At 45.7% G+C, this 105,861-nt stretch carries 77 protein-coding genes and 1 tRNA gene; 38 read left to right on the forward strand and 40 right to left on the reverse strand.

Going from position 1 to position 105,861, the window contains the following annotated elements:
* Positions 1–76: 76 nt before the first annotated feature.
* The gene (locus H6F63_RS16965; protein WP_190638735.1) at positions 77–718 is read right to left on the reverse strand and encodes a DUF1206 domain-containing protein; all 642 of its coding nucleotides are present in this window, start codon (positions 716–718) and stop codon (positions 77–79) included.
* 258 nt (positions 719–976) lie between these two features.
* On the opposite strand from H6F63_RS16965, the gene H6F63_RS16970 reads away from it, so the two are divergent.
* Both H6F63_RS16970 and H6F63_RS16975 read left to right on the forward strand, forming a co-directional pair.
* Positions 977–1,951 (forward strand): AI-2E family transporter, encoded by a 975-nt coding sequence (locus H6F63_RS16970; protein ID WP_190638736.1) that lies wholly within the window; start codon positions 977–979, stop codon positions 1,949–1,951.
* Positions 1,952–2,503: 552 nt separating this feature from the next.
* A complete protein-coding gene (locus H6F63_RS16975) occupies positions 2,504–5,974 on the forward strand; it encodes a lamin tail domain-containing protein (RefSeq protein WP_190638737.1) in 3,471 nt (1,156 codons plus the stop codon).
* 58 nt (positions 5,975–6,032) lie between these two features.
* On the opposite strand, the gene H6F63_RS16980 is transcribed toward H6F63_RS16975, so the two are convergent.
* On the reverse strand, positions 6,033–6,170 hold the full coding sequence (locus H6F63_RS16980; protein ID WP_190638738.1) for a hypothetical protein: 138 nt from the start codon (positions 6,168–6,170) through the stop codon (positions 6,033–6,035).
* Between the two features lie 137 nt (positions 6,171–6,307).
* Between H6F63_RS16980 and H6F63_RS30095 the strand changes: the two genes are divergently transcribed.
* The 4 genes from H6F63_RS30095 (at position 6,308) to H6F63_RS17000 (ending at position 14,954) form a co-directional block, all read left to right on the forward strand.
* A complete protein-coding gene (locus H6F63_RS30095) occupies positions 6,308–9,190 on the forward strand; it encodes a hypothetical protein (protein WP_190638739.1) in 2,883 nt (960 codons plus the stop codon).
* Between the two features lie 271 nt (positions 9,191–9,461).
* Positions 9,462–10,145, forward strand: coding sequence for a peptidylprolyl isomerase (locus H6F63_RS16990; RefSeq protein ID WP_190638740.1), 684 nt, complete (start codon positions 9,462–9,464; stop codon positions 10,143–10,145).
* Between the two features lie 82 nt (positions 10,146–10,227).
* Positions 10,228–13,215, forward strand: coding sequence for a peptidase domain-containing ABC transporter (locus H6F63_RS16995; protein WP_190638741.1), 2,988 nt, complete (start codon positions 10,228–10,230; stop codon positions 13,213–13,215).
* Positions 13,216–13,376: 161 nt separating this feature from the next.
* Entirely contained in the window at positions 13,377–14,954 is a 1,578-nt protein-coding gene (locus H6F63_RS17000; protein ID WP_242019860.1) for an HlyD family efflux transporter periplasmic adaptor subunit, read from the forward strand.
* A 212-nt stretch (positions 14,955–15,166) separates the two neighbouring features.
* Here H6F63_RS17000 and H6F63_RS17005 read toward each other — a convergent pair.
* Positions 15,167–15,239 (reverse strand) — tRNA-Phe (locus H6F63_RS17005).
* Positions 15,240–15,442: 203 nt separating this feature from the next.
* Here H6F63_RS17005 and H6F63_RS17010 point away from each other — a divergent pair.
* The gene (locus H6F63_RS17010; protein ID WP_190638742.1) at positions 15,443–15,607 is read left to right on the forward strand and encodes a metallothionein; all 165 of its coding nucleotides are present in this window, start codon (positions 15,443–15,445) and stop codon (positions 15,605–15,607) included.
* 47 nt (positions 15,608–15,654) lie between these two features.
* Here H6F63_RS17010 and H6F63_RS17015 read toward each other — a convergent pair whose 3' ends face one another.
* Positions 15,655–16,449, reverse strand: a complete 795-nt coding sequence (locus H6F63_RS17015; protein ID WP_190638790.1) for a metal ABC transporter permease — start codon at positions 16,447–16,449, stop codon at positions 15,655–15,657.
* A gap of 153 nt (positions 16,450–16,602) precedes the next feature.
* Here H6F63_RS17015 and H6F63_RS30595 point away from each other — a divergent pair, with 153 nt between their 5' ends.
* Entirely contained in the window at positions 16,603–17,010 is a 408-nt protein-coding gene (locus H6F63_RS30595; protein WP_190638743.1) for a metalloregulator ArsR/SmtB family transcription factor, read from the forward strand.
* 171 nt (positions 17,011–17,181) lie between these two features.
* Here H6F63_RS30595 and dnaK read toward each other — a convergent pair whose 3' ends face one another.
* Positions 17,182–19,098: a molecular chaperone DnaK gene (dnaK, locus tag H6F63_RS17025; RefSeq protein WP_190444736.1), complete on the reverse strand. Its 1,917-nt coding sequence runs from the start codon at positions 19,096–19,098 to the stop codon at positions 17,182–17,184.
* Positions 19,099–19,302: 204 nt separating this feature from the next.
* Complete coding sequence (locus H6F63_RS17030) at positions 19,303–19,479, reverse strand: hypothetical protein (protein ID WP_190638744.1); 177 nt, start codon at positions 19,477–19,479, stop codon at positions 19,303–19,305.
* 29 nt (positions 19,480–19,508) lie between these two features.
* Here H6F63_RS17030 and dusB point away from each other — a divergent pair, with 29 nt between their 5' ends.
* Both dusB and H6F63_RS17040 read left to right on the forward strand, forming a co-directional pair.
* The gene (gene dusB, locus H6F63_RS17035) at positions 19,509–20,564 is read left to right on the forward strand and encodes a tRNA dihydrouridine synthase DusB (RefSeq protein ID WP_190638745.1); all 1,056 of its coding nucleotides are present in this window, start codon (positions 19,509–19,511) and stop codon (positions 20,562–20,564) included.
* 117 nt (positions 20,565–20,681) lie between these two features.
* The gene (locus H6F63_RS17040) at positions 20,682–22,442 is read left to right on the forward strand and encodes a serine/threonine-protein kinase (RefSeq protein WP_190638746.1); all 1,761 of its coding nucleotides are present in this window, start codon (positions 20,682–20,684) and stop codon (positions 22,440–22,442) included.
* A 299-nt stretch (positions 22,443–22,741) separates the two neighbouring features.
* Here H6F63_RS17040 and H6F63_RS17045 read toward each other — a convergent pair whose 3' ends face one another.
* Both H6F63_RS17045 and ligA read right to left on the reverse strand, forming a co-directional pair.
* Positions 22,742–23,665, reverse strand: coding sequence for a DMT family transporter (locus H6F63_RS17045; RefSeq protein WP_190638747.1), 924 nt, complete (start codon positions 23,663–23,665; stop codon positions 22,742–22,744).
* Between the two features lie 131 nt (positions 23,666–23,796).
* Entirely contained in the window at positions 23,797–25,869 is a 2,073-nt protein-coding gene (gene ligA, locus H6F63_RS17050; RefSeq protein ID WP_347276806.1) for an NAD-dependent DNA ligase LigA, read from the reverse strand.
* 193 nt (positions 25,870–26,062) lie between these two features.
* On the opposite strand from ligA, the gene H6F63_RS17055 reads away from it, so the two are divergent.
* Positions 26,063–27,316 carry a glycerophosphodiester phosphodiesterase gene (locus tag H6F63_RS17055; protein ID WP_190638748.1) on the forward strand — a complete coding sequence of 418 codons (1,254 nt, stop codon included), beginning with the start codon at positions 26,063–26,065 and terminating at the stop codon, positions 27,314–27,316.
* A 49-nt stretch (positions 27,317–27,365) separates the two neighbouring features.
* On the opposite strand, the gene H6F63_RS17060 is transcribed toward H6F63_RS17055, so the two are convergent.
* The 3 genes from H6F63_RS17060 to H6F63_RS17070 all read right to left on the reverse strand — a co-directional run bounded on the left by H6F63_RS17060 (position 27,366) and on the right by H6F63_RS17070 (position 34,864).
* Entirely contained in the window at positions 27,366–31,787 is a 4,422-nt protein-coding gene (locus tag H6F63_RS17060) for a CHAT domain-containing protein (protein ID WP_190638749.1), read from the reverse strand.
* Between the two features lie 345 nt (positions 31,788–32,132).
* Positions 32,133–33,047 (reverse strand): class I SAM-dependent methyltransferase, encoded by a 915-nt coding sequence (locus H6F63_RS17065; protein WP_190638750.1) that lies wholly within the window; start codon positions 33,045–33,047, stop codon positions 32,133–32,135.
* Between the two features lie 149 nt (positions 33,048–33,196).
* Positions 33,197–34,864: a DUF3352 domain-containing protein gene (locus H6F63_RS17070; protein ID WP_190638751.1), complete on the reverse strand. Its 1,668-nt coding sequence runs from the start codon at positions 34,862–34,864 to the stop codon at positions 33,197–33,199.
* Between the two features lie 570 nt (positions 34,865–35,434).
* Here H6F63_RS17070 and H6F63_RS17075 point away from each other — a divergent pair.
* The 4 genes from H6F63_RS17075 to H6F63_RS17090 all read left to right on the forward strand — a co-directional run bounded on the left by H6F63_RS17075 (position 35,435) and on the right by H6F63_RS17090 (position 40,674).
* The gene (locus H6F63_RS17075; RefSeq protein WP_190638752.1) at positions 35,435–38,056 is read left to right on the forward strand and encodes a M1 family metallopeptidase; all 2,622 of its coding nucleotides are present in this window, start codon (positions 35,435–35,437) and stop codon (positions 38,054–38,056) included.
* A 30-nt stretch (positions 38,057–38,086) separates the two neighbouring features.
* Positions 38,087–38,320: a hypothetical protein gene (locus H6F63_RS17080; protein ID WP_190638796.1), complete on the forward strand. Its 234-nt coding sequence runs from the start codon at positions 38,087–38,089 to the stop codon at positions 38,318–38,320.
* A gap of 202 nt (positions 38,321–38,522) precedes the next feature.
* A complete protein-coding gene (locus tag H6F63_RS17085; protein WP_190638753.1) occupies positions 38,523–40,235 on the forward strand; it encodes an AarF/UbiB family protein in 1,713 nt (570 codons plus the stop codon).
* A gap of 67 nt (positions 40,236–40,302) precedes the next feature.
* Complete coding sequence (locus tag H6F63_RS17090) at positions 40,303–40,674, forward strand: hypothetical protein (protein ID WP_190448294.1); 372 nt, start codon at positions 40,303–40,305, stop codon at positions 40,672–40,674.
* A 163-nt stretch (positions 40,675–40,837) separates the two neighbouring features.
* Here the strand turns inward: H6F63_RS17090 and H6F63_RS17095 are convergent, their stop codons facing one another.
* The 3 genes from H6F63_RS17095 to H6F63_RS17105 form a co-directional block, all read right to left on the reverse strand.
* Positions 40,838–41,536, reverse strand: coding sequence for a hypothetical protein (locus H6F63_RS17095; RefSeq protein WP_190638754.1), 699 nt, complete (start codon positions 41,534–41,536; stop codon positions 40,838–40,840).
* Between the two features lie 216 nt (positions 41,537–41,752).
* Complete coding sequence (gmk, locus tag H6F63_RS17100; RefSeq protein WP_277876436.1) at positions 41,753–42,331, reverse strand: guanylate kinase; 579 nt, start codon at positions 42,329–42,331, stop codon at positions 41,753–41,755.
* Between the two features lie 176 nt (positions 42,332–42,507).
* Positions 42,508–42,771, reverse strand: a complete 264-nt coding sequence (locus H6F63_RS17105) for a DUF370 domain-containing protein (RefSeq protein ID WP_190421478.1) — start codon at positions 42,769–42,771, stop codon at positions 42,508–42,510.
* A 270-nt stretch (positions 42,772–43,041) separates the two neighbouring features.
* Between H6F63_RS17105 and H6F63_RS17110 the strand changes: the two genes are divergently transcribed.
* Positions 43,042–44,850 carry an NFACT RNA binding domain-containing protein gene (locus tag H6F63_RS17110; protein WP_190638755.1) on the forward strand — a complete coding sequence of 603 codons (1,809 nt, stop codon included), beginning with the start codon at positions 43,042–43,044 and terminating at the stop codon, positions 44,848–44,850.
* 326 nt (positions 44,851–45,176) lie between these two features.
* Here the strand turns inward: H6F63_RS17110 and H6F63_RS17115 are convergent, their stop codons facing one another.
* A complete protein-coding gene (locus H6F63_RS17115) occupies positions 45,177–45,410 on the reverse strand; it encodes a hypothetical protein (protein WP_190638756.1) in 234 nt (77 codons plus the stop codon).
* Positions 45,411–45,551: 141 nt separating this feature from the next.
* On the opposite strand from H6F63_RS17115, the gene H6F63_RS17120 reads away from it, so the two are divergent.
* Both H6F63_RS17120 and H6F63_RS17125 read left to right on the forward strand, forming a co-directional pair.
* The gene (locus H6F63_RS17120) at positions 45,552–47,876 is read left to right on the forward strand and encodes a CBS domain-containing protein (protein ID WP_190638757.1); all 2,325 of its coding nucleotides are present in this window, start codon (positions 45,552–45,554) and stop codon (positions 47,874–47,876) included.
* 569 nt (positions 47,877–48,445) lie between these two features.
* Positions 48,446–49,639 carry an HhoA/HhoB/HtrA family serine endopeptidase gene (locus H6F63_RS17125; protein WP_190638758.1) on the forward strand — a complete coding sequence of 398 codons (1,194 nt, stop codon included), beginning with the start codon at positions 48,446–48,448 and terminating at the stop codon, positions 49,637–49,639.
* A gap of 190 nt (positions 49,640–49,829) precedes the next feature.
* Here H6F63_RS17125 and speA read toward each other — a convergent pair whose 3' ends face one another.
* The gene (gene speA, locus H6F63_RS17130) at positions 49,830–51,863 is read right to left on the reverse strand and encodes a biosynthetic arginine decarboxylase (protein WP_190638759.1); all 2,034 of its coding nucleotides are present in this window, start codon (positions 51,861–51,863) and stop codon (positions 49,830–49,832) included.
* A gap of 446 nt (positions 51,864–52,309) precedes the next feature.
* Between speA and H6F63_RS17135 the strand changes: the two genes are divergently transcribed.
* A complete protein-coding gene (locus H6F63_RS17135) occupies positions 52,310–53,032 on the forward strand; it encodes a hypothetical protein (RefSeq protein WP_190638760.1) in 723 nt (240 codons plus the stop codon).
* Positions 53,033–53,127: 95 nt separating this feature from the next.
* On the opposite strand, the gene H6F63_RS17140 is transcribed toward H6F63_RS17135, so the two are convergent.
* From H6F63_RS17140 to H6F63_RS17155, 4 genes are all read right to left on the reverse strand, one after another.
* The gene (locus H6F63_RS17140) at positions 53,128–55,617 is read right to left on the reverse strand and encodes a CHAT domain-containing protein (RefSeq protein WP_199298099.1); all 2,490 of its coding nucleotides are present in this window, start codon (positions 55,615–55,617) and stop codon (positions 53,128–53,130) included.
* 450 nt (positions 55,618–56,067) lie between these two features.
* Entirely contained in the window at positions 56,068–56,298 is a 231-nt protein-coding gene (locus H6F63_RS17145; protein WP_190421498.1) for a DUF5818 domain-containing protein, read from the reverse strand.
* Positions 56,295–58,142, reverse strand: a complete 1,848-nt coding sequence (locus tag H6F63_RS17150; protein ID WP_190638794.1) for a S8 family peptidase — start codon at positions 58,140–58,142, stop codon at positions 56,295–56,297. The genes H6F63_RS17145 and H6F63_RS17150 overlap by 4 nt, the downstream gene beginning before the upstream one ends.
* Before the next feature lie 569 nt (positions 58,143–58,711).
* Entirely contained in the window at positions 58,712–58,915 is a 204-nt protein-coding gene (locus H6F63_RS17155) for a hypothetical protein (RefSeq protein WP_190421500.1), read from the reverse strand.
* A 478-nt stretch (positions 58,916–59,393) separates the two neighbouring features.
* Here H6F63_RS17155 and H6F63_RS17160 point away from each other — a divergent pair, with 478 nt between their 5' ends.
* Both H6F63_RS17160 and H6F63_RS17165 read left to right on the forward strand, forming a co-directional pair.
* On the forward strand, positions 59,394–59,819 hold the full coding sequence (locus H6F63_RS17160; protein WP_190417092.1) for a hypothetical protein: 426 nt from the start codon (positions 59,394–59,396) through the stop codon (positions 59,817–59,819).
* A 151-nt stretch (positions 59,820–59,970) separates the two neighbouring features.
* The gene (locus tag H6F63_RS17165) at positions 59,971–60,108 is read left to right on the forward strand and encodes a hypothetical protein (RefSeq protein WP_190638761.1); all 138 of its coding nucleotides are present in this window, start codon (positions 59,971–59,973) and stop codon (positions 60,106–60,108) included.
* Positions 60,109–60,316: 208 nt separating this feature from the next.
* Here the strand turns inward: H6F63_RS17165 and H6F63_RS17170 are convergent, their stop codons facing one another.
* Together H6F63_RS17170 and H6F63_RS17175 are read right to left on the reverse strand one after the other, a co-directional pair.
* The gene (locus tag H6F63_RS17170; protein ID WP_190417087.1) at positions 60,317–60,523 is read right to left on the reverse strand and encodes a hypothetical protein; all 207 of its coding nucleotides are present in this window, start codon (positions 60,521–60,523) and stop codon (positions 60,317–60,319) included.
* A gap of 539 nt (positions 60,524–61,062) precedes the next feature.
* On the reverse strand, positions 61,063–63,468 hold the full coding sequence (locus H6F63_RS17175; RefSeq protein ID WP_190638762.1) for an NACHT domain-containing NTPase: 2,406 nt from the start codon (positions 63,466–63,468) through the stop codon (positions 61,063–61,065).
* Between the two features lie 839 nt (positions 63,469–64,307).
* Here H6F63_RS17175 and H6F63_RS17180 point away from each other — a divergent pair.
* Positions 64,308–64,664 carry a hypothetical protein gene (locus H6F63_RS17180; protein ID WP_190638763.1) on the forward strand — a complete coding sequence of 119 codons (357 nt, stop codon included), beginning with the start codon at positions 64,308–64,310 and terminating at the stop codon, positions 64,662–64,664.
* A gap of 118 nt (positions 64,665–64,782) precedes the next feature.
* Here the strand turns inward: H6F63_RS17180 and H6F63_RS17185 are convergent, their stop codons facing one another.
* Entirely contained in the window at positions 64,783–65,508 is a 726-nt protein-coding gene (locus H6F63_RS17185; protein ID WP_190638764.1) for a rhomboid family intramembrane serine protease, read from the reverse strand.
* Positions 65,509–65,607: 99 nt separating this feature from the next.
* On the reverse strand, positions 65,608–66,870 hold the full coding sequence (hemW, locus tag H6F63_RS17190) for a radical SAM family heme chaperone HemW (protein WP_190638765.1): 1,263 nt from the start codon (positions 66,868–66,870) through the stop codon (positions 65,608–65,610).
* Between the two features lie 367 nt (positions 66,871–67,237).
* Here hemW and H6F63_RS17195 point away from each other — a divergent pair, with 367 nt between their 5' ends.
* Complete coding sequence (locus H6F63_RS17195; protein ID WP_190638766.1) at positions 67,238–68,317, forward strand: PIN/TRAM domain-containing protein; 1,080 nt, start codon at positions 67,238–67,240, stop codon at positions 68,315–68,317.
* A 231-nt stretch (positions 68,318–68,548) separates the two neighbouring features.
* Here H6F63_RS17195 and H6F63_RS17200 read toward each other — a convergent pair whose 3' ends face one another.
* Both H6F63_RS17200 and H6F63_RS17205 read right to left on the reverse strand, forming a co-directional pair.
* Positions 68,549–69,133: a Uma2 family endonuclease gene (locus H6F63_RS17200; protein ID WP_190638767.1), complete on the reverse strand. Its 585-nt coding sequence runs from the start codon at positions 69,131–69,133 to the stop codon at positions 68,549–68,551.
* A 29-nt stretch (positions 69,134–69,162) separates the two neighbouring features.
* A complete protein-coding gene (locus H6F63_RS17205) occupies positions 69,163–70,404 on the reverse strand; it encodes a VWA domain-containing protein (protein ID WP_190638768.1) in 1,242 nt (413 codons plus the stop codon).
* 391 nt (positions 70,405–70,795) lie between these two features.
* On the opposite strand from H6F63_RS17205, the gene H6F63_RS17210 reads away from it, so the two are divergent.
* The 3 genes from H6F63_RS17210 (at position 70,796) to H6F63_RS17220 (ending at position 72,844) form a co-directional block, all read left to right on the forward strand.
* On the forward strand, positions 70,796–71,455 hold the full coding sequence (locus tag H6F63_RS17210) for an ATP-dependent Clp protease proteolytic subunit (RefSeq protein WP_190452496.1): 660 nt from the start codon (positions 70,796–70,798) through the stop codon (positions 71,453–71,455).
* A 97-nt stretch (positions 71,456–71,552) separates the two neighbouring features.
* Positions 71,553–72,146, forward strand: coding sequence for an ATP-dependent Clp protease proteolytic subunit (locus H6F63_RS17215; protein WP_190444705.1), 594 nt, complete (start codon positions 71,553–71,555; stop codon positions 72,144–72,146).
* An 89-nt stretch (positions 72,147–72,235) separates the two neighbouring features.
* Positions 72,236–72,844, forward strand: a complete 609-nt coding sequence (locus H6F63_RS17220; protein ID WP_190638769.1) for a J domain-containing protein — start codon at positions 72,236–72,238, stop codon at positions 72,842–72,844.
* Between the two features lie 8 nt (positions 72,845–72,852).
* Here the strand turns inward: H6F63_RS17220 and H6F63_RS31045 are convergent, their stop codons facing one another.
* Positions 72,853–75,288: a bifunctional serine/threonine-protein kinase/ABC transporter substrate-binding protein gene (locus H6F63_RS31045; RefSeq protein ID WP_190638770.1), complete on the reverse strand. Its 2,436-nt coding sequence runs from the start codon at positions 75,286–75,288 to the stop codon at positions 72,853–72,855.
* Between the two features lie 527 nt (positions 75,289–75,815).
* On the opposite strand from H6F63_RS31045, the gene H6F63_RS17230 reads away from it, so the two are divergent.
* Complete coding sequence (locus H6F63_RS17230; RefSeq protein WP_190638771.1) at positions 75,816–76,076, forward strand: MoaD/ThiS family protein; 261 nt, start codon at positions 75,816–75,818, stop codon at positions 76,074–76,076.
* 820 nt (positions 76,077–76,896) lie between these two features.
* On the opposite strand, the gene H6F63_RS17235 is transcribed toward H6F63_RS17230, so the two are convergent.
* The 3 genes from H6F63_RS17235 to H6F63_RS17245 all read right to left on the reverse strand — a co-directional run bounded on the left by H6F63_RS17235 (position 76,897) and on the right by H6F63_RS17245 (position 79,066).
* The gene (locus H6F63_RS17235; RefSeq protein ID WP_190638772.1) at positions 76,897–77,565 is read right to left on the reverse strand and encodes a hypothetical protein; all 669 of its coding nucleotides are present in this window, start codon (positions 77,563–77,565) and stop codon (positions 76,897–76,899) included.
* A 161-nt stretch (positions 77,566–77,726) separates the two neighbouring features.
* The gene (acsF, locus tag H6F63_RS17240; RefSeq protein WP_190424573.1) at positions 77,727–78,803 is read right to left on the reverse strand and encodes a magnesium-protoporphyrin IX monomethyl ester (oxidative) cyclase; all 1,077 of its coding nucleotides are present in this window, start codon (positions 78,801–78,803) and stop codon (positions 77,727–77,729) included.
* Between the two features lie 116 nt (positions 78,804–78,919).
* Positions 78,920–79,066: a hypothetical protein gene (locus H6F63_RS17245; RefSeq protein ID WP_190638773.1), complete on the reverse strand. Its 147-nt coding sequence runs from the start codon at positions 79,064–79,066 to the stop codon at positions 78,920–78,922.
* A 35-nt stretch (positions 79,067–79,101) separates the two neighbouring features.
* On the opposite strand from H6F63_RS17245, the gene H6F63_RS17250 reads away from it, so the two are divergent.
* On the forward strand, positions 79,102–79,578 hold the full coding sequence (locus H6F63_RS17250; RefSeq protein ID WP_190638774.1) for an NINE protein: 477 nt from the start codon (positions 79,102–79,104) through the stop codon (positions 79,576–79,578).
* A 106-nt stretch (positions 79,579–79,684) separates the two neighbouring features.
* On the opposite strand, the gene H6F63_RS31050 is transcribed toward H6F63_RS17250, so the two are convergent.
* The 7 genes from H6F63_RS31050 to H6F63_RS17285 all read right to left on the reverse strand — a co-directional run bounded on the left by H6F63_RS31050 (position 79,685) and on the right by H6F63_RS17285 (position 87,742).
* Entirely contained in the window at positions 79,685–80,395 is a 711-nt protein-coding gene (locus H6F63_RS31050) for a DUF2996 domain-containing protein (RefSeq protein ID WP_190638775.1), read from the reverse strand.
* 50 nt (positions 80,396–80,445) lie between these two features.
* Positions 80,446–80,721 carry a MoaD/ThiS family protein gene (locus tag H6F63_RS17260; RefSeq protein ID WP_190424568.1) on the reverse strand — a complete coding sequence of 92 codons (276 nt, stop codon included), beginning with the start codon at positions 80,719–80,721 and terminating at the stop codon, positions 80,446–80,448.
* A gap of 89 nt (positions 80,722–80,810) precedes the next feature.
* Positions 80,811–82,103 (reverse strand): threonine synthase, encoded by a 1,293-nt coding sequence (thrC, locus tag H6F63_RS17265; protein ID WP_190638776.1) that lies wholly within the window; start codon positions 82,101–82,103, stop codon positions 80,811–80,813.
* A 325-nt stretch (positions 82,104–82,428) separates the two neighbouring features.
* A complete protein-coding gene (gene ndhD1, locus H6F63_RS17270) occupies positions 82,429–84,006 on the reverse strand; it encodes a photosynthetic/respiratory NAD(P)H-quinone oxidoreductase subunit D1 (RefSeq protein WP_190638777.1) in 1,578 nt (525 codons plus the stop codon).
* Positions 84,007–84,148: 142 nt separating this feature from the next.
* The gene (locus H6F63_RS17275) at positions 84,149–86,245 is read right to left on the reverse strand and encodes an NAD(P)H-quinone oxidoreductase subunit 5 (protein WP_190638778.1); all 2,097 of its coding nucleotides are present in this window, start codon (positions 86,243–86,245) and stop codon (positions 84,149–84,151) included.
* Positions 86,246–86,487: 242 nt separating this feature from the next.
* On the reverse strand, positions 86,488–86,829 hold the full coding sequence (locus H6F63_RS17280; RefSeq protein WP_190424558.1) for a thioredoxin family protein: 342 nt from the start codon (positions 86,827–86,829) through the stop codon (positions 86,488–86,490).
* A gap of 199 nt (positions 86,830–87,028) precedes the next feature.
* The gene (locus H6F63_RS17285; RefSeq protein WP_190638779.1) at positions 87,029–87,742 is read right to left on the reverse strand and encodes an NnrU family protein; all 714 of its coding nucleotides are present in this window, start codon (positions 87,740–87,742) and stop codon (positions 87,029–87,031) included.
* A gap of 289 nt (positions 87,743–88,031) precedes the next feature.
* Between H6F63_RS17285 and H6F63_RS17290 the strand changes: the two genes are divergently transcribed.
* From H6F63_RS17290 to H6F63_RS17310, 5 genes are all read left to right on the forward strand, one after another.
* Complete coding sequence (locus tag H6F63_RS17290) at positions 88,032–89,036, forward strand: LysR family transcriptional regulator (RefSeq protein WP_190424554.1); 1,005 nt, start codon at positions 88,032–88,034, stop codon at positions 89,034–89,036.
* Positions 89,037–89,120: 84 nt separating this feature from the next.
* A complete protein-coding gene (locus H6F63_RS17295; RefSeq protein WP_190638780.1) occupies positions 89,121–90,575 on the forward strand; it encodes a serine/threonine-protein kinase in 1,455 nt (484 codons plus the stop codon).
* A 24-nt stretch (positions 90,576–90,599) separates the two neighbouring features.
* Positions 90,600–92,030, forward strand: coding sequence for an ABC transporter substrate-binding protein (locus tag H6F63_RS17300; RefSeq protein WP_190638781.1), 1,431 nt, complete (start codon positions 90,600–90,602; stop codon positions 92,028–92,030).
* Positions 92,031–92,084: 54 nt separating this feature from the next.
* Entirely contained in the window at positions 92,085–93,119 is a 1,035-nt protein-coding gene (locus tag H6F63_RS17305) for a PstS family phosphate ABC transporter substrate-binding protein (RefSeq protein ID WP_190638782.1), read from the forward strand.
* Positions 93,120–93,185: 66 nt separating this feature from the next.
* Positions 93,186–94,277 carry a PstS family phosphate ABC transporter substrate-binding protein gene (locus H6F63_RS17310; protein WP_190638783.1) on the forward strand — a complete coding sequence of 364 codons (1,092 nt, stop codon included), beginning with the start codon at positions 93,186–93,188 and terminating at the stop codon, positions 94,275–94,277.
* 268 nt (positions 94,278–94,545) lie between these two features.
* Here the strand turns inward: H6F63_RS17310 and H6F63_RS17315 are convergent, their stop codons facing one another.
* Positions 94,546–95,247 carry a Crp/Fnr family transcriptional regulator gene (locus H6F63_RS17315; RefSeq protein WP_190424545.1) on the reverse strand — a complete coding sequence of 234 codons (702 nt, stop codon included), beginning with the start codon at positions 95,245–95,247 and terminating at the stop codon, positions 94,546–94,548.
* 172 nt (positions 95,248–95,419) lie between these two features.
* On the opposite strand from H6F63_RS17315, the gene H6F63_RS31055 reads away from it, so the two are divergent.
* The gene (locus tag H6F63_RS31055) at positions 95,420–96,328 is read left to right on the forward strand and encodes a DALR anticodon-binding domain-containing protein (protein WP_190638784.1); all 909 of its coding nucleotides are present in this window, start codon (positions 95,420–95,422) and stop codon (positions 96,326–96,328) included.
* 343 nt (positions 96,329–96,671) lie between these two features.
* Here H6F63_RS31055 and H6F63_RS17325 read toward each other — a convergent pair whose 3' ends face one another.
* Entirely contained in the window at positions 96,672–97,547 is an 876-nt protein-coding gene (locus H6F63_RS17325) for a Cof-type HAD-IIB family hydrolase (RefSeq protein WP_190638785.1), read from the reverse strand.
* Between the two features lie 85 nt (positions 97,548–97,632).
* Here H6F63_RS17325 and H6F63_RS17330 point away from each other — a divergent pair, with 85 nt between their 5' ends.
* Positions 97,633–98,604, forward strand: a complete 972-nt coding sequence (locus tag H6F63_RS17330) for a cation transporter (RefSeq protein WP_190638786.1) — start codon at positions 97,633–97,635, stop codon at positions 98,602–98,604.
* A gap of 65 nt (positions 98,605–98,669) precedes the next feature.
* Here the strand turns inward: H6F63_RS17330 and H6F63_RS30605 are convergent, their stop codons facing one another.
* Positions 98,670–98,792 (reverse strand): hypothetical protein, encoded by a 123-nt coding sequence (locus H6F63_RS30605; RefSeq protein WP_277876437.1) that lies wholly within the window; start codon positions 98,790–98,792, stop codon positions 98,670–98,672.
* 433 nt (positions 98,793–99,225) lie between these two features.
* Here H6F63_RS30605 and H6F63_RS17335 point away from each other — a divergent pair, with 433 nt between their 5' ends.
* The 3 genes from H6F63_RS17335 (at position 99,226) to polA (ending at position 104,837) form a co-directional block, all read left to right on the forward strand.
* The gene (locus H6F63_RS17335; protein ID WP_190638795.1) at positions 99,226–100,074 is read left to right on the forward strand and encodes a DUF4114 domain-containing protein; all 849 of its coding nucleotides are present in this window, start codon (positions 99,226–99,228) and stop codon (positions 100,072–100,074) included.
* A gap of 831 nt (positions 100,075–100,905) precedes the next feature.
* A complete protein-coding gene (locus H6F63_RS17340) occupies positions 100,906–101,733 on the forward strand; it encodes a DUF4114 domain-containing protein (RefSeq protein WP_190638787.1) in 828 nt (275 codons plus the stop codon).
* Between the two features lie 140 nt (positions 101,734–101,873).
* Positions 101,874–104,837 carry a DNA polymerase I gene (gene polA / locus H6F63_RS17345; RefSeq protein WP_190638788.1) on the forward strand — a complete coding sequence of 988 codons (2,964 nt, stop codon included), beginning with the start codon at positions 101,874–101,876 and terminating at the stop codon, positions 104,835–104,837.
* Positions 104,838–105,861 lie beyond the last annotated feature (1,024 nt).

Here is a 105,861-nt window from a genome sequence, read left to right on the forward strand (position 1 = left end):
TTGGGTTTCAATCATTTAATTAATGCAATGAATCAATTTAAACCCTTTTACGCTTCTGGATAATTTTGCTTGTTTCCTATTTTCTCTCTTCGGAGAGTGACAGAAGAGGGATAAGACCGAAAGCAGCACCACGCGCAGAAATACCAAATCTGCCAAGCCAAGTTGCCCATTGTATCTGAGTTTTACTCATGTTGAGCAATTTGAAGTGTTCGCGGAATTTAGCAGTGTAGGCTTCGTACAAAAAGGAAACACCCACAGCGATTGCGATCGCTCCGACAATCCAAAATAGCTCTTGTCCCAAGGGTTGTTCCAGCAAACGCGCCGCCCAGTCTCGCCGCCAGCTGCTATCGTCGCCTTCTTCACCAAAAACAGTTTGCACAGCGCTTAGCGATACACCTGCGTAGCTCAGACCGCTGAGCGCATAGCCAAGGCGCTGTACAATTTTCTTAGCATTAATCTTGCCTTGATGCTCCAGATCGAACAATGCCTGAGTTAAACGCCATAGCACGTACCCCATGAGACCAAAAGCAATCAAAGCAAGCAAAAATTTTCCAAACGGCTGTGCAACAATTGTATCCAAAGCTCCACTCGTGTCAGCCGTTTTGCTGCCGGAGCCAAAGGCTACAGGTATCGCTAGTAACCCAATAATAAAGTACACCACTCCCTTCGCCGCATAACCGAACCGCGCAAGTTGCTCTATCCAAGTGCTACTAGGCATTTATTTATGATGAAATATATCTGATGGAATTGCCTCAACACTCAGCCTTACAAAAGACTAGGGATTAACGAGTGTGCCTAATACTATATTCGCCACAGTTAAGGCGTGAAAAACCTTAACTTAATATATAAATTAACATAAGGCTCACATCTCAACACCGCTTTTTAGACACTTCCTTAAAGGGGAAGACACAAGCAATTTCAAAAGATTAAATTCAACACAACCGCTTCAAATCGACTAAAAGATGGAGACAGCATTGTGCGTTTAGGGCAATGGGTCGGATTAATCGCCCTGATCATTTCTCTTTACATTTTGTGGAAAATCCGGCAAGTTGTGTTGCTGGCTTTTATGGCTATAGTCTTGGCGACAGCCATAAACCAACTTGTGAAATGGCTTGTGCAACGAGGAGTCAACCGAGGCATCGCCATCGCCTTATCAATTATTAGTATAGTCACAATTGTCACTATTATTCTGGCTTTGATTGTTCCACCTTTTTATAATCAACTTCCACAATTGATTGAGTGGGTACCACAAGGATTAGATCGGCTAAGGGTGTGGGCTGAATCGCTGCAAAGCCGACTTCCAGGACAATCTTTAGAAGATGCCCGTATTTTTAGTCGTCTAACTGAACAATTACCCGGCTTTATTAATCGGCTGCTTACAAAATTTTATAGCTTGTTTACTAACTCAATTCAAATTATTCTGAGCTTATTGTTGGTCTTAGTTGTGACTATCATGCTTTTGGCGAATCCCAGTTCTTACAAGAAGGCATTTTTGCTGCTATTTCCTAGCTTCTATCGTCAGCGAGTCAATAAGATTCTTTCTAAATGCGAAGTGGCTCTGAGTGGTTGGCTAATTGGGATTCTTTTTAATATGACTGTGATTACTATTTTGAGCGGTTCGGGCTTGTGGATTTTGCAGGTGCAACTCCCTCTAGCTAATGCTCTTTTAGCAGGTTTATTAACGTTTATTCCTAATCTTGGCCCTACTTTAAGTGTTATACCACCAGCAGCACTTGCCTTACTTGATGCACCTTGGAAAGCAGGTGCAGTGATAGTTTTGTATATCCTTATTCAGCAGATTGAAAGTAACCTTCTGACACCTTTAGTTATGAAGCATCAGGTGTCTCTTCTACCAGCAATTACCTTGTTGTCACAGGTTGCTTTCGGCATTTTCTTCGGTTTTTCAGGTCTTTTACTGGCTTTGCCATTGGTAGTTGTGGCTCAAGTTTAGTTAAAGGAGCTTTTGGTTAAAGACATTCTCAATACTTGGCAGGAAGATGGAGAAGATAACCAAGATTCACCAATGACTGAAAGCGAAGAAACTAGCACCTAGTTTAAATTTGAGTTAAGGAACATCCCACTTTTGTAAAAGCACTTGTGGAAGAACTACAAACTTTCTGCTAGCAAGAGCCAATGGAAACTCAGGAGAGTGAGGAGCTATAGAAACAGCAATTTATTGCGTTTCCGAGTTATTAATTTATAACTCATAATTTTTCCTCAGCCTCTTACGGGATACTGATGTAAGTTTTCTGTCAAGCACTAGAAGACTCTAAATATAAGTGATATCCTGCAAAGCGAAGTAAAATCTTACTTTAAGTAGAGGTTAAAGGTAGGTAAATGTTCTTGTTTTTACCTCTAACTTATTGTTTTCCAGATAGACAGGCAGTAGTTCTACTGATTTTAGTTGTCTAACTAAAATCAGCATCGTGCCAGTTTGTCAGATGCGATCGCATCTGAATTTCCAATTCTGCATCTTGCGTTTTCTACCACAAAAGAGGGTTCTATGGCAGGCTTATTTTTCTCAGAGTATGTCGAGGGCAGCAGTAACAACAAGGCTCTTGAAATCTACAACAGCACTGATGCGGCAATTGACTTGGCAGCAGATAGCTACGTCGTGCAGATGTATTTCAATGGCAGCACCACTGCTAATTTGACGATTTCTCTGACTGGCACCGTGGCAATCGGCGATGTGTTTGTTTTGGCTCAGAGTAACGCCAATGCAGCGATTTTGGCGCAGGCAGATCAGACAAATGGTGCAGGATGGTTTAATGGCGATGATGCGATCGTGCTGCGTAGGGGTGGAGCAAGTGGAACCATCATTGATGTAATTGGTCAAGTTGGCGTTGATCCGGGAACTGAATGGGGTAGCGGACTTACAAGTACAGCTGACAACACCCTCCGGCGCAAAAGCAGCGTTACAACTGGGGATACCATCGAGAACAATGCCTTCGACCCCAGCATTCAATGGGATGGCTTTGCTACAGATACGTTCGACGATCTGGGAAGATATACTCGCAGCGACAACCCAACACCAACATCCTCGCTAAGTTTAAGTGTTTCCCCTGTTTCCTTCTCAGAAGCAGCTGGTGCAGATGCGGCTACTGGCACTGTGACTCGCACTGGGGATTTAACAAATCCGTTGACAGTCAACCTTGTTTCCAGCGATACGGGAGAGGCAACTGTTGCCACAACTGTCACCATTGCTGCAAATGAAGCATCGGCAAGCTTTGCGATCACTGCGGTTGATGATGCCCTGATTGATGGCTCCCAAACGGTGACATTAACTGCCTCTGCGACTAACTTTACCAACGGTACAACCACCGTTACGGTGACAGATAACGATGCCACGGCAGGGAATATCCGCATCCGCGATATTCAAGGTGCTAGTCATACCTCGCCGTACTTAGGGCAAAGTGTTTCTAACGTGGCGGGTATTGTCACTGCTGTTAGGTCTAATGGCTTTTATTTGCAAGATCCTGATCCTGATGCGGATGATGCCACCTCTGAGGGAATTTTTGTTTTCACGGGCATAAGACCCAGCGTCAGCGCTGGGGACTCCCTGTTGGTAAGCGGTAGTGTGAGTGAATTCACTCCAGGTGGTGCTAACTCCAACAACCTCTCAATTACTCAGATTGGTGTTGGTAATACGGGAAGAATCAACACCCTCTCAAGTGGCAATCCGCTACCTGCTGCGATTGTAATTGGTAGCGATCGCACGCCGCCGACACAGATTATCGATAATGATTCTTTCGCCCTCTTCGATCCTGCCCAAGATGGCATTGACTTCTATGAAAGTCTGGAAGGAATGCGGGTGCAGGTTAATAACGCTGTGGCAGTTAGTCCTACCAACGATTTCGGTGAAATCGCTGTCTTGGCTAATAATGGGGCGAATGCTGGCACTCGTACCGAGCGGGGCGGTATTATCATCCAGCAAGGGGACTTTAATCCAGAACGGATCATTATTGACGATCTGCTAGTTCCTAATGCGCCACAGGTGAATGTAAGCGATCGCTTCAACGGTTCGATTACTGGTGTCATCGACTATAGCTTTGGCAATTACAAGCTGCTTAATACAACACCCTTGCCCACTGTTACTTCTGGTGGTATAGAGCGGGAAACTACCACGTTAATCGGGACTGAAGACCAGTTGACAGTAGCTAGTTTCAACGTCGAGAATCTTGACCCCAGCGATGGTAGCAAATTCGGTAGCCTTGCCACTTTGATTGTCAACAACCTCAAATCACCAGACATCCTGAGTTTGGAGGAAATACAGGATAACAATGGTGCAACAAATGACAGCGTTGTAGATGCCAACCTGACCTATCAAGCTCTGATAGATGCGATCGCAGCCGCAGGTGGCCCCTCTTACGAATTCCGTCAAGTTAACCCAGCAGACGACCAAGATGGCGGTCAGCCTGGAGGTAATATTCGCGTCGGCTTCCTGTTCAACCCTGAGCGAGTTGACTTTGTAGATCGTCCCGGCGGCAATTCCACAACCAACACCACGGTAATTGATGGCAATGGTGCGGAACTTTCCGCCAGTCCCGGTCGCATTGTTGACACCGACCTCTCAGATGGCGATGCCTTTGCCAACAGCCGCAAACCGCTCGTCGGCGAGTTTATCTTCAACGGCAATCAAGTTTTTGTCATCGGCAACCACTTTAACTCTAAAGGCGGCGATCAACCACTTTTTGGCAGCAACCAACCACCAATACTCACCTCTGAGGCTCAACGTCTGCAACAAGCGGAGATTGTTAACAACTTCGTAGAAAGCATCCTCGCTGCTGATGCCAATGCCAATGTAGCTGTAATGGGTGATTTCAACGACTTTCAGTTCTCAGACCCATTGGAAGTATTGAAAGGGGATGACCTGATTAACTTGGTGGAGACTCTACCACTAAATGAACAATACACCTACGTGTTTGAGGGCAATTCTCAGGCACTCGATCACATCCTCGTAAGTGGCAATCTTCGCACCAGCGCGGCTGCTGAAATTGATATTGTGCATCTAAATGCCGAGTTTGCAGATCAACAAAGCGATCACGATCCGCTGGTGGCTCGTTTTACCCTTCCTACCCCAGTAATCAATGGCACTGCGAATGATGATGTGCTGACTGGCACTAACCGCAATGAAACCATCAATGGCGGTGCTGGCAATGACACAATTAATGGCGGTGCTGGCGATGACACAATCGATGGCGGTACTGGCTATAACGACCGGATATTTGGTGGTGACGGTAACGACACAATTATCGATCCCGATGGTGTAAACGCCGCTCACGGTAAGGCTGGCAACAACACGATTAATGTCACTTTCGCAGCTGGGTGGGACAATGACACCAACCCCAACAATGGCCCGCGTTCCGACGGGAAGATTGGTGGCGGTTTCGGTGACGACAATATCACCGTGACCATGAACAATAGCAAGTTTTTCATTAACATGCGAGGCGATGAACCAGTCACAAATCAGCCGCAAGATGGGAATGATGTTATTACCCTATTAGGCACTTATCAGAGTTCGGTTGTTGACATGAATGGCGGCAACGACACCTTTAACGGTGGCGTTGGTGGTGATAATGTATCCGGCGGTAACGGCATAGATATCTTAAATGGTGGTGCTGGCGGTGACAAATTATCTGGTGGGGATGGCAATGATAGTTTGATTGGCGGTGCTGGTGATGACTTGCTGGTCGGTGGTGCTGGCAACGATACTCTGACTGGAGGCGCTGGAGGAGACAGGTTTGTGTTGGTAGCAGTTAATAATGGCATTGATACCATTGTTGACTTTATGGATGGTGAAGACCGAATTGGCTTGTCGGGTAGTTTGAATTTTGGGCAGTTAAACATTACACAAGGCACGGGTGCTAATGTCAACGACACGCTGATTAGCCTCAAGAGCAATGATGATCTTTTGGCAATCCTAACCGGGGTAGAATCCACCACTCTCAATGGTGCGGATTTCACGATGGTATAAAGGATAACTGTAGGTTGCGTGGCAATACCTGTTGGTTAACCTCTCCCCAACCCCTCTCCTAAAAGGAGAGGGGCTTCTGATTCCCCGTTCCCGTGTAGGGAGTTAGGGGGTTAGGTCTTTGATTCTCCTTTACCAGCTTCAGGTCGCGAAACCCAAAGATGGCGATCGCGTTTTCTCTAGAGAACGCGATCGCCATCTATTTTCTGCTCGTCAAACACAAATTATCAATATTCCGAAAATATACTGGAGACACGAGTATAAACACTTATGTAAGCTCGTACTGGCATACAGCCAACCAGTTCTCACAAAACATCTACCCAGATACATAAGAATATGGCTCCCATCGTTGCGATCGCTTCTGGCACCAATCCTCGCGAAACCGGGTCAACTATTGGGAAATTTCTCCTCACCCTTAGCGAACCTGCCCCAGATGGCGGACTGACTATCAACTACACCGTGGCTACTGATCTAACTGCTGCTACTCCAGGTGTAGACTACACCGCTTTAACAGGTAGCATCACCATTGCAGCCGGGGCGACCACTGCCTTTATTGATGTTGTCGCCATTGACGATGCCAGCCTTGACCCTAATGAAACCGTAGGAATCACCCTAGCAGATGGTACAGGTTACACCATCGGTACTGCCAACATAGCCAGCTTCACCATTACAGACAATGACGGTACTCCTGGTAATGACACGCTCATTGGCGGTGATGGTAACGACATCATCAATGGCGGTGCAGGCAACGACAGCATTGATGGAGGTGCAGGCAATGACAGCATTGATGGAGGAGACGGCAATGACAGCATTGATGGGGGCGAAGGTGCTGATAATCTCCGAGGTGGTAACGGTAATGATGTTTACATAATTGATAGTTCAGGGGAGATTATTTCTGGTGAGATTGAAGGTGCTTTGGGGGGATGGGACAAGGTAAAATCCAGCGTTAGTTATCAGTTAGGAACCGGACTGGAAAAGCTGAAATTAACTGGTTTTGCGGCAATCAGCGGCACAGGGAACAACTTCAACAACACCATCATTGGCAATAATTTTAATAACCAACTCACAGGTCTTTCTGGCGACGACACCCTGAGTGGCAGGGGCAGCGATGACCGTCTTGATGGGGGAGAAGGTGATGACCTTCTCCGGGGTGGAGATGGTAACGACACCCTAATTGGCGGCATTAACTCCACCAGCCCCAGCCCCATTAGTGACAACGACATCCTGCGTGGGGGAGAAGGCAATGACACTCTGGATGCAGGAAACGGCAACGACTTCCTTGATGGGGGAGGAGGCTTCGACATTCTCCGGGGTGGCAACGGTAGCGATGTTTACATCGTTGACAATACTCAAGACCGGATTGAGTTGGAAACCGAAACTGCCATAGGCGGGATTGACCGGGTAGAATCCAGCGTTAGTTGGATTTTGACTCCTGGGCTGGAAAACCTAACTTTAACTGGCTTTGCTCCCAGCAGCGGTACGGGTAACAATCTTAACAACATCATCATCGGCAACGATTTCGATAACCAACTCTGGGGCAATTTTGGCAACGACACCCTAACTGGGAATGGAGGCATTGACCGCCTGGATGGGGGAGATGGTAACGATACACTTGATGGGGGAGAAGGTAACGACACCCTAATTGGCGGCATTAACTCCACCAGCCCCAGCCCCATTAGTGACAACGACATCCTGCGTGGGGGAGAAGGCAATGACACTCTGGATGCAGGAAACGGCAACGACTTCCTTGATGGGGGAGGAGGCTTCGACATTCTCCGGGGTGGCAACGGTAGCGATGTTTACATCGTTGACAATACTCAAGACCGGATTGAGTTGGAAACCGAAACTGCCATAGGCGGGATTGACCGGGTAGAATCCAGCGTTAGTTGGATTTTGACTCCTGGGCTGGAAAACCTAACTTTAACTGGCTTTGCTCCCAGCAGCGGTACGGGTAACAATCTTAACAACATCATCATCGGCAACGATTTCGATAACCAACTCTGGGGCAATTTTGGCAACGACACCCTAACTGGGAATGGAGGCATTGACCGCCTGGATGGGGGAGATGGTAACGATACACTTGATGGGGGAGAAGGTAACGACACCCTAATTGGCGGCTTAAACAGCCCAAACTTCTTGATTGACAACGACATTCTTCGGGGAGGAGAAGGCAATGATCTTCTTGATGGAGGAGCAGGCAATGATCTTCTTGATGGAGGAGTAGGTGCTGACACTCTTCGAGGCGGCAATGGTAGCGATGTTTACATCGTTGACAGTATTTCTGACCGGATTGAGTTGGAGATAGATTCCGCTATAGGTGGGATTGACCGGGTAGAATCCAGCGGTAGTTATCAGTTAGGAACCGGACTGGAAAATCTAACTTTAACTGGTTTTGCTCCCAGCAGCGGCACGGGTAACAACCTTAACAACATCATCATCGGCAACGATTTCGATAACCAACTCCGGGGCGATTTTGGCAACGACACCCTAACTGGGAATGGAGGCATTGACCGCTTGGATGGGGGAGATGGTAATGACACTCTGGATGGGGGAGATGGTAATGACACTCTGGATGGGGGAGTGGGAAGCGATCGCTTGATTGGTGGTACTGGTAACGATGCTTACATGGTAGATAATGCCACTGATATCATCGTTGAAGATGTCAATGCTGGTACAGATACCGTCATTTCTTACGTCACCTGGACGTTGGGTGAAAACCTGGAAAACCTGACCATAAATGGAACAGCAGCACTCAACGGTACAGGAAACAGCCTCAACAACTCGATCTCCGGGAATGGTGGCAACAACACTCTTGACGGTGGAAGCGGTAATGACATTATCAATGGTGGAAGCGGTGATGACATCCTAGTTGGTGGAGAGGGCAATGACACCCTTAATGGTGGTGCTGGTAGCGATCGCTTTGTCTTCAATGCTTCAAATCAAGGTATTGATAACCTCACTGCTTTTGTGGTGTCAGATGATACTATCGAAGTGTCTGCGGCAGGTTTTGGTGGTGGGCTAATTGCCGGGGCAGCGATCGTACTGGATCAGTTCGTAATAGGATCAACCTCTGTTGATGATAGCGATCGCTTTATCTACAACAGCACTAATGGTGCATTATTGTTTGATGCAGATGGTACGGGAGCGATCGCGCAAATACAAATAGCCACCCTCTCGACTGGTCTTGCCCTAACTAATGCCGATCTTGTCGTCATATAGTATGGGTGTAACAATCTAACCAAGCTGCCGCCATAGCCAAAAGTGGGATGGGTAGGAGCAAATTATCTTAGCTACTACTCATACGTAGGTATTTGCTGCTATAGTCGCCAAGTCTGGGCTGATTGGGTTTGAAAAGTTATTCAGTATTAACACTGAATAACTTTTTTTGTACTTATAGCACTTACTGAGGCAGATGTGGTTTGTGTAGTGGCAAAATGTAGTCTGAGTGAATTTTCGCAGTTCTAACTATGAGTAATTATTTGGACAGGATATGACTATAGTTCTGCAAGTAGGCGATCGCTCGATTACTGCCAACGAAATTATTCCCTTACTAGCTAGTTATCGGCTCCTACCTCAGTTATTACGCGAACTTATTATTGACTCTGCGATCGCTTCTATCGAATGTACGCCAGAGGAAATAACCCGTGTCAGCCAGCAATTGCAGCAGCACAATTCTCAGGGAATGGCTCCAGAACAAGCCATTCGAGGGTTAAAGATTGAAAAGTTTAAAGCTGCGACCTGGAGTAATAAAGTAGAACCTTACTTTTTAAAGCGCAAAGGACAGCTAGATAAAATCATTTATTCGTTGATTAGAACTCAAGACGTGGGTATTGCACAAGAACTGTATTTCCGCATTCAAGAAAAAGAGCAGTCTTTCGCCGAACTAGCAAGAGAATATTCCCAAGGGCCGGAGGCTCAAACAGGCGGTTTAATTGGCCCTGTGGAGTTAAGTGTACCCCATCCCACCCTAGCTCAGATACTTAGCAAAAGTCAGCCCGGTCAACTCTTGCCACCGACTCGTTTAGGCGAATGGCTGGTGATTGTACGAATGGAAAAATTTATTCCGGTTCAATTGGATGATGCCACGCGACAGCGGTTAATTGACGAATTATTTAGCACCTGGCTACAAGAGCAAGTTAATAATTGTTACCAGTCATTAGCTATTAGCCATTAGTCATTAGGATCTAATTATTATTTACTATAAGCTTTAGCTAATAGGCTCTGACCCAGAACCAGTAATTAATGAATAATAAGAAATGACATATACTAGAATCAATATTCAAGAATTTTTATTAAAATTATCTCCTTTCGATCAACTGCCAATTGCTGACCTAGAAAAGCTATCAGAAAAATTTGGGCTATTGCGATATCGTATGGGGCAAGCAATTTTATTGCGGGAAAAAATGCCTGCCCAAATTACCATTCTCTATGAAGGGCAAGCGCGTCTATTGGGGTACGATCCTTATAGCCAGATGGCTGTGACACTGCAACGCCTAGAACCTGGTGAAGTGCTAGGCTGGGTTGGGTTGATTCGGGGTATGCCTTGTGAGACTGCGATCGCATCTACAGAAACTCTTTGTCTAACTCTCAGCGCAGGGGATTTTTTGGCTTTACTAAAACAACATCCCCACTTAGCTGCTGCTTTTCAAAATCGCTGTTCTTTGATAGAAGTTTTTGACTTACTAAGCGTCTACTTACAACAGCGAGCTGATAGCGAAACACTCTTGAAAGCAGCGGGTGTGTTAAATCTTAAAGACATAACCTTAAAAGCTTATTCAGAATCAGTAATTCGCAATTTACCTGGTGATAGAAACTCTTTGGACTCTAACCGGATGTGGTTAGTTAGTAACAGTAGCTTACAGCAGTTGTCTGTAGGCGATTGCTTAAGTTTTGATGATATATCTTCTCTGAAAACAGAAGCATCCAGTCAAATTCGTTTGGTAGGCTTACCTGATCTTTTAGGTTCGCCAACTCAATCAGCTATAATCCAAAATCAAAAATCAGAAATCCAGAATCGGGAAGATATTCCTTATGCTCCCGACACACCCTCTGAACTAGAGTCAGTCGAGAACACTTTTCAAAAATCAGCGAAACGCCAGAAATATCCTTTTGTGCGAGGTAGCGGCACATTAGAAGCTGCTGTAGCTTGTTTTCAGATGCTTTCCTTGCATCTAGGTCTGCCCTTTCGCAAAGACGTAATTAAGAGAATTTTAGCCAGCCAGTTAGATAGAACGGGTAGCCTTTCTTTACCAGTTTACGGTGCAGTAGCTGAATTGATGGGGTTGACAGCTCAACTAATTAATGTGCCTGCGAATGCCGTAAGTCGTCTGCCAGAACCAGCAATAATTATCTGGCAAGATAGCGCCGCAATTCTCTACGAAATTAGCCAAAAAGAGATAGTTTTCGCAGTACCTGAAATAGGCATCTTACGACAAAAACCCACTGACTTTATTCAAAATTGGGGGTCTGAAGGGCAGGTCCTGCTGCTTAAAACTAATCGCAATACTCCCAAAGAACGTTTTAGTCTGCGTTGGTTCTTGCCTTCAGTTTATCGTTATCGGCAAGTCCTAACAGAGGTGTTTGTTGCCTCTTTTTTCGTGCAATTGTTTGGGTTAGCTAACCCTTTAATTACTCAAATTATTATAGATAAAGTTTTAATTCAAAATAGCCCAGACACATTGCAAGTTTTGGGCGTGTTTTTAGTGGTGATGGCTATTTTTGAAGCAGTCCTCACCAGTTTACGAACTTACTTATTCGTAGATACTACAAATCGCATTGACATAGCGTTGAGTTCGGAAATTATTGACCATTTGCTGCGGTTGCCTTTGCGGTATTTTGAACGGCGGCCTGTGGGCGAATTATCAACCAGAATCAATGAATTAGAAAATATCCGTCAATTCTTAACGGGAACAGTTTTAACTGTTGCGTTAGATGCGGTTTTTTCTGTCATTTACATCGTAGTAATGGCAATTTACAGTTGGCTGCTGACGCTGGTTGCTTTAGCCACCATACCTCTGTTTGCCTTGCTAACTATGCTGGTTTCTCCCATCGTCCGACGACAGTTGCGTAGTAAAGCTGAGCGCAATGCAGAAACGCAATCTTATTTAGTAGAAGTTTTATCAGGCATTCAAACAGTAAAAGCTCAAAATATTGAACTGCGATCGCGCTGGCAATGGCAAGAACGATATGGGCGTTATGTGAGTGCTGGTTTTGAAAACGTTTTGACTTCCACAACTGCGGGCGCTACTAGTAATTTTCTGAACAAACTTTCAAGTTTGTTAGTGCTTTGGGTGGGAGCTTATTTAGTGCTGCAAGGTAAATTATCTCTGGGGGAATTAATTGCATTTAGGATTATTTCTGGCTACGTCACAAGTCCTTTATTGCGCTTAACTCAACTGTGGCAAAACTTCCAAGAAACAGCTTTATCTTTAGAACGTCTTAGCGATATTTTGGATACGCCGCCAGAAGCAGATGAGCTAGATCGCAAAAATATTCCGATGCCAGTAATTCGGGGAGATGTAAAGTATGACAATGTATCTTTCCGCTTTAATCCGACTGGGCCACTACAACTAAATAATATTAGTGTAAAGTTTCCGGCTGGTGCGTTTGTAGGAATTGTCGGTCAAAGTGGTTCTGGTAAAAGCACGTTGATGAAGCTTCTACCTCGTCTTTATCCACTCGAATCTGGTCGGATTCTGGTCGATGGCTATGATATTACTAAAGTAGAACTTTATTCTATTCGCCGTCAGATTGGAATTGTGCCGCAGGATACGCTGTTGTTTGAAGGTACAGTTCAGGAAAATATTGCTTTAAATGCTCCTGATGCTAGCGCTGAAGCAATTATTGAAGCTGCAAGAATTGCGGTTGCTCATGACTTTATTATGGACTTACCGAATGGCTATAATACTAACGTTGGGGAACGAGGTTCAGCACTATCTGGGGGACAAAGACAGCGGATAGCGATCGCTCGTACTATTTTGCAAAACCCAAACTTGTTAATTTTAGATGAAGCAACCAGCGCTCTAGACTATAATGCTGAGCGACAGGTGTGTTTGAATTTAGCAGAAGCTTTCCGGGGTCGCACCGTATTTTTCATTACTCACCGTCTTACCACAATTAAGAACGCCGACATGATTTTGATGATGGATCAAGGCTCAATTGTGGAGCAAGGAACTCATGAACAGTTAATGGAAATTAAAGGTCGTTATTACTGCCTTTATCAGCAACAAGAAGCACAATTATAATCAAAGGCAAAAAACAAGAAATATTCGTTTCCAGTCTCTGTAACGAATAAGGGTAGGCTCTGACTCCCACCGTAATTCATGAGGCTCAGTCTTATAAACTACATTCCCAAGCTCAGTCTGAAAACGAGAAATTTTATTTTACTTAGCACTCAGCATTTTTTATGATGAATCAACAGAACGGTACAAATTCCAATAATCGGCCCGCAGCTGCATCAGAAGCAAAATCTGAATTGGAAAAATTGTATCCCCAACCCTCAAATAAGAACTTAAAATATACTCATAATAGTAAATTTGAACAACCTGTAATTCTCCGGCAATCGCCTATGTGGTCACGGGCAATTGTCTGGGGGATAATCGGTGTAACAACATTCAGCTTTGTGTGGGCATCTGTTGTCAAAATTGAGGAGGCTATCCCAGCACAAGGCAAACTAGAACCTCAAGGTGCAGTTAAAGAAATTCAAGCACCTATGGGAGGTGTTGTAAGGACAATTCACGTTGAAGATGGACAAAGGGTTAAGCAAGGTGAATTGCTTTTAAGTCTGGATACAACTGCTGCTCAAGCTCAGAAAAATTCCCTGGATAATATTTCCCAAGCCTTAATTCAGGAAAATCAATTTTATCGAACTATACTGAATGGACAGAATTCGCCAGCCAGAATAGAACAAGCGATCGCGCAACTTAACTTACCACCAGAAATCGCCTCGCTCACCAAAAGCCGTTCTGCTCTAGCATCGGAAAATAAACTCTATCGCACTCAACTTACAGGTTCTTTTCAAGGCTCAGACTTAACACTTGAGCAACAAGCACGTCTTCAATCAAGTTTAGAAGAATTAAAGTCTCGCACTGTTGCTGCTGAATTGGAAGTTAAACAATTAGAAAGGCAACTGAGCCAGAATGAGTTACAGCTAGCAAACGCTAAAAATGTTTTAGTTGTAAACGAGCGAATTTTTAACGATTTGAAACCTTTAATGAAAGACGGGGGAATTTCGCGAATTCAGTTTTTAAGACAGCAACAAGAAGTTGGAACCCGTCAGGCTGAAGTGAACCAACTGCTACAGGAAGAGGAGCGTTTGCAGTTTGCGATCGCGCAAGCCAAAGAAAAGCAACAAAACACCGTTTCCCTTTCCAAAAAAGACTTGTTCTCGCAGATTGCTGACAACGAGAAAAGACTTGCTGAAATTGATGGTCAGTTGAATAAAGCAATGGTGGAAAACGACAAACGGCTTGCTGAAATTAAAAGTCAATTGAGCCAAGCCCAGCTAACTTTAAAATATCAGGAAATTAGATCGCCTGTAAATGGAGTTGTATTTGAGCTACAGGCTCATACACCAGGTTTTGTTGCTACCACTAGCGAACCAATTCTCAAAATAGTTCCTAGCGAAAATCTCATAGCCAAAATTTTCATCACCAATAAAGACATTGGTTTTGTTAAAGCCGAAGATAAAATGCAAGTAGATGTCAGAATAGATTCTTTTCCCTTTAGTGAATTTGGTGATATTAAAGGTGAGTTAATTTCTATTGGCTCAGATGCTTTACCACCTACTGAAATTCGTCCTTTCTATAGTTTCCCTGCCAAGATTCGCCTAGACCAACAATTTATTGTGATTAATGGTCGGCAAATGCCACTACAATCAGGGATGTCATTAAGTGCAAATATCAAAGTACGCAAGCGTCCAGTTATTAGCATCTTTACAGATTTGTTTATCCAAAAAATCGAGAGTCTGAAGTTTGTTAGATAACTGAAACACAAAGGCAATATTAAGGTGGATATTCCTAGTCCACAAGCTTTCATCTGAGTAAGGTATTTGACTATGCTCATAGTCAAACCATTGTCAAAGCTAGTATGAGTCTAAATAGTCTCTCACGAGACAATAATGTTTTCACGCTAAAAACTGACACTAAAAAACCCTAGAGTCCTTAAGGACTCTAGGGTTTTTTCATTAACTGTGAATGCCAGGACGGAGATTTGAACTCCGGACACGAGGATTTTCAGTCCTCTGCTCTACCAACTGAGCTATCCCGGCAACTTGTTTTCGTTTTCGGCGCTTAGCTAATATAGCAAGTCTAACTAGAATTTGGCAAGTAGCTAAAGGCAGATTAGCTAATTTATTTTCAGTCCTTGGCAATATCCCGACTCATGGCGTACTTGTCGCCATTTTTGCACGAATAATATCTGAATATATGTTCATATGTTATAGTGAATTTAACAACTGATTAGGAGAGAGCTATGACTACCGTCACCTCAATGAAATGTGCCTGTGAATCTTGCCTGTGCGTTGTTTCCCTCAGCGATGCAGTGCAAAAAGATGGTAAATACTACTGCGGCGAAGCTTGTGCTAACGGTCATGAAGCTGGACACGGCTGTAGCCATGACGGTTGTAACTGCGGCTAAGAGAATGCTGAGTGCCTTGGGTAGTTAAGAGTTATTAATTCCTTTGCTTACGACTCAGTTTTCGGTTTTATTGTCAACTTAGCCCAGCCCAAAACTGCAAGAAATAGCACGAATTGGACTAGAACAATGCTAGGCCCAGAGGCAAAGTTGAAAAAACCGGAAACCGTCATTCCAGCAACACTACTTAAGGCACCTAATAAGACGGAGAAAGATAGAAAGTAGATAAATTGGTGACTCAGCAATTTGGCAGTAGAAGCAGGGATCACCAGAAAGGCATTGACCAGTAAAATGCCTACAGCTTTGATGGAAACAGCAACGGCTAGAGAAAGCAGTACCACGAATAAGTAGCGGTACTGCTGGATGGGGATACCTTGGACTTTTGCCACGGCTGGGTTAAGCGTCAACAAAATTTGCTGACGCAAGGTTGACAGTAAAAATACGGCGGAACCCAGCAACAGCAGTAGGACAAGTAGCAAATCGTTATTATTAATTGCCAGAATATCGCCAAATAGAGCGCTCATCAGGTTCCCTCGGTAGCCTGGGATTAAGCTGCTGAGGATGACACCGATTGCCAAAGCACCTGAGAGAACAATGCTGAGGATGTTGTCGCTGGCGAGATTGGTTTGGTCGATAAGGTAAAGTACGGCTAAACCAAAAATCACTGTGAAGGGTAGCAGCATCCAGGTGGGATCTAGCTGCAATAAAACTCCCATGACTAAACCGACTAAAGCAGCATGACCGACGGCGTGACTGAAAAAAGACAATTGGCGTAGGGTAACGAAGCTGCCAAGCAAGCCACCTAGTAGCCCCATCAGGACGCTACCCGCGATCGCACGCTGCATGAAGGGAAATTGTACCAGGGTCAGCAGGTCAGTGCCACTGGCGAAACCTAGCCAATGAGAATAAAGCTGAATTAACACATTCAAAAAACTCCTTGATCAGAATCAGTTAGCATAGAATTACCAAGCCCTTCCTGGGACTTATATAAAAGCAAAATGTCAGTGCAACTTTCAGCTGATGGCGCTGTAACCCATTTGATCCAGCAACCAGAGAATCTCAATTGTAATCCGCCACACTCGGTTGAGATTAATGAAATCAACCAACTCCAAGGTCAAATTCTCAATACAGAAAAATCCCAGCGTATGGCTGAATTTTTCAGTCTTTTGGGGGATGCCAATCGTCTACGAATTGTTTCCGTTTTGGCAGTTAAAGAACTTTGTGTTTGCGACGTGGCAGCTGCACTGGACATGAGCGAATCCGCTGTTTCCCATCAATTGCGAACTTTACGCACAATGCGACTGGTAAGTTACCGCAAGCAAGGACGTAAGGTTTTTTATCGTCTTCAAGATAATCATGTTCTAGATTTATATCGGTCTGTCGCAGAACACTTAGATGAAACTTAGCTTTGGCCTTGCAGCTATAGCACTTTTAAACGCAAAGGTATGCACAGGAACGCAGAGGAAGTTTTAACTCTGCGTTCCTGTGCGTAAAAAAAAAGATTGATGAAGTGCTTTTAAGCGCTCATCAACCTTTATTTTTTAGTAAGGGTGGGGTTTCCCCACCCTTACAGCTAATTATTTGGATTCAGTGAAATCAGCGTCAATCACATCATCTGGTGAACTACCAGAAGGCGGAGTGGAACCGCCACCAGTGGGATCGCCAGTGCCATCGCCTGGGGTTGCGCCGCCAGCTTGCTGATAGATGTTGCTACCGATGGTGTAGAGAGTTTGTTGCAAGTCAGTGGTGAGGGACTTGATGCGGTCGTCGTCTTCCTGAGCGATCGCTTCGCGCAAATCTTTGACCAATCCATCTACCTTAGTCTTGTCAGCAGCGGGAACCTTGTCACCCAAGTCAGCCATTTGCTTCTCAGCTTGGTAAACGAGGGAGTCAGCTTGGTTCTTACGGTCAATCTTCTCACGACGCTCCCGGTCAGTTGCCGCATTTTGTTCGGCTTCCTTAACCATCCGCTCAACTTCGTTTTGTGGCAGAGTCGAAGCACCACTGATGCTAATCGATTGCTCTTTGCCAGTACCGCGATCCTTAGCAGTTACATTCAGGATACCGTTGGCATCGATATCGAAGGTAACTTCAATTTGTGGCATTCCACGAGGAGCCAAAGGAATACCATCTAGACGGAAGATACCCAACTCCTTGTTGTTCGCCGCCATCTCCCGTTCGCCTTGCAGAATCTTGATTTCCACGTTGGTCTGATTATCTACAGCAGTAGAGAACACTTCAGACTTTTTGGTGGGAATCGTGGTGTTGCGGGGGATAATCTTGGTCATCACGCCGCCAAGGGTTTCCACACCCAAAGATAGGGGGGAAACGTCTAGCAGCAAGATGTTGGTTACTTCACCCGAAAGCACACCAGCTTGAATTGCAGCACCTACGGCTACTACTTCATCCGGGTTAACGCTTTGGTTCGGGTCTTTGCCCAAAATCCGCTTCACCAATTCTTGCACTGCTGGAATCCGGGTGGAACCACCAACCAATACAACTTCATTGATCGCAGCTTTATCTAACTTGGCATCACGCAGAGCGTTCTGTACCGGAACGCCGCAGCGATCGATCAAGTCGGAGCAGAGTCCTTCAAACTGAGCGCGAGTCAGCGTCATATCCAGGTGCTTCGGGCCATCCTGGGTCGCAGTGATGAAGGGCAGGTTGATTTCTGCTTGGGTGACGCTTGAAAGCTCAATTTTAGCTTTTTCAGCAGCTTCAGTGAGGCGCTGGAGGGCTTGACGGTCTTTGCGGAGGTCAATACCTTCGGCTTTCCTGAATTCTTCAGCTAAGAAGTCAACGATTTTTTTGTCGAAGTCGTCACCACCCAGGTGAGTGTCACCAGAGGTTGCTAACACTTCAAATACGCCATCGCCTACTTCTAGGATGGACACGTCAAACGTACCACCACCAAGGTCAAATACCAGAATGGTTTCGTTGCTCTTTTTATCAAAACCGTAAGCCAAAGAAGCGGCGGTAGGCTCGTTGATAATCCGCATTACTTCAATCCCGGCAATCTTACCAGCATCTTTGGTGGCTTGGCGCTGGGAGTCGTTGAAGTAGGCGGGTACGGTGATTACAGCTTGGGTAACGGTTTCTCCCAGGTACTTGCTGGCATCATCTACCAGTTTGCGAAGCACTTGAGCAGAAATTTCTTCTGGTGCAAACTGCTTACTTTGTGCGGGACAGTCTAACTTAACGTTACCGTTGCTGTCGCGCAGCACTTTGTAAGAAACTTCGGTGGCTTCGTGGGTAATTTCTTCAAATTTACGCCCCATGAAGCGCTTCACCGAGTAGAAGGTGTTTTCGGGGTTCATCACCGATTGGCGTTTGGCGATTTGTCCGACTAAGCGATCGCCATTTTTGGCAAATGCGACTACCGATGGTGTGGTGCGAAAACCTTCTGCGTTAGCAATTACCGTGGGTTTACCACCTTCCATTACTGCTACGCAGGAGTTTGTCGTACCTAAGTCAATTCCAACAACTTTCGGCATAAGGGTTTCTCTCGGTTCCTATAACTACAAAACTGCAAAACTGGGAATACAAAAGTACAAGTTGAACCAGCAAACGTTTAGTCTGATCGCCGAGTGCGTACTGTTATATATACTGAGCGCGAGTTGCTACTCGATGAAGGGGGGTTTTCCGAACCTAGTTTGGGACGGTTAAACTTGCGAAGCCATTTTCCTTCCTTCATCCACCTATCTGCTGCTGATTGCTATCACTGTGTCTACTCTAAGGAAATCTTTGGCTGTCGGTAGGGGTGCAACCCGTAATAAATCTGTTGTATTTGCCGTCTTGGAGGGGTTTAACTGCAAAGATGCTGCATCAGGCGAAGGGAACAGAGGACGTGAGAGGTGCTGAGAAACGGCTACCATAAAAAAGCCTCGTTTGCCTGATAAGGTTTATGATTTCCCTATCTCCTAGCCTGCAATCCCGACTCTCCACTCCTCTCAAAATTGGCTCTTTTGAAGTAAAAAGCCGCGTCTTACAGTCGCCTCTGTCTGGAGTGACTGATTTGGTGTTTCGGCGTTTGGTGCGTCGTTATGCGCCAGACTCGATGATGTACACCGAGATGGTGAACGCAACGGGACTGCATTACGTGAAGGAACTCCCCAAGATTATGGAGGTAGATCCTAACGAACGACCAATTAGTATTCAGTTGTTTGATTGTCGCCCAGATTTCTTGGCGGAAGCAGCTGTAATGGCTGTGAAAGAAGGCGCGGATACAGTTGATATTAATATGGGTTGTCCAGTTAATAAAATTACTAAAAATGGTGGCGGTTCTTCTTTGTTGCGACAGCCAGAAGTCGCTGAGGCAATTGTTCGGGCTGTTGTTAAAGCTGTGCCAGTACCAGTAACTGTGAAAACTCGTATTGGCTGGACAGATAAGGAAATCAATATTCTGGACTTTGCTAAGCGCATGGAAGATGCGGGGGCGCAGATGATTACAGTACACGGTCGCACCCGTTCGCAAGGTTATACCGGCCCTGCCAAGTGGGAGTGGATTGGTAAAGTCAAGGAAATTCTGTCGATTCCAGTGATTGCCAATGGCGATATGTTTTCCGTAGAGGCGGCGGTGAAGTGTTTGGAACAAACCGGCGCGGATGGGGTGATGTGTTCGCGGGGAACTCTGGGTTATCCCTTTTTGGTGGGAGAAATTGACTATTTCTTGAAAACTGGTCAAGAAAAGACGGCACCAACGCCGATCCAACGGCTGGAATGTGCCAAAGAACATCTGCAAGCTTTGTATGAATATAAGGGCGATCGCGGGATCAGACAAGCCAGGAAGCACATGACTTGGTATGCCAAGGGGTTTGCTGGTGCTGCTGAGTTGCGCGGACATCTTAGCGTGATAGAAAATCTTCAACAGGGTTTGGAGACAATCGATCGGGCGATTGAAAAATTGGCTAATTCTACTTGGCAAGAGGTTGAAGAGGAGTTAGCGTTGGTGGAGGTTTAACCACGAAGACGCACTTACGTAAGCGTTGCGCTCTCTTTGTTATAGGGCGCGAAGGGAAAAAACGAAAGGAAAGCGATCGCCTAGAATAGACGCCATCTACCTGCATTGTTTGCCGTCATGAGCAACTCCTCACACACTTTAAGTCGCCGTCCCCGCTATCAGACCATCCGAGAACTTGGGCGCAATCGCGCCGGGGGTCGCATCACTTATCTGGCAAAGGATAACGTCACAGAGCAGTCAGTCATCCTGAAGCGATTTCTATTTGCCCAAGTGGGGTCTGAATGGTCGGGTTTTAAAGCTTATGAGCGCGAGATTCAAGTCTTGCGAGGACTCGATCATCCGGGAATTCCCCGTTATCTCGATTCTTTTGAAACCCCGTCTGGTTTCTGCATGGTACAGGAGTATAAAGATGCCCTGCCTTTATCAGCCCCGCGCAGTTTTGACCCGGATGATATCCAGAAAATTGCTGTTTCTGTCCTAGAAATTCTTATTTATTTACAAAATCGGATTCCATCTGTAATTCACCGGGATATTAAACCTGAAAATATCCTCGTGGACGAGCAAATGAATGTTTATCTGGTGGATTTTGGCTTAGCTCGAATTGGCAGTGGGGAAATGGCAATGAGCAGCGTCGCCGCTGGGACATTTGGGTTCATGGCACCCGAACAGATATACAATCGCCAGCTAAACGAAGCGACAGATTTATATGGTTTAGGCGCAACACTCATTTGCTTGCTAACTGGGACAAAATCAACGGAAATTGACACCTTATTTGATGAAGATGGGCGGCTTAATTTCAAGCTGCTGCTTCCCAAGCTGAGTCTGCGTTTTGTGGATTTGCTCTCAAAAATGGTGGAACCCAAAGCAAAAGACCGTTTTCCCAACGCTACTGCTGCTTTGGAAGCTCTCAAGCCGATTTATGTTTGCCGCTTACCGGAAGTTAAATTTAGCCAACTTGCTTTGGAATTTAAAACAACACAACTAGGCGAAAAATTAACTAAAACCGTTAGTGTTAATAACTCTGTGCCAGATACATTACTTGAAGGTACTTGGGAAGTAGCACCCTACGAAAGCGATCCGCGCTATTCCAATTCTCATGCTTGGATTTCTTTTGAACCAACTGTATTTAAGAGTAATCATGCTAATTGCAAAATTACTGTAAATACTAATAAGTTGATGGCGGATAAAACCTACAGCCGTCAGGTTTTATTACGCACCAATTCTTCACCGGAAACTTACCCTATCACAATTACAGTCCGTACAACTCTGTTTGAAACCCCAAAGCCGCCTTATATTTCAATGGTTTTGCTATTAGGAATTGCTCTGGCAATGACTGGGTTTTGGACAGGTGCGATCGCTTGGATGGTAGCAGTTCTATTCAAGTTTGCCTCTTGGCCATCTGTAGCGATTTTTGAAGTTGGTGTAATAGCGGTATTTGTGGCTTGGTTTTTAGCCGGAACTCTACTTGCTGCGGTTGGAATCAGAACTGTAATAGGCATCAAGATTGCAGCTTGGTTGACAACTTTGACAATGTTAGTTGTTTTGTTATCATCTGGGTTCTTACCAGCGGCTATTGCTTCCTTAGGAACTTTGGCAGGTCTAGTGATTGGATTTGTAAATGGGGCGGTAATTAAGAATTATAAGGAGAGAGGATCTACTGAAAAAATTGCTGTTAGTAGCGCACTTTTGATAACAGGTTTAGGCATGAGCTTAGGCACGGGATTCAGTGTAGGGTTCCTCAATTTCTTTTTGTTTTCATCCCTACTAGGAACCAGTTTGTCCTTAGTTGCCATAATGTATTATCCATATCAACAGCGAGAAAAATTGATGGCTGAGTATCGCCATTCAGCACGAAATAGGCGTCTAATTAAACCCTAGGAGATGCAACAGGGTTTCATCCTCTGCTACTTGAGCCAATTTATAGCAGTCCTAAATGATTCGTGAAAGCCAGATACCCGACTTCTCTAAGAAGTCGGGTATCTGAACCGCTGAATTACAACTTAAATAGGATTGCTATATCAGGCAATGATGTTAACAATGCAATTCAGTAACTAGAGGAAATTAGCAGAGAGGAAGAAGAAACAGAATGAAGAGTCAATACACTTTGGAAAAGGGAAAATTTCTTCTAGAACCTAAGACTTTTGAGGAGTCTTTTCAGGTCGGATAATCTTCTAAGATTAACGAGATTTTCCCAGCGCGATCGCTATCGAGCCAGATACTACTAAAATTGCTCCAAAAATCCCCAATATGGTGAGTTGTTCCGGGGCGATTAAACTAGGTAAGAAAACCGCCACTGCGGACACAGATATCAAAGTTACAATAGGAGTAATAGCTAAAACGGCACTTACTCGCGATGCTTCCCAGTGTTCCAAAGATTCGGCAAAAGCACCGTAAGCAATAACAGTATTCAAAGCGCAAAAGAGTAGCATTCCTAAATGTAAGGGATTCAGTGTAAGAATCGGTTGCGGTGTGATAAACGGAGTAAACAAAATTGCACAGCCGCCATAGATTAGCAGCATAATGTTAGAAGAAGGCAATTTTTGTAAAAGCTGTTTTTGAGCTAAAGCATAAATAGCCCAAGTTATAGCTGCCAGCACAATTAAGCCACAGCCAATTAAATATTTGCCCTGGGCTGTAATTAAGTTAGTTAATTGCTCGTGAAAGAACAGCGCGAATCCTAGAGTTAGTACGCCTAAGCCTATCCATTGACGCAAAGTATAGCGTTCTTTAAAAATAGCTAAGCCGCCCAAACCCATAAGCACGGGAGCCATTTGAATGAGAACTTGGGTATTAGCTGGCGAAGTTAGCTGCAAACCTTGTAGAAAAAGGATGTAATTAGCTGCTAAAAATAAGATAGCGATCGCTAACAATCCTATAGGCGTTGTTTTCAGTTTTTCTACTGATGGTAATTGTTTCCGTGCCGCTAAATAAATCCCTAACAATCCAAAAGATACCAAAAAGCGAAACCAAGTGACGGTGTAAACATCCAACGCTTGCAGCGTCACCGTCAGAGCAATAGGTAGAATTCCCCATAGGAATACAGTCACAAGCGATAACGCTAGTCCTAAGCGCCATCTACCGGAACTAGAGTGAAGTTGCATTAGGATTAATCCGATTTTTGGTAAAATAAGCCTGACGACTAAAGCCTGCCGGGTACTTTCAAGGAAAAGGAGCGTTACGCAATCAAAGCGCACGCTCCCTAATCTTTCCATTGTGTGTTTGCTGATGACATCTAATCTTCGACTATTTCTAGCAATTGGGCTTCACTCAACTGGGTGATTCCCAATTCTTGAGCTTTTTCCAACTTAGAACCTGCGTCTTCCCCGACAAGTAAGTAGTCAGTTTTGGCGCTGACAGAATTTGTCACTTTCCCTCCAGCTTTTTCTATGAGTGCTTTCGCCTCATCTCGCTTCAGCGTGGGTAAAGTGCCAGTAATCACAAAGATTTTGCCCTGTAAAAACAGATTTTCTTGTGGAGTGGGGGTTTTCCCCGCCTCCTGATTGGCGAGTTGTAACCCAGATGCCTTGAGTCTGTCAATTAAAGCCTGATTCGCTGGAACTCGGAACCACTGATAAACAGCTTGGGCAATTTCGGGGCCAATGCCGTAAACTGCTTCAATATTGGTTGCTGATGCAGAAGAAAGCTGCTCAACTGTGGTGAATTTTTGAGTTAAAGTCTGAGCATTCACGCTACCGACGTGACGGATTCCCAAACCATATAATACTCTAGACCAAGGTTGAGTTTTTGAGTGCGCGATCGCATCCACCAACTTCTCGGCTAACTTCTTGCCCATCCGTTCCAAAGATGCCAACCTGTCAACCGTTAAATCGTACAAGTCAGCAACCGAATCCACCAAACCTTTATCAACCAACTGGTGCATCAGCTTTTCGCCCAAGCCGTTGATATCCATCGCGTTGCGACTCGCCCAGTGAACCAGCGCCCCTTTTAAGATAGCTGGGCAAGACGCATTCACGCAGCGCGTCACCGCCTCATCTTGTGGTTTTACTACTGGCTGATTGCACACTGGGCAACAGGTAGGCATTTGGAAAGGTTGCGTACCAGATGGGCGAAGTTCTTGCAAAACACGCACCACTTCTGGTATGATTTCGCCCGCCTTGTGGATAATTACTGTATCGCCAATACGGATATCAAGCGATCGCACATAATCGCTATTGTGTAATGTAGCTCTTTGTACGGTAGTCCCAGCTAATTGCACAGGCTGCAACTCCGCCAGGGGTGTCAGCGCCCCCGTCCGTCCCACATTCACGGAAATATTTTCCACCCGCGTCGGAGCTTGTTCAGCCGGATATTTCAGCGCCACAGCCCAGCGGGGAAACTTTTGAGTAAATCCCAGCTGCTCCTGAAGCAGAATCGAATTCAGCTTCACCACCACCCCATCAGTCATGTAGGGCAAATTCAGCCGTTCTGTATCCCAGTATTCATAATAAGCCTGCACATCCTCTAAAGAGCGGCAGAGTTTCCGATTTGGATTCACCCGGAAGCCCATCTCTTGCAACAATTCCAGCGATTCCCACTGCGTTTTAGCAACCTCAGCATCATCCTTACCGGGAATTTGCAAAGTATAGGCAAAGAAATCCAGCCGCCTCTGCGCCACAATCCGCGAATCTAACTGCCGCAAAGTACCAGCCGCCGCATTGCGGGGATTGGCGAATAGCGACTCGCCAGCAGAGGAGCGTTCCTGATTGATTTGTTTAAACACCTCCAACCCTAAAAACGCCTCACCGCGCACCTCAACGCGATCAGGAGGATTGTCTAGATTCAACCGTAAGGGAATCGAGCGAATCGTCCGCACATTTTGGGTAATTTCTTCACCAGCGACACCATCACCCCTAGTTGCTCCCCTCACCAGAATGCCATTTTCATAAGTCAAAGCTATAGCAGAACCGTCAATTTTCAGCTCACACACATATTTAATCTCGCCTAACCCTCCCTGATCAAGAGGAGATTCTTGGCGGTGGCGCTGCCAACGTTCCTGCCATTTAGCAAATTCCTTCATATTGAAGGCATTTTCTAGGCTGTAGAGGGGAATATTGTGCCTTACCGATGTAAATTGTGATGCTGGTCGTTCTCCCACGCGCTGGGTAGGGCTATCGGACGTTATCAGTTCGGGATACTTGCTTTCTAAGTCTTGCAGTTCCCGATACAACTGATCGTAGACAGCATCCTCCATGATGGGATTATCAAGGACATAGTAAGCTAAGCTGGCATTCTGCAACAGCTGCCGCAGTTCCTGAACCCGTTGTTTGACTGCCTGTGTCACCTGTTCCACGGAGTCTATCCCCACCAAAAACTTATAGCCGTTCCGATTTTAGTGTAACTAGCAAAACCCCCTATCTGTTTCTCCTTCCCAGCCGGAAACTGGGAACAAGGAGCAAGTTTTAATCCGTACTTATACTTAAATTAACCTAGATTGCTCTCTAAGCTTAATGTCATATCTGTATATTTACTTAGGCATATTCATTTACTTAGCTGAAATTATGTTTCGTTCTTTGAAGTTGGTATTATTAGCAACGGCAGCTTTGGCGCTTGTACCTGTTGGGGAAGCAGCAGCCGCAACTTTAACGGGCGCACCCCCGATTGTAATTGGACACCGGGGAGCTAGTGGCTATCGCCCAGAGCATACGCTGGCTGCTTATGAGTTAGCAATTGACATGGGGGCTGACTATATTGAACCAGACGTAGTTTCAACTAAAGACGGCGTTCTGATTGCTCGTCATGAAAACGAAATTTCTGGAACCACCGATGTTTCCAGTCGTCCAGAATTTGCTGACCGTTACACCACTAAAGTTATTGATGGGACAGAAGTAGAAGGCTGGTTTACCGAAGACTTCACTCTAGCAGAAATCAAAACTCTCCGCGCCAAAGAGCGTCTTCCCCAGCTGCGTAGTACAGCTTATGACGGTTTATACGAAGTTCCTACTCTGCAAGAGGTTATTGACCTAGCCAAGCGCAAAAGTGCGGAAACTGGTCGCACCATCGGTATTTACCCGGAAACCAAGCACCCCACCTACTTTAATTCTGTGGGTTTATCGCTGGAAGAACCTTTAGTAGAAATTCTCACGGCTAACGGGTACACTGATGCAGACGATGCGGTTTTCATTCAGTCTTTTGAAGTTGCAAACCTACAACGACTGAACACCTTAACGGATGTCTCTCTGGTTCAGTTGTTTGGTGGAAGTGGCTCTCAGCCCTATGATTTTGTTGTCAGTGGGGACTCTCGGACTTATGGCGACTTGGTAACTTCTACAGGATTAGCAGGCATTGCCGAATATGCACAAGGGATTGGCCCTTCAAAAGGGTTAATTATACCTTCTGCAACTGTCGATCGCGATGGGGATGGTAAAGCTGACGATCTGAATGGGGATGGTGTGATCAGCGATGCTGACAGGCCATTAAAAGAACCTACCACGCTGATTGATGACGCTCACGCGGCGGGTTTGCTTGTTCATGCCTACACTTTCCGTAATGAGGACTTTTTCCTGGCTCCAGAATACAATGGAAACCCCGAACTGGAGTACGAAAGGTTCTTTAAACTTGGGCTTGATGGCTTGTTTAGCGATTTCCCAGATACTGCTGTTGCTGTCCGCAACCGTGTGGCTGGAAATCCAAATCAAGCAGTTCCCGAACCAAGTTCGTTAGCGATATTGGGCATTTTACCGTTAGCAGAAATTCTGCGCCGTCGGCAAAATCAAGGTGGGAAGAAAGCAAAAAAAGCGATCGCATCCTTATAGACAATAGACACAAAGATTTTTGCAGGCGGTAGGGGCGAATGCTTCACCCCTACCAAGGACTGCCAATCATTGTAAAAGCTGCCCAATAATAGGGATGATTGAAGTTTTTATCTCCCTGGTTGGCGAAGTTGGGAGGCATTGGTATATCTCCAGCGGAAGTATGCAATTGACCTCCCTTAATTTCCAGCTCTCCCCGCAACATTGCTATCTGCGCTTGTCGCAACGCCTCGGCTTTGATGGGGGCTTTCTTCAACTGCTGGTAAAACTCGCTCATCAATACCAGCGTCCCTTCATCGGAAACGTACCACAGACTTGCCAACGCCGATTGGACACCCGCCTGCACAGCCAACCCAGCAAAACCTAATTCTGCTTGTTCATTCCCTAACGCTGTGCGACAAGCACTTAGTACCAATAATTGTACTGGCGGATTATTCCACTCTAGTTGGCGCAACTGGTTGAGTCGCAGCTGAGTATCCCACAACTGAATATAAGATTTACTGGGTTCACCAGGCTTAAATTCTGCATGAGTGGCAAGGTGGATAATTCCAGAGGGGTTCTGCTGACGTTGCGCTTTGAGATTTTTCAGGGTAAAAGCTTCGTTAAGAAAATATTTCCCTTCCCACAGATACTGGGTAATTAAAGATAATTCTACTGGCACTGCTGGTAAGGGTTGCAGATTGGTAAATTGCGATGCCCCCATCGCTAAAATTTGGGATTCTTTGATGTCGCTGCTTCGGGTATCGGTGAGGCTGAGACTTGGCATTAGTCCTACACTGTAGCGTTCTACCAAGAATTTTTCACCATCGTGAAGGGCGGCTAAGGGCAAGGAACGCAAGCCAGTATCCATGATAAATACAAGATTCTGGATGCCCAGGTTTTGTAAATCTTCTTTGATGGGTGCTACTAGCCATTGATGGAGTTGCTGGGCTGGGGCGAGGTAACTCCGAGTATTTCTGGGACTGGAGATTTGGTTGCGGAAGTCATCAGCAACTTTGAGAACTTGCGATCGCGTAGCGTATGCGCCTCGTGTACTCGCTTCTACTCGTTTGCGAACTATTTCACCCTTGGCGGTGACTACTACCAGTTCGAGTTGGTCGCTATAATTTGAGGCTTGAGAATTAGGAATTGGGAGTTGGGAATTGCTCCTATTTTCCCCTGTTTCTGGTTTCAGCAATGGTGGCACAAAAACTACATATATAAGTGCTGGTTTCACACCTGTTGCTGTTTCAGTTTGTTGGAGTACGTTGCGGGCTTGTGCCAAATTTATCGGCGCAGTATCGGTTGTTGTACCCAGATATTGTTCAACTTGGTTGGTAAAGTAATTTTCAAGTCCGGCTACCACCGCGTCTACTTCAACGTTAGGAACACTATAAGCGATCGCACTCTGGGAAATTGGATTTGCCTGTGGTGGTGCGGAATCTTCATTCAGTTGATTTGGGTTTGGTGGCGGTTGATTTGGATTTGATGGCGGTTGATTTGGATTTGATGGTGGTTGATTTGGATCTGATGGCGGTTGATCTGGGTCTGGTAATGGCGGGTTTTGAGTAATGATTTGGATATTGCCTTGAGTGAAGCTACTTGCAAAAGAACGCTGCGGCGCGATCGCATTATCTACAAGCCTAGTGCCAGTGGTAATTGCACCAGCAGTACCATTTACAGTAGCATCGCCGACTACAAAAGGAATACCCTTGGCTCCGCCGCCATGTTGAATAGTTACCTGATTACCATTTAGTCCGCCAACTGTAGAAATGCTGGCAGCGATCGCGTTTTGGTCGGGAAAAGTAGCGATCGCCCGAAAAAAGTTATCAGTGGTAATGTCAACTCTACCACCTGTGCCAGAAACGCCACCTTGGGCATTTATATAGTTAACTTGAATATCATTAGGAGTCTTCAAGGTGACAGCACCACCATTCTCCGTAGAACTAGAATTAATTATTCCGGCAGTGATGTTGCCGTTGCTAGTAGTAAGGCTAATCTCCCCACCATTGGAGTTAATTTCACCAAGCTGATTAATATCGCTTGTCGCTGACAAAATAACTGGCCCCCCTGGGGTGAAAATATTTCCTACCGTAATGCTTCCCGGACTTGCTACAGAACTAGAAGTAAGCGGTGTCAACAGAAAAGCACGGCTTTGTCCGCCGATAAAACCAGTTCCCACGATTTGCCCAACATCATTGACAGCTGCGGCAGTTTGCAGAAAATCCCAGCCAGAACTGGGAGAAATCAAGTTATTCAGGTCTGAAATTATGCCGTTTTGCCAGAGAAAAGCACGAGTGTTCTGGTTCGCACCTTCCGAACTACCGACAACTTGACCAATGTTGTTGATGTCGTTAGCGCGGCTGAAGTTATCGCCTGGTAGAGTTCCGAGTGCGATCGCGCCATTTCGCCACAGCACAGCTTCAGAGTTTCCGTTTGCCGCCTGCGAATCCCCGACCGCAAAACCCGCATCATTAATGCTATAGGCGTTGCTGAAATTACCGCCTGGAAGCGTACCCAAGTTTTGGATAACGCCGTTTTGCCACAACACAGCTTGAGAACCGTTGCTAACTGTGCCTGAACTGCCGACAATTTGACCATTGTTGTTGATAGCATTGGCGCTGCTGAAATCATTGCCGGGGAGGGTTCCCAGGTTTTGGATAGCCCCGTTTTGCCACAAAAAAGCCTGATTATTACCGTTTAAGTTGGTAATCCCCACCACCTGAGCCAGATTGTTGATATCGTTGGCTTGAACAGAGTTACTGCCTATGTTTTGAATAGCGCCGTTTTGCCACACTACAGCATTTAAGTTGCCGCTAAAAGTGCCTGAATTACCAACCGCCACACCAGAATCATTGATAGCGTTGGCGCTGCTGAAGTCATTGCCGGGGAGAGTGCCGAGGTTTTGGATAGCGCCGTTTTCCCACACTACACTGGTAGGGTTTCCATTAGCGATGTTGGAAACTCCCACCACTTGACCATTATTGTTGATGTCAGAGGCGTTACTTAAGTTACCGCCTGGAAGCGTGCCAAGGTTTGTAATAGAGTAGGAGCTTGAGCCGAAGTTGGGCGGATTTTCCAGATTGGTAACGCCTGCTCTTAAAATTAAGGCGGGAGTGCTGCTCAAAATGGGAATGTCTGGGTCTTGACCAACAATGAGTGATGTATCTGCTCCCGTAATGACAATATTGCCAGCTGTGATATTGCCTTTTGCCTCTATTTTCAGCGAAACTCCCGTATAATCGCCAAAGTTAACATCTCCCACTGAGCTAATAATCGGGTCATAGAGACTGACAAATTTTCCAGGGTTTCCCAGCGTGTTGCGAATCGAAAAGTCGCCGCCACTGCTAAAGTGACCATCCCCAGAAATATTGCCATCGCTAACTAAACTGAGATTTCCACCACTGGTAAAGGGCGTTTTTGGGTGATTGAGCGCCAGAATATCGATGCTTTGATTGCCTTGAATGTATAAATTACCTCCGGCTTGGGCAACAAAGCTTTTTTCCACGCTGTCCCGGACTCGCACTGTCTCTGTGGCTTGCAGTTTCAAGTTTCCAGTAGTGTAGAGTTGACTTTCTACTAGCGTCAAATCGCGTGCCGAGAGTGTCGCTGCTCCCGCCGTCACCTCCCGCGCTACCACATCTCCATCTGCTACTGGCAACCCAGATCCGGTTAATTGTATGCGATCGCTATTAACTGTTATTCCAGTCGCATTCCTCAATTTCCCGCCTGTCAATAACTGGGGAAGAGAGAGGGGTTGAATATTTCCAGTCCCTAGTCCCCCGTCCCCAGTCCCCACCTCTATACTCAGCAGATTTCCCGGCTGACTCACGCGCACCGTACTCTCACCCGGCACCGCCGCCACGATAATATTACCCCCAGGAGCAACCAGTTTTCCTGTACTGATCACAGTGCCGCCTAACAAAGTTAAATTTTGTCCTGCGCCAACTGCTAAAGAACCTGCATTAATAATTGCCCCCGGCTGATTTATCGTAAAGGCAAAGCTGGTGGGATTGCCTACTAGAGCCGCATAATTATTTGTACCAATAGCACTAAACCAATTTTGATTAAAACCAATACCGTTGGCGGTGGTAGCGGTGAAGTCACCCGGTACGTTAAGAATAGCTTTTGGGCCAAAGATGATGCCCGATGGGTTGAGCAAAAATAGGTTCGAGTTGCCACCAGTAACCTGAATTAAACCGTTAATTATTGAGGCTTTACCTCCAGTTACACGGGAGAGTATGTTCTCAATATTTGGGTTAGAAAGAAAGTTAGCTATTTCATTAGAGCGGATACCAAATTCGGTGAAACTATGAAAGAGATTTACTCCATCTCCAGATAGATTTCCGCCGCTAATGTTGATAATATTACCGTTAGGGGTGATGACGGTAGCGGTGCCGTCAGCAGCTGGGATAATAGATTGCGATCGCGCTGGTTGTTGACCAATAGCTCCGACCAAAGAAAGTGCTGCCAGTAACCGAAGAACTTTTTGCATAAGCGATCGCATGATATTTAAATCTCTGCGCTCCTTGAGACAATTTCAGATGCACTTCAATTGCACTCAAGCACTGTTCTATAGGTTTACGCAGTCACCATATTCTGCTTTTTTCCTCAGCTTAGGCAATCTATCCTAAGCTCGACTTTATCGATTTACCGAGAAACTGCGATCCCCGAAGTCCAAACCCATGTAGCAGCCCTAAACAATTCCTGAAGGCGAGATGCCCGACTTCTCTAACAAGTCGGGCATCTGAAGGGCTGGCTCATAACTCGTTTAGGACTGCTATAGCCCTAAACGAGTTAGAAAATTTTTTGTAGCCCTCTCGTTACGAAAGCGACAGTATTACTTTTGTGAGATTACCGTTCGGTGGCGAGGAGTATTGAAAGTAATAGTGGGTACTTTGAATCTTGCCTCTATTAGCGCCTGTTCAATATCTAAGGCAAAATATTCATCCAGGTAAGGCTCGGTACTCTTGAGCAAGGTCAAGATGTACGGTGGCATCTTGATGTAAATTTCCGACTTTGGGTTCATATCCATAATTGCCAAATGGCCACCGGGACGCAGTACGCGCCGGGCTTCTCTCAAAATTTGCATTGTTGCCGATTGAGGCAACTCATGGCACATCAGAAAGATGGAAACTAAATCAAATGACGCCTCTGGCAATCCTGTAGATTCAGCAGCTGCGTGAACCCACTGAATTGATTTCTGACGCTGTTGCGATTGGTATTGGGCAACTGCCAGAAAGTAGGGAGACAAGTCTAAACCAGTGATTTTTGCCTGGGGATAGACATCTTGCAGGGCAAAGGTACTCATCCCGACACTGCACCCCAAGTCTAAAATATCTTGCGGCTGGGTGGAAATTTGGCTAGTGAGAATATCGAAGAAACTTTGGCGGAGTCTAGCATCTCCCTGGCTACCAGCATCTTTCCAGACACCAGCATGAACGGCATAAGCAGCGACTTCTACCTCCCAAGCAGCCTCCCAGCTTAAATTACCGCTTTCGTAGGCATGAAACGATCGCACATAGTATTCTGGGTAAACTAGCTCTGGGTTTTGTACTTTCTCTAACCCAGTTCCCCAGTCGAGTTGGGATAGTTCCTTTACTTGCTTTGTCCAAGGTACTCCAATTCTCTCGGCGCGTTTAATCATCATAGTTCGCGCCTGATGCTTGGCAAGATTGGCTAACGGCTTGATCGCCAGCAACCCATTCACCAAGCGCGAAGATATTCCGGGAGCAGTTTTTACAGCAGTAGTCATTAGTCCCTAGTTATTAGCCATTAGTTATTAGTTTATTGTTTGTTGTCTGTTAGCGTTGCAACGTTGGAAGGTTGAAACGGTGGCTAGGGATTTTCATTCCAACTTTCCAACTCTTCCCTGACTGCTGACTAATGACCAATAACTATTGACTAATTCCCAGTTTTCTGCTTTAGGGCTAGTAACACCTCAATTTCAGCAGTTGTTTTGTCAGACTGAGTAACAGTTAGACCAACACCCCGAATAGAGTTGAGGACAGCCGCTGTTTCTGGCGCGATCGCATTCTTTTGGGAAGCAGGTAGCTGGCGATTTACTAGAGACATGGTTTTGTCCATATCTAGGTAAAAGTAGCCTGCATTTGGCTTGTGCAACGACGCTGTGGCGGCTTTAAACGATGGGCTATTGTCCAAAGTCTGGCTGGGTTTGGTGGCGATCACATCAGCGATGGGGCCACCGATAGCGATGAACATGGTGTTTTCATCTATCCAACCACGTCCCAAAAATGCACCTTGTTGTGGGATCTGCCATTCAGTGACAGCGTTACCTTTAACATTTCTTTGGGCTACCGTGATTGAGTTGCCTTTAGCAAGTGCATCAAGTTTACTGAAGGTATTTTCAGCGGTTTTGCGATCGCTTGTTTGAAATACCAAAGCTCCACCAAAGCCAACTGGCGCTAAAATACCTTGACTAGATGGAATTGCAGCCATAGCAAATTCACCATCCATCCAACCAAAGATATCTTTATCTAGGTCAAGATTCAGGCTTTCCTTTAGTTGTAGACGTGTTTGTTCAAATGCTTTCTGGGCTTCGGGATCTTTTTTCGACTGTTCAACTACCGCATCCCAAGTACGGCTGATACCGCCGCCGCTGATTAAGGCAATAGTATCAGCAGGAAATTGAGACACCACATTGCCAGCATTGGGTTTATACTCTGCTTGCACAACGGCTGTCGGGTCTATCTTACCAATCGCCTTCATGCGTATACCCGCATTATCGACCCCAACACCGATAACCATTGACTTCAATGCTTTTAGCTGCTTTATTGTTTCTGGAGGTAATGGCGTTGCATTAGGATTGGTTGCCAACAATTCCTCTACCATATTGCCGTAGTCAGGCACATAGAATTGAGCCAAGGAGTGTTGTACGTTTGTACTCTTCGAGAGAAGATTGGCTGAACCTTCTTTACCAGCAAATGAAGGCTGACCTTTGAAGGTATCAATCGCTAATTCTACAGTTTTTCTTTGGTCAGACAACACTAAATGGTTATTTAAAACCGCTGTATAAGTTTTGCTAGTTTTCCCTGGGTCTTCGGTTATTTTGATACCTTTGTAGTCAATTTCCTTGCTTTCAGCTTTTTTCACTTTCTTGGCGAAATTCAAGGCGCTAATTTTATCCTTGATACCGACAACCATCAAAACATTCGGTTCCTGTGTGGATTGTGGCGTAGCTTGTACAGGTTTTACTGGAGACGATGGCAGCACAGCAAACATCACGCTACCTAACCAAGGCTTAATGTCTTTCTCATAAGAGACGTTGGATTCAGTCAACATATCTTTGTTGAAATTGTTTAAACCTTTGGCAACTAACTTTTGGGCTTCCGGGGTGCCGAACTGTTCCAATTGCGCCCAAGCTTTCGGATCTGTGGAGACAAAACCTGCCATTAATGCTTCATCTGGCACCACTTTGGCACTCCCCAGAGGACTCGTTGCGTCGCCACCCAAACCACCTTTGAGGTAAAGATAGCCACCTACGCCACCTGCAATTAAAACGGCAGTACCAACAACAATAGGAACTAAACGATTTGGTTTTGTTTCAGACATTTTAATTCTTCCTCGGTTTATTTCTTCTTTGATTGTCGTCGCTGCTGCCAGTGATGGTATTGGGATATTTTCATTTCCATTCTTTGGCAGCCCAATTGGTAATTTTACTTATGCAGTATTTCCCATTAAATTATTTTTTATGGGAGTGTCATAGGGCTACTTCAATGCGATTAGAAGAAACTCCGCAAATGGAATTATTAAGTTTAAATAAAATCAGAGGAGCGGGGGTAAATTGCCATTGTTAATTGGAATAGAAGTCAAGACAGTTGAGTTGCGTGCGATTTCACGAGGCGAACCCCCAACCTCCGATAAATTGGAGAGGATTGAGCAATGTGGAGATACGGTTAAATATCCTTTTTAAGAGAGGCTCCAAGCAATAAAATTGCTTAAAAAGTGGAGTAAAAGCAATTCTATCGCTGAAAAAGCAGGTCAATGATGAAAAATCCCCTGTAGTGCATGGAATCCTAAGTACAATCGCGGGAAAGGCGCTAATGTGGAAAATATACTTCAATGGCTTTGTTTAAGGGGTTGTAGCCATACCCCTATTGTCTCAAGGGCGCGATCGCGAACATGAATTTCCAGCTTAGTTTTGATTCCGACAATACACGTCATAAATCCTTTGAGTTACCGGGTGCTAGACCCCACTACAACCCAGACCGACCCGGACAAGTCGAACATATTTTTCTGGATTTAGCCCTCGACATTCCCAATCAAAGCGTCGTCGGCACTTGCACCATCACATTATCCCCTGTGCGGAGTGGGATTGACCGTTTGACTTTGGATGCCGTTAACCTAAATATTCATTCAGTGGAGGTTGACGAATCGCCGCAAACGTTTGACTATGATGGCAACGAGCTGCATATTCAGATGCAGACACCTACGGAAATGGGAAAATCGGTAAAGGTAGCGATCGCTTACTCGGTCGAAAAACCCCAACGCGGCATCTACTTCATCACCCCCAACAAACATTATCCCCACAAACCGACGCAAGTCTGGACGCAAGGAGAAGATGAAGACTCCCGCTTCTGGTTCCCCTGCTTTGATTATCCGGGACAGTTGGCAACTTCAGAAATTCGCGTCAAAATTCCCAAACCTCTGATCGCTATTTCCAATGGAGAATTGATCGAAACAAAGGAAGATGGCGATCGCAAAATTTACCACTGGTTACAGCAGCAAGTTCATCCCTCCTACTTGATCACTTTAGCTGTAGGTGACTTTGCGGAAATTAAGGATGAATGGAACGGCAAACCTGTAACATATTATGTTGAGAAAAATCGCGAACAAGATGCCCGCCGCAGCATGGGCAAAACTCCCCGGATGATTGAATTTTTCAGCGAAAAATTTGGCTATCCCTACCCTTTTCCTAAATACGCCCAAGTCTGCGTTGATGACTTCATTTTTGGCGGTATGGAGAACACTTCTACCACCCTGCTAACTGACCGCTGCTTGTTAGACGAACGGGCATCTTTAGATAATCGCCTTACTGAAAGTTTAGTTGCTCACGAACTCGCTCACCAGTGGTTCGGGGATTTAGTTGTTATCAAGCACTGGTCTCATGCTTGGATTAAAGAAGGCATGGCATCTTATTCAGAAGTGCTGTGGACAGACGAAGAATATGGAGCGCAAGATGCAGCTTATTATCTATTAAATGAAGCTCGTAGCTACATTTCAGAAGATAGCAGCCGCTACCGTCGTCCAATTGTAACTCATGTTTACCGGGAAGCAATTGAACTGTACGACAGGCACCTTTACGAAAAAGGCGCTTGCGTTTATCACATGATTCGGACAGAGCTGGGAGACGAGCTATTTTTCAAAGCAATTCATACGTTTGTTCAGGATAACGCCCACCAAACAGTCGAAACAGTTGACTTGCTAAGAGCAATTGAAAAAGCTACCGGACGCAACTTATTATTCCTATTCGACCAGTACGTATATCGCGGCGGTCATCCAGATTTTAAGGTTGCGTATGTTTGGGATGCTGACAGCAAGCTGGCAAAAATTACGGTGACGCAAACTCAAGCTGCAAGTGATAATAACGGCAGTAAGAGTGAGCTGTTTGACTTAAAAATTCCGATTGCCTTCGGTTATAGTCAGCAACAGGAAACTGACCCCGATAAGCAAAATCCAAAATCAAAGATTTTCAAGGTTCGGGTAAATGAGCGGGAACAAAGTTTTTACTTCCCCTTAGAAGAGAAACCCGAATATGTAAGCTTTGATGTAGGAAATAATTTCCTGAAAACTGTATCTTTAGAGTACCCAGTTGCCGAACTCAAAGCACAACTGCAATTCGATCCCGATCCGGTTTCTCGCATTTACGCTGCTGAGGCGTTGGCAAAAAAAGGTGGATTAGAGGTGGTAAAAGCTCTTGCTGCTGCTTTGCAGAATGACTCTTGCTGGGGAGTTCGGGCGGAAGTTGCCAAACAACTCTCTGAAGTTAAACTCGATCAGTCGTTTGATGCTTTAGTTGTCGGGTTGCAAGATAAAGAGGCTTTAGTACGTCGTGCAGTGGTGCAAGCACTAGCTCAAATCAAGACGCAAGAAAGCTATAAAGCACTGAAACCACTGGTGGATAAAGGAGATGCCAGCTACTATGTGGAAGCTGCCGCAGCTAACGCGATCGCGGGAATTGGGGCAGCACACTTGGACGAAAAGCCCAAGCAAGAGAAGAAGGTACTGAAGCTGCTGCACTGGGTACTCAAGGAAAAAGCTGGTTGGAATGAGGTTGTTAGGACGGGCGCGATCGCAGGTTTATCTCAACTCAAAACTTCACCAGAAGCTTTGGATCTGATTTTAGAATATACCGCGTCCGGAGTTCCGCAGGCTTTGCGCCTTGCAGCCATTCGCGCACTAGGAGGCATTTCTACAGGTCAGAATAATGTCAACCTGGAACGGATTCTAGAGCAATTAAGCGAACTTTCTAAAGAAACGTTTTTCTTAACGCAAGTTTCAGTTGCTATAGCACTGGGACAGATGGAGACTCCGAAAGCGATCGCGATTTTACAAAGTCTTGCCGATCAAACTCCCGATGGGCGAGTTCGTCGTATCGCCGAGGAAGCAGTTGAACGGGTGCAAAAAAACGTTGGTTCCGATCAAGCTATCAAACAATTGCGAGAGGAACTCGATCAGTTGAAAAAGCAAAATCAGGAACTAAAAAGTCGCATGGAAAACCTAGAAGCCAAGTCCAGCACCTAGTCAGAAGCCCGAACGTGTTGATCCCTCCCCATGTTGGGGAGGGTAAAAATATCTCCTGAATTTCCCCCTTTTGAACAAAAACTTTTTCCCCTGCAATCTTGGAACTGGGAATTGGGGATTGGGAATTGGGAATTGGGAATTGGGAATTGGGGATTGAGAATTGGGGATTGGGAAAAAGTTTTACCTAGTCCCCAGTCCCCAGTCCCCAGCCCCCAGCCCCCAATCCCTAGTCCCCAGTCCCCAGCCCCCAGTCCAGAATATTGATCCCCGATGGTGTCTGTATTTTTGTATACTAGAGTTAATAAAACGTTAAAAAACTGGTAAAAAACAATGTATAAAGTTACGAGAGATTGCGGAAGGAATCTCTAGAAATAAGTGTTATTTGATTGATCAAGTTAAAAAGTGGCTTTACTACTACCAAGCCGCTACTTACTAATAAGTTTTGTTTTGAGAGGCAGACACAAGCGTGAATCGGTATCCACTCGTCCAGTCTGGGGGCTACGATCAAAAAGCGATCGCCCAATACTACCTTTATCGTCCTTGGCTAGTTATCTGGCGTGGCATTAACATTATTTTCTCCTTTGCGAGATTCTTTATCGGGTTAAAGTGGGATGAATTGTGGAATGTAGAGATGCGACAAGTCGCGTCTAAACACGCCACCGAACTGCGAGAAATGCTAACTCGCCTCGGCCCTACATTTATTAAAGTCGGTCAAGCCCTCTCCACGCGCCCCGATCTAATAAGGAAAGACTTTTTAGAAGAACTCATCAAACTACAGGATCAACTGCCGTCGTTTGATAATGCGATCGCCTTCAATATCATCGAGACAGAGCTAGACCGCTCTATAGAAGAGATATTTAGCGAAATCTCCCCAGAGCCTCTAGCCGCCGCCAGCCTAGCACAAGTATATAAAGCCTGTCTCCACACTGGCGAAGAAGTAGCAGTCAAGGTGCAACGCCCCAACTTGCTACCAACCATTACCCTAGACTTGTACTTAATGCGGTGGGCTGCTGGTTGGCTAGCTCCCTGGCTTCCCCTAAATTTAGGGCATGATCTGCGCTTAATTGTCGATGAGTTCGGCACCAAGTTATTTGAAGAAGTTGATTACCTCAACGAAGGACGCAACGCCGAAAAATTCGCGACAAACTTCCGCGACGATCCCACCGTCAAAGTTCCAGCAATTTACTGGCGATACACCAGCAACCGCGTTCTTATCTTAGAGTGGATTAACGGCTTCAAGCTGACAGATACTGAGCGGATCAAAGCAGCAGGTTTGGACACAGATAGCCTGATTGAAATTGGCGTAACATCAGGACTGCGACAGCTGCTAGAACACGGCTTTTTCCACGCCGATCCCCATCCAGGGAACCTGTTTGCCATGCCAGACGGGCGGATGGCATTCATTGACTTTGGCATGATGGATCAGATGGAGGAGCATACCAAAGAAAACCTCGTCAGCGCCGTAGTTCACCTAATTAACAAAGACTACATCGAGTTAGCCAAAGACTTTGTAAAGCTAGGCTTTTTGACACCAGAGACAGACATTATTCCCATCATTCCGGCGCTGGAAACCGTGCTGGATCAAGCGATAGGCGAAAGTGTGCGAGACTTTAACTTCAAGACAGTTACAGACAAGTTCTCGGAACTGATGTATGAATATCCGTTCCGCGTCCCCGCAAAATTTGCCTTGATTATTCGTTCTCTGGTGACGCAAGAGGGATTAGCTTTAAGCTTGAATCCGAATTTCAAAATCGTCGAAGTTGGCTATCCCTATGTGGCGCGGCGTTTACTCACCGGGGAAACTCCCGAAATGCGGCGGCGGTTGATTGAGGTGCTGTTCAAAGATGGTAAATTCCAGTGGCAGCGATTGGAAAATATGATTGCCATCGCCCGCAGTGATGATAACTTCGATTTATTACCCACAGCACAACTCGGTTTACAGTTTATCCTTTCTGAAGAAGGTCAGTTTCTGCGACGGCAATTACTGATAGCTTTAACAGAAGATGACCGCCTTCATACCGAGGAAGTCCGACGCCTCTGGAATCTGGTTAAAGACGACCTGAAACCAGCACGGTTGTTCAATGTGGCATTGGGAGCCTTAACTGAACTCTCCACCGAGGGAGTCGCAGCGCTTTTGCCCACTGTTTCCACATTCTCTGCTTTTCAGCACAAATCTTGAAGCTAATAGCTAATGGCTTTGAATAATTAGCTATTAGCTATTAGCCATTAACCATTAGGAGTTATTAGTGTATTACTTTCCAGACCCGCCGTATTTTTTACTCGTTGTTGGTTTATTCGCTGGGCTAACCTCTGGCGCTGCTTTTGAAGCCACCCTGAAACAACAAGTGCGGGAGTGGGCAAAAAACCGCTCCACCCGCACCCTAGCACAAATGCAAGGTATGCAGTTACAACTGCCGTTTCTGGGAATTTGTGCGGGTGTCTGCGTATTTCTTGTGGCTGGATTAGAAATTTTTGGCTTTCCCGGATCGCTGGCTTGTGGGGTTTCTGTGCCACTCACTCTATTTATCGGCTTCTTGATTTGGGGACAACTCAAGAACCTTTTGTTAATGCTAGAACGGGGTGGTTCGCGAGCGCTCGATTTGGACGTTTGGGAATAAGCCATTAGTTAGTTATAGGTTGGGTTTTCTAACCTCAATCACCCTAAAACCCTCTTAAAAAAGCAGCACAGGAGTAGTCCAACCTTACTCTCTACGCTCTAAAAAACAAGCCCGGTAGTGATACCGGGCTTTGCTTTATCAGCAACAAGAATTAGCCTAATTATTAGTAGACATCAACATAGTCCCAACCATCAACATAACCTAATGTCCCTGGTGTTGACCCTGGCACAGTAATTTTGTACCACTTATTGTTCCACTGGTTGTTATCTACAGCAAAGTTCAACTTGGTGCCAATAGGTACAGTTTTGATAATTTGGCCACTGCATGGCGATCTGCGAAGATTTACAGGTGACTTAACTACATGAGCCGTTCCCGGAGCCAGTGGGTTAACAATCATCCAGCCTTGAAGACGACCGCTTGCACAGACATTGGCGGAAGTATAACCGTAGGTAACGCGAACCCAAGTATAACCATTGCCTTGCTGAGTGCCTCCGCTAGGATCGTTTAAAACATCGGCTCCCGGTCGAGCGACGCGCAAGATACGGCAGCTGGTGCTGGGACAAGAGCGGATATTAACGGTACTCAACACGTTATAAACCCGACCATCATCTGTCGCTGTCCCTGCCACACCTGCACCGAGTGCGTTTGCTGTACCTACTCTAGCTTTTATGGATTGGCGGACGGTATCGGCTTCACTAACCGCACCTCCTGCTTGTTCTGGTGCGACAGTTCTGGGAGCAAACTTATTACCTGCGTTAGATGGTTCGGCTAAATTTTTGGGAACGGCAACACTTAGTGTAATTCCTAATAGAGTAAAAGCTGTTAAGCCAGCACCAATTTTTTTGAGAGTTCCTAGTTGCATAGCAGTTTTGTGTCCTTTAATTCAGTCTGCGAGTGTCTTTTTCTCGGCATTATATTAGACACAAATACACAAACAAATTTTTCGGAATACAACACACTGTGCAATGGCAAATCACCCGAAAGGGTGATTTTTTATAAACAAAGGAACATTTAAAGAGACAGACAGATCCGCGTGCTACCTAAAGCGTGAACTTTTGCGTCCTAGGGTAAAAAAAAATCAACAGTTTGCTGTCGTAAAAATAGCGTCTTCAATCTCTTGAAGAGCATCTTTCAAGTCATCGTTGACGATCTGAATATCAAACTCACTGGCGGCGGCAATTTCTGCTTGGGCGTGACTGAGACGGCGGGCGATCGCTACCTCAGAATCCTGTCCCCGGCCTCGTATCCGGTTTTCTAGCTCGCTCACGGAAGGAGGCATGATAAAGATCCGCAATGCCTCTGGGAAATTTTTCCTGATCTGCCGCGCCCCTTCGAGTTCAATTTCTAAAATCACCCACTGTCCTTGCTGGATGTGTTCCTTCACCCGGCGTTTGGGAGTGCCATAATAATTTCCGGCAAACTCAGCCCATTCGAGCAGTTCACCAGCTGTTACCATTTCCTCAAACTGGCTGCGGCTGACAAAATAATAGTTTTTACCGTCAATCTCCCCAGGACGGGGGGAGCGAGTGGTGACAGATACAGAAAAATATAGTTCTGGATGACGCGCTAGAAGCGATCGCAGCAGCGTGCCTTTGCCTACTCCACTCGGCCCTGTCAAAACAATCAGTCTCCCTTTTCCCATAGCCTTCTGACTCATGCAACAAACTGTAGACTTTCTACTTTAAATCATTGAATTGAGACTTTGGACTATAGAAACTATTTATTTCCTTCGTCTCTCAATAAAAAAGCTTTCAGGCTATCCCCCAAGAAAGGAGCGCAGCAAAAGGCAAAAATTATTCATTTTTGCCTTTTACATGATTGCCTTTTTAGTCTTTAGTTGTTGGCGCTACCGTCTTTGCCGATAACGAAGCGATGGGCAACAGTTTCCGGCTGAATAGCCGAGAGAATGACGTGGCTAGAATCAGTAATAATTACTGCTCTGGTACGACGCCCGTAAGTGGCATCAATCAGCTGGCCTCGATCCCTGGCATCGGTAATGATCCGTTTGATCGGGGCAGATTCTGGACTGACAATGGCAACAACTCGGTTTGCAGACACAATGTTACCAAAACCGATGTTGATTAGCTGGATGTCCATAAAAAACTAACGGCATAGCCGCATAAAAAGCTTCATAGAGTCTAGTTCCCATGTTATCTACAATAATATTGACTTACAAGCTTAAAATCCACGAAAACCCCCGTTTTTAGGTACTAACTGCTTTTTTTTACCTTTCAGTTCTTTTTAACTCTTCCAAAAGAAATAGATAAAAATAGCGGTTTCATGTGAATTGCTTCCACAGGTGACTTAGTTAGCAAGGATAGAAGTAAACTAATTGTGAGCTTGTAACAATAAAAACCGCGTTCTCTCGTGCAACTTGTTGACTTTACTACCCTAACTGGTGCTTGTTGCGAACTGCGCGATGAATGGATACCAGCGCGCACCGAACAGGTTTATCAGCGCGATCGCTTTACAATATCTCTAGCACTGCGAACCTTGAAGCGACGGGGTTGGCTGACAATTTGTTGGCATCCGCAAGCGGCGAGAGTTTGTATAGGAAATCCACCGCCCCGGACACCGGATACATTTACCTTCAGCGACCAGCTGCGACATCAACTGGGAGGATTTGCCTTGGTGGCGATTGAAGCGATCGCGCCTTGGGAGCGAGTGCTAGACTTGCAATTTGCCAAACGTCCCGGAGACCCGGTATTCTGGCACCTGTACGTCGAAGTTATAGGCAAATACAGCAACGTTATCCTCACAGGTGCAGACAACCTAATTGTCACTGTCGCCCATCAAGTTAGCAGCCAGCAGTCCAGCGTCCGCCCTATCCAAACCGGACAACCTTACGAAGTACCCCCAGCCCTCACCAATACTACTCCCAGTTTGAGAGAATCCCAAGAGCGCTGGCAAGAGCGAGTCAGTCTGGTACCAGGAACGCTGCGGCGGAACTTACTGAAAAACTACCGGGGTTTGAGTCCAGCGCTGGTGGTATCAATGGCACAAGCCGCAGGCCTAGATTCAGAGGCTACCACCAATAGCTTGATATCATCCGACTGGGATAAATTATTTCAAAAATGGCAAGAGTGGCTGCAAGTAGTTGAACTGGGGACTGGGGAAGAGGGGAACCGAGGTGGAGGGGAACCAGGAGAGAAGGAAGAAAAAGCGTTGTCCTCCGTGTCCCCAGTCAAGAGCCAGTTTCATCCCGGCTTTACACAAGATGGTTATAACGTCTTAGGTTGGGGTATTATCAAGCCTGCCTCATCAGTCCAAGAATTACTCAACCGCTACTACACCGACCAACTAAATCAACAAGAATTTAACCAGATCCGCCATCAGTTAAGTCAGAAACTCAATAATATTCTGCAAAAATTGCGTCAGAAGGCTTCTACCTTCAAAGAACGCTTGCAGCAATCAGACCAAGCAGACCAGTACCGAGAACAAGCAGACTTGCTGATGGCTTACCTCCAAGACTGGGAACCAGGGATGAAGGCGATCGCACTCAACGATTTTGAAACAGGTAAGCCAGTCACAATTCCCCTAGATCCAGAAAAAAACGCTGTCCAAAATGCCCAATCTCTCTACAAGCGCCACCAGAAACTAAAACGCGCTCGTACAGCCGTTGAACCTTTACTCCAACAAGTGCAAGAGGAAATTGATTACCTGGAGCAAGTGGAAGCAACCCTTACCCAGCTTGATGCTTACGACGACCCAGAAGATTTACAAACGCTCTTAGAAATCCGCGATGAACTGATTGGGCAGAAATATTTAGAAGATCCAGACAACCGCAGCCGTAGGGATGAGGAAGCGAGTCACCCCTACAATTACCAGACACCAAGCGGTTTTGAATTACTAATTGGGCGCAACAACCGCCAGAACGATCAGCTAACTTTTCGCATGGCTGGAGATTATGACCTCTGGTTCCACACTCAGGAAATTCCCGGAAGTCATGGCTTGCTGCGGGTCGCACCGGGGGAAGTCCCTGACGAAGCCGATTTGCAATTTGCCGCTGACCTAATTTCTTACTACAGCCGCGCCAGACAAAGTGACCAGGTTCCAGTGGTCTACACTCAACCCAAACACGTCTACAAGCCTAAAGGTGCTAAACCTGGGATTGCGATTTATAAGCATGAGCGCATCATTTGGGGTCGTCCTCAGAAAGCCGTCAACTATCTTTAGTGTGAAGATTTCAACAAAATGTAAATTTTTATGAGCTAAAGTTTGTATTTACTGTTACAGTAAATATTAAGAAATCTTTTAGGCTGGCGGTTGGGAACGCGCAGGTTAGGATTTCCTCAGATCAACGACAACAGAATCAACGAGTTTTTTGCGCCAGCTGTGGTAACAGCTGGTCTTTTTTATTAGGTAGAGATAAATATCTATTGAAACATTAAATTTATCAATTAAAAACCCAATTAGTTTTCCGGCTTTTAACCTTTTTGAGCTTTTCACCTGTTCGCGCCGTTACGCCCCAAAGCAACCAGCTTGATCATCAACCCTAACGGCTAAAAATGGACGCGATCGCTATTGTTCAGAATATTACGCGATCGCTGCCCTGTGTATCCTCTATTTTCGCTATTCACATTTTTCCTAGTCTGCCATCGCCATAGCCTTGCTTGGATGGGGGCTGTAACAATTAAGTTGCTAAAAATAACCAATACGGAGGGAAAACGGCTTTTTCCCTCCGTATTTGCTTTTTTAGCTTTCTCAGCCTTGCCCTGTCTAAACTTCAGCAGCAAATAAACATGGGAGTATGTAATAATTTATGACCCTAAAGTAATGATTTATTGCACCCAGCTAAGAATAACAACAAATTTGGCTGTATCCTAGCTTACAATTGGCAACAGAACCCCTGTGGAAATTACTGGCTGGGTTTATATATGCACCTGAACGGTTTGCCTATTCCTTCACTATCTCTAGAGCCTGCCATTGAGCGTCAACCTCTAACCGTTGCGCCTGACACACTTCTAGTCGATGTTCTGGCGCTCATGAGTCAGTTAAGGAGTAGTTGTGTGCTACCCAACAGGATAGAAACAGATGCCAATGACGTTTCAGAAGATCCCATAGGGAAGACTTATCAGAGAAGTGTCGCATCGCCCACCTCTGTGTTTCCAGAAAGGGAAAGTGTTCTTGACACCGCCGATTCTTCCGGTTGTTACGTATTGGTCATAAAAGGTACGCAGCTAGTGGGAGTATTCACAGAGCGGGATATAGTCCGACTAACTGCTGCTGGAACTTCCCTAATAAACGTCAAAATTGGCGATATAGTAACAAAAACAGCGATTACACTGAGGAAATCGGAAGCTCAGGATGTTTTCACTGCCCTTTCTTTATTTCGTCAGCATCGGATTCGTCACTTGCCAATAATGGACGATAACGATCATATTGTTGGGGTAGTGACAAACGACAGTATTCGCAAAGCACTGCAACCCGTCAATCTCCTGACGCGATTGCGATATGTCTCCGATGTGATGACATCTAAAGTCGTTCATGCACCTTTAACCGCTTCTGTTCTAGATTTAGCCCAGCTCATGGCTCAGCAGCTAGTCAGCTGTGTAGTTATTACAGAACAAGAACTGGGGACTGGGGACAAGGGACTAGGTAAGAGTCCTTGCAATCCCCAATCCCCAATCCCCAATCCCCAACCCCTAATCCCAGTGGGAATCGTTACAGAGCGAGACGTTGTGCAGTTCCAGGCGTTAGAGCTGGATTTGTCAAAAACGCAGGCTCAAAATGTAATGAGTACGCCCTTGTTTTGCTTGCGTCCCTCAGATTCCCTGTGGGATGCCCATCAAGAAATGCAACGGCGGCGTGTGCGGCGTTTGGTTGTGAGTAGCGATCGCGGACAATTACTAGGCATTGTTTCCCAAACCAGTCTGCTGCAAGTGCTGAACCCAGCAGATATGTATAATGTCATCGAAGTATTGCAGCAAGCCGTAGAGGAACGAACCAGCGCATTAAGAAACAGCAACGAGCGACTGCGTTCTGAGATTGCGGAACGCAAACGAGCAGAGAAGGCATTGCAGCAAGCACACGATGATTTAAAAATACAGATAGAAGAACAAACTGCTGAACTCAATAAAGCCAATGCTCTCCTCAAACAAGACATTATTGAGCGCGTCTCAGTAGAAGCGGCATTGCGGCAATCAGAAGCGCAATTAAAACAACAAGCCCAGCATCTACAACAAACTCTTGACAAATTGCAAAAAACGCAAGCCCAGCTAATTCAAACAGAAAAGATGTCAAGTCTGGGGCAGCTAGTTGCTGGTGTTGCTCATGAAATCAACAACCCCATCAATTTTATCTATGGCAATCTCAACTACGCAGATAAATATGTCCAAGATTTGCTGAAGCTGCTGCAACTCTTTAGCAAGCACTATCCCCAGCCAACATCTGATATTCAGCGCCTTACTGAAGAAATTGACCTAGATTTTCTCAGTACAGACCTTCCGAAACTGTTAGCTTCGATGAAAGTGGGAGCGAACCGTATCCGGGATTTGGTGCTGTCACTGCGGAACTTCTCCCGATTAGATGAGAGTCTATTAAAATCTGTTAACATTCACGAAGGGCTAGATAGTACCCTTTTGATATTACAAAATCAGCTAGAAGCAAGAACAGGGCGTTTTGGAATTAGAGTCATTAAAGAGTACGGCAACCTGCCTCTTGTAGAGTGTTTAGGGGGTCAGCTTAATCAGGTATTTATGAATATACTGAGTAATGCGATTGATGCCTTGAAAATCCGGAGCGGAGAATTTGAAATTCCCTCTGGGGATAAGGGGCGATGGGAAATCAAGAATGGGGAGGAAAGTACCAATTACCAATTTCCTACTATTCGGATTCGCACCGAAGTAGTAAACAAAAATCAAGTTGCTATTTGCATTGCCGACAACGGCATCGGTATGACAGAGGCAATCAGTCGTCAGATGTTTGACCCTTTCTTCACAACGAAACCTGTGGGCAAAGGCACTGGGTTAGGATTGTCAATTAGCTATCAAATTATTGTGGAAAAACACGGCGGTCAGCTTCAGTGTAATTCTGCGCTTGGTCATGGAACCGAGTTTATAATTCAAATTCCGATTAGACAGCAATCTCACGCTAAACCGGTTTATCGAAACAGACGATTAAAACCTACTATTGAACGAAACGAAACACAGAAAATACACGAGAATGAGTGTGTTTGTGAGGGATTAAAAAGCCAAGATTAAAAATCAATAAAATAAATTTTATTTGAGCTGAATTTTTTTTGCTGGTAGCGATCGCATTCTGCCGTGAGAAATAACCCAAAAAAATGCGCGATCGCTAATTTATTGTTTCTACAATTTCAATGGTAAATTGGTTACTCAATTTTATTTAGCAATTCAAGAGTTGAGTGCGATACGTCTATAAGGACATGACATTACTATGTCTTTACTAAGGTGGCGAAAAGAAAACAATCGCGATATATTCCACCCGACTGAGAAACGCTATATTTCTACAGCAGTCTTATTTCATTTGTAACCTTTAGCTCTTTTAGCCTGTCGCTCTCGTGAGGAGACGCTACGAACGAAAAAATATTTTATAACTCCTGCAAGGATAGACGCCACTTCCCAACCTGTGAATTTTGTAGCCTCTGTCCTGGCTTAACAAGTGTGCCATTCTCTTTTGCAGCCTAAATATGCCCATAATGTCTGAGCTACTACAGAAACCGTATTCAGTCTATTTGCTGCTGCGGTGAAGAACTTTTTTGATTACAGTGGGATTATCTACTGTATTGCTGTCGTTCAGCGCAAAGAATATGAGTTTACTTGCCAAGCAGCTGACCACTTATCTCGCTTTGTTGGCTATCGGCGGTGGTGCAGGAATATATGCCAGTCGCTATTTTAATGCTGACGAAACTCGCGTTAGTAGCGGACAGCAGCAAATATTTCCCCCAACGGTACAACAAATATCTCCAGGGCGCGGGTCGTCCCAAGATAACCTGAACTTTATTGCTGAAGCTGTGGAAAAAGTCGGCCCTGCGGTGGTCAGAATAGATTCGGCTCGTACCGTGTCCCAGCAAGTTCCAGATGCTTTCAGAAACCCCTTTTTCCGGCGCTTTTTTGGCAATGAAATGCCAGTTCCGCCAGAAGACCGAGTTGAGCGGGGTACGGGTTCTGGATTCATTCTCAGCCAAGATGGTCGCTTGATGACAAATGCTCATGTTGTCGCTGGGGCAGATACAGTTAAGGTGACGCTCAAAGATGGCCGGATTTTGAATGGTCGTGTAGTGGGGACAGATCCAGTTACTGATGTGGCTGTGGTCAAAATTGATGCTAATAAGTTGCCGTGGGTACGGCTGGGAGATTCGGAAAATTTGATACCAGGTCAGTGGGCGATCGCTATTGGCAATCCCCTCGGACTAGATAACACTGTAACTGTAGGCATCGTCAGCGCTACAGGTCGTTCCAGTTTACAGGTGGGTGTCCCTGATAAGCGAGTAAGATTTATTCAAACTGATGCGGCAATTAACCCCGGAAACTCCGGCGGCCCGTTATTAAACGCTCGTGGCGAAGTCATTGGCATCAACACAGCAATTCGGGCAAATGCTCAGGGACTCGGTTTTGCTATCCCGATTGAAACTGCTTCGCGAGTCGGTAATCAGCTATTTAGCCAAGGTCGTGCTGAACATCCCTATTTGGGAATTCAAATGGTGACGATTACCCCAGACGTGAAAGAAGAAATTAACAAAAGTCCGGAAGTACAATTTAAACTCACTCAGGACAAAGGCGTTTTAATCGTGCGAGTCGTCAAAAACTCACCAGCAGACCGCGCTGGCTTACGTGAAGGAGATGTTATTAAAAGAATTAGCGGTCAACAAGTCAATAGTGCCGATCAAGTACAGGAACGGGTAGAAGCTAGTTCAGTTGGTGGCAAGCTGGAAGTAGAAATCAATCGCAACGGTCAAAACCAGAATGTCCAAGTCCAACCGGGTGCTTTCCCTGTTGAGTAGTTTTACGCTGACGATTTTCCCTCACTTGGCATCTAACCCAAATTCCGCACCTTCAATTGTCTTATGTGACAACTGGGGGTGCGGAATATAGGTAATAGGGCATTTGTTTGGTTTCGCGGTTGCACGAGGCCCAACCTACTAGGGCTTACTTGTCTACGATATTAAAGGGCTTTGACATTGCCCCTGCTACTTACGACGACAGATAAGTGTACCGACTCAGACTCTGCTCGTAGTTTTGCAGTAAGCGCTGGGATTCTTGTATAGTAATCCGCTTGTCTAGTAGCGCCTGTTCGCATAGACGGCGAATCTGCTCAATCAAATCTTCAGAGTCGTACTGCACGTAACCCAACACTTCCGTCATCGTGTCTCCCTTGACTACGTGTTCAATTTTGTAGGCTTTGGGTGTCAGCTGAATGTGGACAGCGTTGGTGTCGCCAAACAAATTATGCAAATTGCCCATAATTTCCTGGTAAGCGCCATTCAGGAACATTCCCAGGTAGTAGGGTTCTCCCGGCTTTAGGTTGTGCAGCTCTAGAACTGACTTTACATCCCGCAGGTCAATAAAGCGGTCGATTTTGCCGTCGCTGTCGCAGGTGAGGTCTGCCAGAATAGCTCGCCGCGTAGGTTCTTCATCTAACCGATGAATTGGCATGATGGGGAATAACTGGTCAATTGCCCAACAATCCGGCGCAGATTGGAATACAGACAGATTGATGTAGTAGATGCTCGCCATGATTTTTTCCAGGTCTTCCAGTTCATCAGGAACGTATTCCTGCTTTCTGGTAATCGCCAGAATTTTCTCGCAACAAGCCCAGTAAAGCCGTTCGGCTCTGGCTCGTTCGGTCAGGCGTAAAATCCCCAAATTAAAGCGGCTGATGGCTTCTTCTTTGAATTGAGCCGCGTCGTGATACAGTTCTTGAAAGTTTTCCTCGTTGATGGATTGGTAGGTTTCCCAGAGGTAACGAATAATGGCTGATTCGCCTTCTTGTGGGGGTTCGGGTGCGCCGGAGGGGACATCGCTGGTGCCAAGAACATCAAAAATCAACACTGACTGATGGGAAGCGATCGCTCTGCCACTTTCACTAATCAGCGTTGGAACTGGCAAATTGTGTTCCGCGCAAGCTTCCTTCAACTCTGCCACGATATCGTTGGCATAGTTCTGCATATTGTAATTTTTGGAAGCGTAGAAGTTGGTTTGAGAACCATCGTAGTCCACTCCCAAACCACCGCCGACATCGAGATATTTCATGTCAGCTCCCAGATGGGCTAACTCGACGTAAATCTTGCTAGCTTCCTGAATTGCGTCTTTGATCACGTTAATAGCAGAAATTTGGGAACCAATGTGGAAGTGCAACAGCTGCAAACATCCCAGTAGATCGGCATCTCGTAACTCTTGTACCGCCTGGATAATTTCTGGAATCGTGAGTCCAAATTTAGCGCGATCGCCTGTAGAACTTCCCCAGCGTCCCACACCTTGGGTAGAGAGCTTAGCCCGGATACCCAAAATCGGTTTGATTCCTAACTGGCGACTAGCTTCAATACACAGCTGCACTTCTTCAATCTGCTCTAGCACAATCAGCGGCGTTTGTCCCAGTCTTGAAGCCAACATCGCAGTTTCGATGTATTCCCGGTCTTTGTAGCCATTGCAGATCAACAGCGCTCCCGGCGTATCCAACAATGCCAAAGCAATCATCATTTCTGGCTTAGAGCCAGCTTCCAAGCCGAACTGATGCGGCTTGCCAAACCGCACCAAATCCTCAAGCAAGTGTCGCTGCTGGTTACACTTGACAGGGTACACCCCTTTGTAAGCACCGGGATAGTTGTAACGAGCGATCGCTTTAGCAAAGCAAGCATTCAATCGCTCGATCCGGTCTTCCAAAATATCAGAAAAGCGAATCAGCAATGGCAGTCCCAGATTACGCAACTTGAGGGCGTTAACCAGTTCAAATAAGTCTAAAGATCCACCGCGTTCCCCTTTGGGAGAAACCGTGACATGACCCGCTGCATTAATGGAGAAATACGGTTGACCCCAGCCTTCAATCCGGTATAAATTCTCACTATTTTCTATTGCCCAGGATTTAGGCGAGTCTTCGCGGGTCGTCCGCGACAAAGTCATTTGAGGTTGTTTAACAATTGCCGATGCACGGTCATTTGATAACTTGTCCGTGTTGACTTCATCGGTTTGTGAATGTTCTGGAATTGCAGAAGTGACTTGCTCACCCATTTTCTTTCTAACCTCGCTATACCCTGTCGAGTAGCTAGTCTATCGTATCCTGCAAGATTAAACTGCCATTTTGTACCCAGCCTGTATCTGTGGTTGGATGTCTAATAAACTCACCTCTATTGTTAACAAAATCTGCGGGGGATTGGGGGCTGGGGGCTAGGGGCTAGGGACTGGGAACTAGGGATTGGGGACTAGGGACTGGGTAAGATTCTTCGCAATTCCCAATTCTTAATTCCCAATTCCCAAGTCTTAATTCCCAATCCCCAATTCTTAATTCTCAATTCCTAATTCCTAATCCCCAGTCCCCAATCGCCAACCCCCAGTCCCCAGTCCCCAGTCCCCAATCCCTTCTTTTTGCTATCTGCCTCTGCTAATTTATACCTGTTGTTCTAAACTTTGATATAAACTACCCAATGTTAGTCAGTTGTGCCAGTTGAGGGCGTTCAATGCTCAATCAGCCCGATAAGCCTCATAGACAGCGCCTCAGTGTTCATTTTCTGCACCAGATGCTCTACAACTACCCACTTGCCTTCTGGGGTGGCTTGTGGGCATCGGTAGTGGTAATTGGTGCAATAGCAGCGCTGGGTCTGGTCAGTACCGGCCCAATCAAGGAAGAGAAGCCTGTACTTGTTGATCCTGTACCTGCTCAAACAACGGTTCCGGAATCCTCAACGCCTCTACCCAGCTTGAGCCCGACTGAGGACTCCCAGACCGCCCTACCCGGCTTCACGGCGGTTCCAGAACCGGAAGTGGAAGCTCCAAAGAAAGAGAAAGTGCCTTCTTGGTTGTATGCTGCGATCGCGTTCGGCTTTTGTGGCGGTTCTCTTTTGATAGCGCTGAACGTAAATCGTACATCTCGGCGTAAATCGCTCAAACGTCCAAGGGCAGGTACAAAACCCGTCCCTACTTCTAGTGTCGGCAAAAAGCGAATTGCTAAGAGCAAGACCGCAACGCTGGCGCGCCCAATGCAACGCCGTCCCATGTCGCAAAATCAACCATCTGTAGATGGAATTCAAGTAGCGCCCGTCCCAAGGACTGCATCCGCAAGGAGTGAAGTAACAGTGGTGCCTGCGGAGGAGAATCATCCTCTAGATTGGGGCGAGGAAAGTTTGGCAGAAGTTATGGATCTGCGAAAGCGGCAGCCTCTGGCAGCACTGCTAAAAAAGTAAAAAAAGAAGGGACTGGGAACTGGGGACTGGAGAATAGGGACTGGGTAAGATTTCTTCCAATTCCCAATTCCCAATAAAAATTCAAGAGGCAATTTTTAATTTTTAATGGCTTTTTGCCAATCTTGAATTATTTTTTCTGACCAGAGCCAGTTTTTACTAAGCGCCTCTGGTTGAAAGTTAACGGGATCGTCTGTTATCACCTTTTGGCGAAGTTTCTTAGACTCGTCCAAAAGTTTTGTCCGCTTATCATCTGGCTGAGTTTTTGCCAATTCCTTGAGTCCCAGTGCTAAGCCCGCATAGGTAGTCAAGGTGTTTTGATTGGGCTTGTTTTCTCCAGTTAAATATAAAGCATCAAACAAAACCTCATTAGCACGCTTGAAATTGCCTTCAGCGTAGTAGGCGAAACCCAAAGCATTGAGGTAGGCGATAGATTTGGGTTGTTTTTTGACAGCTACCTCCCAAAAACGACGGGCATCATCCAGACTGTAATCCTTGTTGCCAGTTTGAATAGATTGCCACGCCAAACGCCCTCTCAAGAAACTAATGGCGGCGTCATCAATTTGCTGGCGAGAAACAGTATCTAGCGCTCCTTTGGCTTGCTGCAATGCTCCGCGGTTTAGCAATTCTTCTACAGCAGGAACTGCGGCGGCTAAGTTATTTTGACCGAACTGTTCAATTGCGGCAACTGTGACTGTGGAGGTGTTGGCTGTTTTCAAATCAACAGCTTTGAGATTTGAACTGGGTAGCTGAGTAACTGGCAAAGAGCTTATTTGGGATTCTAAAAGTTCTCCTGGTTGGGGCTGGCGACTTTGGAAGAACCAGAATCCTAAAAGCGCGATCGCTACCGCCGATCCTAACGCCCCCAACACCACTGGAACGACCTTAACCCGTTGTCTCCCGCCCTCACCACGTCTCCAGAAGGGCCTTGGTGGCCTTACGGCACCAGAATATCCTAGTAGCGATGTCTCCAACACCGAATTTTTAGTAGGGGCAGGCTGATTGGAGACTGGGGGCTGAGGGCTGGGGATTGGGGGTTGGGACACAGAGGGATGGAAAACTACATTTTCTCCCCCGCTCTGAGTCTCCCCATCTGGCCTTCCCGGCTCAGGATTGAGCTGGCGCAGCAAATCCGCGACTAGGGCGATGTCGTCCTCGTCGCCAGCATCGTCATATAGATCGTCAACCGGATCTGCCCAGTCTGGTTCGTCATACTCATCGTATAAATCATCATTCTTGGGAGGTAGATTTGAATTGTTGTCGGGAGTTAGGGAACCGGATCTAGACACAGGCGGGGCAACAAATGTAGCTTCTTCTTCCCCGGTGAGTGTACCAAGAATTCCCGCCCAAGGAAGGTCTGTACCAACAGCGTCAGTCAACTGGAGGCGTTCGGCTCCCGCATTCATGGCGTGATGGGCTGGTGTCAAATAACCGTCAAATTCCGGGTGCAGATAAAGGATGGGTAAAGCCCAGTAAAGCTGGCGAGAACCATAAGTAGATATTAAATTCTGCCGCGCTCGACTCAAGCTCAGGTCTATGGGATAACCTTGATTCAAATTGCTGTAAAACCGCCGCGCCAGCGTCAAAGCTACCCGATCCGGAATCCGTTCTGCCATCGCTAGGACGCTCTTGATTCCGCGCTTAACCAAAGCGTCTGCCAGGTTTCGCTCTGCTGCGCCATCGCCGGAATTTGACATTGCGGTATGAGCGCCGCGACAAGAGTTAAATACTGCCAGTTGAACGCCGTTATTTACCAGCAACCCAGCTAGGTCATCACCGCTTAAAGTCTCCGTTAAGCCAGTTTTGCGACTAACCAGGTAAAGAGCGCCGCCATCTGCGCCTTGGTCGCTATGCCCTGCGTAGTGAAAAACTTGATACTGACCTTGTTCTAGCTCGTGCGTCAGTTGTTCTGAGCCTGGTTGATCCAAAACAGTGAGCTGAATTTCTGGCAAGCCATTATGAGAGCGTTTACTGAGTTCTGCTTGCAGATGGCTTGCTTCTTGTTTGAGATCCAAACTTTCCTGGTCAGTCGGGGCAGCGATCGCCATTAATATTTTTATTGGTTGATTTGCCTGGGAAGCCCCTGATAAAGCGGCACTTCTCAACCTGGTATTCACTTGATAACGTGAGAAGGCGACATCTGTACCCGTTGCCAATGGGCGATCGCCATCGTGCAGCACTTCCCAAGGGAGGCTGAGTAAGCGGGGGTCTTTGAGTCCCAGGCGCAACCGCAGCACCTCTTGTCGATGTTGCGCGATCGCTTGGGCAATCATCCAACTATCTCGCAGCGTACCTTGAAACAACGCCTCGTAAAGCTGCTGGCCCAACGCCACCAGGTTTAGAGAAGATTGATTTGCCTGTGTGTTGTTCGATGCCGATCGAGAAGTGTCGCCTGGAGACAAAACCATCAACAACGGGTCATTCATCAAGTGCTTGGCATCGGCCAACCACCCCTCCACCTGCCACGTCACTTGCTCCTCGGCCAATGGCACAGCACCGGGTGTACCAACACATTCTGTCCGCACCCAATATTTATTTTCCCCTAAGGGATTTACAGAGATGTGAAATTCCTGAGCCACTGCTACCATGCACTCCTGCTTCAGTTAGAACATCTGTCTGCTCTCTTTTTGGAGGAGGAGTAATTTTTCCCCTCTTTTCCTAGATAGATTTAATTTACTTAAAGTTTCCATAAATTGCAGTTTTTCCTTCTCTGATGGTACATACCTGGTGAAGCGAACGAGAGAAGGATAAAAGACTTTTTTTTCTAAGTGCCTAGAATCGCAATTCTTGGAGGCTCTGCCTCCCCTAAAGATAGACGAGTAATAAGTTTAAGTGAGGCGACCGCCTTACAGTTAACATTCCCTAGAACAAAAAAATTTTCCTGGGATTTCTCCGGATAAGTGGTGTAAGCCAGAGAAAAGTAGATTGGTAGATGCACCCTGATTGACATCCCCTGGCTCACCGGTTTGAGCCGGGGATTTTTTTTTTCAAGGTCAGGATGGCTAACCAGAACACAATTAGCCATCCTGACCTTAACCTTAGTCTGAACTCAGTTGCTCAAAAGAGTTGACTTCCAGAACCGGGCCAATCATGGCGAAAGTCATCACATCTTTTTTGACTTCACCTTTGACTTTTACTTTCAGTCCCGATTTGCGTAACTCTTCCGGCGGTTTCTGGAGTTCGTAGGTTTCGCCATCGTCGGTGACTAATGCCCAGGTTCCAGGGCCGAGTCCTTTGCGTTCGATGGTGCCTGTTACTGAAATGCTCATGCCGTTTGTTTCTCTCCTTGAGAGGCTAGATAGGCGAGTCCGTAACACAGAAGGGCGTTGGTAATCAGGAAGGTGCGAGCGATCGCGCCATCACCCAACCACAATACCGCCGGATCTACTACGGCGCTCACCACTAAACAGGATGCCACACCGACCGCTGAACCGATAGCAAACCACTTCCAGCTGCGGTGTCCCAGTAGTAGTGCTACTAAAATAAAGGGAATTAACACGCTGGCAAAGATCGGATTCAATAAACCGCTTCCTTGAACTGCACTTCCCAACTCAGGAATCGAACTACCCATGACGCGGAAAGGCCACTGGGGAAGATCGAAAATATAGAACCCCCGCAGGAAAAACAAGCCAGAACTCCCAGCAAGTAATCCACTGGCAAGCGACCAACTCCAACCGAAGGGGAAATAATTCCGCAAGAACCAAGCTAGGAGATAGGAACCCAGTACCATCGCCACTTTAGGCAACAGTGCCACAGCACCGCCATCAATCCAGAAGCGAGGATTGAGATAGCCATTGTCCCGCAGCCAGCGGAAGAAATCACGGAAGGTAATTTGTCCGCGCAGGGCAAGTTTTACAGCAGCACCAGCATCCAAATGGCCAGCACCGTAGTAGTTGAGTCCGTCATCCTGAACCGCCCGTGCTGACTCCTTAAGAACTTTCTCAATGTCATCTGGTTCTGTCACGCCAGCGGCTTTGATTAAAGCTGCAACTCCGGCTACGTGGGGAGATGCCATGCTGGTGCCTTGGAAGGCGGCAAAGACGGGGATTAAATTATCATTTTCGTCATAGCCGATGGTTTCTTGCAGAATTCCACCAGATGCTGAATCTCCCTCTCCTTGCATTGCTCCACCGGGGGCGGAGATATCCACACCAGCACCGTAGCTGGAGTAGAAGGCTTTTTCCCCAGATGAATCAATGGCGGAAACACCGATGACGTGGGGATATCGAGCTGGATAGGAGGCAGAGTTCTCGTTAGAGTTGCCTGCTGCGGCGATGATGACGACACCTTTGCTGTGGGCGTAGTTAATCGCTTCTTGCATCATTTGGCTTTCACCGCCACCACCCAGGCTCATGTTAATTACATCAGCACCGTTATCAGCGGCAAATTTAATTGCTTCGGAAATGTCGGCAACTGTTCCGCCGCCACTGGCACTCAAAACCTTGAGGGGCATGAGGCTGGCTTCGTAGGCAACACCTGCAACACCGTAGTTGTTATTAGTAGATTGAGCTACTGTTCCAGCTACGTGGGTGCCGTGTCCGTTGTCGTCGTCTGCTTCTACTTTGTCGCTTACGAAGTCGTAGCCTTTGACAAATTTGGTATCTTTCAAGTCAGGGACTTGGCTGATTCCGGTGTCAATTACGGCAACTGTAATGCCTGCGCCTTTGGTTTCGTCCCAGGCTGGTTCAATGCTGACGTTACGCAGGTTCCACTGCTTGCCGTATAAGGGATCGTTAGCTCCTCTAAAGGCAGGCTGCGCCTCATCCTTACTGGATGAGAATGCCCGGTAATTGGAGTTGCCGGGAGCTTCCGGCAACTTATACATATAATTCGGCTCGATGTATTCTGTCAGTTTGGCTAGGCCGGATTTTCTCAAGGCTTTCAGGGTAGTGCGATCGCCTTTGACGATATACACATTATCCGCCTGGGAGAATTCGCTGTTTAGTTGTGCGCCGAGCGATCGCACCTGCTCCTGCCGCACCTCGGCTGGCACGTCCTCGCGGAAGTCCAGCACAATCGTCTCAAATTCTCCCTGAGCTGCCAATCCCTTGAAGTTAAACAGGGCAAATCCTAGCCCTAATAAAAACAAGCACGCTATCAAAAGCTTTCTCATAACCACCGTCTCGCGATCGCCAGTTTTCTCCCCACGATAACTCATGCCTCTGGCAGATGGTGTATTTATTTTTTTTATTATTTTTTAGTTTTGAGATTTATATAACTCTTATGTTGATGTGCTTTTTCATCGGCTTGTCTCCCTCTCCCCTAGCAAAGCAGCTGTTCTTTAACGCCTCCCTGCACCTTGGCTAATCTCTGGACTGCCATAATCGGCCGGTTCGTAGTTCTGAAATTCTATAATATTGTGCTGTTTTACTAGGGAAAATACCATTTTCATATTAACCATTTGCATCATAATAATTAAAATAACTATACTTATAATTTTTAGGAAACACCCCATCATATCCCCTTGATAGTAGGTAACTTCTGCACTTTCAAATTGTTGAAAGGTAAAAAGCTTTTTGTTAGTTTGAATATTTTTTAAGGAATATGTTCCATAAGTTTTTCTCAGTGGTAATTAAGAAAAAATAACTTTTATAAATTAGCAATTATTTGGCATTGTCAACTATCCAAAGTATGAGAAGCAGTTTGCTAAAATATAAATGCTTGGTAAAGTTACGCTCGGTTTTAATCGACAATTCTCAGTCTGCCAAGCTTCACAGCAACGAACATTTTGTCGATTAGAGTTTTCTCCAGGTCGCTGATGGAATCCTTGGATAGCAGCACTGACATGAGTAGATGCTGATCCATGCGGGAAATTCTACGAAAGGTAAATATCTGATGAATCACTTGTTCAATAGTGAACTGGGTTAGGTCAATTTGAGATTGCATCCTGATTCGTAAAATTCGATATTCTTAATATGAAGCTTTTATAAAGAACATCAAGTGATAGAAACCTGTAGCAAGATGTGACATTTTAGATGTAAATTTTTGATTGAAATCCCAAAGTTTAAGCGATCGCGTTGGCTAAGAGATTGTGACTACCTCTTACTGTCCCAAGTGATCCGGGTCACATTTGACTATAGGGAAACTGGTTATCTTCCTAAATTTTTCAAATAGCCTTAAGCCTAAACCCTTTACGTGGTAAAGGATTTGGATAATTTTATCCTCGTTCCCAGTCAGAAAATGGGAACGCCGATCGGCGGTGAAAAGGAAACAGAGAATCTGAGGCGGCCGCCTTAGTGTAGGCATTCCCAGTCAGAAACTCCTAACGAGAGACAACCCAAAAGTTTTGGATCTGGGCTTGCTTTACTTCCAACCTCTGCTAGGCTGCAAGATATTAGGATAATTTGAGGGCAAAAGTCCGACGATGGAACGAGGTCTCTTGTGGTTGCCCCTCTTGGCAGCATTTATCTGGCTGGCTTGGCAAGGGTGGAACGAGTATCAAAAAGTTGAAGCATATCGCCGCTGGGCAGGGCAGTTTGAGCGGTCTAAGTATGATATCTATGCAGTGCTGGCTCAAAATGACAGTAATTTGACTTGGGGAAAACCCACGCGCAAAGGCCCGGTGGAGGTGCAGACATTTTCCCTGAATGATGTGCAAGCTATCCGGTTGCTGGTGGATGACAAGCAAGTTGACTTTGATTCACCGCCTAGTAAAGGTCGCGTTGCTTCGCTGGAATTTGTATTTCCACTTGCTGCTGTGAAAGTTCCTTTTACAGAAATCCCTCTGGCAGTGCAATGGGGAAAGTTTCTTCAGCAGGAATTAGAAAATATGGCAGAGGGTAATGGGTAGCGATTTTGTCCCGTAGCTGTAGATATTAGACAATACCGTTTGGGATTAGCGACTGGAAAATGGGGACTGGGAAAGACTCTTCCCAATTCCCCATTTCTCTAGCTTGGTTGCAAGCCGTGATTGTGAATGATAGTGCAGATCCTGCGAGTTTATGACTGCGGCTCCGGAGGAGTTTGGAAGCCGCAGTCACAGCAGCATGGGCAGATCAAGCGCTCCAGAACTACTCGAACGTTTCGAGTTAGATGTATTGTTGAGCGTGCAATGTCTGAAGATAACGGCTACGCTTTAATCCGGAAAATTGACAGATGATGCCAGAGATGAAGATCTAAACAAGCTTTCCTAGCAGGGTTCTAAATGCACGGTTGCCAGCCTATCGAACCTGCCAATTTAGTTGCATTAGTTGCGAAACTTGCTGGACGTAATACAAAGGAGAGTTTCGATTTTTGAGTGACAAATTACTGGTTTGTAACTCCTGACTCTTGACGTGTTTTTGGGTGCTAAAATACAATTGCTTTATCAGGGTCTGAAGAAGCTTCCTGCATACGCGGACATACAGCTGTAAACACTGGAATTGCTAATTGGCAACCTTGCCATCCAGCTTGAACTGAGACACCAAGAGTCTTACAACAGCCGCCTCTTCTTCCTATTGGATCGTAAAATTGACAGTACCGACAGGCTGAAACTGGAGAGTTTAAGGTGTTCATAAATGCGTTTCCGTAAAAAAAAAATCACAAGTGCGATTGGTCTGTCTTTAATTAGTATGCAAGTAATTTTTTACAAGTAGCTATAAGTTGTACAGTTTCAACTTAAAACATTGCATTTCATCACAAAAAGTGATTAAGTTAGGTAACTCAATAGTGGTAGTTCACTGTAACGAAAGTTAAGCGATCGCAACATTCTTCTCGTTTCCGGGATCAGCCTGGAAACGCTTTTCAAGGGACGATCGCCTCCCATAAAGCAATACAGTTCTCTTAAGAATATTTGTAGGAACGAAAGCCAAGACCCATAAGCACTTGTTGGTTGAGGTTATTGCGGCCCAACCTATAAAGGCTAAACGTCTAAACCCGGCAATTTTATTGGGTGAGGTTGCAAGGACTCAACCTACAACTGAAGCCCCATCCCTATTAAGGGTGGGGTTAGGGAGAGGTATAAATGAGCTATTTTTAAGTCAGAGTCTCCTATTAGGCATTCTCCAGGCTGAAGCTGGGGAACGCGGCACAAAAATGACCGCGAGTTGCCTTTTTTATAGAGAATTAAGTTTTTCAATCGCCGCAATCGGCAATAATAAAGTATCTTCAATATGCGATCGCACGGCAGGTGTCACTTCACAATCGCTATTTAAGCAATCTACAAGCAACTTATTGGCATCGTAGTATTGCCTCAACAAGTGCTTCTGCTGATTGCTGAACTGCCAATCGTAACTGGCATTATTATGTTCCACGATCGCGGCTGATAATAGCTCAGTCCAAGTTTGTCCCTGCGCTTGCCACCATGTCTTAAATCTTTGTAAACCTTTATCTGGATTAGGTAATTCAGCTTTGAGTTGTTGCAGGCTGCGCCGTAACTCGCGAGCGCGATCGCTATCCAAAGCCAGAGCAAAATCTATCGCACAATCTAGAACGCGATTAATCGCCCGATCCAGCGCATCAGTATTATTCAAACCAGAAGCATCACGATTCAGAAAAAAGTCTAAGGCATAAGCAAAGTCATCATCCATCCCAACGTCACCGTCAATAGCTTGAGCAAGACAAAGGTAAAGTGGTAACGGAAAGAAAGGAACAGTAGGAAAAGAAAAGCTAACAGGGCCAATGCTCAGGGTAGAAGCCAGAGAATGGTCAAAGGCGCACGCAAGGGAAAAGTAAAATGCTCGAATAGCCGCAGGTTGCTGGATATATTCGACTGAAAGAGTTTTCTTATTGATACCTCTGAGTAATTCCTGTACCTTTTCATCAGAAGCTGCGATCGCATCAATTTTTTGCTTCATCAATTGCAGCAAATCGTCAGCATTCCGTAACATTCCCGTTGCCAGCAAAAACACTTCCCGCCAACGTTTTTCGCCAACATGATTAACCAAATGTTCCAAAGCTTGTGGATTAGAGCTAGCAACAAATTGTCTCGCAGTCAAATACTCTTGAAAAGTCAAATGAGAAAACGAGTAAATTTGCCGCGCCCTTTCTACCAATAAACCATATTGAGACTCAATAGATTTGAGCACTGCTTCACTATCCAGGCGCAACGTCTCCGGATCGGACTGGGAATCGGGTAAAGTTCTCAAATAGTCTGCGATCAGTTGCTGGATTTTACTTTGTTCAAAAAAGTAATAACCTTGCTCAAAAGTGATTGCTGCAACCTGAGTCAGCAGCTTAATCTTGTGTGGCAAAGACAAATTTCGATAAACTTCATTCCGTTTAATGCCTTTAGCTTCATCTCGTTTAACAAGGAGAATATCCAATCCTTGCTCGTATAGATTGGAGCGTTTCGAGGGAAATTCCCCTTTCATCGCAAAAACTAAACAAGTCAAATTTAGTAAAATTGGTGTGACTGCTAGTTCTCGAATTTGTTTATTTTCTGGTCGCTTCAGCTTTTCCAGAAACCGATTTGCCGTAGCTAAACCTTCTGGGGGTGAACTTCTACCAACTTCTACAAACCACTTTTTTGAAAACGACTCAATCTGCTCTGGATTCAAGTCTGCAATTTCAACTTCTGTGAATCCCGGCAATCGAGGAAACTGGGCAGCAATTCGACAAGAGATAATTAGCTGATTCTTGTAATACTTTTGGGAAAATCTGCGAATTTGTTTCAGAACTTCTTCGCTATTTTGGTGTTGAACTTCATCCAAACCATCTAGCAAAATTAAAGCTTTACCTTGCAAAAGCAAAGTTTCCACAAGAGCCTCCGAAACTCCGCAGCTACCAAGTTCTTGACTAATGTAGTTTACTAAACTGAAACTGCCTTCATCGCTGGCATCCTCAGCAAAATTTTTCAGCCTAATAAAAATTGGTATTCGGTATCCTTGAAACTCGCCTTTGTTACACTGAATAGCCACATATTTCAGAAATGTGGTTTTACCAGAACCCGGTTTACCCAGCACCATCAGCTTAGGATAACTTTCTACTGCCTCAAGCCCTAAAACTCTTGCTTGACGCACCCGACTCAAGCCAAAACGATCGAACTCGTCTGCATCTGGATTAAAGCCTTGCACCAAGTCCGAAATCTCCAACCAACGTTGACTGGTGATCTCCTCTAGAATATTGACATCGATATAAATATTGTCTACGCCAACCCGTCGCGCAATATCCAACAGGCGCAGCGTACCGCACTGTTCTTGAATTTTGTCTCGGTAGAGCGATCGCACCTGCTCCACCAAAGTATCAATCTCCCAGCCATTGTTGCGAACATTCTCTATTTGCTCAGCTCCTTCACCTTTGATTGGATTGGCAATCTCTTCCCAATTGAGATCCAGCTGAAAGCAAAGTTCGATAAAGATCCGACGCTCCACAGGTTTGCCTGCCAAAAATCTCCCCACTGGCTGGCGAGTTCTTAACCCAACCTCAACAGCTAAATCTTCTTGCGTCCAGCCCTTGCGGGCAAAGGCTTGCCTTACGTGTTTGAGAGCTTGTGAAGAAACTTGAATAGAGCGTTTAGCCATAAATCAGAGGTCAACCCCTGTATTTTTTATATATTTTTTAGGCTACCATACTTTATTTTTTTAAATATACTGCGATTAATCTTAAGCTTCACTACGATGTTAGAGCAATCTTTGTAAATAATTAATAATTCTAAAACAAATGCTACAAATCATACATGATTTGATTCTTTGTCCAAACTTTATTTCATACACGAATATTTTATGCTATGAGGCAATCTGTGGAGGAGAGTCTATGCAGCAAGTTGAAGAACCAGGCCCAGAGGTAGACAAACAATACTCCGTACAATCAGATTTTGTAAACCTAGAATCCATCTTTTTTTTACATTGTAACTCAGCAATTTTACAGCTAACTCAATACCCTTTTAGATGCAAATGAATCGCTAAAACGTACCTGCCATCAATAGACGGAAGAATAAAAAAAATATTTGCATCTGAGGTAATCGTCTGACCAAAAATTGCCGAAGCAACAAAACCTCGTCTGATATTTATCAAGCCCATTGAAAATATTTTTCTCTTACTTAAACAAGAGTGGCTTGGCGGGTCTAAGTTTTTACGAATATTACTAACTGTATTTACTACTTTAATCCTTTTATTATCGAACCGGAAGCTAAATTTACTCCAGTGGATTAGATTGAGGATCTGGGAAAGGAAGGAACTAAAGCATCCCCATCCAGATTTAAAAGTGCCAGCAAAAAAACTAACTGTAGTTGAAAACGAAGGTTAATAAAATTTGGAAGGTAGATAAAATATTAGAAATAAACTACGAAGATACAAGGAATAATTATTTATACACATAAAATCTTTACTTGTTTCAAACTCGTTCTTTGGGATTTTAAAATATGAGCATAACACTTGTCAACCTAGCCTTGCCAATCGTAACTGATGAAATTGAAGCAACCTTAGATACTTATCCAGAAGATCCCTATCAAAAAGCTTTTGCTATTCCTGAGTTACGAGAAAAACTCATCGCTTATGTACTCAGCACAATTCCTAGCACTTACACAGTTGTTGAGGACGCGCAACCAGGAATAGCCTACCCTAAGTTTCCTTATCGTTCTTTAGAACTAAGACTGCACATAGAAAATCAAATTCATAAGGGTATAAAATACATTCTCCAATCTAATTTTGACTGGATTATACACCATATCCCGCCAGAAGCTTACCCAGGGAATGTTCCTTCTGACTGGTTTGGTTGATATCGATAGAGCTTACCTAGAATCGCTAGAGCAATTGGTTGGGTTGAAATGTAGTCTCAACTCAACCAACAATTGTCAGTGAATATTTACTCCTCATTCCTGACTTTTTTATAATTCCTTAGTAAATCGCCGTAGAAGGTTTATATTTAACCATCAGTCGCGCTAATATTACTCCGAGCGCTAGTCCAATTCCATGCGTCCAGTAGGTAATATTAACTGGATTAACAGCACTGGAAATTTTCAAGCTGCCGATTCCATAAAATACCTGCTGTACAAACCACCACAATAAGAAGAACAGCGCAGGTAGTTCGATAGGAATAAAAACAACTATCAGGGGTAGAACAGTGTCAATTTTGGCTTTAGGAAAATTCAAAAGATAGGCACCGATGACAGATGCGATCGCGCCATTTGCTCCAATAAATGGCACACTTAAAGTAGGCTCAACTAAAACTTGCACAACCCCAGTAAGAAGGGCGCTCATTATGTAGAATATTAGATATCTCCTATGCCCTAAAACATTCTCCACGCCCTTTCCAAAAACAAATAGAAATAAGAGATTGCCCAGAATCTGACTAAAGCTGCTGTGGAGAAACATCGCTGATACCAGAGAACTAGAAACAATCAAAACAGCAAACCACGCAGCAGGATTATTCCCACTAAGTGCATCTGATATCACTGCACTCAAATGAGCCGGAACTATCCCCCAATGTTGGATAAAATTAGTAAGTTCACCCGCAACTTCTAACTTTAGCTCCCACAAGAAGAAAGCAATATTAATACCGATGAAGAAGTAATTAATAATCGGCTTGCGGCGACTGGCAATATTATCTGTAATAGGAATCATGGATTTTGGTGTTTTTAACCCCAAGGTACGCAGAGGAATATTTGATTTTGCGTACCTTGGCGGTTACCTTTGTTACCTGGAGCGTTTAAAAAAGATAATTTATTCCAACTGGCTAAACAAATCCGCCAAAATGACATTAGAAAACAAGAACCCCTCCGGATCGGTTAATTTTATCCGCCCTGATGCTGGGAGTTTCTGAGTTTGTTGTTTAATCGCTTCCCCATCGTCGGTTACAACTTCTACCCAACCTTGTTGATAGTAGGGTTGCAAACATTTGCCAATTTTTGAGAGCGTTTGTTCGCCAAACCGTTCAGCCAAGGTCGATAAACTTAAGCCTTCTGCCAAACGCAACCCTAACATCAATGTTTCTAACAATACCTCAGAGGCTGATATCTGAGGATAGTCCAACACCCCGCCAGCTTCACAGAGCTGTTGCACCCATTCGTAATATTCTCGTGTTTTGCGGGGACGGGTGAAACGGCACCCCTGCAAGTAACTTGCAGCACCCATTCCAAAGGCGTAGTAAGGGCGATTCTCCCAGTAAACACGATTATGGCGGCATTGATGACCGGGCTGGGCGTAATTAGAAATTTCGTAATGTTCGTAACCAGCACCCGTAAGGATTTCGCTGGCTTGGCGATACATTTGGGCGGCGGTTTCATCCTCTGGTAAGGGTTTAGCACCGGGTTGATATTGCCGCCCAAAGGCAGTTACAGGTTCTACTTGCAGATCGTAAGTTGAAATATGAGTAGGAGCGATCGCAACTGCTTTAAAGAGAGACTCTTGCCAGTGATCTAAGGTTTGATGGGGCAATCCAGAAATTAAGTCTAAACTAAAGTCGGCAAACCCCACCTGACGGATTAGCTCCACAGATGCAAAAATGTCAGAGACAGTATGCGATCGCCCGCAGACTTCTAGCAACTTTTGCTCAAACGACTGCACCCCTAGACTGATTCGATTCACACCCGTTGAGCGGTAGCCTTGGAGTTGTTCCCCATCAAACGTCCCTGGATCTACCTCCATCGAGATTTCCGCGTCAGCGGCAATACCAAAGCAACCGTCTAGTTTATCCAAGATACGCCCTAGTTGTTCCACCGACAACAACGAAGGAGTACCGCCGCCAAAGAAAATTGTTTTTAAGGGAAATCCCAGCGCTGGCGTTATTTCAATTTCTTGCAATAGCACCTCAACATAATGCTCAATTGTCCCAGAGTTGCTGCCAGTCTTGCGATCCCCAACCACTGACACTGGAAAATCACAGTAAAAGCATCGCCTTCTACAAAATGGGATATGTAGATAAGCGTTCCTGGGAACCTCAAAATCAATAAATTTCTTAGCTGGCTTTAAAGAATTTAATACCATGTTTGCATCAATACTCAATATAGCGATGAAATATTCAGAAATTTGATTAATAGTTGTAACTTTAATAAATTTATCGTCAGCTATTTAATTTTATACCTCACACCGCCCTAAGCCCAGACGCTAGTCTAGTCCAGCCTTCAGCAGGCTAAAGAACTCGATAAATTTTTCGCTTCCTATCTCTAATAAAAAACAATTGACTTCATTAAAAAAAATCAAATTGTATAGAGATGCTGATATTAACTGAACCTCATCCAAAAAGTGAATGTCATAACACAAAAGATATAATATAACGGTAAATCTAAACAAGCATCAGTTTTTGAGATCCGCTCCCAGAAATTGAAGCATTCATCCCAATCAACTTGAAACAATGCTTGACGCACTCATAATTCTTTTATTCATCCTAGCAGCGGCGGGAGTCGGTTTCGACGCTATAGAATTGCTACCCAGTGGCATGCTCAATCAAGTCAGTAATCAGGACGCTTTACGCTGGGTATTCGCTGGGTTTGCCGCCATAATTGGGGGTGCATCTGGGCTGCTGGTGCAGACAACCTATCGCCGCCTAGAAAAGAAAGTCCGCGAAATGCCGATAGAGGTCATCCTGACTAGAGCCGTCGGCTTGGTGCTTGGCTTATTAATAGCAAATTTGATGCTGGCACCAGTTTTCCTGTTACCAATGCCCTTCGATTTTGCTTTTATTAAGCCTTTGGTTGCCATATTAGGCAGCGTGATGTTTTCCTTCTTGGGTGTCACCTTAGCAGATACCCACGGTCGTTCCTTCCTGAGGCTGATCAGTCCCCACTCAGTAGAAACGATGTTGGTATCAGAAGGAACCCTCAAGCCTGCCTCTACAAAAGTTTTGGATACCAGCAGCATCATTGATGGTCGCATTGAAGAACTGCTGAACACTGGCTTTATAGAAGGTCAACTTTTAGTGCCGCAGTTTGTCTTGCAGGAACTCCAACAACTGGCAGATGGTTCCAACGACATGAAGCGCATCCGGGGACGGCGAGGGTTAGATATCCTGAACCGGATGAAAACAGCTTACCAAGAACGCATTGTCATCCACCCAGCGGACTATGATGAAATCGCTACGGTAGATGCTAAGTTAGTGCGTTTGACGCAAGAAATTAATGGCACGCTGTTAACCAACGACTACAATCTCAGTAAAGTTGCCACCTTGCAGAAGGTGCCTGTACTGAATATTAACGACTTGGCTCAGGCAATTAGAGCGATTTATCTGCCTGGTGACACTCTTGAGCTGAAAATTCTCAAAGGTGGCAAGGAACCCGCGCAGGGTGTCGGCTATTTGGACGATGGCACTATGGTAGTTGTGGAAGATGGTCGCGACTACGTGGGTGGTGAAGTCCGAGTCGTGGTGACAAGTGCCTTGCAAACCTCGGCGGGACGGATGATTTTTGCCAGACCCCAGGCTTCTGTTCCTGTCTAGACAGATGTCGAGAGCCATACGAGTCAAATCATGCGACCGATGCAGCGAACCTGCATCGGTTCTTTTTCGAGTTCGTTATGATGAGTCTGAACAATGGATTTTTGTGTGCCAGCAGTGTTGGCCTTCTATCAGCCAAAATAATCCATTCTACATTTACGGCGGTACTTGGAAAGCCAGGAAAAAGGGATAGGGGGCGAGGATTTTATCGTGTTGAACATAGCGATCGCGCTTTCAAACTGATAATACCTGTCCTGCCGTTATATTTAACTCTGGGAAAGTCCGAGAGTTAATCCGTTCAGTCCTGGTAAATTCCGTTGTTGCATAGCATTGCTCGTTCAAAAGCAATACAGAAACCTTGGATTGACGCAAGTCTACAATCCAATACTCATAAATCCCGACTGTTTTATACTCTTCCTGCTTGGTTTTGTAATCTGTCTTTTTAGAACCAGGACTAACTATTTCCACAGCCAGTAACGGTGCAGTTCTCAAAACAGCGGCTCTAGTCTTATCTGCTTTAACAGTAGCCCACTGCGCGGTTGTTACCACACATAAATCTGGAGTACGAGAACGTTCTTTTCCGGTTTTCGGATTAATGCCTATATAAACTCCCACATCGCGCTTGACTATCCACGGCTGCTGTTGTCTTGCTATTTCTGTCCTGATAGCATCTGAGAGTAAATCAATTACATCGGAATGGTCGCCCGTTGGCAATGGAACCATTACCAGTTCGCCATCCACAAGTTCATAACGATTGTCGGTTCCGTCATCGTAAGTTAGGTATTCCTCAAAGGTAAGTTTTACGGGTGTTCGAGTCATAACCGAATCGCGCTTTTAAGCTTTGCGTTTTATTCTTGCAAAATGGTTTTAGACACGATCCGCGTCTTTTTCCTATCGGCTTCTGAGAGTTCTTCTCCTGATTGCAGGCGAGTGGCACTGGTTTGCAGGACGGTCGCGGCGCTATTGTCTCCCATTTGTAGGGCAGTTTTGGCGGCAGTTTGTAACATTGTCGCAGCACCAACGCGATCGCCTTGTTGCAATTTCGCTTCTGCCAGCTGGGTTTGCCTATATTTCGCCAACGCCAAAATAGACTGTTGCACCTGCTGGTTGGGTGCGGGTTGGTAACTCCGGACAACATTCGCCTCGACTGGGATCATTTGGGAAAGTAACCCAGTTTGATTTTGGGTGGGATCGTCGTAGCGGATTTGTACACTCGCAATATTTTGACGACCCTCTGACAACTGGCTAACGTAAAGGTTAGCTAAGATGACTCGCGGCACATTCTTCATCAAGTCTCCCAGACGCACCACTAAGGAGTTGCCTTCTTGTTGCACTGGCAACTCAATTGTATCTGGAGCAACTTGGGCAATCGGTTTGAGTTCGGCAAGCCGTACCTTCGGCATCAGAGACAGTAGCAGGTAAGCGTTAGTTAGTCCCACCGAAGAGATGCGATTAAACAAGCGCCCAAACTCATCCACCGCCTGCTCTGGACGCTCAATATAAGACAGCATACCCCCCCCGGCGTCGGCAATTTTCTCCAATATGTCCTGGTTCCAGTGAGCGCCAAACCCCAACGTGTTCAACGTCAGATTGTAACCTGTAGCTACTTGGGCAAATTTCAGACAACGGTTGTTGTCGCCATGCTCATTTTCGCCATCGGTTAACAGGAAAACCTGGGAAACGGTTTCCTTTTTGCCCTTTGCCAGTTCTTCAATTCCCAGCTTTAGACCCTCATCAATGGCAGTACCCCCATCAGCAGTGAGCCGATTAATCTGCTTTTTGATGTTTTCTGGGTTGTCTATGACTTGGTTAGGGACGAGGACTTTGGCTCTGTGGTCGAAAGCAACTACAGAAATGCGATCGCCTGGTACGAGACGCTCCACCAGCCTTACAGCTGCCTGTTTCACCGTTTCCAAAGGGCGTCCGTTCATCGAGCCACTGTGGTCAAGAACCAAACATAAGTTTAAGGGAGCGCGACCTTCAAACTCGCTGGCGATCGCAGAAATTGAAATCTCTAGTTGACGCTGGCTACTCCCTTGAGTTGCGTCAATATTGGCATCATTCAGGGTAGGCTGTAAACCAACTCTCATAACACTTGAATCCTGGCAGGAGAAGACACGATCTGACTAACCACAACGCAAAATACCGCCGCTACGGAAAATGAACCGCAAATAGTTACAGAACTTATTTTCCACAATAGCTTGCAGCCTAACCCTGGGGAAGCACTCACCACGAAAATTACCACTCTTGGTAGAAACGCTAAATAACACGGAAAAGTGGGACAGTGGTAATTACCGATTATCCATTACTAATCCCCTATCCTTGCATCCTTAGATTCCAAATCCTTGTATCCTAAGACCGAACCTTAACCGTAAGCGGTAATGAAAGCAAAACTGCTAGAATCCAAGCAGTACGGTGGGGTACACCGGAATTTAATGTCAAATTAAAGATAGCGCCATTATTGACCGCTCATACAACGCCATGAACTCACCCATGAAGGCTGTTCAAGCTCCTTACTACGGCGATAACTTCTACCGTACACCGCCACCAGATTTACCCTCCATGATATTGAAGGAGCGGATTGTCTATCTGGGAACGCCCTTGGTGCCAGAGGTAACGAAACTAATTATCGCTCAGCTACTGTTTTTGCAGTACGAAGACCCCGAAAAACCGATCAAAATCTACATCAATTCCACTGGCACTTCGCGTTATGACGGTGAACCCGTTGGCTTTGAAACTGAAGCCTTCGCCATCTGTGACACGATGAACTACATTAAGCCGCCCATCCACACCATCTGCATCGGTTCGGCGATGGGGATGGCGGCGATGCTACTGTCAGCTGGAACCAAAGGCTTTAGAGCTAGTCTCCCCCATGCCACGATTATCCTGCACCAGACCAAGAGCTACGCTCGCGGTCAAGCGACGGATATTCAAATTCGCGCTAAAGAAGTGTTGGCTAATAAGGAAACGATGCTTGATATCCTATCGCGCCATACGGGTCAGCCAAAACAAAAAATCTCTAAGGATATGGATCGGCTCTACTACCTGACACCCCATCAAGCTGTTGAATATGGCTTGATTGACCGGGTTCTGGAGAGTAAAGCAGACTTACCAACACCGCTTCCCGCAGGCGTCATCTAAAGAATTAAAAATTAAAAATTAAAAAGGCAATGCTTCATTTTTAATTTTTAATTTTTTAGACACCAATTTCAAAGATTCAAAAACGGAGTTTTGTACCATGCCTATTGGCTACCCTAGAGTTCCCTACCGGATGCCAGGGGGACAATATACTGATTGGATTAACATCTACGATCGTCTTTACCGGGAACGGATTATTTTCCTGGGTGAAGATGTGGACGATGAACTGGCTAACCAGATTGTTGCGGTGATGCTCTATCTGGATTCAGAAGATCCAGGTAAGGACATCTACCTCTATATCAATTCTCCTGGTGGTGTGATCACATCTGGCATGGCTATTTATGACACCATGCAGCACATTAAATCTGATGTGGTGACAATTTGTGTGGGCTTAGCTGCGTCGATGGGTTCTTTTCTGTTGGCAGCTGGCACAAAAGGCAAACGCCTTGCTTTGCCTCACTCGCGGATTATGATCCACCAACCCTCCGGCGGTACGCGGGGACAAGCCACAGATATTCAAATCGAGGCTAAGGAAATTCTGCGGATTCGTCACCAACTGAACCAGATTTATGCTGACAGAACAGGTCAATCCATCGAGAAAATCGAGAAAGATATGGATCGTGACTTTTTCCTATCTGCTCAAGAAGCTAAGGAATACGGTTTGATTGACCGCGTAATTGAAGAACGTCTGTAATAAGTAGAGACGCGATGCTCCTCGCGTCTCTACAATGGCAATGGAAACTATAAACAAAAATTGGAAGAAGATACTTAAAGATACCTCTGATGAACCTCGCAGATTGTTACCGATTGTTGGGGTTAGGCTCAGGGGCATCTTTTGCAGAAATTAAAGCGTCTTATCGGCGTTTGGCACGAAAATATCATCCTGATGCAAATCCTGGCAATCGCCAAGCTCAAGATAAGTTTATTGAGTTGACTGAGGCTTACAAGTTCCTTCTCGGCGTGGTGCAAACGTCGGAAACCCAAGAGGAGGAATCAAGCCAACAAGAGACAGTCGGAGAAACGCCACCTCAACCAACCGTCACCAAGATTACTCGCAAGGAGGCGCAACTGCCAAAGACTCCCCAGTTGTCGCAAATGGATCAACAACTGAAGTGGAGTTCGTATCAGCAGTTGCAACAGTTGCTGAAATATCGCCGTTTTGCGCGAGCGATCGCTCTGATTGAAGGACTCGCTCAACGTCTACCACAAGATCCGGAAGTTCGTCAGTGGCAAGCGATCGCATATCAGCAGTGGGGTCGTCAACTAATAGCTGAAAAGCAACTTGATAAGGCAAGAATTTATCTAAAAAAAGCCTTGAAAACTGACCCCCACAACCGTTCCCTCTGGGCTGAGGTTGAGCGAGATTTTCGCCGTCTAGAGCAGCTTTTTTGAATCTTTGTTTATTTTTTGCAATTTTCTAAGCTGTTAGCTTTCGTTGGGAGATAGTTCACAGGTACAAAAGTGTAACTATCGGTTGAGCAATTGGCTCGAACTACTTTAACCAAAGTAGAAATAGGCTCATTGCGATCGCCACCTCGGAAACTAATCGTCCCTGTAGCTCCTTGGGCTTTAAAATTTTTGTCTGCTAAGGCTTGTTGCAAACTAACACGGCTCGGTGATGATTGTTTTTCTAAAGCTATTATCAACGCACGAGTAGCATCATAAGCCGTAGCTGTGCGCCAACTTACATCACCTCTCCATAAATTCCTAGCCGCTTGGGGAAATTCTGGGTTGTCATGGCTTTCTAAATGATGCCATGTTACAACCACCACAAAGCGGTTCAAAGCATCTTTTCCTAACAGCAGTAAAGTATCAGGACTGTAGAGGGTACTACCTCCCACTATCCAATAATCGCCCCGATTAGCTCTAATTAATCTTAAAGTATTACTAATACCAAAAGCAGTGGTTCCACCATCTGGAAATACGCCCAGGGCTGTAGCTTTTTGCCTGTGTGCTTGTGCGATCGCTGCACTTGCATTAAACTGTTGTTTAGACAAATCAGCTTCCGCTACCACCTTTCCACCGCTAGCAGTAAAGCTAATGAGAAATTGCTCTCGTAAAGAACGGCTAAAATTACTCCCAGGAGCGTAAAAAACTGCTGCTTGTTGGTAACTATCTTGAGCTAGTAAGTAGCTTGCTAAATATTGGGCAGCCACTCGCGTATTCGGTACGGTACGAAAGAAAACGTGATTGGGAATATCGCCCCAGCGTGAAAGTTCTTCTGATGTGCTACCAGGGGAAATTACTACCAATTTGTGTTCTTGATAAACAGGCACAGCTGCCAACGTCACTTCACTGGCATAGTGGCCCACAACTGCTAAAAGATCCCTTCTTTTCACCAGTCTATTGGCAACTTCTTGAGCTTGTTTAGGGTTATTTGCATCATCTGCAATTAACACTTTAAGACCAATACCATTAATCTTTTTTCCCTGATTTATTTCATTTTGGGATTGGGCGACTCCTCGCATCATTTCCATTGCTGTGTCTGAACTCTTGCCTATGGGAGCAACAACCGCAATAGTGTAAGCTTTTTGGTTTCCAAGTTGGGCATTATTCAGATAAATCAAAGTTTCAGGATCGCTTGGTTGTTCTTCGCGTGCCTTTTTTAATAAGCTAACAGCTTCAGGATATTTACCCTCTTTGATTTTTTGCACTCCCTGTTGTTTAAACGATACTTCAGAATCGGGAACTAAAACTTCTTCTCCACAACTTAAATTGTCCCCGATAACTTTATCGCAAGCCTTGGGCGGGTTTATTATATAGATTATTACTGCTATTGCCGACAGTAAAATTGCACCAGCTAAAATTGCTAGTGTAAGTTTTTTATTTTGCTGTTTGAAAAGCGTTGTAGTTTCCTCATTTATATTATTACTGCTAGGAAGAATTAGGGGCTTTCGGGAAGGTTGCATAAGCTGAAAGCTGCTACTGGTTCGTTTCTCAATTTGTTTTAACCGTTGCAAAATTTCGTGTGAATTTCTCGGACGTTTTGTTGAGTATGGAGGTAAGGGAGCCATCATGTCATCAATCAAATCTGCTAAGCTTGGCAAAACCTGCGGCGCTTTGTTTCGCCAAATTAAGCGACCTGTCTCATTGTCTTCAGGTAGCAAATCAGGAGATATTCCTGTGAGCAAATGAACAAAAGTTCGCCCCAAAGCATAAAAATCAGATGCACGAACAGCTCTGCCATTTACTTGTTCTGGAGGCGTGTACCCACGGGAAAAAATTACTGTGCAACCTTTTCCTTGTAAGTTATGCAAGTAGGTTTCTGTAGCTTCTCGTACTGCACCAAAATCAATCAATACCAATTGATTATCAGGTTGCAGCATAATATTAGACGGCTTAATATCTCGATGGAAATAATTGTGTTGATGTATCTTGTTTAAAATTTCTGTTATTTGTTTTAACCATTCGCAAGCTTGCTGTTGGGTGATGGGTTTGTTGTTTTGATTCAACCAGTCTCTCAAATTGCTTCCTTCAATTTTCTCCATTACCAGACAATGCAATGGCTTGTTGCTATTTACAAGATCGATTTTGAAGTATCCATCTGACTCGACTCTAGGAATACCTTGAAAATTCAGATGCTTTAGTACCTCTGCTTCCCGCTGAAATAGGCAGATTGCCTTATCGCAGTCAATGTGCAAAACTTTCAGGACTTTTCGCGTACCTCCGCGACACGTATCCTCCACCTCAAAGGTGTGAGCAAAGCCTCCTTTGTCCAGACGTTTAATTACTCGATACCGTCCTGTAACTAAGATTTCTGGCCCACAGCTAGGACAAGCGAGTTGATTCGCAGGGTTATCGAAATGAAGGCAGGTGGGATTGATGCAATAACTCACGACGAATACACCATCCCGATTAAAGTGGGAATGTTATAGTATTATAGTTGCTGGCGCAAAGTAAGTTAATTTCTTAAATAATCGTTTAATTAAAGTTCCTTATAACAAACTTTTCCCAACTGATGGAAGCGTGAAAATAACTCTGTTGCTTTCGGGAGAGCTTTTAGATCAGGGAACAACGTCCTAATGGTTGGATGGCTGAGCTTATGTTGGTGGAAAATTATAGTTAAAAATTATCCTTTAATTGAGATATTGAATTCGTCTGACAATCATTTTGTCCTAAATATTTGCCAAGCTTCTGTATGATTTAGATTAGTCTAAGAAAAAAGGACGAACCTGAAGAGTTTCTCCCTACACCATTGAAAAAATCCCAGCGCTCGCATTCTTGATGAAGGTTGTAGTAGATGCTCCCTCGCTGGCAGTCCATAATATACCAACTACTACCAGTGGTTACTAAGGCGCGATCGCGTAAGCCAAAATTAGCGCGATCGCGCTAATCTAATGACAATCGAAGAGCATCAGTTCCTATGTCCCAAAAAGCGATCGCTATTACCGTCAAATTATTCGCCGCCTATCAAGAAGCTTATGGAGTTTCGGAACTGTCGCGAGAATTTCCGCCAAATACACCCGTCAAAGCAGTGCTAGATAGTTTCATGACTGAGCATCCAGAACTCAACAAATGGCGCGAATTTACCCGCTTCGGTGTAAATCTCCAATTCGTTGAGCCAGATACCATTATCCAAGATGGTGATGAAGTTGTGCTGATTCCACCAGTCAGCGGCGGCTGACCCGATGCAAGGATTTTGGATTCATCAAACGAAAAGACGCGAGAAACATCGCGTCTTTTCGTTTAGCCTCGCATTGTCTGAGCTTAATAGATTAGGTTAGGTCGCTAAGTGTTGGCTTTTAGAGGATGTCTGAAAAGTCATAATCGAGACGCTTAAACGGTCGAGATCCCCCTTGCATCCCCCTTTTTAAGGGGGACTAAGACTTGATTCTCCCCCCTTAAAAAGGGGAGCTGGGGGGGATCAAGCTAACTTTTGACAGTTGTGAGACATCCTCTTAGGCAACGCATTAGTTAACAACAGTTGTATTGATGGGAGTGGTCGTTTCCGAAAGCTGAGGCTGCTCGGCTATAATCGCATTACCCAGCAGGACGGCGATAACGATCATTATTCCAAAACCAAACCCGCCAAGGGCAGGCTCACGGCGCTGATTGCAGCAGCAGCATGACTGTTGAGAGAAAGAGTCGGATCTGCAAGAACATGGCATGAGAGCGAACACCTCCAAAGTAAATGCCGAAGGTAGATGGGAATTGCAAGCTGGAAACCTGACGCTATTGCTTAACGCACTCTCAAGAGGTTGTTATCGTCGATGCGCGATGCAGCTTGTTTTTGCTCTTTTATGGAGTAGAACCATCATCCTTTCAGTAATGCTGTCTATCAGCACAATTTGTTAGCGCTGTCAACTAGCACATTATTTTTCTTCACAAGTGTTGGCTGCGTTTCGGGAAAAAGCTGAAATTTAATTGAAAAAATCTTTACAGTCCGGGCCGAAGTCAGGGGCAAAGCGATCGCTTCCCTTCCTTCGGCCTATTTCCATCCCAAATTAAGGCATCCATTCCAAAACAATGCCAACGCGACTATCTTTTTGTTGTCGGGCGTTTTGTTTCTGGATGTCAGTCGATAAGCGGAAATTGCGGGTGAAGGCATAGCCTACAGAAAGCGTTGTGATCCCGACTTCTTCACTGGTGGCTGGAGCAACCCAACTCTGAGTTAAAGAGATATCTGCGGCACCAGTGCGAGACAAAACTAGCAACACTCTTGCACCGACATTAACGCCATCCGTCGAATATTTGTCAGTTTCCAGATGCCGATAGCCTACGACGGGCGCAAAGTTGACGTAACTGCCCAAGGGACGCACGTAATATCGCAAGTCTACCCCGTAGGCACTCCTGTCCCCTTCAAAGGTTCCCTGATAGTCGCCACTAACCGTTAAACCAGTGCGACCAATAAACAAATCTTCCACACCAACATTTACTCCCCCCGCTTGCCCAGAGGAGGGAAACTGAGAGTAACCCAGCCTTACTCTGGTACGGAAGCTGGGGTCATTACGAATTTCTTCTAAAACATTCGGTACTTTTTCTCGCCACCGCTGCAAGGCTGGACTATTTTCGATTTTTTCCGGTGTCGCTTGTGGTTGGGTTTGGCTTGATGCAGGAGGTATCCCGATCAAGCTTATACCGAATGTTAACAGCCACCAATAATTTAATCTCATGCAAAAATTTTGAGGTTTAAACGCTTTAGGTAGCGAAGGGAATCGCAAAGGTACGCAGAGCCAGATTAACCTCCTTGCATACCTTTGCGTCAACCGTACCTTTGCGTTAAAAAAAGTGGCTTTGCTTTGTGCAAAACCACTTCAGTTAAAAAAGCCTAAAATTAGCGTACTGTGCCGTGTACTGATGTCATGTCAATCGGCTTCATCAGGTATAACCGCAGCAATTGCCAAGCATTGGAAACGTAGAACGGTAGCTTCTGGAAGAATTGCAGGAATTTGGGGGTGTTGGAGTTAGCGATCGCGCCCAGTTTTTCGTTATTGTTGATGCAAACATCCAGCCGTTGATAAAATTCCGGCTTTGACACATCCAAAATTACTGGAAAAACACGTCCTGCTGTTTCATTGGTCTTTTCAATCACTTTGATATCATAGTCCCGTGCATCCAATCCCAGTGAGGCGTAGAAGCCGGAACGCTGAATATCGTTGAGGTACATTGTTGCAAACACTGACAGCAGGAAGAACCGACACCACAGCTTCGCCCTCCAATCGTTCAAAAACTGGGGTTGCGCTCGCATTACCGCATCGAAAAAGTCACCGTGGCGGTTTTCATCCTGACACCAGTTTTCAAAGAACCGGAAAATCGGATAAATCCGGTTTTCGGGATGTGCTTCCAAATGACGATAAATTGTGATGTAGCGCCAGTAGCCAATTTTCTCAGACAGATAGGTAGCGTAGAAGATGAACTTTGGCTTAAAGAAGGTGTATTTATGAGTCTTGGTCAAAAATCCCAAGTCTAGCGACAGGTTGAAGTCTGACAGCGCCTTATTCAGGAAACCTGCGTGACGTGCTTCATCCCGCGACATCAGGTTAAAGCCTTCCGCCAACAGGGGATTTTTGTCTTTCAATCTCCGTCCCAGTTCTTTGTATAGCAGGAAACCGGAGAATTCTGCTGTGCAGGAACGTTCTAGGAATTCGATAAATAATTTGCGAGTTTCCCCGTCGATGCTATCCCAGGATTGTTCAAATTCTGCATCTCTGACAAAGTGGTGACGGTTGTAGTCAGCGCGAAACTCTTCCAGCAGCGCTTTAAGTTCTTCTTCATTCGGCGAGAGATCCATCTTCGCCATTTCATCAAAGTCGGTGGTATAGAACCTAGGTGTCAGCAAAGTTTCTTTTGCTGGTACTTTCACCCCTGGTCTTAATTCTTCAAAGCTGGGTTTTTTGAGGGAATCCACCATATTCTCTTTCTCTCTTGTTATAAATTCTGTCGCTCTCACTCTTCGCCTGCGTTCCAGTCTACCAATCTCCAGGGTAGCGATCGCTTACCTGTTCGGTTAAGACTTGCTAAGCAGTTTCAACTTTTGTCACATTTGCTGGGGGCTGGGACTGGGTACTGAGGACTGGGGACTGGGGACTGGGTAAGATTTTTCCCAATTCCCAATTCCCAATTCCCAATTCCCAATTCCCCAACTCCCAATTCCCAAAACAAAATATCTATCATTGAAACCAGGATACCTGAAGCAAAGCGGGAATTTTATGAACAATGTCTCCACTGCCTATTTTCTTTGGCTCGGCTGTTTATTTTCCCCGCCCATAGCGGGGCTGCATCGCCTTTACAATGGAAAAATCGGGACTGGTCTGCTGTGGCTGTTTACTTTTGGTTTATTTGGTGTCGGGCAGGTAGTGGATTTATTTTTGATTCCCCGAATGGTAGAGGAGCATAACGCCCTGTCTCAAGCCAAATTGGGGGTATCTGCCAATGGTGTGCCTTTATCGCAGCCTGCGATCGCTCTTACCAAGCAAGAGCTAACCCGCGACGAAATGATGCTCAAACTTCTGAAAGCTGCTGCTGTTAGAGGGGGTAAACTTTCCGTCACCCAAGCAGTAATGGAAACTGGGCTTAACTTTACCCAGGTAGAAGCCACGTTGAAAGACATGGTTAGAAGTGGCTACGTTATGATTGACAATCATCCCGAAACAGGCATCGTTATTTACGAGTTCATTGAGTTGTAAAGGAGTTTATCCAATACTTGCAATACGCCCTACAGGTGTTACCTGGAGCTAAAGCCGAAGGTAGAGACGTTGTATATAACGTCTCTACCTTCGTCAGGCATTTTCACTAATTTCTAGTCAGCCACTTTTGAGCATTCAACCGCTGCGTAACCCCAAACACCAGCAAATCTAGCGTTATTTTACGCTCATCACACAAAAAAGGCTCAATCGTGCTAGGTTTAGAACCTTCATAACAGGAAAAAGCTCTTTGTTTTTGGATGTCTTCTTCAGGGAAATAAACGTTAAATTGACGTTTACCGCCTTGCCAACTACCGTAGACTTGCCAGCAGTCCGAGACTTCTTGAAGCGATCGCTTTTCCAACTTCAACTCTAAATCTTGAACACCCGTTTTCTCAAGTGCTGTTTTTAAAGCTGGCAAGTAGTCTTGCTGGATAAATTCCATAAATGGCTTATCTTCAACCGCCGGAGCTTTTTCTTTTTTTGCTGCTGCGGGTTTGGCTGCTGGCTTATCCCCATCTTTGGCGGCTTTAGCTGCTGGCTTGTCCTCTTTCGGTACTTGTGCAGTTTTTTTAGGATTTGGCTGCACTTGAGCCGAGTCATCTGGGGTTGATGCCGCTGTAGAAGATTTCTCCCCAGCAGCATTAGGGTTGACTTCTGGATTGGTGGATGCGGGGTCGGGGGCGTTTGCTGTAGGAATGTTGGTTGCTACATCCGAGTCGGTACTGGGAGCATTGTCCTCAGAAACATCGGGAGCTTGTTGATCAACAGTGCTGGGAGCTACCTCTCCAGCATCATTATGATTAATTTCTTCTGGCATTCTTCTACTCCAAGGCTTGACGGTTCCTTTATTGCCAATCCTAACTTGAATCAGCCTCCAGCCTGCGCTGCCACAATGCTTACTTCATCGCCTTCTTTGAGAGGTGTTTTGGCTCCTTCCAAAAAGCGGATGTCTTCGCTGTTAACGTAGAAGTTTACAAATCTGCGTACCTCCCCTTGTTCGTCGCAAAGACGCATTTTGATGCCAGGGAAGCTTTGCTCTAGGGATTCGAGCAATTCACTAATCGTACTGCCATTACCTTCGACAGCGGCTTGATTGTTTGTCAGCTTTTGTAGAGGGGTGGGAATTAAAACTTTGACGGACATAGTAATCAGTAATTGGTAATTGTCAATTTCTCGTTCCCAGTCAGATGCTGGGAACGAAATAACGAGGCTCTACCTCGGTGCTAATAAAATTAGACTAGAACTTGCTGCCAGTCGAGACGCTCCAGTGTACGCGATCGCTCCAAGGCACGCTCGAAACTATCTAACTTCGCCTCAATTGTCAGCGGTTCACCAATGTATCCTTGCACGGCTTCCTGAGTTTTCAGCCCGTTGCCCGTGATATATACAACAGTGGTTTCCGAAGGATCAATCTTACCAGCTTCCACCAGCTTTTTCAGCACAGCCACAGTTGTGCCGCCAGCAGTTTCGGTGAAGATGCCTTCAGTTTCAGCCAACAGCTTGATGCCGTCAACAATTTCCGCATCGTTGACTGATTCGATGCTCCCGTTTGTTTTCTTAGCTATTTCCAGCGCATACACTCCATCAGCAGGGTTGCCGATAGCGATGGATTTAGCAATTGTATTCGGCTTGACTGGGGTCACAAAGTCGCGTCCATCCCGATAAGCTTGGGCAATGGGGGAACAACCTTCTGCCTGTGCGCCACTGAAACGGACGCTCTTTTCGTCAACCAGCCCAACTTTGATAAATTCTTGGAAACCTTTGTAGATTTTTGTGAATAGAGAACCGGAGGCAAGGGGGGCGACGATATGATCCGGCAACTGCCAGCCTAGCTGTTCCGCAACTTCATAGCCGAGGGTTTTGGAACCTTCGGAGTAGTAGGGGCGCAAATTGATATTGACAAATCCCCATCCTTGTGTGTTGGCTACTTCGCAGCAGAGGCGGTTTACTTGGTCGTAGTTACCTTGAACTGCCATAACCGTAGGGCCGTAGATGAGCGTACCCAGGACTTTGCCAGCTTCGAGGTCAGAGGGAATGAAAACGCAGCAGTCTAGTCCGGCGTGGGCAGCGATCGCAGCTGTAGAATTAGCCAAATTTCCTGTACTGGCGCAGGACACCGTAGTGAAACCTAACTCCTGCGCTCTTGTTAAAGCCACCGACACCACCCGGTCTTTAAAGCTCAGGGTGGGCATATTGACGGCATCGTTTTTAATATAAAGATTTTTAATACCCAGGCGACGTGCCAAGCGATTTGCTTTAACTAGCGGTGTCATGCCAGTTCCTACATCAATTGGTGTTTCGGTGACAACTGGCAAAAATGGACGATAACGCCAAATTGAGTTCGGCCCTTTCTGAATACTTTCACGAGTAACGGTGCGGCGCAGCGCATCGTAGTCATAGGTTACTTCCAAAGGGCCAAAACAAAACTCACATACATGAGTTGCCTTGGGTTCGTACTCGGTGCCGCACTCTTTACACTTAAGCGCTTTAAAGGTTGCCGTTGTTGACTGGGTTGCCTGGGTCATGGGTATTTACACTCTACTGAACTTCCGTCATCAGTTCGGTTGATACTAGCACAGGTAAAAATACCCGTCAAACATATCCGACTATTTTAGTCGGGATTAAAAGAACGCTAGTTGTGTTAACTATTCCCCACGGTTAACAAGGTGTGTTGCTCTGGGGTGAAGATAATTCAGAGCTTTTGGATAAACGAACCAAAATTATTAGTAACCTGAGAATAAATATATCTTTTGGCTTGGTAAATATTTCTTCACCGCGATCGCATCCCCAAAACAAAAAGCCCCCACACGGGGGCTTTTTGCGTAGCTGCGCCTTCCGGCATTCGGAATTTTAATTAGCACCAATTTCCGGCGCACGCAAAGACACCGTTTCCGTAGTCTGTCGCTGTTGCGCCAAAGACGGTACAGAATCTCGCAATCTTGCCGTCAGCTGTATCGTTGTCGCATCATAAATCTGCGTCAACAACTTCGGATAAAAACCAATGCCAATAATTGGCACCAACAGACAGGCAATAATAAACACCTCTCGTGGTTCAGCATCGATCAAGGCTTCGTGTTCAACTAATTCCTTGTTCTCCGAACCGTAGAAAATTTCCCGCAGCATTGAGAGTAGGTATATTGGTGTCAAAATCACACCAACAGCCGCTAGGAAGACCACTATCACCTTAAAAGTCGGGTTATAAGCATCGCTGGTAGCAAAGCCGACAAACACCATCAATTCCGCCACAAAGCCGCTCATCCCAGGCAATGCCAAAGATGCCATCGAACAGGTGGTGAACATGGCGAAAATTTTCCGCATTTTCTGTCCGACACCGCCCATTTCATCCAGCATCAGCGTGTGAGTGCGATCGTAAGTCGCTCCCACCAGGAAGAATAAACTCGCCCCAATTAAGCCGTGGGAAACCATTTGCAGCACCGCACCACTCAAACCTAAATCGGTGAATGAGGCAATCCCAATCAGCACAAATCCCATGTGAGAGATGGAGGAATAGGCGATTTTGCGCTTCAGATTGCGCTGGGCAAAAGAGGTGAGAGCAGCGTAGATGATGTTAGTAACACCCAGAATCACCAACGCTGGCGCAAACAGCGCATGAGCGTCAGGGAGGATCTGGGCGTTCATCCGAATCAGCGCGTAGCCGCCCATCTTCAGCAAAATTCCCGCCAGCAACATATGCACGGGCGCGGTAGCTTCGCCGTGGGCATCAGGAAGCCAGGTATGTAGGGGAATGATGGGCAGCTTAACGCCGTAGGCTATTAGGAATCCGGCGTAAATCCAGAGTTGGAAATTGAGGGCGTAATCTTTGGCAGCCAGGGCGCTCATATCGAACGTTACCGTATCGCCGTAGAACGCCATCGCCAGCGCTGCCACTAAAATGAACAGCGAAGCGCCTGCGGTGTAGAGGATAAACTTGGTCGCCGCGTAAAGACGCTTTTTACCGCCCCAGATTGCCAATAGCAGGTATACCGGAATCAGTTCCAGTTCCCACACTAGGAAAAACAACAGCATATCTTGGACAGCAAACACGGCAATTTGACCGCCGTACATTGCCAGAAGCAAAAAGTAAAACAGCTTCGGCTTAAAAGTTACAGGCCAAGCTGCCAAAGTTGCCAGTGTGGTGATGAAGCCAGTAAGCAACACCAGGGGCATTGACAAGCCATCTACGCCCACCGACCATTTTAAATCCAGCTGCGGCACCCAAGAATAACTCTCTACCAGTTGCAAACCGGGGTTAGAAAAGTCGTACTGGGTATAGAAGGTGTATACTATGACCGCGAAATCAATCAGCCCAACAATCAGGGCGTACCAACGCACTGTTTTGCCATCTTTATCCGGCACCAGCGGCACCAGCAGAGAGGCAGCGACGGGAAACAAAATGATGAAAGTCAGCCAAGGAAAGTTTGCATTCATTGGTAATTGCTAATTGCTATTTGCTAATTGGCAATTGGGGAAAGGGTGATTGGGGATTGGGTATTGGGAATTGGCGAAAAATCTTACCCAGTCCCTAGCCCCTAGTCCCCAGTCTCCAGTCCCTAGTCCCCATTCCCCAATATCAAGTGACACCAAAGACAATCACGCCTACCAGCACCGCAGCAAACACAATCAGCGCATAGAATTGGACGCGACCAGTTTCAAAGTATTTCAGGCTTTCACCACTTAAGAGGGTAGCTAATCCGGTGAGGTTGACTGCACCATCGACAACTCGAAAGTCCACTTCCATAACTTGTCGTGCTATGCGGCGGCATCCCTGAACGAAAAGGTTGTCATAAATTTCGTCAAAGTACCACTTGTTGAGAGACAGCTTGTACAGGAAGGGGATTCTGGATGCGATCGCTGCCGGATCGATTTTGCCATGCAAGTACATCAGAGAAGCCAAAGTAATTCCGATCAAGGCAATTCCTACCGAATTACCACCCATGATTAGAAATTCCGTCAAGTTGAACTCGGTTGCTTTTTCCAAAACTTCCTCAACTGACTCACTTGGCGCGTGAATGAACTCTTCAAAGTAATTGTGGAATGGCGTTCCCACCAAACCAATTAGCGCCGAAGGCACTGCCAAAATTAGTAGTGGCAGCGTCATAGAAATTGGTGACTCGTGGGGATATTCGCTGTGACCGTGGTCGTCGTGGCTATCATGTGCTTTAGCCTTCAACTCTCTGGTATCCATTGCCCCAGGGCCAAAATTAGGACTAAGGGTTGCGGACTCAGAACTCAGTTCTAAGCTAGATTTAGCGCCTGCTAGAAGTTGCTTGCGAATATCCATCTCATTGCCCCGGAATTCGCCCTCAAACGTCCGGAAGTACATCCGGAACATATAAAAAGCGGTCATCCCAGCCGTCAGCCAACCGATACCCCACAGCAACGGATTAGCGCCAAAGGCAGAACCCAATATTTCATCTTTCGACCAGAAGCCAGCAAAAGGCGGAATCCCACTAATCGCCAAAGTTCCCACCAAAAACGTCATGGCGGTAATCGGCATATACTTTCGCAGTCCCCCCATCAGCCGCATATCCTGATTTAGGGCGGTATCGTGACCCACGACATCTTCCATGCCGTGAATTACAGAACCAGAACCCAAAAACAGCATTGCCTTGAAGTAGGCGTGAGTCATCAGGTGAAACAAACCAGCAGTGTATGCCCCTACTCCCATCGCCATCACCATGTAGCCCAGTTGGGACATAGTGGAATAGGCTAGACCCTTCTTGATATCGTTTTGGGTAATAGCGATTGTGGCACCTGTAAAGGCGGTAACGGCTCCCGTCCAGGCAATCACATCCATTGCCACTGGGATGCCTTCAAACACCGGATACATCCGGGCAATTAGGAAAACACCAGCCGCCACCATCGTTGCTGCGTGAATCAGCGCAGAGATGGGCGTAGGGCCTTCCATCGCGTCTGGTAGCCAGACGTGTAGGGGAACCTGGGCAGATTTTGCAACAGGCCCCATAAATACTAAAACTGCGAACAGGGCGGCAAGACCAGCGCTGAGGTAGCCAGATTCGACCAATGTGTGCAAGCGATCGCCCATCACGTCGAATTCAAAGCTGCCAGTTGCCCAGTAAAGCCCTAGCATCCCCAACAGCAGACCAAAATCGCCAACGCGGTTGGTTACAAAAGCTTTTTGACAGGCATCAGCTGCCCCTTTGCGGTCATACCAGAACCCGATCAGTAGGTACGAACACATACCGACCAGTTCCCAGAAAATATAAACCTGTACCAGGTTCGGGCTGACTACTAGACCCAACATTGAGGAGCTAAATAGGCTCAGGTAGGCGTAAAATCGCACATACCCCGGATCGTGAGCCATGTAGCCATCGGTGTAAATCATCACCAGGAAGGCTACTGTCGTCACGATGACCAGCATCAAGGCTGTTAAATGGTCAATCGTGTAGCCCATATTCAGGTGAAAATTTCCTGCTGCTGCCCATTCTAGGGCGCGGGTGTAGGGCGGGTGTCCGTGAAATTGACTCCAAAGCAAAGCTAAGGAGTAACCCATCGCCGCCCCCAGCAGGGAAACTATAACTACGGCGTTTAACTGCCGCAGACGGTTAGTAAGTTGGTTAATCGAAATTAGTCCCAGACCGACCAGCATCGCCCCAGCTAGTGGCAGCACCGGGATGATCCAGGCATACTGATAGAGTGGTTCCATCACTAACGCCTACTTTATATTTCTTCACTAATTTGGCAAGACCGTTTACATTGTGACATATACAGTCCTCTAAAGTATTTATAACTAACCGTTTGTGAAGCGACAAAGCAATAGAAAAAAATAAACCCATCGGTAGAGATAACCAATGGGTTTATTTTTGGGGGATTGGGGATTTGGGATTTGGAAAAAGTCTTACTTACTCCCTAGTCCCCAATCCCTAGTCCCTAGTCCCCAGCTCCTTTTTAAGCCGAATTCGGCAGACAGCTAACCATAATTTTCTCCAGCCCTAGCCGTAAATCATCCCGTCCTTGGAAGCCATCGATGCGGTGAACCGCTTTGCCACCTTCAAACAAGATTAGCGTTGGCAGAGTTTTCAGGCGATAAGTATTCGCCAGCTTCAAATTTTGATCGGCGTTAATTCCAACCAGCTTAACTTGTCCCCCCCATTCCGCTTGAAATCGCGTCAGGAGAGGGTTGATCAACCGGCACACTCCACACCAAGGTGCCGAAAAATGAACTAAAACAGGGGTCGAAGATTCTAAAACTTCTTGTGTAAACGTCCGTTCGCTTACAGAAAGCACCATGATCCCTCTAGATTTTATGGTTTTTTACTATTAATAGCCTGCGTTATTAGGTTGTGGGTTATAGGAAACTTGGTTAATAATTGAGTAAAATTACTTACTCGATATCACCTGTTACCTGTTAATTATTCCTAATTGCATATGGCTATTTGGGATCATGCTACATCCAATTGGGATCGCGTGACGCTTTTTGATCACTAAACTACCAATTGAGTTTTGCTGTTGATCCAATCAACAAGGGGTGCGCCCACCACAGCAGCAGGATGAAACCGACGACTCCCGCATAGGAGGGACGGAGAAATTCCTGCAACTTAAGGGTTTGACGACCTTGCAGAAGCGCCAAGAAGGGGATGACGGAGGTGCGAGATTTGGCAGCAACAAAGGCTTCTCCATAGCGAGCTAAAAGACGGCGATCGCCATGCCATACTGCGAATAAATGGTGTAGCACTAATCCTACTGATGTCAATAGGGTGAAGCTGGTGCCAATCCAAAGCGTGTGGGCAATACACCAAATTACCTGTCCTACCATTTGGGGGTGCCTGGTGATGCGGATAATCCCAGTTTCGTACAGATGGACTTGGGGCTTTTCGATGGCGGCAATTTCCAGCAAATTGAAGGTGGCGGGATAGAGAAACAAAAACGAGATGGCTGAGAGTACCCATACCAGGGTTTGCACGCCTGCTACACCTTGAACTTGCCACAGTTGGACACCATCATAGCGATGATTGAAAAAGTAAATTATCAACACTACCGCCAAGGGAAGACTGACGAGGGCGAACAGGATGCGGTAGAGTCGGGGGCCGATTCGTTTTTCGCCCCACGGTCTTAGCGCCGCTAACCCACTGTGAGCGATCGCAAACCCTAAAAGTAGCGCCAGCATTACCCAGTGGCTAGGAGTAAGAACCTCAAATAACATAAACTTCGATTACACAATAGGGACTTTTGGACTGGGTAATGGCGAAAAAAGTAATAGGTTTATATAGGTAGGTGCCAATTTTATTTTTCGCCATTACCGATTACCCATTCTCTAAGCAAAAACCATACCCCCAAATATTAAGCGCGGGACTTGATCTCGTGTTGTGTTACTGTCGATGACTGAGAGGCTTGACAAGGTCGTGGGCAATAAATCACGCTCAAAGGAAGCGCGATCTCCAAAATTGTTAGTTGCCTCAGTCGCTCCTTCCCCTGTTTCGGGTAAAGCCTGTATGTCTGACCTTCCTTTCACTTTAGACCAACTCCGCATTCTTAAAGCGATCGCCGCTGAGGGGAGCTTCAAGCGTGCCGCCGATAGTCTGTATGTCTCGCAACCCGCTGTCAGCCTCCAAGTGCAAAACTTAGAGCGACAGTTAGATGTGCCGTTGTTCGACCGGGGTGGACGCCGCGCCCAGCTAACGGAAGCAGGGCATCTCCTCCTCAGCTATGGGGAAAAAATCCTGACACTTTGCCAGGAAACTTGCCGTGCAATTGAAGATTTGCAAAATCTCCAAGGCGGTACGCTGATTATCGGTGCTTCTCAGACGACAGGAACGTATTTGTTGCCCCGGATGATTGGGATGTTTCGGCAACAATATCCGGATGTAGCAGTGCAATTACACGTCCACTCGACGCGCCGCACTGCTTGGAGTGTCGCTAATGGGCAAGTTGACCTGGCAATTATCGGCGGAGAAGTTCCTTCTGAGCTACATGACTCCTTAGATATTATTCCCTACGCCGAAGATGAGTTGGCGCTGATCTTGCCAGTGTTTCATCCCTTCGCCAAACTGGAAACCATCCACAGAGAAGATTTGTATAAATTGCAGTTTATTGCCTTGGACTCTCAATCAACCATTCGTAAGGTGATTGACCAAGTGCTAACACGCAGCGACATTGATACTCGCCGCCTCAAAATCGAGATGGAACTAAACTCGATTGAAGCGATAAAAAATGCTGTGCAAGCAGGATTAGGAGCAGCTTTTGTTTCAGTTTCGGCGATAGAAAAAGAGTTGCAGATGGGCGTTCTCCACAGGGCTCACATTGACGATGTAGTGGTGAAACGGACGCTGTGGGTGATTGTTAACCCGAATCGTTACCGCTCTAAGGCAGCAGAAGCTTTTACTAAAGAAATTTTGCCTGAATTTGCCTCACCTGGATGGGGAAAGGTGCTGGAGGAGTCATCTGTCCTTGAAGCAGATGCTTTTAAAGCAGCTGCTCCTAACCCAGCAGGAAGTTAAGCTTAGGTTAGTCATTAGCCCTTAGTCCTTAGTTTATGACCAATGGCTAATGACTAACGGCGAAGGACTAATGACTCATGACTCATGGAAATTTATTGCACCCGTCCAGGCTGCCCCCGACCCCAAAACTTTTTTTCCGAACTCGATAACAACACTATTCTCAAGACGGTGCAACAAAAGTATTGCACTACTTGTGGAATGCCCCTAATTTTAGATGGGCGCTATGTGCCAACGAAGCTGTTGGGGCGTGGGGGATTTGGGGCGGCGTTTCTCGCACGCGATCGCCGCACTCCTGGTATGCGCTACTGCGTGGTAAAACAGTTTCAGCCTGTGGGCGACTTAAACCCGGAACAGCTACAAATCGCACAAAATTTATTTGAACGGGAAGGAGAAGTTTTAGAAGACTTGGGCAGACACCAGCAAATTCCAGACTTGTTTGCTTTCTTTGAAATAACACTTCCCAGTATGCAAACAGGAAAACAAGATCAGTTTTTCTATCTGGTACAGGAATTTATCGATGGACAAAACTTGGAGGAGGAACTAGCGGCTAAGGGACAGTTCTCACAAGCAGAGGTGTTGCAACTGTTGCAGGAAATCCTGCCAGTGCTGAAGTTTGTCCATGACAATAACTCGATCCACCGAGATATTAAGCTTTCTAACATCATGCGTCGTAAAGACGGTTTGATTTATCTGTTAGATTTTGGTGCCGTCAAGCAGGTGACGAAGGGAACGCCTGGTGGATCGTCAACTGGGATTTATTCGATGGGATTCGCGCCACCAGAGCAAATGAGTAGGGGACAAATCTACCCGTCAACAGATTTGTATGCTTTGGCTGTGACTTGCATTACCTTGCTGACTGGCAAACAGTCAAACGAGCTATTTGATACTTTCAACAACCAGTGGAACTGGAGAAGTCAGGCACAAGTAAGCGATCGCTTTGCCCAAATCCTCGACCGAATGCTATTGTCTGCACCCAATCAACGCTTTCAGTCTGCCCAGGAAGTTCTCAACGCCATCAATGCCATCAATCAAACAACGCCACCGCCGCAACCAGTAGCACCGACTCAGGTTCCCTCAACCCGCCCAGTAGCCCCAGTAGCGCCTGTTAGCCTCCCAACACCCGCACCGACTCAACCGCCAGCCCCCGTCCCACTTCCCTCTAAACGGAGATTTTCTCTAATAGAAATCTTGGCAGGGGCAGCTTTCACTGGGTTTGAGGGTGGCTTACTGTTGATAGCCTTGAGCAGTCTTTTGCCATCACCAGGGATTAGCATTGGATTATTAGGGATGGTTATCGGAGGTCTGATTTTTGCCCAATATCGCCGCATAATTGAAGGCAAGGATTTGCCAATTATCGCTGGCGTTACCCTGCTAGTTGTGATGTTCCTCCCCAGCGTGAAAACGTTGATTGCCAGCTTGATACCTGAAACACCTGTGATCGCGGGTGTATTATTTGTGGCGATTGTAGCTGCGGCGGGCGCGATCGCAATTACAGCTCTGTTTCGCCTAATCTACAAATTGCTTTCTAGTATGTTTTAAATCTCTTGTATAATTGACCGCTTTATGTCTCACAAAAATGAAACTGCGGTTCTGGTAACATCTTTATTTCTCACTGCTATCTTCATAGCGGCTGTTGCTTGGTGGATTACAAAACCGCAAGACAAAACTGCGGTAGTATCAGAACCAAATGACTCTTTACCAGATACAACGGCAGAAAATCCGCTCAACTCTATCAGTTTTGGGGAAAAAATTTTAGTGCCAGAGGAGGTTAGAGGTGGGAGTCCGGCCTTCACAACTTTAAAAAGAGCGGGAGTAAATGACATTGCAGCCGGAAAATATAATGAAGCAGTTTCCCAACTATCAGCAGCACTAAGGGAAAACCGTAACGCTCCCGAAACGTTAATTTATTTAAACAATGCCCAAATTAATCTTAATCAGCAAAAATCTTACACAATTGCGGTAGCTGCACCGATTGGCAATGACCCCAATGGTTCTTTAGAGGTATTGCGCGGGGTGGCTCTTGCCCAAAATGAAATTAATCAGGCTGGGGGAATTAACGGGGTACTGCTGAAAGTAGCGATCGCCAACGACAATAATCAAGAAGAACAAGCAAAAAAAATTGCCAGCGCCTTAGTTGACAATAAAGACGTTTTAGGAGTTGTCGGTCATTGGGCAAGTCAAGTTACTTTAGCAGTGGCTCCCATCTACGACTCTAAACTTGTAGCGATTTCCCCTATCAGTACCGCCGTTAGTCTTTCCGGCAAAAGTCCCTATATTTTTCGCACCGTCCCCAGCGATTATATGGCGGCTAGGGCGTTAGCTGATTATATGCTCACCAAATTGCAACGGAGAAAGGTAGCTGTTTTCTTTAATTCCAAAAGTACCTATAGTCAGTCCCTCAAGTCTGAGTTTGTCACGGCTGTTGGCCTGGCAGGCGGACAGGTGACAAATGAGTATGACCTATCTGATTCTGCTTTTAGTGCTGCTGGAAGCGTAGAACAGGCAATTGAGCAAGGGGCAGAGGTGCTGATGTTAGCCTCAAACACGGGTGAACTAGACAAGGCACTTCAGGTAGTTCAGGTAAACCGGAAACGGTTAAGTATGCTGGCGGGAGATGATGTTTACGCGATCAAAACTTTGGAAATTGGTGCAGATGCGGCACTAGGAATGGTGGTGGCTGTTCCTTGGGACATTGACGGCGACCCAACTTCAGCCTTTCCCCGCCAAGCCAGAGAGCTTTTTGGATCTGATGTGAACTGGCGTACCGCTCTCGCCTATGATGCTGCGAAGGCTTTAATTGCTGCGATTCAGCGCAACCCCACCCGAACCGGGGTGCAACAAGCGCTCGCATCACCAGACTTTGCGACAAAGGGAGCCTCTGGCACAATTGGTTTTTTGCCGTCGGGCGATCGCAATGGGACAATTCAACTGGTGAAAATCGTTGCCGATAAGCGCTCACCAACTACCTATGACTTTGTACCAGTACCTCGATGATAGAGCAACAAAGATTAAACTAAGGTTGCAACAGCCCTAAACTAAAATCTGCCCATGTCGCAGAAAAACGAAACGACAGTTCTAGTCTTAGCCCTCCTGATAACGGCTGGGTTGTTAGGCGGCGGGTTCTGGTGGTTTACCAATCGGTCGGGTGTAAATTTGGGCGGTAAGCGCATTAATGCAACCAACCAATCTGCACAATCTACAGTTGAAACTTTTGCTCAGGTTCAAGGCGTTCCATCGGGGCTATTTAGTTACGGTGGTAGCACGACTTGGGCTCCAATTCGTAAAGAAGTAGACCGGGGAATCCAAACTGTTTGGCCTAAGTTTGTCCTGCGCTACACCGATCCCACCAGTGGTGCGCCTGGATCTGGTGCTGGCATCAAAATGCTATTAAACAATCAGCTCGCCTTTGCACAATCTTCGCGATCAATTAAAGATGAAGAATATCAGCAGGCACAACAACGGGGTTTTACTCTCAAAGAAATACCAATAGCGATTGATGGAATTGCGATCGCAGTGAATCCAAATCTCAACATCCCCGGTCTTACCATCGCCCAACTCAAAGACATTTACACAGGCAAAATAACCAACTGGCAAGAAGTCGGTGGTTCCAATCTTCCCATTAAACCTTACTCTCGTCGCATTGAAGAAGGAGGCACAATCGAATTCTTTGCAGAAAACGTCTTACAAGGACAGAACTTTGGTGCCAATGTTCACTTTATCGGCACGACAACCGAAGCCTTGAGAGAAGTAGCAACTAATCCAGGCAGTATCTACTACGCCTCAGCCCCGGAAGTAGTCGGTCAGTGTACCGTTAAAACCCTGCCGCTTGGTCGGACTCCCGATCAACTGGTTCCTCCCTATCAAGAGCCTTTCGTACCCCTTGAACAATGCCCAACTCAGCGCAACGGCTTAAACTCCAGCGCCTTTCAAAGTGGTAAATACCCAATTACTCGCAATTTATTTGTCATTGTTAAACTAAATGGTCAAGTAGACCAGCAGGCAGGAGAAGCATACGCCAATTTATTGCTTACACAGCAAGGTCAACAACTGCTGGAAGAAGCTGGATTTGTCAGAATCCGCTAAGGCAGATTTTGAAGAGGATATCAATACAAAGCACCATACGCCAATAGTTAATTTAAAAATCAGCTCATGTCTCAGAAAAACGAAACACCTATTCTGATATTGGCTCTTTTGATTACAGCTGCATTATTAGGCGGCGGCTTCTGGTGGTTTACCAAACGTTCTGGCGTTGACGTGGGTAATTTGTCCAAATCCACCCCATCGGCAAGTCAACCCGTGCCACCCGATAATTCTGCTTCCAGTCCCCCAGTCAATCAAACCAATCAAACAGCACAATCGGCGGGTGAAGGCTTTGCCCAAGTGCAGAATGTCCCCACCGGACTATTTAGCTATGGTGGTAGCACCTCGTTTGCACCGATTCGCCTTTCAGTAGACTCAGCTATACAAGCGGCGCGACCTGAGTTTAAATTGCGCTATATTAATCCAACCAGCGGTTCCGCTGGATCTGGTACGGGCATCAAGATGTTACTAGATGGGAAACTGGATTTTGCCCAATCCTCCCGACCAATTCTTTCACAAGAATATCAACAAGCACAGCAACGCGGTTTTGGCTTGAAAGAAGTTGCCATTGCCATTGATGGATTAGCAGTAGCTGTTAACCCAAATCTCGATATTTCAGGTTTGACTTTAGACCAGTTGAAATCTATCTACACTGGCAAGATTACCAACTGGCAAGAAGTGGGCGGCCCGAATGTGGCAATAAAACCCTATACGCGCCGAAACGAGGGCGGCACAGTGGAACTATTTATCGAAGAAGTTTTGGGCAATGAAAAGTTTGGTACAAATGTTGAGTTTGTGCCTGACACTACTACCGCACTGCGAAAACTCGCTGCTAACACTGGCGGAATTTATTTTGCTTCTGCGCCAGAGGTAGTGCCGCAGTGTAGCATTAAGCCTTTGCCACTAGGCAGTAAAGCTAATGAATTTGTGACACCCTATCAAGAGCCTTTGGTATCTCCTCAAGAGTGTCCCGGCAAACGCAATCAGCTCAATATTGAGGCTTTCCAAAACGGGCAATACCCGATTACTCGAAAGCTGTTTGTCGTAGTTAAACAGAATGGTCAACGAGAGCAACAAGCAGGGGAAGCTTATTCTAACTTTTTACAGACACAGAAGGGTCAGGAACTGATTAGCGACATTGGATTTGTCCGCATCCGCTAAATAATAGCTAATAGCTATTATTTATAATTCGTCATAGCCGAACAACTAAAGGCTAGGAGCTAAAAGTAGCTAATAGCTGTTAAGTAGAGTCCCTTAATTAGTTGTAGGATGGGTAGAGCGATCGCGAAACCAATCAAACCTTTACTAATGTTTGATTTCCTGCCTCAAATGCCACGCCTCAAAAGGCCGGGAAACAAAGCAGCACGGGCGTGGCGCCCCAACATACACCATGATATCAGTTAGTTTGGTTCTCCAACTTAGCTATTAGCTAGTTATTATTATTGGAACCCAAAGTAGATATCGGTAAACACAGCAAATTATCTCCTTGTGTTCGGATTAATCCCTTTTGGCGTAACTTGCCCATTAACCGAGTCACGGTTACGCGAGTGGAACCAATAGCACTGCCAATTTGGGCATGAGTTAGAGGAAATGGCAGACAGTAACCGTTTTCATATGGTTCGCCGAATTCTTCAATTAACAGCGTCAAAAATCCCAAAAGTCGGTCAATTGTCCGCCTTTGTCCTAGCGTACTCAGCCACAGCAGCTTGCGCTGATGCTGATAGCGAAAGGCATCAAATACCTCTCGGCGAAAATGCGGCCAGTTGTCCAGGTCATGCCAGTACATCCACACCACAGAAGTTTGATCGACGTGGGCGTAAGCCTGGAGTGTAAATGGTGACTGCGCCACAATTTCAAATGGCTGTCCGGCACCAACAAAGCCTAAAAAAGCTTCTTCTGGACTCAAACGCATGGCTTTAGCAGCAGAACTACTGGTGGTAGCAGTAATTTGAGCTGTACCTACCAAGCGGATAGCACCCCTCTGCACTAGATACAACAGTCCTGGTCTGGCCGGAATCCGTTCGTCTTTGGTGAAAGTTCGATAACGATAATGTTCCTGCGCCCAGTCAAGAATTCTTTGCCAGGTTAAAAAGGGGCGAGATACCTCTGATGTGGAGGATGGTGAATGCATATAACGCAGCGATAATCTTTTATAGATTCTACCAAGATTTCAATGTAGCAAAAAATACTTGCTGCGGCTTCAGCTAAAATTAGAAATTTTTCTCAAATAACTCTTCCATTAGATAGACGTAAAAACGATACTGATAATTAAATTACGCCATTACAAACCTTTGAGTATCAAGGTGAATTTATCAAACATTGGTTGCGCTAGTCTTAAGCATCTGTTGATTATTCAGCTACAGGCAGCTATCGGTTTGTACAGAGAAAGAGAAACTTTGTATACACAAGCACAACAATTGTCTACAGCCGAGGAAAATTTGCCTTTGATTGTTGGGTTGATGGCTGGGGAGGAAATTCCTTTAAAGCGATTTTGGCAAAGTACGGGCATTCTATACAGGTCTAGCGTAGCGCTGAAACTTGCGCCCCTGTGGAACCTGCCAGCTCTGGAAATTGCCGCTGGCTTGGCTAGATATCTCTGTGCTACTGCTGATACAAATCAGGAAAATATAACTTTACAAAGTTTTACAATTCAAGTTACTCCTCCCGGTTTAATGGAATTCCAACTAACCGATCCGGGGATGGCACTTTGGTTGCAGTTCTTGGTGAACTCAGAGTTTGGGCAATTCCCAATTCCCAATTCCCAATTCCCAATTCCTAATTCCCAATCCTTATCAAGTTTCCCTATACAGTACGCCCATGCTCGTTGCTGCTCTCTACTGCGCTTAGGAGAGCGGGAAGGTTTAATCCGGCTGGGTGTTCCGGCTCTGAGGATAGTCGAGCCAGAGGTGATTCCTTGGCTGAATGAAGATTCCATCCGCTTAGTTGATCCAGCAGAACGCTCTTTGATTTTTCAGGTACTGGGGTTGTTAGATGAATTGGACGGATGGGGTCAACCCGACTGGGTGAAACTGGCGATCGCTTTGAGTCAAACTTGGGAAAGCTTCTACCGTGAGTGTCGCATTTTTGGTGAAGTGAAGACCCAGACACCGCATCTGGCTCAAGCCAGATTAGGTTTAGTGGCGGCTACTGGCTCCATTTTGCGATCGCTGTTGCAAAATCGGTTATTCATCCTAGCACCGACAGAACTTTGAGCGGAAAAAACTATACCTAAAGGTAGAAAATTTGTTCAAGGGGAGTGACAAATTAAATTAAGTCGAATAATATTGCTCTTGTGTGAGGAGCGAACCAGATAGGGGAACCGAGACGAAACACGGCCAGTCGTCGGTTCCCTTTCTGATTTGTAGTGTAAGAATTAAAAATAAAGCAATTGAAGGGTTGGATGACATAGATAGTAGGAGCATAGCAATGCCATGCGCCTACCGAAGGTAAGAACCACCATATATTCCACCCAACTGAGAAACGCTATAAAAATTGAAGAGAATTTAAAGGGATGGGCGGGCAAGATGCCCACCAGACCAGAATCGAAAGATATTTTTAAAGTAGGAATTTTTCAATTGCGGCAGCGGCACCGTCTTGCTCAACACTGGGAGCTACCCAAGTAGCGATCGCTTGAACGTCTGCGGGTGCATTACCCATTGCTACACCAATTCCAGCGTATTCCAGCATCTCGAAATCATTAAAATTATCCCCAATAGCCATCACATTACTGGCTTCCAGTCCCAGTATCTCTTCAGCTAAGTAGCGCACCGCCGTTCCTTTATTAACGCTGGGGTGAGTTGCTTCAAAGAAAGTCGCCACTGATGTAGTTAAGTACAGTTCAGCTGGGGTGTAACGCGATCGCAACGTACCCAGCAGGTTGTCAATTACGGCAGTATCCTCACACAGAGCCAAAACTTTCGTCGGTTCAGTATTTAAAACGTTACGCAGGTCGCCTACAGCGATAGGCTGGATACCAGAACGCTCTGAGTAAGCTTGTGTAGCTGGCGTAATTTCCCGGACATAAAGCTGGTCGTTGATATAGAAGTGGATAGAAAGTAGAGATCGCAACTCTGGTTCCTCAAAGTAATCCAACAACTGCAACACTAATGGTTTAGAGACAGGGCAATGCCTGAGAACTTGGTTTTGTGCAGGATCTTGAATCCATGCCCCTTGATACGCCATCACAGGCAGCGTTGAGCCGACTTGCTGATGAAAGCGCAAAGTAGAACGATACATCCTCCCAGTCGCGATCGCTATCTGAATGCCCTTCGCCTGGGCGGCACGAATCGCCTGGAGTACAGGTTCGCGGATATCGTTGGATACACCAGCAATGGTGCCATCGATGTCTAGCACGAGTAATCGAATAGCGTCACAGTTTACACCGGGCAAGCTTCCCGCACTTACCTGGTTAGCAGAAGAAGGTTTTGGCATAAGTTGTTAATTATTCCTTGTTCGTTGTTAGAGTAACCAAACCTCTGAAAACTAACAACTAAAAACTAATAACTCCTTAAAGGCCATGACCGAGGCAAAAAATCGCTTTCGTGCCAGTCGTCGGGTTTTATATGTCACCCTTTGGCTTACATTGTTCATTTTGTCAGTAAAAGTTTCAGCCGCATGGGTGACGCAAAGCCTCAGTCTCTTAGCAGAGTCGCTGCATACCCTGATTACCAGCTTCAGTACCCTACTGAGTTTGCTCGCCGTCGCTGCACCTAACCGTCTGGCAGGGCGCGAAATCTATGGTCATAGCAAACTGGAAAGCTCAGCAACACTAATACTGGTGGCATTTTTGGGCTTTGCCTGTACAAATTTATTGGGGATGTCCGCCCAGCAACTGATAGCTGTCACTAATGCCGCTGATCTACCATTTCCCACCCAGGTAAGTCTACCCCTGATTCAAATCCTATCCGCACTTGCAGGCGTTACTATCCTCTTGGCTTTCTTAAACATCTACCAAGCCAAAGTGTTGAATAGCCCTACCCTACGTTTCAATGCTAACCAGCTGCTCAAGGATGTGTTGCTGACACTCGTCGTGGTGCTGTGTTTAGTAGGAGTTTTGTGGGGTGTGTTCTGGCTGGATTTACTGCTGGCAGTTTTATTGGTAGTCCAGACAGTGAGAAGTTGTTGGTACATGGTGAACTGGCAGTTACCACTGATGGTGCAACAAAGCGCGATCGCTCCTGAAGTTCTGGCTCAAATTGCCCGTCAGGTTGGCGGTGTCACCCACTGCTACCACATTGAGTCGCGGGGAATTGTGGGGCGCTTAGTATTTGTACAGATGCACCTGATTCTGCATCCAGACTTTGTGGAAGTTGCGCCCCAGATTGCCGAACGCATCGAATTAGCGATTAGAGAACGCTACGGCCCCATTCAAGCCATCTTCTACATTGATGACTATCTGCGAGAGCCTCCCGGCACCAGTCTGCCAAATCAGCCCTCGGAGGTCAATGGTAGAAGCGATCGCCACGATGAGACACACAGCCAAAATTAATTGAGCATAAGTTCAACTAAAAAACCGAATTATTACTGATTCCCGTCAGGACTGCATTGCTGCGCTTATCGCGTAGCAAGCTCTGCCTCGTGCGTATCGCCAATTTCTGCTTGCGTTTTCAGCTCAGCAGAAGCAATTATTCCAGTCTCGATAACATCGATTTCTGGTGTTTGACACTTGTTCAACAAAAAGTATTATCCGCAAAAACTCTTACAAGTTCTCAGCAAATTTACTGATATTTCTTAGATAAGAACTCTTTTTTCAGAAGACCGCCTCTTGCTAAAAAATAAATATGCATTACTTTTACTGTAGTCAGCGAAATTACCGATATTTTTTTAAAAACGTCTTTTTTTTAAACTGAGGAAAATACTGCTGGAAAAATCAATAATAATCAGTAAATTAGTAAGTAGAGTCGGGCTTTGCGTAAATGTCGAAAGAGTGTGAAGAGTTAAACAAGACTTGCAAAACTTGTAGACATTCAACTGCAAACTCAGATATGAATAGAGAAGAAAAGCAAATCACTTCAACATCGGTCGTCTGAAAAAAATAACTAACTTTTTTTTAGGTTATATGCCGATTAAATGAGGTGAAGTCGTTCATCGCCTTGGTAGAGGTACTTAAATGAAAACCAAACTTACTACACTGCTTGCCGCTGCTGCTGCCCTGACCGGCGTCATCTCTGCAACTGCTCCGGCATCCGCTCAAATTAACTGGGGTCCTAATTCTTTTGATAGCGCGCCTACAAAGAATACATTGAGTCAATCTTCTGATGCTTTTAACATTCAAAATCTTTTGAATGACCTAAACACTCAGCTCAAGAAGACTCAAGAGAAAAACGCATTCCCTGACTTAAGCCTTTTAGGAGGTAAATCGTTTGATCTGAGCAAGCTAACGGTGAAAAACAACACTGATATTCGCGCTTACTTTGTCAATGAAGGCGCGGATTATAACAATCAGTTGGGTTATCAAGCGCTTGACGCTAACGGCAACGTTGCCAAAGAAGGGCTGGCTTTTTGGGAACTCAACAGCACGGATAGCATTAGAGAAAACGACATTAGTTATACAAATCTCAAGCAAGGAGACTGGGTAAGCTTAGGCAGCTTCACCAAAGGTACGACTCTGAATTTCCAGTTGAATGCCAATAGCTTATACGGCACAGAAAACTCATACGGCATCTACAATTCTGTTTCTAGTGCTGCTAACCCAGATGGACTACAGCACGCCAAAGGCTATATGTTTGACTCTCGTTACCTAGTAGTTGGTTTCGAGGATTTGTATGGAGATGGCAGCTGGACTGGCGTAACTCCAGCATCTGACCGCGACTTCAACGACACTGTGTTTATCGTCGATTTGGGTGAAGGCGGTTTTGCAAGCGTACCTGAGCCTTCTGCAACCTTAGCGCTAGCGGGAATGAGCCTTGTTGGTATGTTTGGGGTGCGTCGCCGCCGCAACAGCCAAATCAATGGGTAATCTGCTGACACATCGCTGATGTTTATCTAAGTTTGATTAGTCAACACCCATTTTTTCTAGCCTGCTGTTGCGGGCTTTTTCCATTAGGGATAATTTGCACATCAGAAAGCTGTTACACTTACAACCCCCTCAATCCTCCGCTGCATGGAGATATTGAGGGGGTTATCTGTTGCAGATACCAAGCTAATTGTATTACCCGTTTAACACTTATTACTGTCCTTGACTACAGCAGTAATGTAAGGAATGGTTGAGGGACGAAACCCAATTTTAGCAAAGGTTTGATAGGTAAAGCTTAGCCGCTCTACCCATCCTACAAATAATTAAGCCCCTCTACTTATCAACCCAAACGAGACAATTTTTAAATTGGCATTGGAGACTTTCGGAGGTTGAATTACACAAAAAATGAGATACCGCTCCTGGCGATTACTGAGAAACATCAGCGCGTACCTATATCAACCACAAATTTAAAAGATTTTTAAAGATAAATGCTCTGTAATATTACTATTAAGGGTGACTATTATCCCAAAAATTGATGAGATTAAACAGTTTTTATATGTGACAAATACTGATTCAAACTGCTTGAAGTAAAAATCGGTATTTTCTTCGTTAAAAATGCCGATAAAAATTAGTAAAATCAAGCGGTTTGATGAAGAAATAAACAAGTTTTGCCAAAACTGTAGACAGAAAAGCATTAAATCGAATATCAATGATTTAGTAACGCAAAAGCACTTCCAAATCAATCGGTAACTTTAGGTAAATTCAGCTAATTTATTTTGGGTGTATCAGCTAGGTCAAAGATATAAAATGTTCACCGCTTCTACAAGTAATCAAATGAAAACTCAATTCTTCGCTGGTCTGTTCGCTGCTGCTACTACCCTGACTGTTGCAATTTCCCATACTGCGCCTGCAACTGCTTACGATATTAAAGGTAGAGATCAAGCCCCAGCTAATTTCAACATCCAAGAATTCAAGGATTTCGTCGGGAAAGAAGCTAGATACTTATCACCTGAAACCATAGGGGCGCACAGGTTAGATATTACGAAGATAAAGATGAACTTCGACCATGATGTTAAGGTTTACTTTATCGGTGAAACGGCTGGGGGATATCGCAATCAATTGAATTTCACAGCTACTAACGGCGCAGAAGTCACAGGTGGGAAAATTTTTGGCGATACTTCCTGTAAGCCTGGGCAAGATATGGCTAACTTTGGTGAGTTCTGCGCGAACCCGAATAACCCGTTGGCAAACAAAGCTAAGGAAGATCAGCCTTTGAATGTAGGGGACTTTGCAGAACTTGGAAAATTTAAAGCTGGTACTGAGTTTGACTTCCAATTAGTATCCAATGGCATTAACGGCGGAATCTGGAATAATGGCGTACAAGGAATCTTTGGTCTAAATGATGCTACCAACCCAGATAAATTGCAGCACGTTATGGCGTACTACTACAAAGATTTCCTGGTGCTGGGTTACGAAGATTTATGGGGTGGTGGAGACAAAGATTACAACGATACAGTTTTCGCCATCGATTTTGGTAAAAACAACGCTCGTGAAGTAGCTGGGATCAGTGTACCTGAGCCTTCGGCAACTGTGGCACTCATTGGTGCAGCAGCAGTAGGTATATTTGCCAGCCGTCGCAGTCGCCCCAAGCAAGTTGATTAATTGGTTGTTGAAGCGTTCCTGAAGGACTTATAGTCAAAAAGCCGTTGAATATACCACTCAACGGCTTTTTGCTGTGAATTATCAATCTGAACCATAGAAAAACCCGAATCAGTTTGCAAGCGGCTAGATAAAATAAGGCTATGTCTCAATCCACCTCTGCCTCATCCCAAAACCGACCTCTACTCATCCTAGTAGATGGTCACTCTTTAGCCTTCCGCTCCTACTTTGCGTTTGCCAAAAGTCGGGATGGGGGTTTAAAAACAAAAACAGGTGTTCCTACGAGTGTCTGCTTTGGCTTCCTCAAGTCCTTGCTGGAGGTGATAGCATCTCAGCATCCGCAAGCGATCGCGATCGCATTTGACCTCGGCTTACCCACTTTCCGCCACGAAGCCGACGACACATACAAAGCCGACCGAGCCGAGACACCAGAAGATTTTATCACCGACCTAAAAAATCTCCACGAACTTTTGGATGCCTTGAATCTACCAATTCTCACCTCTCCTGGTTATGAAGCAGATGATGTCTTAGGGACTTTGGCAGATCAGGCAAGTGCTGCGGGTTACAGTGTCAAAATCGTTACAGGTGATAGAGATTTATTTCAACTGGTTGACACGGCAAAGGAAATTAACGTTTTATATCTCGGTCAAACTTTCTGGCAACGCACCAGCACCGCAGGGCCAGTAGAATTTGGCCCAGAGGAAGTAAAACAGAAGCTAGGAATACTACCAGAGCAGGTTGTCGATTACAAAGCTCTCTGCGGAGATAGCTCCGACAACATCCCCGGCGTTAAGGGAATTGGCGACAAGACGGCGGTGAAGTTGCTTACAGATTATGGCTCTCTAGACGGGATTTATGCTTCCTTAAATGAGATTAAAGGAGCAGTCAAGCAGAAACTGGAAACTGGAAAACAAGAGGCATATCGCTCGCAGCACTTGGCGAAAATAGTTCTTGATGTTCCTCTGGATTTTAGTTTAGAAGACTCTCATCTGAAGGGATTTGATGCCCCTGTCTTGAAGCAGCAGCTGGAAAAGCTAGAGTTAAACAAATTTTTAAGCAAAATCAGCGAAATCCAGCTAGCGTTTGGTGGTACAGATGAGGAACCTAATGTAGAGCAGGTTTCTAGCTTGCCAGAGGAAAAGGGTGGGCAGAAACCAGAGGATGGTCAACTTGAAGATGAAGACGGCGACCTGTGGTTTTTCAGTGCAGCTGACACCGAAGCGGCTGCAAAGACAGACAAAAATGCTGCTAGCACGATTACACCCCCAATTATTGATACTCCAGAAAAACTAACTCAACTGGTAAACCAGCTGAAAACTTGTACTGACTCAGCTTCGCCTGTGGCTTGGGATACGGAAACTGATTCCCTAGAGCCGCGAGATGCTTCTTTAGTGGGGATTGGCTGCTGTTGGGGAACCGAACAATCGGAAATTGCCTACATCCCTACGGCACATAAATCAGGCTCAAACCTGGATAAAACAACTGTTTTAGAAGCTTTGCGTCCAATTTTGGAAAGTAATGATTATCCAAAGACGTTGCAAAATGCCAAGTTTGACCGCTTGGTACTACGCTTTCAAGGTATTAAGCTTTCCGGAGTCATCTTTGACACGATGCTTGCCAGTTACGTACTAAATCCAGAAGATAGCCACAACCTCGGCGATTTAGTTCTACGCTACTTGGGGCTACAAATAGGTAGTTATACGGATGTGGTGCCAAAAGGCAAGAATATTGCCGATCTGGATATTCAGACTGTAGCCTACTACTGCGGGATGCAGGTCTATGCAACATTCCAGTTGGTGCCAAAACTACGAGAAAAACTGAAGCAAGTTGAAGCTCTCTATAAGCTGCTGCTGGAAGTAGAACAACCTCTAGAACCAGTCTTAGCCCAGATGGAATACACGGGTATCCGCATTGATCCAGTTTATCTCCAGACATTATCGCAACAGCTGGAAACAGATTTAGCAGCGATTGAGCAACAAGCTTATGAAGCAGCTGGGGAAAAATTCAATTTAGGTTCGCCGAAGCAACTGAGTCAGCTGCTATTTGACAAGCTCAAATTAGACACCAAGAAATCTCGTAAAATCGCCACGGGTTATTCTACTGATGCAGCGACATTGGAAAAGTTGCAAGGCGACCATCCAGTTGTTGATGCCATCTTAGAGTACCGCACCCTCTCGAAGTTGAAGTCTACTTACGTGGACGCGCTACCGCTACTGATGGGGAAAGAAACTGAGCGGGTGCATACGAATTTCAATCAGACGGGTACGACAACGGGACGATTGTCTTCTTCTAACCCAAATTTGCAGAATATTCCTATCCGCACGGCGTTTAGTCGGTTGATTCGCAAAGGATTTGTGCCAGAAACGGGTTGGTTACTGGTTGCTGCTGACTATTCGCAAATCGAGTTGCGAATTTTGGCTCACCTGAGCAAAGAGCCAGTGTTAGTTGAAGCATATCGGCAAAATGAGGATATCCACAGCGTTACTGCTCGGCTGTTATTTGAGAAGGACACAATAACATCCGAGGAACGCCGCTTAGGGAAGATTATCAACTTTGGAGTGATTTACGGGATGGGTGCGGCGCGGTTTGCACGGGAAGCTGGAGTAAAGGCTACAGAGGGTAGACTGTTTATCGATCGCTTCAACGAGCGTTATCGCAAAGTTTTTGATTATTTGGAGCAAGTGAAGAGGGAAGCGATCGCGCACGGCTACGTCGAAACTATTTTAGGTCGTCGTCGCTACTTTAATTTCGAGGGCGGCAGTCTCCGCAAGCTCAAAGGTACCAACCCGGATGATATCAAACTTGATGAATTCCGGCGGTTAGGACAATCTGATGCCCAACTTTTGCGAGCAGCTGCTAACGCGCCGATTCAGGGTTCTAGCGCCGATATCATCAAAATTGCGATGGTGCAATTGCACGAAGTTTTGCAGAGTTATCAGGCACGTTTGCTGTTACAAGTTCACGATGAATTAGTGTTTGAAGTTCCTCCCTCGGAGTGGGAAGAATTACAGATGAAAATTCGTTCCACAATGGAAAATGCTGTTTCTTTGAGCGTTCCTCTATTAGTTGATGTTCGTGCTGGACAAAACTGGATGGAAACGAAGTAAATCTACATCTGTAATTAAATATAGCGTTTCTTGATCGCGTGATTTACACTAAAACTCCTACGATAGCAAGCATTCCAACCTGTCAGTTTGTACCTCGGTAGATTGAGAACCGCTATAGTTAGAATGTGACTAATAAAAATTAAGGAATCAGTAGCTAACTGGTTTATGTGTTTGTAGGTTCAGGGTTCAAGAGTCCTACCTTGCATACGCTTTGCGTGAAGCTATCTTCGTAGCGATCGCTCCCATCCCATAGCGATCCAGAGCAAACGCATCTTATTTCTGAAATGCCTACTAGACAAGGGCTTCAAGCATTTAGTATTTATCATTATCAAGTTATCAAATCCTTACGGGGAAGGAAATCCAGAATTTAGATGCCTTTGCCCTGCATAGCGCTCCGAGTAGAGCGATCGCTATTCCATTCTAGAACAATGAACAACTGATACCATTTCCCTGTCTGCCATGAATCCGTCTATTGCCCCTTTTGTTTCTACCGTTAGGGAAGCGGTGCGTTAGCACGGGGTTGGGGGCTCGTAAATGTGGCATCAAAACAGTGATTTGGTATGACAACTGATAACTGTAGGGGTGCGGCAATGCCCATTGGTGTCAACTTAAAGAACGTTACCTTGGAAGATTTACACTTGTGTAAAGAAAAAAGGAAGGCGCTAGCCACCTGCAAGACCAGAACATACGAAGGAGGGACTAGGCAACACGAAGAGTGTGTGTGAATACAAAAGTTACTCGCCTTCCTAGTAAAGTGAGTTGAGTTTATGCCAGATGATGTCTTGGGGTTAGCAGGAGTAATCAAAGGCGGTATATAGGTAAAAATTGCAATAGAGCTGCCCCCACCAGTTTCCAATGCGTGAACCTTCTAGGTAGGGGCTGTCTATGTCAGGAGTTACGCAGTTGGGCTAAAGATGGGGTAAAAGGAAGCAATGAATCCACCCAAATATACGGCTATTGAATACATTAACTTTCTGATGGCGACGCAAAAGGCATACAGCTGTAGCGAAGCCGAGCGGGTGCA

Origin of the sequence: Trichocoleus sp. FACHB-40 (assembly GCF_014695915.1) — a bacterium.
Classification (GTDB): Bacteria; Cyanobacteriota; Cyanobacteriia; order Cyanobacteriales; family FACHB-T130; genus Funiculus; species Funiculus sociatus.

Coding starts and splice junctions, on each gene's coding strand:
- H6F63_RS30095 (WP_190638739.1), top strand. CDS start 6,308: ATGGCTCCCATCGTTGCGATCGCTTCTGGCACCAATCCTCGCGAAACC.
- H6F63_RS17030 (WP_190638744.1), bottom strand. CDS start 19,479: ATGGTAGCCGTTTCTCAGCACCTCTCACGTCCTCTGTTCCCTTCGCCT.
- H6F63_RS17000 (WP_242019860.1), top strand. CDS start 13,377: ATGATGAATCAACAGAACGGTACAAATTCCAATAATCGGCCCGCAGCT.
- H6F63_RS17340 (WP_190638787.1), top strand. CDS start 100,906: ATGAAAACTCAATTCTTCGCTGGTCTGTTCGCTGCTGCTACTACCCTG.
- H6F63_RS17105 (WP_190421478.1), bottom strand. CDS start 42,771: ATGGACATCCAGCTAATCAACATCGGTTTTGGTAACATTGTGTCTGCA.
- polA (WP_190638788.1), top strand. CDS start 101,874: ATGTCTCAATCCACCTCTGCCTCATCCCAAAACCGACCTCTACTCATC.
- H6F63_RS17140 (WP_199298099.1), bottom strand. CDS start 55,617: ATGGTAGCAGTGGCTCAGGAATTTCACATCTCTGTAAATCCCTTAGGG.
- acsF (WP_190424573.1), bottom strand. CDS start 78,803: ATGGTGGATTCCCTCAAAAAACCCAGCTTTGAAGAATTAAGACCAGGG.
- dnaK (WP_190444736.1), bottom strand. CDS start 19,098: ATGCCGAAAGTTGTTGGAATTGACTTAGGTACGACAAACTCCTGCGTA.
- H6F63_RS17300 (WP_190638781.1), top strand. CDS start 90,600: ATGTCTCACAAAAATGAAACTGCGGTTCTGGTAACATCTTTATTTCTC.
- H6F63_RS17200 (WP_190638767.1), bottom strand. CDS start 69,133: ATGACTCGAACACCCGTAAAACTTACCTTTGAGGAATACCTAACTTAC.
- H6F63_RS17230 (WP_190638771.1), top strand. CDS start 75,816: ATGTCCCAAAAAGCGATCGCTATTACCGTCAAATTATTCGCCGCCTAT.
- H6F63_RS17280 (WP_190424558.1), bottom strand. CDS start 86,829: ATGGTGCTTTCTGTAAGCGAACGGACGTTTACACAAGAAGTTTTAGAA.
- H6F63_RS17245 (WP_190638773.1), bottom strand. CDS start 79,066: ATGATAGATATTTTGTTTTGGGAATTGGGAGTTGGGGAATTGGGAATT.
- gmk (WP_277876436.1), bottom strand. CDS start 42,331: ATGAGTCAGAAGGCTATGGGAAAAGGGAGACTGATTGTTTTGACAGGG.
- H6F63_RS16995 (WP_190638741.1), top strand. CDS start 10,228: ATGACATATACTAGAATCAATATTCAAGAATTTTTATTAAAATTATCT.
- H6F63_RS17135 (WP_190638760.1), top strand. CDS start 52,310: ATGCTCAATCAGCCCGATAAGCCTCATAGACAGCGCCTCAGTGTTCAT.
- hemW (WP_190638765.1), bottom strand. CDS start 66,870: ATGGTATTAAATTCTTTAAAGCCAGCTAAGAAATTTATTGATTTTGAG.
- H6F63_RS17045 (WP_190638747.1), bottom strand. CDS start 23,665: ATGCAACTTCACTCTAGTTCCGGTAGATGGCGCTTAGGACTAGCGTTA.
- H6F63_RS16975 (WP_190638737.1), top strand. CDS start 2,504: ATGGCAGGCTTATTTTTCTCAGAGTATGTCGAGGGCAGCAGTAACAAC.
- H6F63_RS17055 (WP_190638748.1), top strand. CDS start 26,063: ATGTTTCGTTCTTTGAAGTTGGTATTATTAGCAACGGCAGCTTTGGCG.
- H6F63_RS17290 (WP_190424554.1), top strand. CDS start 88,032: ATGTCTGACCTTCCTTTCACTTTAGACCAACTCCGCATTCTTAAAGCG.
- H6F63_RS17080 (WP_190638796.1), top strand. CDS start 38,087: ATGTTGGGGAGGGTAAAAATATCTCCTGAATTTCCCCCTTTTGAACAA.
- H6F63_RS17285 (WP_190638779.1), bottom strand. CDS start 87,742: ATGTTATTTGAGGTTCTTACTCCTAGCCACTGGGTAATGCTGGCGCTA.
- H6F63_RS17335 (WP_190638795.1), top strand. CDS start 99,226: ATGAAAACCAAACTTACTACACTGCTTGCCGCTGCTGCTGCCCTGACC.
- H6F63_RS17210 (WP_190452496.1), top strand. CDS start 70,796: ATGAACTCACCCATGAAGGCTGTTCAAGCTCCTTACTACGGCGATAAC.
- H6F63_RS17120 (WP_190638757.1), top strand. CDS start 45,552: ATGCACCTGAACGGTTTGCCTATTCCTTCACTATCTCTAGAGCCTGCC.
- H6F63_RS17315 (WP_190424545.1), bottom strand. CDS start 95,247: ATGCATTCACCATCCTCCACATCAGAGGTATCTCGCCCCTTTTTAACC.
- H6F63_RS17250 (WP_190638774.1), top strand. CDS start 79,102: ATGAACAATGTCTCCACTGCCTATTTTCTTTGGCTCGGCTGTTTATTT.
- H6F63_RS17040 (WP_190638746.1), top strand. CDS start 20,682: ATGAGCAACTCCTCACACACTTTAAGTCGCCGTCCCCGCTATCAGACC.
- H6F63_RS17160 (WP_190417092.1), top strand. CDS start 59,394: ATGGAACGAGGTCTCTTGTGGTTGCCCCTCTTGGCAGCATTTATCTGG.
- speA (WP_190638759.1), bottom strand. CDS start 51,863: ATGGGTGAGCAAGTCACTTCTGCAATTCCAGAACATTCACAAACCGAT.
- H6F63_RS17095 (WP_190638754.1), bottom strand. CDS start 41,536: ATGCAACTAGGAACTCTCAAAAAAATTGGTGCTGGCTTAACAGCTTTT.
- H6F63_RS17305 (WP_190638782.1), top strand. CDS start 92,085: ATGTCGCAGAAAAACGAAACGACAGTTCTAGTCTTAGCCCTCCTGATA.
- H6F63_RS30595 (WP_190638743.1), top strand. CDS start 16,603: ATGTCAGTGCAACTTTCAGCTGATGGCGCTGTAACCCATTTGATCCAG.
- H6F63_RS17215 (WP_190444705.1), top strand. CDS start 71,553: ATGCCTATTGGCTACCCTAGAGTTCCCTACCGGATGCCAGGGGGACAA.
- H6F63_RS17060 (WP_190638749.1), bottom strand. CDS start 31,787: ATGCAAAAAGTTCTTCGGTTACTGGCAGCACTTTCTTTGGTCGGAGCT.
- H6F63_RS16980 (WP_190638738.1), bottom strand. CDS start 6,170: ATGGCGATCGCGTTCTCTAGAGAAAACGCGATCGCCATCTTTGGGTTT.
- ndhD1 (WP_190638777.1), bottom strand. CDS start 84,006: ATGAATGCAAACTTTCCTTGGCTGACTTTCATCATTTTGTTTCCCGTC.
- H6F63_RS17175 (WP_190638762.1), bottom strand. CDS start 63,468: ATGGCTAAACGCTCTATTCAAGTTTCTTCACAAGCTCTCAAACACGTA.
- H6F63_RS17295 (WP_190638780.1), top strand. CDS start 89,121: ATGGAAATTTATTGCACCCGTCCAGGCTGCCCCCGACCCCAAAACTTT.
- H6F63_RS17125 (WP_190638758.1), top strand. CDS start 48,446: ATGAGTTTACTTGCCAAGCAGCTGACCACTTATCTCGCTTTGTTGGCT.
- H6F63_RS17155 (WP_190421500.1), bottom strand. CDS start 58,915: ATGCAATCTCAAATTGACCTAACCCAGTTCACTATTGAACAAGTGATT.
- H6F63_RS17325 (WP_190638785.1), bottom strand. CDS start 97,547: ATGCCAAAACCTTCTTCTGCTAACCAGGTAAGTGCGGGAAGCTTGCCC.
- H6F63_RS17310 (WP_190638783.1), top strand. CDS start 93,186: ATGTCTCAGAAAAACGAAACACCTATTCTGATATTGGCTCTTTTGATT.
- H6F63_RS17070 (WP_190638751.1), bottom strand. CDS start 34,864: ATGTCTGAAACAAAACCAAATCGTTTAGTTCCTATTGTTGTTGGTACT.
- H6F63_RS17205 (WP_190638768.1), bottom strand. CDS start 70,404: ATGAGAGTTGGTTTACAGCCTACCCTGAATGATGCCAATATTGACGCA.
- thrC (WP_190638776.1), bottom strand. CDS start 82,103: ATGACCCAGGCAACCCAGTCAACAACGGCAACCTTTAAAGCGCTTAAG.
- H6F63_RS17075 (WP_190638752.1), top strand. CDS start 35,435: ATGAATTTCCAGCTTAGTTTTGATTCCGACAATACACGTCATAAATCC.
- H6F63_RS17275 (WP_190638778.1), bottom strand. CDS start 86,245: ATGGAACCACTCTATCAGTATGCCTGGATCATCCCGGTGCTGCCACTA.
- H6F63_RS17220 (WP_190638769.1), top strand. CDS start 72,236: ATGAACCTCGCAGATTGTTACCGATTGTTGGGGTTAGGCTCAGGGGCA.
- H6F63_RS17180 (WP_190638763.1), top strand. CDS start 64,308: ATGAGCATAACACTTGTCAACCTAGCCTTGCCAATCGTAACTGATGAA.
- H6F63_RS17010 (WP_190638742.1), top strand. CDS start 15,443: ATGACTACCGTCACCTCAATGAAATGTGCCTGTGAATCTTGCCTGTGC.
- H6F63_RS17330 (WP_190638786.1), top strand. CDS start 97,633: ATGACCGAGGCAAAAAATCGCTTTCGTGCCAGTCGTCGGGTTTTATAT.
- dusB (WP_190638745.1), top strand. CDS start 19,509: ATGATTTCCCTATCTCCTAGCCTGCAATCCCGACTCTCCACTCCTCTC.
- H6F63_RS16990 (WP_190638740.1), top strand. CDS start 9,462: ATGACTATAGTTCTGCAAGTAGGCGATCGCTCGATTACTGCCAACGAA.
- H6F63_RS17165 (WP_190638761.1), top strand. CDS start 59,971: ATGACTGCGGCTCCGGAGGAGTTTGGAAGCCGCAGTCACAGCAGCATG.
- H6F63_RS17235 (WP_190638772.1), bottom strand. CDS start 77,565: ATGAGATTAAATTATTGGTGGCTGTTAACATTCGGTATAAGCTTGATC.
- H6F63_RS17150 (WP_190638794.1), bottom strand. CDS start 58,142: ATGAGAAAGCTTTTGATAGCGTGCTTGTTTTTATTAGGGCTAGGATTT.
- H6F63_RS17260 (WP_190424568.1), bottom strand. CDS start 80,721: ATGTCCGTCAAAGTTTTAATTCCCACCCCTCTACAAAAGCTGACAAAC.
- H6F63_RS17015 (WP_190638790.1), bottom strand. CDS start 16,449: ATGCAGCGTGCGATCGCGGGTAGCGTCCTGATGGGGCTACTAGGTGGC.
- H6F63_RS17065 (WP_190638750.1), bottom strand. CDS start 33,047: ATGACTACTGCTGTAAAAACTGCTCCCGGAATATCTTCGCGCTTGGTG.
- H6F63_RS17185 (WP_190638764.1), bottom strand. CDS start 65,508: ATGATTCCTATTACAGATAATATTGCCAGTCGCCGCAAGCCGATTATT.
- H6F63_RS31050 (WP_190638775.1), bottom strand. CDS start 80,395: ATGCCAGAAGAAATTAATCATAATGATGCTGGAGAGGTAGCTCCCAGC.
- H6F63_RS17145 (WP_190421498.1), bottom strand. CDS start 56,298: ATGAGCATTTCAGTAACAGGCACCATCGAACGCAAAGGACTCGGCCCT.
- H6F63_RS17170 (WP_190417087.1), bottom strand. CDS start 60,523: ATGAACACCTTAAACTCTCCAGTTTCAGCCTGTCGGTACTGTCAATTT.
- H6F63_RS16965 (WP_190638735.1), bottom strand. CDS start 718: ATGCCTAGTAGCACTTGGATAGAGCAACTTGCGCGGTTCGGTTATGCG.
- H6F63_RS17195 (WP_190638766.1), top strand. CDS start 67,238: ATGCTTGACGCACTCATAATTCTTTTATTCATCCTAGCAGCGGCGGGA.